The 115,343-nt window shown below is 37.4% G+C and carries 101 protein-coding genes, 9 tRNA genes, 1 other RNA gene, 2 pseudogenes, 1 riboswitch and 2 other annotated features (2 of these 116 only partly in view); of the genes and pseudogenes, 25 read left to right on the top strand and 88 right to left on the bottom strand.

The features are described from left to right. The 20 genes from AC4HCY_RS11845 to AC4HCY_RS11750 all read right to left on the bottom strand — a co-directional run. Nucleotides 1-66: the start of an ABC transporter permease subunit gene (locus AC4HCY_RS11845; protein WP_491094326.1), read on the bottom strand. 1,041 nt of this gene lie to the left of the window's left edge; only the first 66 of its 1,107 coding nucleotides appear in the window; the start codon lies at nucleotides 64-66; the stop codon falls past the left edge of the window. A 1-nt stretch (nucleotide 67) separates the two neighbouring features. After that, the gene (locus AC4HCY_RS11840; protein WP_323431431.1) at nucleotides 68-1,111 is read right to left on the bottom strand and encodes an ABC transporter permease subunit; all 1,044 of its coding nucleotides are present in this window, start codon (nucleotides 1,109-1,111) and stop codon (nucleotides 68-70) included. After that, on the bottom strand, nucleotides 1,112-2,734 hold the full coding sequence (locus tag AC4HCY_RS11835; protein WP_323431430.1) for a sugar ABC transporter ATP-binding protein: 1,623 nt from the start codon (nucleotides 2,732-2,734) through the stop codon (nucleotides 1,112-1,114). A gap of 143 nt (nucleotides 2,735-2,877) precedes the next feature. Then, nucleotides 2,878-4,059, bottom strand: coding sequence for a DUF3798 domain-containing protein (locus AC4HCY_RS11830; RefSeq protein WP_323431429.1), 1,182 nt, complete (start codon nucleotides 4,057-4,059; stop codon nucleotides 2,878-2,880). 371 nt (nucleotides 4,060-4,430) lie between these two features. Beyond that, nucleotides 4,431-5,066, bottom strand: a complete 636-nt coding sequence (locus tag AC4HCY_RS11825) for a response regulator (protein WP_323431428.1) — start codon at nucleotides 5,064-5,066, stop codon at nucleotides 4,431-4,433. A 16-nt stretch (nucleotides 5,067-5,082) separates the two neighbouring features. Next, nucleotides 5,083-6,492, bottom strand: coding sequence for a sensor histidine kinase (locus tag AC4HCY_RS11820; protein WP_491094325.1), 1,410 nt, complete (start codon nucleotides 6,490-6,492; stop codon nucleotides 5,083-5,085). Between the two features lie 58 nt (nucleotides 6,493-6,550). After that, complete coding sequence (locus tag AC4HCY_RS11815; protein ID WP_323431426.1) at nucleotides 6,551-7,144, bottom strand: DUF6305 family protein; 594 nt, start codon at nucleotides 7,142-7,144, stop codon at nucleotides 6,551-6,553. A gap of 22 nt (nucleotides 7,145-7,166) precedes the next feature. Next, nucleotides 7,167-8,804 carry an ABC transporter substrate-binding protein gene (locus tag AC4HCY_RS11810; RefSeq protein ID WP_323431425.1) on the bottom strand — a complete coding sequence of 546 codons (1,638 nt, stop codon included), beginning with the start codon at nucleotides 8,802-8,804 and terminating at the stop codon, nucleotides 7,167-7,169. Between the two features lie 205 nt (nucleotides 8,805-9,009). Continuing rightward, nucleotides 9,010-10,920, bottom strand: coding sequence for a threonine--tRNA ligase (gene thrS / locus AC4HCY_RS11805; RefSeq protein ID WP_491094324.1), 1,911 nt, complete (start codon nucleotides 10,918-10,920; stop codon nucleotides 9,010-9,012). Between the two features lie 54 nt (nucleotides 10,921-10,974). Continuing rightward, nucleotides 10,975-11,172: a binding site (T-box leader), on the bottom strand. A 42-nt stretch (nucleotides 11,173-11,214) separates the two neighbouring features. Continuing rightward, nucleotides 11,215-11,817, bottom strand: a complete 603-nt coding sequence (locus AC4HCY_RS11800) for a DUF445 domain-containing protein (protein ID WP_323431423.1) — start codon at nucleotides 11,815-11,817, stop codon at nucleotides 11,215-11,217. A 67-nt stretch (nucleotides 11,818-11,884) separates the two neighbouring features. After that, the gene (gene ytxC, locus AC4HCY_RS11795; protein ID WP_323431422.1) at nucleotides 11,885-12,793 is read right to left on the bottom strand and encodes a putative sporulation protein YtxC; all 909 of its coding nucleotides are present in this window, start codon (nucleotides 12,791-12,793) and stop codon (nucleotides 11,885-11,887) included. An 82-nt stretch (nucleotides 12,794-12,875) separates the two neighbouring features. Next, nucleotides 12,876-13,628: a DUF6873 family GME fold protein gene (locus AC4HCY_RS11790; RefSeq protein ID WP_491094323.1), complete on the bottom strand. Its 753-nt coding sequence runs from the start codon at nucleotides 13,626-13,628 to the stop codon at nucleotides 12,876-12,878. 138 nt (nucleotides 13,629-13,766) lie between these two features. Continuing rightward, a tRNA-Cys gene (locus AC4HCY_RS11785) sits at nucleotides 13,767-13,840 on the bottom strand. 3 nt (nucleotides 13,841-13,843) lie between these two features. Next, nucleotides 13,844-13,918, bottom strand: a tRNA-Gly gene (locus AC4HCY_RS11780). 12 nt (nucleotides 13,919-13,930) lie between these two features. Further along, a tRNA-Phe gene (locus tag AC4HCY_RS11775) sits at nucleotides 13,931-14,006 on the bottom strand. A gap of 5 nt (nucleotides 14,007-14,011) precedes the next feature. Further along, nucleotides 14,012-14,088 (bottom strand) — tRNA-Asp (locus AC4HCY_RS11770). Nucleotides 14,089-14,094: 6 nt separating this feature from the next. After that, a tRNA-Val gene (locus tag AC4HCY_RS11765) sits at nucleotides 14,095-14,170 on the bottom strand. A gap of 86 nt (nucleotides 14,171-14,256) precedes the next feature. Further along, the gene (gene hslO / locus AC4HCY_RS11760) at nucleotides 14,257-15,138 is read right to left on the bottom strand and encodes an Hsp33 family molecular chaperone HslO (RefSeq protein WP_491094322.1); all 882 of its coding nucleotides are present in this window, start codon (nucleotides 15,136-15,138) and stop codon (nucleotides 14,257-14,259) included. 63 nt (nucleotides 15,139-15,201) lie between these two features. Further along, nucleotides 15,202-15,942 (bottom strand): class I SAM-dependent DNA methyltransferase, encoded by a 741-nt coding sequence (locus tag AC4HCY_RS11755; protein ID WP_323431419.1) that lies wholly within the window; start codon nucleotides 15,940-15,942, stop codon nucleotides 15,202-15,204. 14 nt (nucleotides 15,943-15,956) lie between these two features. Next, a complete protein-coding gene (locus AC4HCY_RS11750) occupies nucleotides 15,957-17,273 on the bottom strand; it encodes a hypothetical protein (RefSeq protein WP_491094321.1) in 1,317 nt (438 codons plus the stop codon). Between the two features lie 163 nt (nucleotides 17,274-17,436). After that, nucleotides 17,437-17,609: riboswitch (Lysine riboswitch) on the top strand. A 138-nt stretch (nucleotides 17,610-17,747) separates the two neighbouring features. On the opposite strand from AC4HCY_RS11750, the gene AC4HCY_RS11745 reads away from it, so the two are divergent. From AC4HCY_RS11745 to AC4HCY_RS11725, 5 genes are all read left to right on the top strand, one after another. Further along, nucleotides 17,748-18,740 carry an aspartate-semialdehyde dehydrogenase gene (locus AC4HCY_RS11745; protein ID WP_323431417.1) on the top strand — a complete coding sequence of 331 codons (993 nt, stop codon included), beginning with the start codon at nucleotides 17,748-17,750 and terminating at the stop codon, nucleotides 18,738-18,740. Nucleotides 18,741-18,887: 147 nt separating this feature from the next. After that, nucleotides 18,888-19,766 carry a 4-hydroxy-tetrahydrodipicolinate synthase gene (gene dapA, locus AC4HCY_RS11740; RefSeq protein ID WP_323431416.1) on the top strand — a complete coding sequence of 293 codons (879 nt, stop codon included), beginning with the start codon at nucleotides 18,888-18,890 and terminating at the stop codon, nucleotides 19,764-19,766. Nucleotides 19,767-19,778: 12 nt separating this feature from the next. Beyond that, nucleotides 19,779-20,543: a 4-hydroxy-tetrahydrodipicolinate reductase gene (gene dapB / locus AC4HCY_RS11735; protein ID WP_491094320.1), complete on the top strand. Its 765-nt coding sequence runs from the start codon at nucleotides 19,779-19,781 to the stop codon at nucleotides 20,541-20,543. Then, nucleotides 20,543-21,256, top strand: coding sequence for a 2,3,4,5-tetrahydropyridine-2,6-dicarboxylate N-acetyltransferase (dapD, locus tag AC4HCY_RS11730; RefSeq protein WP_323431466.1), 714 nt, complete (start codon nucleotides 20,543-20,545; stop codon nucleotides 21,254-21,256). Before dapB ends, dapD begins: the two co-directional genes overlap by 1 nt. Nucleotides 21,257-21,268: 12 nt before the next feature. After that, entirely contained in the window at nucleotides 21,269-22,474 is a 1,206-nt protein-coding gene (locus AC4HCY_RS11725; RefSeq protein WP_323431414.1) for an aspartate kinase, read from the top strand. 23 nt (nucleotides 22,475-22,497) lie between these two features. Here the strand turns inward: AC4HCY_RS11725 and AC4HCY_RS11720 are convergent, their stop codons facing one another. From AC4HCY_RS11720 to pdaB, 5 genes are all read right to left on the bottom strand, one after another. After that, nucleotides 22,498-23,370, bottom strand: coding sequence for a YitT family protein (locus tag AC4HCY_RS11720; RefSeq protein ID WP_323431413.1), 873 nt, complete (start codon nucleotides 23,368-23,370; stop codon nucleotides 22,498-22,500). 163 nt (nucleotides 23,371-23,533) lie between these two features. Continuing rightward, nucleotides 23,534-24,214: a single-stranded DNA-binding protein gene (locus tag AC4HCY_RS11715; protein ID WP_255228572.1), complete on the bottom strand. Its 681-nt coding sequence runs from the start codon at nucleotides 24,212-24,214 to the stop codon at nucleotides 23,534-23,536. A 107-nt stretch (nucleotides 24,215-24,321) separates the two neighbouring features. Next, nucleotides 24,322-25,671, bottom strand: a complete 1,350-nt coding sequence (locus tag AC4HCY_RS11710) for a hypothetical protein (RefSeq protein ID WP_491094319.1) — start codon at nucleotides 25,669-25,671, stop codon at nucleotides 24,322-24,324. 137 nt (nucleotides 25,672-25,808) lie between these two features. Further along, nucleotides 25,809-26,003 (bottom strand): hypothetical protein, encoded by a 195-nt coding sequence (locus tag AC4HCY_RS11705; protein ID WP_323431411.1) that lies wholly within the window; start codon nucleotides 26,001-26,003, stop codon nucleotides 25,809-25,811. A 51-nt stretch (nucleotides 26,004-26,054) separates the two neighbouring features. Beyond that, the gene (gene pdaB / locus AC4HCY_RS11700) at nucleotides 26,055-26,840 is read right to left on the bottom strand and encodes a polysaccharide deacetylase family sporulation protein PdaB (protein WP_323431410.1); all 786 of its coding nucleotides are present in this window, start codon (nucleotides 26,838-26,840) and stop codon (nucleotides 26,055-26,057) included. Between the two features lie 199 nt (nucleotides 26,841-27,039). On the opposite strand from pdaB, the gene AC4HCY_RS11695 reads away from it, so the two are divergent. Then, nucleotides 27,040-27,462 (top strand): CBS domain-containing protein, encoded by a 423-nt coding sequence (locus tag AC4HCY_RS11695; protein WP_323431409.1) that lies wholly within the window; start codon nucleotides 27,040-27,042, stop codon nucleotides 27,460-27,462. A gap of 179 nt (nucleotides 27,463-27,641) precedes the next feature. Further along, nucleotides 27,642-27,815: an alpha/beta-type small acid-soluble spore protein gene (locus tag AC4HCY_RS11690; RefSeq protein ID WP_255228577.1), complete on the top strand. Its 174-nt coding sequence runs from the start codon at nucleotides 27,642-27,644 to the stop codon at nucleotides 27,813-27,815. A 52-nt stretch (nucleotides 27,816-27,867) separates the two neighbouring features. On the opposite strand, the gene AC4HCY_RS11685 is transcribed toward AC4HCY_RS11690, so the two are convergent. Then, the gene (locus AC4HCY_RS11685) at nucleotides 27,868-28,944 is read right to left on the bottom strand and encodes a polysaccharide deacetylase family protein (protein ID WP_491094318.1); all 1,077 of its coding nucleotides are present in this window, start codon (nucleotides 28,942-28,944) and stop codon (nucleotides 27,868-27,870) included. Nucleotides 28,945-29,185: 241 nt separating this feature from the next. Here AC4HCY_RS11685 and AC4HCY_RS11680 point away from each other — a divergent pair, with 241 nt between their 5' ends. Both AC4HCY_RS11680 and AC4HCY_RS11675 read left to right on the top strand, forming a co-directional pair. Then, complete coding sequence (locus AC4HCY_RS11680; RefSeq protein ID WP_323431407.1) at nucleotides 29,186-29,410, top strand: alpha/beta-type small acid-soluble spore protein; 225 nt, start codon at nucleotides 29,186-29,188, stop codon at nucleotides 29,408-29,410. A gap of 88 nt (nucleotides 29,411-29,498) precedes the next feature. Continuing rightward, nucleotides 29,499-30,020, top strand: coding sequence for a DUF4364 family protein (locus AC4HCY_RS11675; RefSeq protein WP_323431406.1), 522 nt, complete (start codon nucleotides 29,499-29,501; stop codon nucleotides 30,018-30,020). Between the two features lie 189 nt (nucleotides 30,021-30,209). Here AC4HCY_RS11675 and AC4HCY_RS11670 read toward each other — a convergent pair whose 3' ends face one another. From AC4HCY_RS11670 to AC4HCY_RS11660, 3 genes are all read right to left on the bottom strand, one after another. After that, a complete protein-coding gene (locus AC4HCY_RS11670) occupies nucleotides 30,210-31,511 on the bottom strand; it encodes a bifunctional folylpolyglutamate synthase/dihydrofolate synthase (RefSeq protein WP_491094317.1) in 1,302 nt (433 codons plus the stop codon). 15 nt (nucleotides 31,512-31,526) lie between these two features. Then, a complete protein-coding gene (locus AC4HCY_RS11665; RefSeq protein WP_491094316.1) occupies nucleotides 31,527-34,181 on the bottom strand; it encodes a valine--tRNA ligase in 2,655 nt (884 codons plus the stop codon). A 147-nt stretch (nucleotides 34,182-34,328) separates the two neighbouring features. After that, nucleotides 34,329-34,544: a binding site (T-box leader), on the bottom strand. 90 nt (nucleotides 34,545-34,634) lie between these two features. After that, entirely contained in the window at nucleotides 34,635-35,153 is a 519-nt protein-coding gene (locus AC4HCY_RS11660) for a CDP-alcohol phosphatidyltransferase family protein (RefSeq protein ID WP_323431403.1), read from the bottom strand. A gap of 469 nt (nucleotides 35,154-35,622) precedes the next feature. Here AC4HCY_RS11660 and AC4HCY_RS11655 point away from each other — a divergent pair, with 469 nt between their 5' ends. The 4 genes from AC4HCY_RS11655 (at nucleotide 35,623) to AC4HCY_RS11640 (ending at nucleotide 39,787) form a co-directional block, all read left to right on the top strand. After that, nucleotides 35,623-36,948, top strand: coding sequence for a transposase (locus tag AC4HCY_RS11655; protein ID WP_491094266.1), 1,326 nt, complete (start codon nucleotides 35,623-35,625; stop codon nucleotides 36,946-36,948). Between the two features lie 148 nt (nucleotides 36,949-37,096). After that, a complete protein-coding gene (locus tag AC4HCY_RS11650; RefSeq protein WP_491094315.1) occupies nucleotides 37,097-37,999 on the top strand; it encodes an ABC transporter substrate-binding protein in 903 nt (300 codons plus the stop codon). A 215-nt stretch (nucleotides 38,000-38,214) separates the two neighbouring features. Continuing rightward, the gene (locus tag AC4HCY_RS11645) at nucleotides 38,215-38,982 is read left to right on the top strand and encodes an ABC transporter ATP-binding protein (RefSeq protein ID WP_323431401.1); all 768 of its coding nucleotides are present in this window, start codon (nucleotides 38,215-38,217) and stop codon (nucleotides 38,980-38,982) included. Then, the gene (locus AC4HCY_RS11640; protein WP_491094314.1) at nucleotides 38,975-39,787 is read left to right on the top strand and encodes an ABC transporter permease; all 813 of its coding nucleotides are present in this window, start codon (nucleotides 38,975-38,977) and stop codon (nucleotides 39,785-39,787) included. The genes AC4HCY_RS11645 and AC4HCY_RS11640 overlap by 8 nt, the downstream gene beginning before the upstream one ends. A gap of 14 nt (nucleotides 39,788-39,801) precedes the next feature. Here the strand turns inward: AC4HCY_RS11640 and ppaX are convergent, their stop codons facing one another. Continuing rightward, nucleotides 39,802-40,443, bottom strand: a complete 642-nt coding sequence (ppaX, locus tag AC4HCY_RS11635) for a pyrophosphatase PpaX (protein ID WP_323430423.1) — start codon at nucleotides 40,441-40,443, stop codon at nucleotides 39,802-39,804. Nucleotides 40,444-40,552: 109 nt separating this feature from the next. Here ppaX and AC4HCY_RS11630 point away from each other — a divergent pair, with 109 nt between their 5' ends. Together AC4HCY_RS11630 and AC4HCY_RS11625 are read left to right on the top strand one after the other, a co-directional pair. Then, entirely contained in the window at nucleotides 40,553-41,857 is a 1,305-nt protein-coding gene (locus AC4HCY_RS11630) for an FtsW/RodA/SpoVE family cell cycle protein (RefSeq protein WP_491094313.1), read from the top strand. Next, nucleotides 41,850-43,241 carry a peptidoglycan D,D-transpeptidase FtsI family protein gene (locus AC4HCY_RS11625; protein ID WP_491094312.1) on the top strand — a complete coding sequence of 464 codons (1,392 nt, stop codon included), beginning with the start codon at nucleotides 41,850-41,852 and terminating at the stop codon, nucleotides 43,239-43,241. Before AC4HCY_RS11630 ends, AC4HCY_RS11625 begins: the two co-directional genes overlap by 8 nt. Before the next feature lie 51 nt (nucleotides 43,242-43,292). Here AC4HCY_RS11625 and AC4HCY_RS11620 read toward each other — a convergent pair whose 3' ends face one another. From AC4HCY_RS11620 to AC4HCY_RS11515, 22 genes are all read right to left on the bottom strand, one after another. Beyond that, nucleotides 43,293-45,236 (bottom strand): TRAP transporter permease, encoded by a 1,944-nt coding sequence (locus tag AC4HCY_RS11620; protein WP_323430426.1) that lies wholly within the window; start codon nucleotides 45,234-45,236, stop codon nucleotides 43,293-43,295. Further along, nucleotides 45,229-45,729, bottom strand: coding sequence for a DUF1850 domain-containing protein (locus AC4HCY_RS11615; protein WP_323430427.1), 501 nt, complete (start codon nucleotides 45,727-45,729; stop codon nucleotides 45,229-45,231). Before AC4HCY_RS11615 ends, AC4HCY_RS11620 begins: the two co-directional genes overlap by 8 nt. A gap of 47 nt (nucleotides 45,730-45,776) precedes the next feature. Beyond that, entirely contained in the window at nucleotides 45,777-46,733 is a 957-nt protein-coding gene (locus AC4HCY_RS11610; protein ID WP_323430428.1) for a TAXI family TRAP transporter solute-binding subunit, read from the bottom strand. Nucleotides 46,734-46,855: 122 nt separating this feature from the next. Further along, a complete protein-coding gene (locus AC4HCY_RS11605) occupies nucleotides 46,856-47,758 on the bottom strand; it encodes a response regulator (RefSeq protein WP_323430429.1) in 903 nt (300 codons plus the stop codon). Between the two features lie 5 nt (nucleotides 47,759-47,763). Continuing rightward, nucleotides 47,764-49,047, bottom strand: a complete 1,284-nt coding sequence (locus AC4HCY_RS11600; RefSeq protein ID WP_323430430.1) for an ATP-binding protein — start codon at nucleotides 49,045-49,047, stop codon at nucleotides 47,764-47,766. Between the two features lie 73 nt (nucleotides 49,048-49,120). Further along, nucleotides 49,121-50,563 (bottom strand): MocR-like pyridoxine biosynthesis transcription factor PdxR, encoded by a 1,443-nt coding sequence (gene pdxR / locus AC4HCY_RS11595; RefSeq protein ID WP_491094311.1) that lies wholly within the window; start codon nucleotides 50,561-50,563, stop codon nucleotides 49,121-49,123. 77 nt (nucleotides 50,564-50,640) lie between these two features. Further along, a complete protein-coding gene (locus tag AC4HCY_RS11590; RefSeq protein WP_491094310.1) occupies nucleotides 50,641-51,543 on the bottom strand; it encodes a D-alanine--D-alanine ligase in 903 nt (300 codons plus the stop codon). A gap of 114 nt (nucleotides 51,544-51,657) precedes the next feature. Further along, nucleotides 51,658-52,458, bottom strand: coding sequence for a M55 family metallopeptidase (locus AC4HCY_RS11585; protein WP_491094309.1), 801 nt, complete (start codon nucleotides 52,456-52,458; stop codon nucleotides 51,658-51,660). Between the two features lie 9 nt (nucleotides 52,459-52,467). Further along, a complete protein-coding gene (locus AC4HCY_RS11580) occupies nucleotides 52,468-53,535 on the bottom strand; it encodes a DmpA family aminopeptidase (protein ID WP_491094308.1) in 1,068 nt (355 codons plus the stop codon). Between the two features lie 62 nt (nucleotides 53,536-53,597). After that, entirely contained in the window at nucleotides 53,598-54,296 is a 699-nt protein-coding gene (gene cuyB / locus AC4HCY_RS11575) for a cysteate racemase (RefSeq protein ID WP_323430435.1), read from the bottom strand. A gap of 138 nt (nucleotides 54,297-54,434) precedes the next feature. Next, nucleotides 54,435-56,459 (bottom strand): sigma-54 interaction domain-containing protein, encoded by a 2,025-nt coding sequence (locus AC4HCY_RS11570; protein ID WP_323430436.1) that lies wholly within the window; start codon nucleotides 56,457-56,459, stop codon nucleotides 54,435-54,437. Between the two features lie 269 nt (nucleotides 56,460-56,728). Continuing rightward, nucleotides 56,729-57,121, bottom strand: coding sequence for a zinc ribbon domain-containing protein (locus tag AC4HCY_RS11565; protein ID WP_323430437.1), 393 nt, complete (start codon nucleotides 57,119-57,121; stop codon nucleotides 56,729-56,731). Between the two features lie 12 nt (nucleotides 57,122-57,133). Then, nucleotides 57,134-58,291, bottom strand: a complete 1,158-nt coding sequence (locus AC4HCY_RS11560) for an AI-2E family transporter (protein WP_323430438.1) — start codon at nucleotides 58,289-58,291, stop codon at nucleotides 57,134-57,136. 186 nt (nucleotides 58,292-58,477) lie between these two features. Then, nucleotides 58,478-58,551: transfer RNA gene (locus AC4HCY_RS11555), tRNA-Gln, on the bottom strand. Between the two features lie 111 nt (nucleotides 58,552-58,662). Continuing rightward, on the bottom strand, nucleotides 58,663-58,821 hold the full coding sequence (gene rd / locus AC4HCY_RS11550) for a rubredoxin (RefSeq protein WP_255228302.1): 159 nt from the start codon (nucleotides 58,819-58,821) through the stop codon (nucleotides 58,663-58,665). Between the two features lie 76 nt (nucleotides 58,822-58,897). Continuing rightward, nucleotides 58,898-60,076, bottom strand: coding sequence for an aminotransferase-like domain-containing protein (locus AC4HCY_RS11545; protein ID WP_323430439.1), 1,179 nt, complete (start codon nucleotides 60,074-60,076; stop codon nucleotides 58,898-58,900). A 119-nt stretch (nucleotides 60,077-60,195) separates the two neighbouring features. Beyond that, on the bottom strand, nucleotides 60,196-60,852 hold the full coding sequence (gene deoC, locus AC4HCY_RS11540) for a deoxyribose-phosphate aldolase (RefSeq protein ID WP_323430440.1): 657 nt from the start codon (nucleotides 60,850-60,852) through the stop codon (nucleotides 60,196-60,198). After that, nucleotides 60,852-61,424: a phosphate propanoyltransferase gene (gene pduL, locus AC4HCY_RS11535; RefSeq protein ID WP_323430441.1), complete on the bottom strand. Its 573-nt coding sequence runs from the start codon at nucleotides 61,422-61,424 to the stop codon at nucleotides 60,852-60,854. The genes deoC and pduL overlap by 1 nt, the downstream gene beginning before the upstream one ends. 16 nt (nucleotides 61,425-61,440) lie before the next feature. Further along, on the bottom strand, nucleotides 61,441-62,799 hold the full coding sequence (gene scfB / locus AC4HCY_RS11530) for a thioether cross-link-forming SCIFF peptide maturase (protein ID WP_491096112.1): 1,359 nt from the start codon (nucleotides 62,797-62,799) through the stop codon (nucleotides 61,441-61,443). A gap of 300 nt (nucleotides 62,800-63,099) precedes the next feature. Continuing rightward, entirely contained in the window at nucleotides 63,100-63,963 is an 864-nt protein-coding gene (locus AC4HCY_RS11525; protein WP_323430442.1) for an NAD(P)/FAD-dependent oxidoreductase, read from the bottom strand. A 24-nt stretch (nucleotides 63,964-63,987) separates the two neighbouring features. Continuing rightward, nucleotides 63,988-64,539 (bottom strand): GerMN domain-containing protein, encoded by a 552-nt coding sequence (locus AC4HCY_RS11520; protein WP_323430443.1) that lies wholly within the window; start codon nucleotides 64,537-64,539, stop codon nucleotides 63,988-63,990. 16 nt (nucleotides 64,540-64,555) lie between these two features. Beyond that, a complete protein-coding gene (locus tag AC4HCY_RS11515) occupies nucleotides 64,556-65,251 on the bottom strand; it encodes a TIGR01906 family membrane protein (protein ID WP_491094307.1) in 696 nt (231 codons plus the stop codon). Nucleotides 65,252-65,394: 143 nt separating this feature from the next. Here AC4HCY_RS11515 and AC4HCY_RS11510 point away from each other — a divergent pair, with 143 nt between their 5' ends. Next, nucleotides 65,395-66,357, top strand: coding sequence for a hypothetical protein (locus AC4HCY_RS11510; RefSeq protein WP_491094306.1), 963 nt, complete (start codon nucleotides 65,395-65,397; stop codon nucleotides 66,355-66,357). Here AC4HCY_RS11510 and AC4HCY_RS11505 read toward each other — a convergent pair. The 4 genes from AC4HCY_RS11505 to AC4HCY_RS11490 form a co-directional block, all read right to left on the bottom strand. Continuing rightward, nucleotides 66,346-67,101: a sulfite exporter TauE/SafE family protein gene (locus tag AC4HCY_RS11505; RefSeq protein WP_323430446.1), complete on the bottom strand. Its 756-nt coding sequence runs from the start codon at nucleotides 67,099-67,101 to the stop codon at nucleotides 66,346-66,348. The two genes, AC4HCY_RS11510 and AC4HCY_RS11505, sit on opposite strands and share 12 nt — an antisense overlap. A gap of 4 nt (nucleotides 67,102-67,105) precedes the next feature. After that, nucleotides 67,106-67,846 (bottom strand): hypothetical protein, encoded by a 741-nt coding sequence (locus AC4HCY_RS11500; RefSeq protein ID WP_491094305.1) that lies wholly within the window; start codon nucleotides 67,844-67,846, stop codon nucleotides 67,106-67,108. Nucleotides 67,847-67,931: 85 nt separating this feature from the next. Further along, on the bottom strand, nucleotides 67,932-70,589 hold the full coding sequence (locus AC4HCY_RS11495) for a cation-translocating P-type ATPase (RefSeq protein ID WP_491094304.1): 2,658 nt from the start codon (nucleotides 70,587-70,589) through the stop codon (nucleotides 67,932-67,934). 345 nt (nucleotides 70,590-70,934) lie between these two features. Continuing rightward, the gene (locus AC4HCY_RS11490) at nucleotides 70,935-72,545 is read right to left on the bottom strand and encodes a peptide chain release factor 3 (protein WP_491094303.1); all 1,611 of its coding nucleotides are present in this window, start codon (nucleotides 72,543-72,545) and stop codon (nucleotides 70,935-70,937) included. 168 nt (nucleotides 72,546-72,713) lie between these two features. Here AC4HCY_RS11490 and AC4HCY_RS11485 point away from each other — a divergent pair, with 168 nt between their 5' ends. Beyond that, complete coding sequence (locus AC4HCY_RS11485) at nucleotides 72,714-73,802, top strand: hypothetical protein (protein ID WP_491094302.1); 1,089 nt, start codon at nucleotides 72,714-72,716, stop codon at nucleotides 73,800-73,802. Nucleotides 73,803-73,910: 108 nt separating this feature from the next. Continuing rightward, the gene (locus tag AC4HCY_RS11480; RefSeq protein WP_491094301.1) at nucleotides 73,911-74,159 is read left to right on the top strand and encodes a hypothetical protein; all 249 of its coding nucleotides are present in this window, start codon (nucleotides 73,911-73,913) and stop codon (nucleotides 74,157-74,159) included. A gap of 15 nt (nucleotides 74,160-74,174) precedes the next feature. On the opposite strand, the gene AC4HCY_RS11475 is transcribed toward AC4HCY_RS11480, so the two are convergent. The 3 genes from AC4HCY_RS11475 to AC4HCY_RS11465 form a co-directional block, all read right to left on the bottom strand. Continuing rightward, on the bottom strand, nucleotides 74,175-74,714 hold the full coding sequence (locus AC4HCY_RS11475) for a GNAT family N-acetyltransferase (protein WP_323430452.1): 540 nt from the start codon (nucleotides 74,712-74,714) through the stop codon (nucleotides 74,175-74,177). Then, complete coding sequence (locus AC4HCY_RS11470; protein ID WP_323430453.1) at nucleotides 74,711-75,619, bottom strand: DUF2156 domain-containing protein; 909 nt, start codon at nucleotides 75,617-75,619, stop codon at nucleotides 74,711-74,713. Before AC4HCY_RS11470 ends, AC4HCY_RS11475 begins: the two co-directional genes overlap by 4 nt. Before the next feature lie 216 nt (nucleotides 75,620-75,835). Further along, nucleotides 75,836-75,911, bottom strand: a tRNA-Ala gene (locus tag AC4HCY_RS11465). A gap of 207 nt (nucleotides 75,912-76,118) precedes the next feature. Here AC4HCY_RS11465 and AC4HCY_RS11460 point away from each other — a divergent pair. From AC4HCY_RS11460 to AC4HCY_RS11450, 3 genes are read left to right on the top strand one after another with little or no spacing between them, the layout of a single operon-like run. After that, nucleotides 76,119-76,796, top strand: a complete 678-nt coding sequence (locus tag AC4HCY_RS11460) for a response regulator transcription factor (protein WP_323430454.1) — start codon at nucleotides 76,119-76,121, stop codon at nucleotides 76,794-76,796. Further along, a complete protein-coding gene (locus AC4HCY_RS11455; RefSeq protein ID WP_323430455.1) occupies nucleotides 76,786-78,189 on the top strand; it encodes a sensor histidine kinase in 1,404 nt (467 codons plus the stop codon). The genes AC4HCY_RS11460 and AC4HCY_RS11455 overlap by 11 nt, the downstream gene beginning before the upstream one ends. A 23-nt stretch (nucleotides 78,190-78,212) precedes the next feature. Continuing rightward, complete coding sequence (locus AC4HCY_RS11450; protein WP_323430456.1) at nucleotides 78,213-80,069, top strand: hypothetical protein; 1,857 nt, start codon at nucleotides 78,213-78,215, stop codon at nucleotides 80,067-80,069. Nucleotides 80,070-80,114: 45 nt separating this feature from the next. Here AC4HCY_RS11450 and cphA read toward each other — a convergent pair whose 3' ends face one another. After that, a complete protein-coding gene (gene cphA / locus AC4HCY_RS11445; protein ID WP_491094300.1) occupies nucleotides 80,115-82,745 on the bottom strand; it encodes a cyanophycin synthetase in 2,631 nt (876 codons plus the stop codon). Beyond that, nucleotides 82,742-83,602, bottom strand: coding sequence for a cyanophycinase (locus tag AC4HCY_RS11440; RefSeq protein ID WP_323430458.1), 861 nt, complete (start codon nucleotides 83,600-83,602; stop codon nucleotides 82,742-82,744). Before AC4HCY_RS11440 ends, cphA begins: the two co-directional genes overlap by 4 nt. A gap of 132 nt (nucleotides 83,603-83,734) precedes the next feature. Between AC4HCY_RS11440 and AC4HCY_RS11435 the strand changes: the two genes are divergently transcribed. Continuing rightward, on the top strand, nucleotides 83,735-85,012 hold the full coding sequence (locus AC4HCY_RS11435) for a glycoside hydrolase family 3 protein (protein ID WP_491094299.1): 1,278 nt from the start codon (nucleotides 83,735-83,737) through the stop codon (nucleotides 85,010-85,012). A gap of 30 nt (nucleotides 85,013-85,042) precedes the next feature. On the opposite strand, the gene AC4HCY_RS11430 is transcribed toward AC4HCY_RS11435, so the two are convergent. The 5 genes from AC4HCY_RS11430 to AC4HCY_RS11410 all read right to left on the bottom strand — a co-directional run bounded on the left by AC4HCY_RS11430 (nucleotide 85,043) and on the right by AC4HCY_RS11410 (nucleotide 91,079). After that, the gene (locus AC4HCY_RS11430; protein ID WP_323430460.1) at nucleotides 85,043-85,612 is read right to left on the bottom strand and encodes a GerMN domain-containing protein; all 570 of its coding nucleotides are present in this window, start codon (nucleotides 85,610-85,612) and stop codon (nucleotides 85,043-85,045) included. A gap of 108 nt (nucleotides 85,613-85,720) precedes the next feature. After that, complete coding sequence (locus AC4HCY_RS11425) at nucleotides 85,721-87,097, bottom strand: sensor histidine kinase (RefSeq protein ID WP_491094298.1); 1,377 nt, start codon at nucleotides 87,095-87,097, stop codon at nucleotides 85,721-85,723. Nucleotide 87,098: 1 nt separating this feature from the next. Further along, entirely contained in the window at nucleotides 87,099-87,773 is a 675-nt protein-coding gene (locus AC4HCY_RS11420) for a response regulator transcription factor (RefSeq protein WP_323430462.1), read from the bottom strand. 80 nt (nucleotides 87,774-87,853) lie between these two features. Then, complete coding sequence (locus AC4HCY_RS11415) at nucleotides 87,854-89,710, bottom strand: LTA synthase family protein (protein WP_323430463.1); 1,857 nt, start codon at nucleotides 89,708-89,710, stop codon at nucleotides 87,854-87,856. A 202-nt stretch (nucleotides 89,711-89,912) separates the two neighbouring features. Further along, complete coding sequence (locus tag AC4HCY_RS11410; protein ID WP_491094297.1) at nucleotides 89,913-91,079, bottom strand: ABC transporter substrate-binding protein; 1,167 nt, start codon at nucleotides 91,077-91,079, stop codon at nucleotides 89,913-89,915. Between the two features lie 371 nt (nucleotides 91,080-91,450). On the opposite strand from AC4HCY_RS11410, the gene AC4HCY_RS11405 reads away from it, so the two are divergent. Further along, a complete protein-coding gene (locus AC4HCY_RS11405) occupies nucleotides 91,451-92,050 on the top strand; it encodes an NUDIX hydrolase (protein WP_491094296.1) in 600 nt (199 codons plus the stop codon). A 42-nt stretch (nucleotides 92,051-92,092) separates the two neighbouring features. Here AC4HCY_RS11405 and AC4HCY_RS11400 read toward each other — a convergent pair whose 3' ends face one another. Beyond that, entirely contained in the window at nucleotides 92,093-93,262 is a 1,170-nt protein-coding gene (locus AC4HCY_RS11400; protein WP_491094295.1) for a dicarboxylate/amino acid:cation symporter, read from the bottom strand. Between the two features lie 339 nt (nucleotides 93,263-93,601). Next, nucleotides 93,602-93,739 (bottom strand): hypothetical protein, encoded by a 138-nt coding sequence (locus tag AC4HCY_RS11395; protein WP_323430467.1) that lies wholly within the window; start codon nucleotides 93,737-93,739, stop codon nucleotides 93,602-93,604. A 265-nt stretch (nucleotides 93,740-94,004) separates the two neighbouring features. On the opposite strand from AC4HCY_RS11395, the pseudogene AC4HCY_RS11390 reads away from it, so the two are divergent. Further along, nucleotides 94,005-94,205 (top strand): annotated as a pseudogene (locus tag AC4HCY_RS11390) (AraC family transcriptional regulator); the annotation flags it as partial. A gap of 20 nt (nucleotides 94,206-94,225) precedes the next feature. Here the strand turns inward: AC4HCY_RS11390 and AC4HCY_RS11385 are convergent. The 4 genes from AC4HCY_RS11385 to AC4HCY_RS11370 all read right to left on the bottom strand — a co-directional run bounded on the left by AC4HCY_RS11385 (nucleotide 94,226) and on the right by AC4HCY_RS11370 (nucleotide 98,577). Beyond that, complete coding sequence (locus tag AC4HCY_RS11385; RefSeq protein ID WP_323430468.1) at nucleotides 94,226-94,507, bottom strand: DUF503 domain-containing protein; 282 nt, start codon at nucleotides 94,505-94,507, stop codon at nucleotides 94,226-94,228. Nucleotides 94,508-94,664: 157 nt separating this feature from the next. Next, a complete protein-coding gene (locus AC4HCY_RS11380) occupies nucleotides 94,665-95,606 on the bottom strand; it encodes a S41 family peptidase (RefSeq protein WP_323430469.1) in 942 nt (313 codons plus the stop codon). Between the two features lie 184 nt (nucleotides 95,607-95,790). After that, nucleotides 95,791-97,851, bottom strand: a complete 2,061-nt coding sequence (locus AC4HCY_RS11375) for an S-layer homology domain-containing protein (protein ID WP_491094294.1) — start codon at nucleotides 97,849-97,851, stop codon at nucleotides 95,791-95,793. 78 nt (nucleotides 97,852-97,929) lie between these two features. Next, on the bottom strand, nucleotides 97,930-98,577 hold the full coding sequence (locus tag AC4HCY_RS11370; protein WP_323430471.1) for a hypothetical protein: 648 nt from the start codon (nucleotides 98,575-98,577) through the stop codon (nucleotides 97,930-97,932). 189 nt (nucleotides 98,578-98,766) lie between these two features. On the opposite strand from AC4HCY_RS11370, the gene AC4HCY_RS11365 reads away from it, so the two are divergent. After that, nucleotides 98,767-100,911, top strand: coding sequence for a YcdB/YcdC domain-containing protein (locus AC4HCY_RS11365; RefSeq protein WP_491094293.1), 2,145 nt, complete (start codon nucleotides 98,767-98,769; stop codon nucleotides 100,909-100,911). A gap of 50 nt (nucleotides 100,912-100,961) precedes the next feature. Here the strand turns inward: AC4HCY_RS11365 and rnpB are convergent. From rnpB to ppdK, 16 genes and pseudogenes are all read right to left on the bottom strand, one after another. Continuing rightward, nucleotides 100,962-101,303, bottom strand: an RNA gene (gene rnpB, locus AC4HCY_RS11360) — RNase P RNA component class A. A 71-nt stretch (nucleotides 101,304-101,374) separates the two neighbouring features. Further along, nucleotides 101,375-102,085, bottom strand: coding sequence for a zinc ribbon domain-containing protein (locus AC4HCY_RS11355; RefSeq protein ID WP_491094292.1), 711 nt, complete (start codon nucleotides 102,083-102,085; stop codon nucleotides 101,375-101,377). A 174-nt stretch (nucleotides 102,086-102,259) separates the two neighbouring features. Then, entirely contained in the window at nucleotides 102,260-103,381 is a 1,122-nt protein-coding gene (locus AC4HCY_RS11350; RefSeq protein WP_491094291.1) for a Nif3-like dinuclear metal center hexameric protein, read from the bottom strand. Further along, the gene (locus AC4HCY_RS11345; RefSeq protein WP_323430475.1) at nucleotides 103,354-104,058 is read right to left on the bottom strand and encodes a tRNA (adenine(22)-N(1))-methyltransferase; all 705 of its coding nucleotides are present in this window, start codon (nucleotides 104,056-104,058) and stop codon (nucleotides 103,354-103,356) included. Before AC4HCY_RS11345 ends, AC4HCY_RS11350 begins: the two co-directional genes overlap by 28 nt. A gap of 124 nt (nucleotides 104,059-104,182) precedes the next feature. Next, a tRNA-Ile gene (locus tag AC4HCY_RS11340) sits at nucleotides 104,183-104,259 on the bottom strand. 5 nt (nucleotides 104,260-104,264) lie between these two features. Further along, nucleotides 104,265-104,340, bottom strand: a tRNA-Asn gene (locus AC4HCY_RS11335). Nucleotides 104,341-104,407: 67 nt separating this feature from the next. Continuing rightward, nucleotides 104,408-105,475, bottom strand: a complete 1,068-nt coding sequence (gene rpoD, locus AC4HCY_RS11330; protein WP_491096111.1) for an RNA polymerase sigma factor RpoD — start codon at nucleotides 105,473-105,475, stop codon at nucleotides 104,408-104,410. Nucleotides 105,476-105,520: 45 nt separating this feature from the next. Then, on the bottom strand, nucleotides 105,521-107,302 hold the full coding sequence (dnaG, locus tag AC4HCY_RS11325) for a DNA primase (protein WP_323430477.1): 1,782 nt from the start codon (nucleotides 107,300-107,302) through the stop codon (nucleotides 105,521-105,523). Between the two features lie 22 nt (nucleotides 107,303-107,324). Further along, a complete protein-coding gene (locus AC4HCY_RS11320; RefSeq protein WP_323430478.1) occupies nucleotides 107,325-107,768 on the bottom strand; it encodes a YaiI/YqxD family protein in 444 nt (147 codons plus the stop codon). An 81-nt stretch (nucleotides 107,769-107,849) separates the two neighbouring features. Beyond that, nucleotides 107,850-108,848 carry a deoxyguanosinetriphosphate triphosphohydrolase gene (locus tag AC4HCY_RS11315; RefSeq protein WP_323430479.1) on the bottom strand — a complete coding sequence of 333 codons (999 nt, stop codon included), beginning with the start codon at nucleotides 108,846-108,848 and terminating at the stop codon, nucleotides 107,850-107,852. A gap of 160 nt (nucleotides 108,849-109,008) precedes the next feature. Continuing rightward, entirely contained in the window at nucleotides 109,009-110,184 is a 1,176-nt protein-coding gene (locus AC4HCY_RS11310) for an acetyl-CoA C-acetyltransferase (RefSeq protein ID WP_323430480.1), read from the bottom strand. 244 nt (nucleotides 110,185-110,428) lie between these two features. Next, nucleotides 110,429-112,138: a methyl-accepting chemotaxis protein gene (locus tag AC4HCY_RS11305; protein ID WP_491094290.1), complete on the bottom strand. Its 1,710-nt coding sequence runs from the start codon at nucleotides 112,136-112,138 to the stop codon at nucleotides 110,429-110,431. 400 nt (nucleotides 112,139-112,538) lie between these two features. Beyond that, nucleotides 112,539-112,864 (bottom strand): annotated as a pseudogene (locus tag AC4HCY_RS11300) (helix-turn-helix transcriptional regulator); the annotation flags it as partial. A 530-nt stretch (nucleotides 112,865-113,394) separates the two neighbouring features. Then, nucleotides 113,395-114,597 (bottom strand): hypothetical protein, encoded by a 1,203-nt coding sequence (locus AC4HCY_RS11295; protein WP_491094289.1) that lies wholly within the window; start codon nucleotides 114,595-114,597, stop codon nucleotides 113,395-113,397. 294 nt (nucleotides 114,598-114,891) lie between these two features. Continuing rightward, entirely contained in the window at nucleotides 114,892-115,203 is a 312-nt protein-coding gene (locus AC4HCY_RS11290; protein ID WP_323430483.1) for a hypothetical protein, read from the bottom strand. Nucleotides 115,204-115,226: 23 nt separating this feature from the next. Then, a protein-coding gene (ppdK, locus tag AC4HCY_RS11285; protein ID WP_333783243.1) for a pyruvate, phosphate dikinase crosses the window boundary here: on the bottom strand, nucleotides 115,227-115,343 show its end. 2,502 nt of this gene lie beyond the right edge of the window; the window shows 117 of its 2,619 coding nt (coding positions 2,503-2,619); its start codon lies off the right edge, out of view; its stop codon occupies nucleotides 115,227-115,229.

The following is a 115,343-nucleotide window of genomic DNA, read 5'->3' as shown; positions in this document are numbered from 1 at the left end:
GGACATAGCTGCCAATAGACTGAACTTATTTGCTTTTTTGCTGGCAATTTTAAATTCAGTATTCATTCTATTCGCCACCTCCTGCTTTCGTTAGAGCATATAATATAACTCCATTCTGGACAATAATTCTTACTACCTCAGACAAGCTGCCTATAGGTAACAAACCGTTAATAACCGGCAGCGATATTGCCAATAATGACTGAAAAATGATGACTCCTGATATAACATTTCCTATGCTTGCCTTTTTAATGCTTGCACCGCCTATCAGTATAGCAGAAATAGCCAAAAACGGCATATTTAACGGAGCAGTATATAATTGGATAAATCCATAGCTCTGGCCGTATACCAGTATGCCTACGGCTCCTAAAACCATAGATAATATTGTACCGATAGTTCTCTGTCTATCCACATTAATACCGGAAGCTTCGGCAAATTTCGGATTATCTCCTGCCGCCACCATGGCTGCTCCTGTCTTAGATCTTAGGAATAACCACATAAAAAAGCAACATAGCCCAAAGAACAAAATAGTTCCTATCGGTATAACTTGACCCATTATTTTTATGTTTCCAAGTTCATCCAATACTTTACCATATCTGTTTGTAAGAGAAATAGTAGATCTAAGTCCTTTTCCTCCTATAGCCCATATCATTTCAGGATTTTTAAAAGGTATGATCAACCAACCGATACACATAAGAGATACAACAGAGTATCCCATATAAGTGCCTACAGTCATTTCGTCACCCTTTACTCTATTTAGGATTATTGAATAGATCAATCCGGCAATAACTGAGATGGGAATTGCAATGAGTATTGCAGTCATAAAAGCAGACATACCTGTCATATTTAATTCTATTGATACACAGCCCGCTAATGCACCGCAAATCATTCCTATAGACAATGCAAAATTAGGTCCGGTTCCGGACACAATACACGGCACCATTGCCAATACTAATATGCTATTTTGCCCAATCCTTATCAATGCAGTACAGATCAACCCAAATATATCTTGCTTCAAAAAAAACGCTGTTATCAAAAGAAGTATTAAAAAAAGCGTACAATAGACTTTAGGATGTCCAAATCTTTCGATAGAATTCTTCCATAAATTCTTCATCTATATTACCTCCTTTGCATGCGCGCTAGGCTTGCCTGCCATCATGAGGCCAAAATCCACATCTGAGTCCTGAGGATCTAATATACCTTGCAGCTTTCCATCATATATCAATGCTATCCTATCGCATATCGATCTTAATTCGCCCAATTCACTTGAAGTCATTACTATTGTCATCCCCTGCTCTTCATTCAACTTAATCAATAAATCCAAAACCAGCTTCTTTGCACCGATATCTATACCTCTTGTAGGCTCCGATACAAACAATATCTCAGGTTCCAATGTCAAAGCCCTGGCAATGCAGACCTTTTGCTGGTTTCCACCGCTCAAGCGTCTTGTATACTGCGTAGGCCCTGTACATCTTATATCAAGATCCTTAATATACTTATTTGTATGTCTTCTTATCTTCTTTTCATCCATCATCTTAAATGCTTTTATTCCTAATAATGGCTTCAAAAAGCCATCCTTTATCTGCATGCTTGTCATTACAATATTCATTTCTATAGAAGTATCCAGAAGCAATCCAACACCCCTTCTATCCTCCGAAACAAAAGCAAGCTTATTTTCTATAGATTTCCTGGGGTTGTTCAGCTCAATAAGCTGTCTATTTTTGTAAACTTCTCCCGTTGACCTGTATAATCCCATAATTCCATTGGCCAAGCCTATTTTCCCCTGCCCCGCCAATCCGCCGATTCCCAGTATCTCACCTCTTCTTATATCCAGGCTTACCCCTTTTACGCTTTCTCCGGGCATATATACATAAAGATCCTTTATGGACATAATAGCATCTTCACTGTCACTTGAGTTTCTGTTATTTGTTCTCTCAATTCTTTCTATCTTTCGGCCGACCATTAGCTGAGCAATCTTCTCCATAGTCGTATCTTCCTTAGCCATTGAAGCTACCTGCTCACCATCGCGAAGAATTGAAATGGTGTCTGCAACCGCAATGACCTCGTCAAGCCTATGAGTAATAAATAATATGCCAATACCTTTTGCCGCAAGCCTTTTCATAGCTTTCAGAAGCTTCTCCGCTTCACTTTCCGCCAGTACAGCCGTGGGCTCATCAAATACCAGCAGCTTAATATTCTCTTTGTCGATCTCTCTTGCAATTTCTACAAACTGCATATAGCCTACCGGCAGTCCTGCAATGGGCAGCCAATCATCTACAGTCATTCCTAACTCCTTCAATGCTTTGCGAGCATCTTTTCTCATGGCTTCTATATCCAATGTTTTCAACATCGGGCTTATAAGTTTGCTTACAGGGTTCGCCTTAAGTATCTCACGATTTAACTTTATATTCTCCGTAATCGTAAAACCCGGCATCAGCATGAACTCTTGGTGCACCATACCTATACCTAATTCTATAGCATCATTGGGTGATTTAATGTCAATCTCTTTTCCATCCAGTAAAACCTTGCCTTTATAGCCGCCCGTATTCTTTATTACAGGCATGCCGAAAATAATATTCATAAGGGTAGACTTTCCGGCACCGTTTTCACCTACAATGGCATGTATCTCCCCGGCTTTTACTTTCAAATTTATACCTTTTAGGACATTGTTTCCAAAATACTCTTTTTCTATATTTCTTAGTTCAAGAACATACTGTGCTTTATTTGTATCCTCCATTTATTTCCTCCTCCCTTCAAATCAGCAATGATCAATATCTTTAATAAATATGTATAAATGGATATCATATAAGGTTGCCGTTTAAGCGGCAACCTTATATGATATTAAGCTGAATTCATACTACCTGTAGGATTTAGATTTTTTTAGAATGTTATATAATCAGCAAGCACTAGATAGAAATTTTCTTGAACTACTGTTTTATTATCTTTATCTGCTGTTTTGTAGTTATCAAAGTAAATCTTATAGCCCTCTGATACCTCATCAAAGCATTTATGCAATGCCTCCGGATCATTTCTATCTTTCAATTGCCCTTCACAATACATTCTGCCATATTCAACAAAAGCTGCAGTAGAAACCATTGCTAGCGGGAAAGCATAGGATGAGAACCTTCCCGAAACACCGGCTTCAGCCAGCTTTGCTTTAATCTGTCCGACCATGTATTCGGAGTCTCCGCTATGCCCTTCAACTGATATGCCCAACGCACCAGGATAGCCATGGAATGGGCTGGGGCAGCATTGCTGAGCATTTATGGCCCCTTGTTCAACACATGACTTTATTAAAGGCTCCTGCATGCCGCAGTTTGTGCTGAAGAAATTGGTATCCTTGCCGTATTCGGCAACCTTTCTCGGAACATCTTCCAATATAAATTGCTGTGCTCCTGTAATGCCAGCATCACCTGCCGGGTCCGGAGCTGTGGCGTCAACAAACTTTATTCCCAGTCTTTCGCACTCGGATACTATTATCTCTCTCCTCTGTACAATAAGCGGATAAGACATATGTCTTGGAAAAGAGTAATGTATAAATGTCTTTGCTCCAAGCTTCTTTGCTTGCTCAACGATTTTATACCCCTGTGCTACTTCATCTCCATTAATAACGACATCGGCTTTAGCCGCAATGATATCCGTTTCACCGGGTTGATAAGCTAAAATTAAAACATCCGGCCTAGCCTCTCTAACCTTTTCAAATGCTGCCGCAGCGCCTTGAACTGCTTGGTTCATGATCAGAACTTTGACATCGGGATCTGATACCAAACCAACTGCATTAGAAATAAGTGTCTCCTGCTCTGTTGTGAATGAATCCGGATAAGTCTGCGAGACAATTATACTTGGATACTTCTTGGCTGCAGCTTCCATGGATCTGAACTCTTCTTCGTTCTGAGATACTGTTCCTGTGTAAATAGCAATTTTGTATTTCGGTGCTGCAGCAGCTTCCCCTGAGCTTGCAGCTTGTTCTGCCCCGCCGTTTGCAGGTTCTGCCGGTTTGGCGCATCCGACAATACTAAGTACCATCACAATGGTCAGTACTAAAGCTAATACCTTTTTCAATAGATTCCCCTCCATTTAAACATTTTCTATTAGTCTGAAAAGCATTGCTTTTCAGATGCTAATCATTATAAATATATGCTCATGAATCATATAAAAAGCTATCTTTTCGGAACAAAAAATACAAAAGGAAATTCATTCATTAATATATATTTGTAATTTCGTTAATTATCAGTGTATTCCTATTTTTATAACATATTTCTCTGAAGTTTTTGGAAGTAAAACATATGCTTTTAACACTGAATGAAGTCTCGTTCAATAAAATGGAGGTTTGAAGAAGAGTTTCTTATTGATAGATATAAAAAATCAGAATGGAGCTGTCGAAGGACACATTCTTAACACATCTGCATCCTGCAGCAGCTCCATAATTTAATTTATAGTAGATTGTATTTATTCTTAGGCCTGCCTATTTGTCCATAGATGGGAACAATCTCAATCTTTTTTTCCTCAATCATATATGATATATATCTGTGTACAGTCTGATATGCCAGGTTAAGGCCGCTGGTTATATCATCAATTGTAAGCCCTCTATCCTGCTCTTTGAAGTAATCATATATAATATTTAATGTGGCAGGGCTTATTCCTTTGTCAATATATATCTGATGCACTTCTTTAGTAAGTTGTTTTTGTATTTCATTAATTCTAAGATTTATTTTTATCCTTGAAATCAAATCAGGGGATTTAATCGGTTTTATGGCAAAATCGGTTGCACCTGCAGCAATTAATCTTTCTGATGTCTCCTGATTTTCATCAACAGTCAGTATCAGGATTGATACTGCGTTGTCCGTTTCACGGATTTTCTTTACCGTAGTCAGTCCATCCCAGTCAGCCATATGATAATCCACTATAACCAGATTAGGCTTATATATTTTATACAGTTTATACCCTTTCCTGCCGCCTGATGCCGTAACAGCGTCCCACCCCCCATATATACATATTTCTTTCAGAGTATAAAGAATATCAGCTTCATCGTCTATTATTAAGACTCTAGGCACATTTTCTCTTTTCAACAAAATCACCTCAATTCTAAATATTCATAGGCTTGTATGCCGACCTTTCGTAAAATTTAAAGGAAGGCAGGAAGATAGCAACTGTTGTTCCTATGTCCACCTGACTATGAATTTCTATTCTTCCCCCATTGTCCTCAAAGATACTTTTGGCAAACGGGAGGCCTAAGCCTGAAGTATCGTTTGTCGAGTAGCCTATCTCCCATACCCGATCAAGCTCTGACTCCTTTATGCCTATACCGTTATCTTGAATGCTTATATTAATTCCTTCTTCCGCTTGCTTTACGTCCATGTTTATTATTTTATAGGGATGCTTGCATGGTACGAAAATTGCATTTTCCAATATATTAATAACTGCTCTGGCAATCAAAATCTTATTTATATATACATCTGAAAGCTCATCGTCAACACTGATTGTAAATCTTATTTCTTCGTCCTCTAAAGGCAGCTGTGCTCTTATATAACTTATCAGTTCTTCAGTCTTCAATCTCTGGCGGGAATCCTCATAAAGAAAACTGGATATCATTTCACTCATCTTTGTTACCGAACTTTCAATGCGTTCGCTGTACTCTTTCAGCTTTACGCTACTGCTTTTCGAAAGTATTAGAGAGTTCAAGCCTCTGATCGTTACCAATGGCGTCTTTAAATCATGCACTAAAGACTTCACCTCTTTATATACCCGGTTTTCTAAAGCCTTGGCTCTCATATTTCTAATTTCGCTTTCTTTTTCGTAATTTTCCCTCATAATGCGTATATTCTTTGAGCTGATAATAAAGAGAGTAGCAGTTATAAAAGCGGATATGATAAAGGGCAGAAAAAATGCAAATCCGGAAAAATTCAAGACTGCAGCAGCATTCAGGTATATGCCTGTTATCTTGATGCTATAAGGAATATCGCTTTGTCCAAAAAGATATATTGAAAAAAAAGGCATAATATTTAACCAGTTGAAAGCAAAAAAAAACTGTATAGAAACTATAAAAACCTGGATGAAACTATTTGTTTCTCCAAATAATTTCTCAAAAAGCATTAATATTATAAAAAGAGCCATTATTGTTGACACAGGTTCCCAGGATATTTCGAATATTAGAGAATCCATCCAATGTAAAACAATAACGGCAATCGAGGATACAAGAAATTTATCAAAAGCGGTTAAGCAGTATCTGAGTTTTGAATGAAATATTACCAGCATGATTCCCATAAAAATAAATGTGCTTTGGATTGCATTCAGAAAATTAGCTTTAGCCGATCCAAGGATGAGATGACCGCTGTCTCCTGTATTGATGGCATCCCGTATCTTTATGATTATATTAAACCAGACTTGCTCTGTATAGACAGGGAAAAGTAAGCCGAGGCAAATAAGTAAAAAACCCGCAGTCAGGAATAGCCTGGCATGCTTAATCTCACTGACCTTTATTCCGCTATTTATCATAATACTACCACTTCCATTCGCTTTTTATAGGTCGCTTTTTATAGGGAATAATTGTTGATTACCGGAAGACAGAAGCAAAGGGTTCTATGATATCATTTACCTTGTCAACCAGAGTCAACGGGATATCTTCATCTTTTGTAAGCTCAATCAAAATGCTCTCCTCGCCTGATTTGCGCAAGCCTATGAAATAATCTGTTCCGGAACCTATAAGCCTTATCATCTGTTCAGTTCTGTTGTCGAGCTGCCCTCCGCCCATTACTATGGTAAGAACTTTTAAATCTTCATTTTTTGCCTTCTCCAGAAGTTTATCAATACGCTCTATTTCTTCTTCATAGCTTATATTCTGAAGCTTCATGCCTAACGAGCTATATCCTATAACAAATACTATCGTATTAACCTCTTTTAAATCTGTGTCTCTAGCCTGAGGCATAAAAAAGCTTCGAAGCATTAATTGATTTGATATGTCGTGAATTATGTATGAGTCCGTGCTTTGTCCTGCAGAAATAATAGCAATGGGAGTCTTTGCTATCGGACGAGGCAGACCTGGAAGTGTGAATATTTTTGTATTATTTTTATCTTTCAATGGCATATTTATGATTATTGATGCAAAAAGTGCGGCGAATAACACAACCCGAAGAAACTTTCTTTTCATTTCCTAAACTCCAACCTTTTCACTATTCTGAAGCAAGCTCGACATTCTCTAATGACTCTATACCTGTCATGCTGGGTACATATCCCCTAACCGACAATCGTGATGCCATCACTGGCATAGTGTGTACCAAAGGAACTGAAGGAGCTTCATAATTCACTATTTCCTGTAAGCTTCTATATAGGCTCCTTCTAAAAACCATATTTGTGGTTTCTCTTGCCTGTATTAACAATTGATCAGCTTCTTTGCTTTTATATAAAGAGTAATTAGCGGCAAATCCCGGCTTTGCATTCTCCGATGCAAACATAGTATATAAGAAATTATCCGGATCGGCATAATCGCCTGTCCAACCGATAAGTGCAATTTCATGTTCTCCGTTGCGTATCCTTGTCAAGTATTCATCCCAGTTAAACACTTTTATTTCTGCGTAGATGCCGACTTGCTTCAAACTTTCCTTTACAAACTCTGCTACTTGCAAAGGCTTTGGGAAGTAGTCACGGGCCGCATCCATCACCCATAATGTGGTTTTGAAACCGTTAGGAAACCCTGCCTCCTGCATAAGCTTTCGGGATTTATCCGGGTCATATTCGTAAGTCTTCAAATTGTTATTGTAGCCCCAAAGAGAAGGTGGAATATAGGTTGCTGCCGGTTTAGCAAAATTATCAAATACATCGTTAACAAGCTTTTCCTTGTCTATTGCATGATTGATGGCAACTCTTACATCTCGCTTATTAAAAGGAAATCTTTCATTGTTCATCGCTATATAGCCTACATTGAAGCTGGGCCTCAAGTATAAATGCAAATTTGGATCGTATTTGACTTCTGCGATATCAACCGGACTCAGATAATCCGCAATGTGGATTGAACCCTGCTTCAGTTCCTCCAATCTGTCTTTGTTTCCCGGAATAATCCTGAACTCTATTTCTTTAACTTTAGCCCTTCCGTTCCAATACTTATCATTTCTTTCAAGAATGATACTCTTATTGTGCTCCCAGCTTTTTAAAAGGAAAGGGCCTGTACCAACCGGATGTTTGAATAAATCCTCATTATGCTCCTTTATAGCCTCAGGGCCGGCTATTCCAAATGCCGGCATGGCCAATGCATTTAAAAATGGTGCATATGGTTTGTTAAGCTTTATTTCTAACGAATGATTTGAAAGTGCTTTTACACTATCTACAAATCCGGGGAAACCGCCAAAAACTGTATTCCAATAACTGAATTTACCGTTATGATAGGGATTATCTTTATCCATCCATCTATGAAAGTTAAAGCAAACAGCACTGGCATTGAAATCAGTTCCATCATGAAAACGTATTCCCTCGCGCAGCTTAAATACCCAGGTCAATCCATCTTCACTGGAATTCCAGCTCTCAGCGAGACATGGTATGATCCTGCCTTCATTCTTTTCATATTTTACCAAAGTCTCAAATATATTTACTGTTACCTTAAAGGAATTCATTTCTGTTGTGCTTGCAGGATCCAAGGTCACTGAATCATTGGCACGTCCAATGATCAACCTTTGATTTGTATTATTTGTACTGCCTGCTGTATTCACAATCGGAGCTTTTTTTACGGGTGCATAGTTAAATAATGCAAATATGACTGCTATAATAATAGCAATAGATGCAGGAAGCATTAGAGATGAGTTGTTATCTCTATCCAAATCTTCACCCCCCGTAAAAAATCTTACCTGTTATCCTTCAATAAGTTATTAGCTCCTTAGAAATGTCTGTAATATGATTTTAGCCTAAAAGTATGTAAAAATCAAAATATTCTTTATATTATTACTGCTTCGACATAAAATAAGCAAGTAAAACATTTTCATGTCCTACTTGCTTATAAATGCAGCTAAAAATTTTAACTCATATCTATTTGTTTATCTTACCGGCTATTTCATTTTGTATATGAGATATGAAATCTTGAAGCTTCATCGCACCTTTGTCTCCTTCTTTCCTGTCCCTCACGGAAACACTGCCGCCTTCTACTTCCTTATCTCCTAAAATCAGCATATAAGGCACCTTTTTAAGCTGAGCTTCTCTGATCTTATATCCCACCTTCTCACTCCTAAGGTCCGATTCAACCCTTATATCCAATTCATTTAATCTTCCTGCAATTTCCTTTGCATAGTCATACTGCCTTTCAGATACAGGTATCACGGTCACTTGAGTAGGTGCTATCCAGACCGGGAATGCTCCTGCAAAATGCTCAGTCAATATGGCAATGAATCTTTCTATGCTGCCGAATATTACTCTGTGAATCATAACTGGCCTGTGCTTCTCTCCATCTGCTCCTACATAAGTGATATCAAATCTCTCCGGCATCTGGAAATCCAATTGAATTGTACCGCACTGCCAAGTACGGCCGATGCAGTCCTGAAGATGAAAATCAATTTTTGGCCCATAGAATGCGCCGTCTCCTTCATTTATCTTATACTGCCGTCCTATGGAGTCCAAAGCATCCTTCAAAGCATTTGTAGCTGCTTCCCAATCTTCATCAGATCCCATGGAGTTCTCAGGCCTTGTTGACAGCTCAACGAAATATTTAAAGCCAAACAAGCTGTAGAATTGATCCACCATTTTGATAACTCCCAATATTTCATCCTTTATCTGCGAGGGCATCATGAAAATATGTGCATCATCCTGAGTAAAGCACCTTACCCTCATCAAGCCGTGAAGGGCTCCCGAAAGCTCATGCCTGTGAACCAGTCCCAGCTCACCCATTCTTATGGGCAGTTCTCTGTAGCTGTGAAGGTCTCTTTTGTACATCAAAAGTCCTCCTGGGCAGTTCATGGGCTTTACTGCATAATCTCCTTCATCTATTTTTGTAAAGTACATGTTTTCCTTGTAATGATCCCAATGGCCTGATCTGTGCCATAGCTCTTCGCTCAATATTATAGGAGTTTTGATTTCCTCATATCCGTTTTTCTTATGCTCTTTCCTCCAGAAATCCTCCAGTACATTTCTTATTACCATTCCCTTTGGATGGAAGAATGGGAATCCAGGGCCTTCTTCCAGGATGCTGAACAAATCCAACTCCTTGCCTAACTTCCTGTGATCTCTCCTCTTTGCCTCTTCAAGCATATTAAGGTGTTCATCAAGCTGGCTCTTCTTAACGAAAGAAGTTCCATATATCCTTTGAAGCATTTTATTTTTCTCGCTTCCGCGCCAATATGCACCTGCAACACTCAACAGCTTAAAGGCCTTTATTTTGCCTGTTGACGGAACATGAGGCCCTGCGCAAAGATCTACAAATTCGCCTTGCTTATAGAATGAAATAATTTCATCCTCCGGCAAATCCTTGATCAATTCTACCTTGTAGTTTTCGCCTTTCTCTTCCATAAGCTTTATAGCTTCTTCCCGAGGGAGTTCAAATCTCTCCAGCTTATAGTCTTCCTTGACTATGTTTGCCATTTCTTTTTCGATGAGTTCCAGTTCTGCTTCGGTAAATGTTTTCTCCGAATCAAAATCATAATAGAAGCCGTTGTCTATGGCAGGCCCTATTGCAAGCTTTACATCCGGATATAGTCTTTTTACTGCCTGTGCCAACACGTGAGAAGAAGTGTGTCTCAGGGGAAGCCTTCCATCCTCATCATCAAAAGTCAAAACCTCCAATGCAGAGTCTTGTTCTACCGGTTTGCTAAGCTCAACCACTTCACCGTTGACCTTTGCCGCAAGCGCAGCTTTAAGAAGTCCGCTTCCTATTGAAGCAACAATGTCTAGAACCTTGATTCCCTTTTCATATTCTCTTACTGAACCGTCCTTTAAAGTAATCTTTATCATAACTTTCCCTCCTGTTTTACTATTGATTTACAAAAAAACAAAAACTCTCGTCCCCTAAGGGGCGAGAGAAAACCGCGGTTCCACCCTAATTGCAACTCATAGATTATAACGTGATCATCGGATAAGCCTACTGATTTCAGCTCTCTGCTCCAAGGTGGTATTCAAACATTCTTGCCAAGAAATGCTTTCAGCCTATGACATTTCTTCTCTAATGGCAGCAATTGTTTTACTTGTCCTCTTCAATGCATTTAATTATTGATATAATTTTAATGCCATTGTTTTAATATGTCAATACTAAATAAATATAAATAATAATATTCCTTGCAATAAACCTATTATTGCTCCTAAAACTCCTCCTAATACTTCAATATGCTTCAACTCTCTTTGAGCAATTTTTAATGTAATTTCTTCAATCTTTATCAGATCGAATGCGTTTATTTTTTCCTCGATCATTTCGCCAATTTTAATTTCACTAGAAGCCTTTTCATATATTTCATTGATTAAACCCGCCATAATATTTGGAGCTTCTCGATCTATCTGTTCTTCTATATATTGAAGAACTGCATTTTTTATTATTTGAGGAACTAAAGAAGGCATCTTTTCATAAATGTTTCTAGAAATTTTATCCTTAACTATTATAATAATCCTATCGGTATTATTGTCGTTTACAAGCTTTTCAAATATTTCCTTAAAGTTTATCAGTTCCAGCTCCACCGTCTGCCCTATGCTAGCCGCCATCTCAGACCTGCGCTTAGGCAGCAAGCCTTGTATTTCTATGCCTAATATCGGTATATTTATAGGGTTTAAAGGTCTGAACAACATCTTTATTGCTAATACATTGGTTACCCAACCGATAGCTCCGCCGATAAACACAGAAAATAAGATTTTATAGATCATTTTCTTCACCCGTTTACATCAATAGTTTAATACTATTGATTATAACATAAACAGGTTACATAATACATTAATTTAATTCTTTGTTTGTTTTAAACATACTGCACAAGTCGCATCCTTTACAGCTGTCTATTCTATCATAAAATACATTGCTTATTGTCCTGAACAGCTCCTTGTTTTTAAAGCCCTCGCAATTATGAATAACTACTCTGTTGGGTGCAATTGTTATAAGAGTGCTGATGAGGAGATCATCAACACTTATGTCGCTGTCGCTGAGTTCTAAGCTCAGTTCTTCAAAGCAGTCATAATCAATGAGTTTTTTTTCGCTATCCATAAGGATATAACCTCTATTTTCTGAAGGCATTACATGAACCGTGCTGATCTTGCATTCTTGTATTTCTACAAAATATCTGAGCAGCTTTATAAATTCATTATACTCTCTCTCAGTAATATAACTCTCTACTGCTTTCTCCACAATACTGCTTAAATCTTTAATATAATCATTTAATCTGAAATTGACAAATCCGTCAATTATTATTATATTCTCTGCATTAAGATAATTTAATATCTTTCTTATAATTCTTGTTCGCCTCGTTTGTCCATAAAATCCTTCTTTACATCTGTCTTCGGCCTCAAGAATCTTGATGGAAGATTCATATATTTGATTCCTTTCGTATTCGCTCAGATATAGATAATATTCTTTTATTATCTTTTTTAATATCTTTGATTCATAATTATTTATAATAACATCACATAAAATTTCAGCCAGCAAATACTTAAGGTCTTCACAGGACCTGGGCTCTTTAAGCTTTGCCATAAATCCTTCTTTCAATCCGCATCTTATGAAGACCGTATCTCCGGCTATATATTCTTCATGCGTTATATTCATATCTTCTCTCTTAATGGATTCCAGCTCTGAATATATATGATTTTTTATCTTTTCATCATTATTTTTAACGGCAATTGTTGTTAAGTACATCTGCTCAACTCCTTCCTGTAAGTATTATTTGTGTTACAGTAACAATTATTCAATTATCATATAAGCTTAAAGCCCTTAAAAATCAATAGCTTATAGGCATTATAGAGCCAATGTCCATGATTTTCTTGCTGCTGAGTATTTTGATATCAATGCCTTTTAAAGCTATAAACTCCATAATTTTATTAAAATCTTTTATTCCTTTTATCGTTCCGGAAACTGCAATGCATTTTTTTGATATGAGGCCTGACGCGCCGCCTATAAATCCATAGTCAAGCCCGATAATATCAATATCTCCGGGATTTATAACTAAAACATCGATCCCGTAATTCTCCATAACTCGTGCAACTCCATGATCATGTGTAATTGCAGAGAATTCATCGATAACACATACCGAGCATTTTGTATATCCTTGCTTCACATGAACTAACTTTATATCCAATTTTTCATAAAAATTTCTTATTTGTACATCCGTATATCTTGTATTGTGGAAAGCCAATTTCCCTATTCTTAATACATTATATGCTATGTTTTGGGGATAGTTTCTTTGAAGCCATGCAGCACCTTTTGTCAATGCAAATCCTTTTTTTAAAAGCTTTGGTGCAAGCTTATCATATATATTCGGTGCAATGACCATGGCGTTGTCCCCTATATGATGGACAAGCATGTCAGGGTGCCCGTTTATTGCCTCATATAGTTCATTGCAGCAATCTGTCCTTATAGCCTCGATCCCCAGCCTTGACAATGAGGATATGATCTCGTCATCGGCTCTATAATCCAACAGAACTGTCTTTATATTATATTCGGGTGTATTTGGCGTTTTAAGATACTTTTCCATACTGATCTCCATATATTGATTTTATATTTTAGCAGTTCTGTTATCATAACTGATAACGATTACAGTAAAATCATATTTATATTGAAAAACAAAAAAACGCTTCCATAAGAAGCATTTTACTTGCTGCAAATATATTTTTGGAGGCGACACCCGGATTTGAACCGGGGGTAAAGGATTTGCAGTCCTCTGCCTTACCACTTGGCTATGTCGCCTAATGGAGCGGGTGACGAGATTCGAACTCGCGACTTTCACCTTGGCAAGGTGACACTCTACCACTGAGTTACACCCGCATATGCTAAAAATGGTGCCTTGGGGCGGAATCGAACCACCGACACGAGGATTTTCAGTCCTCTGCTCTACCGACTGAGCTACCAAGGCTCTAATGGCGACCCAGAACGGGCTCGAACCGTCGACCTCCAGCGTGACAGGCTGGCATTCTAACCAACTGAACTACTGGGCCATTTGATGGTGGGCACAATAGGGCTCGAACCTATGACCCTCTGCTTGTAAGGCAGATGCTCTCCCAGCTGAGCTATGCGCCCATCATGTCTGACGACAAGATTTAGTATACATCATAGAGAGTTCAAAGTCAAGGTGAAAAAATGAAAAATTCATCAAAATAACTATATCATTGTGTGGCCTTTTTCAAAATATCTTGCAGTTCTTCCTTATTGAATAAATACTTTTTGTTGCAAAAATGGCATATCAATTCTGCTTTGCCCTGTTCTGCAATTATTTCGCTGATATCTTTTTTACCTATGCTGATCAATGCTTTTTCCAATCTGTTCCTATTGCAATTGCATCTATAGCTAACTTCTCGTGTTTCATGTATTCTGTATTCGACACCTTTCATTATCTCTTTGATTAGTCCCTGGGCCCCATTTAGGGGTATAACCTCAGTAACAGATTTAATATTTTTAGCATTTTGCTCTATTAACTCAATAATATCCTCTGCAGCGCCAGGCATTACCTGAACAATGAAGCCTCCAGCAGAATCAACTTTACCATCTCTTGCAACCCTTACTCCTAATGCCACGGCAGTCGGAACCTGTTCCGAAGTTGCAAAGTAAGAAGCCACATCTTCTGCTATTTCACCGTTTACAATCGGTACTTGCCCCACATAAGGCTCCTTTAATCCTAAATCCTTGATCACAGTAAATAATCCGTTTTTACCTATAGCGCCCCCTACATCAAGCTTTCCGACTTCATTCAACGGCAGATCTACAAAGGGATTTCCTATATAACCCCTTACATCTCCTGTTTTATCGGACACTACAATAATATTGCCTGCAGGGCCCTTTCCGTTTATTTGTAAAGTTATTTTATCATTTTCTGACTTTACCATAGTTCCCATCATGCTGCCTGCAGTCAACATTCTCCCGAGAGCCGCAGTTGTTACAGGATAGGTATTATGTATCAGCCTGGCTTCTTCAACAATATTTATCGTTGTACATGCCCAAAATCTTATGCTGCCATCATTACTAGTTCCTCTTAGTATAATATCTTTCATTTTTCCTCCCATATATTATTATTTTTACGTCTTTAACTAATATTACAGCCAAGCCGGGTATCTTTATTTTTTTGATATAAAAAACACCCTTTCACTCTCTTCATGGGCTTTAAAAAAAGTAAATTCATCCAGAGTCTCCAAAACATTAAATCCGCATTTGAATAAATTATCGCAAACCTCTTTATTCTTATAAGCCCTTTGAACATGCACTTCTTCTATTCTATTATATAGTTTGTCTTCAGGAATAAAAAAATTCAATACCATAGTTAAAGTAGAAGATGCTGCATCAAATTCGTTTTCCCATGAGTAAAATATCCCGTCTTTTTCTTCAACAAAAGTATTGTTGCCTATGATGCGACTTAATTTATAATAGCTGCTGATGTCAAATATAAATATTCCTCCGCCATTCAGAAGCTGATAAGCTCTTTGAAAAGTGCTTAGCAGCTCATCTTCTTCAAGGACATAATTAATACCGTCACAGGCGCATATAATAGCATCAAAACTTCCAGTCAGGTTCAAATTTTTTATATCTTGCTTGATAAATTTAATCTTTTCGCCCTGCATTCTTGATTTGTTCTCAGCGACCGATAACATCTGTTCTGATATATCGATTCCCCAAATATCATAGCCCAGTTTTGCCATTGGTATAGTTATGTTTCCGGTGCCGCATGCCAGATCCAGCACACTTTTAGGCTGTACATTAATATATTTAAAAATATTCATCACATAGCTAACCCATTTTTCATAGTCCACATCATCCATCAAGATGTCATAAATATTAGCGAAACCTTCATATTGAGTCATTTCTGAATTCTTCCTTATCTTTTAAATGTATAATAAGAAACGGTACTTTTGCGTTTTCTCTTTCTTCTTCCAAAAAAATATCCCAGCAAAAAAGCGGCAACTATCACAATAAGCGAAGTATATTTAAATGCCTTAATTTTATAAATAATATTCTCTAACTTCAGATGCTTAATAGTTTTTGCAACTACGCTGTCTTCCTTAACCTTATTAGGACTTGAGTCGCCTCTATTTGTGATACTCCCATCATCCTCATAACTGTTGCCGTCACCCTGCATCCACTTGCCTATATATTCATTATCGGTATACGCTTGAGCCTGAAGCGATTTCATTATTGCAAGCAGCTGAGCATCCTGGACCTTTCCCTGCAATATCCTATCTGCATCGTATAAAATCTTATATTTCAATCTATTTGGATATAGTTTTTCAAAATCCAAACCTTTTAAGAACTCAAAATATTTTTCAAAATTTGCTTGCTTTCTATATGCTTCCGCTTTTACATATTGGATTTGGACTGTACTAAAAGCAGGATCTCCTGGGTTTTTAATATATTCATCACATAAAGTATTCACTGTGTCATATTCTTTTTTTCTAAATGAAGCTGCAATATTTTTTAATTTTTTATCAGAGCCGAAATCCAATCTGTCTATAGATAGTTTATCCAGCAATTCATAATCTAAGCCAAGTATTTCACTGTCCTTATTCATCTCCATCAATAGATGATTGTTGCTGCCAAATATCGCTTTGTCTGAAATAATGCCGGTACTGTCCAAAATATTATACGGAAAAAAATCCCTCAAAGATAACGCAATCGTTGAAGCCTCGGAATCCATCAGGTTTTTATTTCTGTTATACCTGATGCTGTACACCCCTTTGCTGTCATTAATAAGTTTAGCTTCATATCTGATATTGAGGTTTCTTGTTTCTCCGCCCTTTAACCATAAGCTGATTGTATGCCATTTTGCTGCCTTCGGTAATGATTCTGAAGGATATTTATCTTCAATATAACTCCCGCTTCTATTATAATGCTTAATCGAACTGCCTCTATCTGTTATCTGAATATTTTCTAAATTATTCGAAGGCAATCCCAATATAACTTCTATAGTCTTATCAGTCTTATTCTTAACAATATATTCGCCATTATAAATCAGCTTGTCCTCAATAATTTCAATAGTTGAGTTCTGCCCTACCAACTGTGAATCATAGGTGTTCAACACCTCTAAATCGTATCCATCCCAAACATTTTGTCCATTTTCTGCTGATGCGACTGAGAATGGCACAAAAAATACTATGGTGAATAATATGAATATCATAATGATAGGCTTTACTCTCAAAATTCTCCCCCCTCCATATAAATAAGTTTTTACTATATTTGATTTTACAATAATAATCAATAATTTACAATTGACCATAAGAATTAATATGAATAGAAGCATATAATGTTGACATGTGAATTTATACGTGGTAATATAATAAAAATTAATCATAAGCTTTAGTTCACGAGATAGAGGTGCGCTTTTAATTAATAAACAGCACAAGGCAGTGTCGTCCGATGAGTGTTGTTGAAAGGTAAGAGCGCCGAAGGTAGAAAAAGACACTGTTTTTCTAGCCTGGTCCATGCATTAAGAATGTATGGACTGTCATCTTATAGATGGAGAGCTATCCATGAATGATGTTATTATACATTTTATTATGTATTTTTTTGCATTTTTCATGTCAGCTTTCAAGCTGACTTTTTTATTTATATAATAGTAAATATATTATAAATATCATATAATTAATTGAATTGTACTATGGGAGGTTATTTAATGAAAAATTATAACATCGCAGTCGTAGGAGCCACGGGTATGGTTGGCAGAACAATTTTAAAAGTTCTTGAAGAGAGGAATTTCCCAATAAACAATCTTTACCTATTCTCCTCAGCTAAATCTGCAGGAACTTCGATGGAGTTTAAAGGAAAAAGCTATATTGTTGAGGAATTAAACAATGCCTCTTTTGACAGGAATATAGATATAGCATTGTTCTCAGCCGGCGGTTCAACCAGTACCAAGTACGCACCCATTGCTGCATCCAAGGGAGTAGTAGTTATTGACAACAGCAGTGCCTTTAGGATGGATAAGGATGTACCTCTTGTTGTTCCTGAAGTGAATGAATCTGAAATTATGAAGCATAAGGGGATTATTGCCAATCCGAATTGCTCTACAATTCAGGCTGTTGTTGCATTAAAACCGCTGCATGATAAATATAAAATAAAGCGCATAGTATATTCCACTTACCAAGCAGTATCCGGCTCCGGTGTAAAAGGCATCGATGATTTGAAAAACAGTTTGGCCAATAAACCAAATTCTTTTTATCCTCATCCAATAGCAAACAATTGCTTGCCTCATATAGATGTTTTTGGAGAAAATGGCTATACAAAAGAAGAAATGAAAATGATCGAAGAAACAAGAAAAATATTTGATGACTACAATTTAAGAATAACTGCTACAACAGTTAGGGTGCCTGTATCAAACTGCCACTCAGAATCCGTAAATGTAGAATTTTATAATGACTTTGATTTGGCAGATTTAAAAAATACTTTAAAGGACTCCCCCGGTGTAGTTTTAATTGATAACCCTGAAAAAAATTTATATCCCCTTGCTTCTCTGGCAAACGGCAATGATGAGGTATTCGTTGGAAGGATCAGAAGAGATGAGTCCGTGGATTGCGGCATAAATATATGGATTGTTGCTGATAACATCAGAAAAGGTGCAGCCACAAATGCAGTCCAGATCGCAGAATCATTAATAAAGAACATTTAAATCGACTATAAATTAAGAAAGGCTTCCATTGGAAGCATTTTAACGATCAAGGAAGCTTTTCTTGAAATACATTTAACAGAAAGTGTAGATTAAGAAAATTTATACTTTCCTATGCATTATAAAAAATAATAATCAGGAGGTTCTGAGATGGCGTTATTTAAAGGTTCCGGAGTTGCTATTGTAACTCCTTTCACAAAAGATGGAATTAATTTTGATAAACTGGGTGAATTACTGGAATGGCATATTAGCAACGGTACTGATGCAATCATTATATGCGGCACTACCGGTGAAGCGTCAACCATGACGGATGAGGAAAAAAAGGCTGCATTCAGCTACACTGTAAAGAAAGTAGCAAACAGAATACCTGTTATTGCAGGAACCGGCAGCAATTCTACACATCACAGCATAGAGCTCTCTCAATATGCAGAAAGCGTTGGATGTGACGGCCTTTTATGTGTGACTCCCTACTATAATAAAACGACTCAAAAAGGCTTACTGGAGCATTATACAGCAATAGCTGACGCAGTGAATATCCCTATAATAATATACAATGTTCCCGGAAGGACCGGACTTAATATTCTGCCCGATACTTTAAGGAAACTATCTGCTCATAAGAACATAGCAGGAGTTAAGGAAGCTAGCGGAAACATAAGCCAGGTCGTAGAAATCGGCAGATTTTGCAGTGAAAGCTTTGCAATGTATTCAGGCAATGATGACCAGGTAGTTCCACTGCTTTCTGTTGGCGGAATAGGGGTTATATCTGTTGTGGCTAACATAGCGCCGAGAGAAATGCATGATATGGTAATAAATTATCTTGAAGGCAATGTAAAGCAAGCGATGGAACTTCAATTAAAAATTAAACCATTAAATGATGCTTTGTTTTGCGAGGTCAATCCTATACCAATAAAAACCGCTATGAATCTTATAGGGCGTGAGGTCGGAGAATTGCGGCTTCCCCTGACTTCCATGACAGATAAGAATCTGGATTATCTAAAAAAAGAACTTTCATCATATGGTCTCATATAAGGAGGTTAGGTTTTGATAAACATATTGTTAAACGGCTGTAACGGTAAAATGGGCCAGGTAATATCAGATATGCTGGCAGATAATCCAAACATCCATATTACAGCCGGTATAGATACTAATCCGGACAAATTTAGTAATTATTATAAGACTTACAAGGATATTGATGAGGTAAAGGAAAAAACAGATTTGCTTTTAGACTTTTCCCACGCCGACGGCATCAATAAAGTCACTCAGTACTGTGTTGATAATGGGATAGCCTTAGTAGTAGCAACTACGGGCTTATCCCAATCCCAACACGAAGTTTTAAGACAAGCATCCGAAAAAATAGCATTGTTTCAATCTGCTAATATGTCTTATGGAGTTAATGTAACAATTGAATTATGTAAAAATGCTGCTAAGGCTTTAAAAGGAGAATTCGACATTGAAATAATCGAAAAACACCATAATGAGAAAAAAGATGCACCCAGCGGAACAGCCCTAATGATAGCTAAGGAAATCAACTCTACCATGAACAATGGCTTGGAATTCATATATGATCGATATGGAAAAGGAGCCAGGAAACATAATGAAATGGGCATATATTCCCTCAGGGGGGGAACCATTCCAGGAGAGCATTTAATAGTTTTTGCAGGCAAGGACGAGATAATCGAGATAAAGCATACCGCACTCTCCAGGAAGGTTTTTGCGGAAGGTGCTGTCAAAGCCGTTGAATTTATCGCAGATAAAAAGCCAGGATATTATAACATGAAAGATTTGATTAAGGAGATGTGCTCATGATGAACGATATAGATTTGACAAACCCATATAAAATTGCTGAGTTTATAAAAAACTCAAAAAAAAGCACCCCTGTTAAAGCTTATATAGACGGCTCATTAGAGGATGCTGATTTTGGGGGTATAGAGCACTTCGGCTCCGGCAGTTTCTGGATACTCTTCGGAGAGAACGAGGAATTAGAGAGTTTCATCGAGAAACATTCAAATATGATCAAGAAGTATCTTGTTGAGTATGACAGGCGCAACTCAGCAATACCCCTTTTAGACACCAGAAAGATAAATGCCAGAATAGAGCCAGGAGCATTAATAAGAGACAGGGTATCTATCGGCAATAATGCAGTAATAATGATGGGGGCAATAATAAATATTGGAGCAGAAATAGGAAGCGGTACTATGATAGATATGAACGCCGTGCTTGGAGCAAGAGCATCTGTCGGCAATAACTGTCATATCGGAGCCGGTGCCGTATTAGCCGGAGTTTTGGAACCGCCCAGTGCTAAACCTGTTGTAATTGAAGATAATGTTATGATAGGTGCAAATGCTGTGGTCCTGGAAGGGATAAATGTAGGAAAAGGCGCCGTGGTTGCCGCTGGTTCTATTGTTACAAAGGATGTACCGGCAGGTAGGGTTGTTGCCGGAATTCCTGCCAGGATAATAAAAAATATTGAAGATTTGGATAAAGATAAAAATAAACTGCTAGATGATTTAAGGAAGTAGGTTGTGATATAAATGCCGATAATAGTACAAAAATACGGTGGCAGTTCAATAGAAAGCATTGAAAAGATAAGAAATGTAGCAAAAAGGATCAGCGAATGCAGGAAAAAAGGATTTGATTTGGTAGTAGTGGTATCGGCAATGGGAAAAACCACAGATTATCTCATAGATATGGCACATCAAGTCAGCAGCAAACCCAAAAAGAGAGAAATGGATGTTCTTATGTCAACTGGAGAACAGGTCTCAATATCACTCCTCTCTATTGCACTTAATGATATTGGAATTGCGGCGGTATCTTACACTGGGCCTCAATTAGGAATAAAAACAGAAGGATATCATACTAAATCTAGAATATCCGAGATCGATAAAGAAGTTATTCTAAGTGAAATCAATAAGGGGAAGGTAATAATAGTGGCGGGTTTTCAAGGAGTAAATGAAAAAAATGAAATAACTACCTTGGGAAGAGGCGGTTCTGACACGACTGCTGTGGCAATCGCGGCTAAGCTTGAATGCCCCTGCGAAATATATACCGATGTGGATGGTGTATATACCGTTGATCCAAGATTGTACCCCTCAGCCCGAAAACTGGAATCCATAAGCTATGATGAGATGTTGGAGCTGGCCAGTTCTGGTGCCGGAGTATTGCACACCCGCTCTATCGAGCTGGCTGAGATATACAATGTACCTCTAACAGTAGCCTTAAATACAGGAGATATTAAAGGAACAATAATTAAGGAGTTGGATGAAACGATGGAGAAAACAGCAATTACAGGTCTTGCTGTAGACAATAGCGAATCAATGATCACTTTAAACGGAGTACCGCATGATATAAAAATTATTGCAGATATTTTCGCTAAGATAGCAGAATTAGATATAAATATAGATATGATAAGCCAGACAACTCCAATCAATAAGCTTGTCAGCATTTCATTTACGCTTCCCAAAATAGATCTGCCACAAGCGATTAATATTCTTGAACAGTATAAAGAAAAAATATTTACTTTCAGCTATGATACATTTGATAATATATCTAAACTTACAGTGATAGGTATAGGAATGAAAAGTCAATCAGGTGTAGCTTCAAAAATGTTTAATATTCTGGCTGAAAATGATATATCAGTGCATATTATTACTACTTCAGAGATAAAAATATCATATGTAATAAACCCTGAAGATCAGCAAAAAGCCATAGAAGCAGTTGCACGAGAATATAATTTATAAAAAAACGGCGTTTACGCCGTTTTTTAGACTCCCCTTTTACTGAATCCTCTTCCTAATACTTCTGCAGTATTGCTGACCGCCATAAAAGCTTTTGAATCGATTTCCCTTACTATTTGTTTCAGCTTGGCAAGCTGATTGAGTGTAACAATACAATATATCACTCTCTTCTTGTTTCCCGTAAAGGCCCCTTCTCCATCCAGGTAAGTCACACCTCTATGAAGCCTCTTTATTATTTCTTTGACAACCTCATCTTCCTTATCAGAAATAATCATGACTTGTTTCCTTATATCAAAACCCTGCTGCACTTTATCAAGAACCTGAGAAGCTATATACATAGTTATGAGTGTATACAGCGCCGGCTTTAGCCCATATATAAAAGAAGCTATGGTCACTATAATAAAGTTGATTGTTAGAGAAGTGCTTCCAATATTTATGGACATATGTTTTTTTATTATTACAGCTATTATGTCTATTCCTCCTTGGGAAGCCCTGTTCCTAAATACGATACCCATGCCAATTCCATTCAGTATTCCCCCATATATGCTGGACAGCATTATATCATCAATAATATGCATACCTCTTAGAAAACTGAATGCATCTATGAAGAATGAAAATGAGGACATCCCAATTAGACTGAGTATAATAAATTCCTTGTCAACAAATTTATATCCAAGAAGAAATACAGGTATATTAATAGCAAATATAAGCAATCCCGGGCTTATACCGGTTAAGTAATTTATTATTAACGCTATACCGCTTACTCCGCCGCTCAATAATTTATGCGGCATTATAAAAGCGTTGAATGAGATGCCGCTTATGGCTCCCCCTAAAAGTATAAGCACCATCATTATCGGGTATTTAAACTTACTGCTGTATAGTCTATCTATATAATTCATTTATGTACCTCCAAATCTATACATATTATTGCTATCTTATATATCATTATATATACATTTTATAGCAGCAACAATAGCTAAATGCAATCTATGCATAAAACAAGACCAGCATGGTCAGATAATTCCCTATAAATGTAAAAAAGGAACTTGAAGTTCCTTTTAACTATTCGTCAATTTCGTCGCAATTTGTGTCAGAATCAGAATATTTAATCTCAGATGTATTTTTATCCACTATCTCCATTTTAGAGATTGACACTTCATAGGCTGTCCTTGTCACTACTTCCTCTTCGGCAATCTTCTTTTGATACTCTCTGCTTTGTATCCTTCCCCATACTCTTATCCTGTCACCGACTTGAAGCTTCTCTGAGTATCTTGCATTTCTGCCCCATGCTATGCTTGGAATATAATCGGATTTGTTATAAGGGCGGTTTACTGCTATAAGCATATCAGTTATTTCCCTTCCAAAGGGGGTGGTTCTATAGATAGGTTTTTTACATATGTAACCATCAAGGAAAATCTGATTTGGATTTTTTATCTCCTCATCCGATAGGCTTATACTCCTCGCAAATATTGTTAATATCAATTTATTGTTTCCATCAATAAACTTATTATAAGACCTGAGTTGACCCTCTACTATAATTTGGATGCCTTGTTCGATATTCATACCTATTATCAGCCTTTCAGATATCGTAACCGGCAATTCATCTGATACATCACTGAGTCTAGGCACAATCAAATTTACACTGTAAAAATCCTCACCAAACATTTCATGGCTGTATGTCGGTTTCTCTTTCACAATCCCGACAATTGTAACAACATTATTGGATATAACTTTATCAACCATTTTGACCCCCACTCCTTCCTTGCTCTTGTGTTCTTCGAATATAATCTACACTATTATTATTCACACACCTAAAATATTATGAATATATTTCTTATTACATAAAATATTTATTTTGCTGACATCAATTCAATGATGCTTTGAGATGAATTCATTTCATCACCTCCAAGTATTAAAAGAACGTCTTTATCAGATAAATATTTTATAGAACACCCTATAGCTTTTGACAATTGATCAAAATATCTGACCTTCACATTCTTAAATATTCCAAGATTTTTATCCTGTACCTCTTGCTTCTCTCCGCATAAAATGTATAATTCTTTAATATCCAGGCTCAGGTTCCATTCATTAATCAAATCTACTAAAAGCTGATTAAATTCTTTACGATATGATGAAAAATCCGGAATAATTACATATAAGCTTCTGTAATCCAACATTTGGAGCATTTCAAATGCTTCTCTATAATCCCTCTCGGTCAAACAATAGCTGTCAATAAGGATGAAGTTATCATATTTGATTATGGAAAAATCTCTGCCTTTATCATCAAATTGATATAAGGTTTCTTTAACACATTCCATATCTATATCGTAGTATAAAGCACAGCTTATTGCAGATAACGCCGAATATACTTTGCCGATGCCCAAACCTTTTATAGAAATTGGCACTTCAAATGGCTCAATAATCGAGCCGGATTTACTATAAAATGTTCTTTGCAGACAGTAATTAAACTTTGTAATTTCACCATACTCAATGCTGGTAGCAGTAACAGCCGCTTTTTTATTCAATCCATATGTAATAGCTATATTCTCAAATTCCCCATCGATGGCTTTTAAAATATGTGGGTCATCGATGTTTATAAACAAGGGTTTGCCGGGGGTAAAGCAATACATTCCCTTGTTTTTTATAGGGCTTTCATCTATCAATATATAGCAATCATACCTAGGTCTTAGCAGAGACTGAAACCTTTTTAATTCATCACTGTAGCTAAAGGGTATTGTGGTCATATCGTTTGAAAGACATAAAAGCACATAATAAAAAAATTTTTCAGCTATTGAATTGAATTTTTCTGATACTAAGGCATAAGCAAAATCCTTTAATTCTTTTCTTTCATTAGGCTTTGAAAAATGATTTGCAAAAATTTCATCCAAAAGCCTCACTACAAGCTGGCCTTTGCTGCCTCCATAAACTGCAACAATACTCACCTTATCAATAGGTCTTTCATATAAGAGATTCAATAGAGTAAGGTATGTCTCCTCGATATCTTTTACTTGAACAATCGGTATAGATGGATTCGAAACATTCTTGTTTGATATTATAAGTGAAGCCCCCTTCTTGTTTGCATTATAAATGCCCCTCCTGCTTTTTGAATCCAGATCAATGTAAACCATACCCGGAGCTATCTTAATTGGATCAGATGTCATTCCCTTATTTCCAAGCCGGTGTCCCAAGTAACCAAACATATTATCATCTCCCATATCCATAGTATATATATGGTTAACTTATAATATATTTTTATGTATTTCTCATGGCTTAGTATTTATTAGTTTAATTATAGCATTAAGAAAGCAAGCATCATTTGCTTTTCATTTTTATGATATCACTTCTTATTTTTGTCAATCCTTAAATATTCTTTGGTGGAATAATTCTTCTTGGATAAACGCAAGCTTTTCTCAATTTCTTCTATTCCTTCAGACAAATCATCAATAGCATGAGATATTTTCACTGCATTTTCTAATGCATCGGCTAAAATAATCGCCTTTTTTACAGTCTTTATCAGATCACTCTTGCTCATTGTTACCACTCCCCCAAATATTTGCCCTTTGTACATTATATTAATCCATCCTTATTGATTTACACTTTCCTTAAGCTTTATTTGCTTTCCTGTATGATCAATATAATAATTATCTTTATATATCAGTTGTGATATAGGTACAACTTCATAGCCCATTTTTTGAAGTTTATCCAGTATTATTGGCAGTGCTTCCTTAGTATAGGTTGCGTTATTATGGAACAACACTATGGAGCCATTTTTTACTTTCGATATCACCCTGTCGACTATCGCATCGGTACCATAATCTTTATAATCCAGCGAATCAACATCCCATTGTATCACATAATAGCCTAAGTCTTTGGAAACTCTCATAAGTCTATTGCTATAATCACCAAAGGGGGGCCTAAAAAGGTTCACCTTGCTGCCGGTTATTGCCTCTATTTTTTCCGATGTGCTCGTCAGCTCTTCCGTGATTTTTTCTTCGCTTAGTTGTGACATCTGCGGATGGCTTGCTGAATGATTGCCTATCTCATGCCCCTCTTCGCTTATTTTTTTTACCATATCAGGATATTTATCAACCCAGAAGGCTACCAAGAAAAAAGTAGTCTTCACATTGTATTCTTTTAATATCTTCAGCAAATCTTCAGTTTTATCCGATCCCCAGGCGGCATCAAAGCTTATGGCAACCTTTTTTTCTTCCGTATCCACACAATATATTGGTATCATCCTCTCATTGTTCATAAAGGTGCTGATAGGTCCTCTTTGGAACCCTGCCGTATAGATTGCAGATATAAGCGTCAATGCTACAACTGCTGCACCTAATTTTAGATGTCTTCTGTTTATGAAAAATAACTTCATATCAATACCCCCAATTATTAATCATAAAAAATCAAATTATAAAGCTCCTCCGTAATTAACACCCCACTTAAATATATGACATAATTAAAGTCCAATATCCAAGTTTGAACAAATAAATATTGTATTGTTGTATAAAAGCGCAAATATAATTATAATAGAGTTGTTGCGTGTTATAAGTCTTATTGATTGGAGTGATATAATGAATATAGCCTTTTTTCTGGTAGCAAAATCAGATGTTATCTATTTAAGCCCTAAAAATACTATGAGACAAGCTTTGGAAAAAATGCAGCACCATGGATACACTGCTGTTCCTTTAATAGATCATAAAGGCAAATACGTCGGCACCATTACCGAAGGGGACCTGTTATGGAAGCTCAAAAATACCCAAGGACTCACCTTTGAAAACACAGACAAGGTATTGCTGGAAGATGTGCCTCAACGAATAAAAAATATTGCAGTAAGAATAAATGCTCATATGGAAGATCTGCTCACCCTCGCAAGTGCTCAAAACTTTGTCCCTGTGATTGACGATAATAACATATTTATCGGGATAATCAGAAGAAGGGAAATAATTGAGTATTTCACAAAAAACTATATTTCAACTATGAAGGATATCAATTAATCTTTCCGGTTAATTTTATTGCTTATGCAACAGTAACTGGTGTTATAAGGCAACAATATATCAAACTGGCACTACACGAAAAGGTAATATTTTCATGATTATTATATAGCAATATAATCAAAATAATACTAAATAGATTAATCTTGCTATAAAAATAAATTATCTTGGAGGTGTAAATAATGGGCAATAATATAAAAAATGCTCGGAATAGATTCAAGGAAGAGGTAGCTACTCAACTAGGGATTAATTTAAAGCCAGGAGACAATGGAAACCTTTCGGCAAGAGATGCAGGGAGGATCGGCGGCGAAATGGTCAGAAGAATGATAAGATCCTATGAGGAAAGACTTAAATAGTTAACGGCTTAGACAGAAAAACCTGATGGAGATGATTCCATCAGGTTTTTTATTAGGGATTATAGGTGATAAGCTTCATGTCTCCCAATCTGTTTTTATCAATATTATTGGATTCGCTTCCAGGAATGGTAACTGTATTAATATTCCCATCACTTATGTATCTCTTGTCCGGGTTTTTATCAAAATACTTGATGTAATCATATATCCCTGTCCCGGCGACCAGCATTTCACTTCCTCTCACTCTGGGCAGTCTTTGAGGATTAAACTTTATGCTGACAGGCGAAGGGGCCGGATTGCTTCCGACGAGTAAAACTGCTTTATGGTTATATGTTGAGCCTTCACTGCTGCCCGACACAACATATTTATAATTTTCGCCTTTAGGTGCTGCTCCATATGGAAGTGCCAGGGACTGTACCTCATAGTCGGGAAGTATTTCCTTAGTTTTTTGAACATTTTTCCCTAGAGATTTTTGTACCTCTTCAATACTGATTTTACCCAGATTTTCATGATTATATCCATGGTTTCCAATTTCGTAACCATTATTTATAAGGAATTCATACTTTTCTTTAATAAGCTCTTTTTGCCTGAAAGGAACGGGGTAATATACAAAAAAACTTGCTGATTTACCGAAGTCAGGGTGTTCCTTGCTAAAGCTTTCAAGCAATCCCACTGCACAATTCGGATCTATTTTGGCTCCTTCACTATCTTCTATCAGATTGAATTGATTCAATAATCCGTCATCAAAGGTTATAACTACAGGAGTATAGCCTGCCTCCACATTTATCTTATTATCTACAAAATCTCTTAGACTGATAAGCCTATAGCCTTTATCATAAAGAGTTTGAAGGTCTTTTCTAAAGTTTTCAGGGGTTCGTACCCATTCTGACTCTTCTTCTCCAATGCCATGATACATCAATATCATAACTTGTCCATTTTCATTGGGCTTTATTTTTTCATAATCTATCTCTTCTATTTCAATATCCGGAGAAGATTTTTCATCAGGCTTTTCATCTATTGTTTGCGCTTCTTTTGACTTGTCCGGAGTATTGCTGACGGGAACGCCCGGATTGGTACAGCCGATCAAGGTTATACATAAAATAAGATAAAAAATAATAGTAACTTTTTTCATTTTTGCCCTCCACACTCAAGCTTTACAATTATTATATCATATGCAAACCTCCAAATCGACATATTCTGCATACATTCCAAAAATTAGCTTGTGCTGCCATTGAAAAATCAGGTTAAATTATTAATTATATGCTGCCATTAATGAATTTATACATAAAAGCAATAAGTTCTAGTATTTATTTTTTTCACCGGGGTAAATTATTATCAGAAATAAAAAACTTTTATGTGAGGAGGACTTTAAAATGGCACTAGGAAGTGGAAATTATAATAAAGGATTAGAAGTACCAAATGCTCATAAAGCTTTAGATAATATGAAATATGAAATAGCAGCAGAATTGAATTTACCTGTTTATCAGGGCTCTGAGGACTACTGGGGCAATCTTTCTTCAAAAGACTGCGGCAGGGTAGGCGGCCAGATGGTTAAACGAATGATCTCTATGGCCCAAAACCAGATGACAAATCAGTAAACAAAAAATAAAAATCAGACATCTGTTTGTCTGATTTTTATTTTTTAATATGATATAATTTAAGGTAAAGATGGTCAGAGGTGATAGCATGAATGGTAATAGCAATGAAATTGCACTTAATAAATTAATTGTGTTGTTAATTTTGAGGGAAATTGATCTGCCGATAACAACGGCACAGATTACAGACATTGTGTTGGAAAACAATCTTATTAATTATTTCGATCTGCAGCAATGCCTGCAGGAGCTGGAAGAAGCTAAAATGATTATAAAGTTTGGAAATAGGGAAACCTATCAGAACACAGAAATGGGTTTGAAAACTATAGAGTTATTTTTCTCCCGCATAGATGATGCTGTAATATCAAAAATCAAAGCCTATGTGTCGAAGAACAAAGAGAAAATAAGGTTAGAAACCCAAGTCCGCTCTGACTTTATCAAAAAAAGTGATACTGAATACATAGTAAATTTAAAAGTTATCGAAAAGGACATTGTATTGATAGATCTCAGCCTCAACGTAGTATCTGCAAAACAGGCCAAATTGATATGCAGCAATTGGGAAAATAAGTATTATCAAGTCTATGATCAAATAATGAGCCTATTGATAAAGCAATGACTGCTATGCTAACTTATAACGATTGCGAATGCCCCAGGGCATCCTCTCTGTGAGTTGCCCTGCAAGGGCAAAAGAAGGTACCCTGGGGTACTGGACTTAGCCGCTCTTAGGCACACGCGGACTATAGCGGTGTAAGTCTTAGAGTGAGTTAGTTCAGTACTGCACTCTTTTATCAGTCAGGACAACAGATTATTGCAGTAAAATCTTATTCAATATTTCAAATGCTTCTCCGATCAGATAGAGAGAACCGCATATAACGATTATAGAATTATCCTCGGAAATATCGATGGCTTTATTGATGGCCTGAGCTATAGACGGCACAGCATAAACCTCCCGGCAGAATTCTTCGGCTTCTCTTGCCAAATCTAGCGCACTAAGAGCCCTGTCGCTCATAGGTTCGGTAGCGATCAGCTTCTTAGCCATTGGCGCCAGCATGCTTATACTGTCTCTATGGTTTTTGTCCCTTAGCATGCCTATAACCATAATGATATCTTTGTCATAAAAATATTTTTTCAATGCTTCTGCTAAAGCCTTGACTCCATCTTCGTTATGAGCCCCATCTATAACAATTTGCGGATCTGAAGCTATAACAGTGAGCCTCCCCGGCCATTTAACTTTTTTTATACCCTGCTTTATATGCTGTTCGCTTATATGGTACCCTAATTTGCCTAATTCTTCTGCTGCTCTGATAGCTACAGCCGCATTTAGCAATTGATGATCTCCCAAAAGAGGCAATTGTATACCCCTATAGCTTTTATCACCGAAGCAGTAGTCCATTATTTGTCCCTTTATGCCAAAGTCCCTTTGAACGACATCTTTAGGATCTATTTTTATCAGCATGGCCTCCTGCTCCCGGCATATCATTTCAATAACCTTTTCAGATGCGGTAAAGCTCTGAGGGTATAGTATAACTTTTTGACCTTTTTTTATTATACCCGCCTTTTCAAAGGCAATCCTTTCTATCGTATCTCCCAAAACGCTCATATGATCATAGCTTATGGATGTGATTACTGAAATCAATGAATCCAATACGTTGGTCGCATCATACCTTCCTCCCAGACCGACTTCAATCACTCCAATATCTATATTCATATCTTTGAAATATAGAAATGCAAGGGCTGTCAAAGCTTCAAACTGAGAAGGTATTTCTTCCCCTGATTCTGCCATTTTATTAATATTACCCTTTATGATAGAAACATAAGAAGCAAAAACATCCTCCTCCATGCTCACTCCATTTATAAGATACCTCTCCGTAATGCTATGAAGGTGAGGTGAGATATAAGTTCCTACCTTATATCCCCCTTCTCTCAATATGCTTGATAACATCGCGGTAACTGAGCCTTTTCCGTTAGTACCTGCAATATGCACCGCTTTGATCTGTTTTTCAGGATTACCCAATAATTCCAGCAGCCTTTCAATCCTGTTCAAGCCCGGATTGCAGCCGCCCTTTAGATTCATATCAATATATTCTATGGCATCTTTATAATCCATAAATATTGCACCTCTTTATTCCAATCCTTTTAATCTGTCAAGCACTTTTACCATAAGCTCAGAATACTTTTTCTCTTTGTCCTTTTCCTCTTCAATAACTGCTGCAGGTGCTTTAGAGAGGAACTTCTCATTGCTGAGCTTTTGCTTTACTCTTTCTAGCTCCTTCTCCAGCCTTTCCTTTTCTTTATTAAGCCTCTCTATCTCCTTTTCCTTATCGATCAAATCCTCCAGAGGAAGAAATATTTCTGCCCCTTCGATGATTATCGAAACAGCTCCATCAGGTATATTTTCTTTTGTTGTTTTTAATATTACCTCTGAAGAATATGCCAATTTTTGAATATAAGGTGTCCCTTCCATCATAGCGTTAATTACTTCTTCTCTGTCGGAAATAATAATGGTATTTGATTTTCTTGAAGGTACAACATTCATTTCAGCCCTGATATTTCTTATTCCTTTTATGGCTTCCATTATTATCTCCATATTTCTCTCTTGTAATGAAGCATCAAAGGCTTCATCATATTGGGGCCATTGGCTGATCACAATGGAGTGGGAGGTTTGGGGTAAATGCATGTAAATCTCTTCTGTTATAAATGGCATAAATGGATGCAGTAGCTTTATGGAATCTCTCAAAACATACGTCAAAGTAGCTTGTGCTATAGTTTTAGACTCAGCTTCTTCAGAATATAACCTTGGTTTTACCAATTCTATATACCAATCGCAAAACTCAAACCATATAAAATCATAAATTTTTTGTGCGGCTATTCCCAGCTCAAACTTTTCCATGTTTTCTGTTACTTCTCTTTTTAGCCTGTTTAACTTGCTCAAAATCCAATAGTCGGCTGTAGTAAGAGCGTCTCTATAGGAATGAAGTATGTTCTCATAGTCAAAATCATCATCTATGTTCATTAACACAAATCTTGATGCATTCCATATCTTATTAGCAAAATTGCTGAAGGCCTCTACCCTTTCCCAGAAAAATCTCATATCGTTTCCCGGAGAATTTCCAGATATAAGATTAAATCTCAGCGCATCGGCTCCATGCTTTTCTATAACATCAAGAGGGTCAATGCCATTGCCAAGGGATTTGCTCATTTTTCTTCCTTCTGAGTCTCGTACAATGCCGTGTATATATACATATTTAAAGGGTTCTTCCTTCATATTCTCCATGGCGGAAAATATCATTCTGGCTACCCAGAAGAAAATAATATCATATCCTGTTACCAAAACACTGGTGGGATAGAAGTATTTCAAATCTTCAGTGTTATCAGGCCAGCCTAATGTGGAAAAAGGCCACAAAGCTGAGCTAAACCAAGTATCTAAAGTATCTTCATCCTGTTTTAACTTTCCCCCGCATTTTCCACAGGTTTCCTGAGGATCTATGGTAACTATTATTTCCCCACAATCTGAACAATAATATGCAGGTATTCTATGTCCCCACCATAATTGCCTGGAAATACACCAGTCTTGGATATTTTCCATCCAATTAAAGTAGATCTTCGAAAATCTATCTGGTACAAACTTTATTGTACCATTCTTAACAACCTCAATTGCCGGCTCTGCAAGCGGCTTCATCTTCACAAACCACTGTTTTGAAAGTATGGGCTCTACTGTTGTATTGCATCTTTGGCAATGACCCACACTATGATCGTGATCTTTAACAATAACGAGCAGACCCGATTCTTGTAAATCACTGACTATTTGTCTTCTTGCAGCATATCTGTCCAAGCCGCAATACTTTCCACCCAATTCATTTATTGTACCGTCATCATTCATTACCCTAGGCATCGGGAGTCCGTGTCTTAAGCCAACTTCAAAGTCATTGGGGTCATGTGCCGGAGTGATCTTAACAGCACCAGTACCAAATTCCATATCCACATATTCATCTGCAATTATTGGTATTTCCTTATTTAAAAGTGGAAGAATTACCGTTTTACCTATCAGATGTTTATATCTCTCATCTTCCGGATGGACAGCCACTGCAGTATCACCCAGCATAGTTTCCGGCCTGGTTGTTGCGATCTCAATAAAGTCATCTAAGTCTTTTATCTGGTATTTAATATGCCAGAAATGCCCCTTTTCATCGTCATAAATTGTTTCGATGTCTGATATTGAAGTTTTGCAGCTGGGGCACCAATTAATAATCCTTTCCCCTCTATAGATCAACCCTTTTTCATAAAGACTCATAAACACCTTAGATACTGCTTTAGAACAGCCTTCGTCCAGGGTGAATCTCTCTCTGGTCCAGTCACAGGAACACCCTAGCTTTTTCAGCTGGTTAATGATTCTCCCACCATATTCTTCCTTCCAGTCCCAAGCTTTTCTTAAGAAGCCTTCTCTTCCCAAGTCATATTTTGTTTTACCTTCTTTAGCAAGAGAATCAACAATTTTTGCTTCTGTTGCGATGCTGGCATGGTCTGTTCCCGGCAGCCAAAGGGTTGAATAGCCTTGCATTCTCCTCCATCTGATCAATATATCTTGAATTGTATTGTCAAGAGCATGGCCCATATGAAGCTGTCCTGTAATATTTGGGGGCGGAATTACTATTGTATAAGGCTCCTTGCTATAATCTGCCTCCGGGGTGAAATATCCATTCTCAGTCCACATTTTATAGAGTTTTTCTTCAACCTGCTTGGGATCATAAGCTTTGTTAAGATTTTTTGCATCTTCCATTATAATCGCCTCCATCTTTATTGAATCCTTGTTGTATTGACTGATAACGACTACAAAAATTGCGAGACTAAGACTTTGTAGCTTGCATAGGGTTGCACTCTTATATCAGTCAATACAACTGTGAAAATAAAAAATCCTCCGTCCTAATAAAAGGACGAAGGATAAATCCGCGGTACCACCTTAATTCCGGCCAACACCGGCTCTCTTCACTATAACGGGCAGACCCGCCTGCATCTACTGAGATTCGATACAGGAGCTCCAAAGCTACCTTCAGCGAAACCATGCCTTGAATACCTTTCACCCTTGGGTATCCTTCTCTTAAAAAGGTGATTATCGCCTACTCCTCTTCTTCACAGCTTTTATATTAAATAAACATTATCAGCACTTAGCTATCGGATAATCTTATTTATAGCATTTACTCAAAGCTTTGTCAATATGCTTCACAATTTTTTTCTAAATCGTGCCTTTTATCGATACAAAACGATAAAAATATATAAACAAGGATATGAGATTCAAAATGACAAATATGTTCATGAAAAGCGTGCCTATCGGAAGGTCAAGCATTATACCAAACCCGGATACATAAAACATGGCTGTGGACACCTTCCCATACACATTAGCCGGTATGACCACTTCCTTATTATAAAAAAGGAAATATGCTCCCAGTATCATAAACAGCTCTTTTAATGTCATTATAACCAAAATCCAAAAGCTAATTTTATTATTCAACGAGAAAATGCTCAAAACAGAGATCAACATCAGTTTATCTGCCAGAGGATCTAAAACTGTGCCTATCTTTGTGATCATATTATATTTTCTTGCTATATATCCGTCCATAATGTCCGTTATAGCAGAAAAAATAAAAATAGAAAAGGCTATTGCTCCACCGTTTCTAGGAACATATAAGTAACTGTAAATCATGGGCGGTACTAAGCCAATCCTTATAGCTGTCAGAATATTTGGTGTAATCATAGCCTCAACTCCCATCACGACAATTTTTCTTAAATATATTTTTTCCACTAAGAATTACTTTATTAAATCTCTTATTTACATTATATGCATTTTTGTTCTTAAAGCCCATTAAAGTCCTTTATTTCATAAACAAGCACAATCAAAATTTCTGGGAATAAACTGTAAATGATAAATATATTCTTGGAGGTGATTTCATGAAAATTTACGTTAAATTATTGTGTTTCATCATGATTCTTACAATCATTGCTTTACTGTTCAGCGGCTGCGGCAAAAGTGAATTAACTACTATCCGTCTCAATGAAGTCGTCCGCTCAATATTCTATACACCTCAATATGTAGCAATAAGTCGGTGTTCAGCAAAGCTGAACCCATTGATTTTACTTGATTTATAGTAACTGGAAACAAGTAACTTCACCTCACATGCTCCAAACCTGCTAAAATAGGGGTTTAGGAAGGGGGATGAGGTCATTTGTTACCACCAAATCAAAGCCATTTAGCTTATAGATTAAATCTCTATCAGAACGTTAAACAAACTGATAGTATTGCAAAAATTCTTTCACATATTGATCTTTCTTGTGTCTATGACCTTTGTAAACGTTTTTACTCCAGCAATCCATGGGGACGTATCGCAAATTATCTTCCTCAAGATGCTTTAAGGTCACTATTAGTGATGTATCTTGCAGGTTTTACATCCATTAACAAATGGGTCAAAGAACTAAAAGATACACCCCGGTATGCTTACCTATCCGGATTTACCCCTGAGAAAACGCCCTCAAAAGCCTATTTCTCTTGGTTTATGTCTAACCTGTTTGGAGAGGATTTTGACATAAATGATATCATGACTCAGGGTACGTTGCTTAAGAAGATATTTGAACTTGTATTCGTCAATAAATCCATTGCGCTTGGTATTATTGATCCCCATGATAAAGTGATTTTTGATGGTTGCAAGGTCAAGACTTTCTGTAAGCAGAAGTATGTTCCGGAAAAGTACTGTAGGTGCTCCAGCAATAGCATTAAGCCTTTTAAATGTTCTATGTGTAAAGACCCAGAAGCCACCAAAGGATATGACCATAACCTTGACCGATATTTAATAGGCTATGGACTACATTTTGCAGCAACCCCTATAGTTGATAATCAATCCAAATGTTTACCGCTTACTTTTTTTGTTGCAGGAGCCGATGTCCATGATTCCAAAGTAGCTTCACATCTTTTAATGTACCTTTATCACGATATGAAAGTGGATTTTAACCATGTCATCCTGGATTCAGGCTATGATGCATACTACATTTACTGGTGGATCTCTTTGCTGGGTGGTAAGCCGATTATCGCGATCAACCCAAGAAACTCGCAAACTCCTACACAAGAGAATAAATACGGGTTACCTGTTTGTTCTGCCGGTCATGTTTACTATTACTGGGGAATTGATAGAAAGAAGCGTAGATACAAGTGGCGATGCCCTTTGAAAGCATCAAAGAAATTAGCTAAGAAGCTTAAGTGTGATAAACCTTGTTGTGATTCCAACTATGGCAAGACAGTCTATACTCACATTGAAGATGACATCCGCTGGTTTACACAAGTCCCTAGAGGCTCGCAACTCTGGAAAGACCTATACTCAAGAAGAGCACGCATCGAATCTGTGATCGGCGATACGGTCCTCAATAACGGATTAAAGTCCCCATTATTCCGGGGTACAAAAAACTTCTTCGTGAGGACTGCCTTGGTATGCATGACCCAACATGCAAAAGCCATAGCTGAAGTCCTTGAGAGTATAGATTACCAGAAAAATGCCGCTTAATCCATAGGAAATTTAATCCTTTACTCCTATGTTTAGCTAAGCTCTGCCATTTTACAATGGTAAACTCTTCCTATCAACTGCACCTTTTTTAATTTTCAATGATCAGTCCTTTTGTTATTGCTTTACTGTTAATTACTGTTACTTTTTGGTGTCCGTAACCAATTTATTTCACTTTACTGAACACCTACTAGCAATAAGCAAAGGTTTTTTTGAGGAGCAGGGAATAAAGATTGATCTAACCACAGGTCAAGGTGCTGATAAGACTATGACAGCCTTATTGTCCGATCAGTGCGATATTGGCTTCGCAGGACCTGAGTCGTGCATATACGTTTATAACCAGGGCAAGGAAGATCATGCTGTGATATTTGCTCAGCTAACAAAATGTGATGGTTCATTTTTAGTAGCTAGAGAACCAGATTCCAATTTCAACTGGAAAAAGACTGCAGGAAAAACGATTATAGGAGGCAGACCCGGCGGAGTGCCTGAAATGACCCTAGAATATGTATTAAAAAAGAACGGAATGGTGCCCGGAAAGGATGTAAATGTCATCACGAATCTCCAATTCACGGCTACCGCAGGTGCTTTTAAAGGCGGAACAGGGGATTATGTAGCACTTTTTGAGCCTACGGCTTCAATGCTGGAAAAAGAAAAAGCAGGCAGTATAGTAGCTTCCATAGGCAAGGACAGCGGCTTGATCTCCTATACTGCATACTTCGCTAAGAAAAGCTATATAGAAAAAAATCCTGATATCATTCAGCGTTTCACCAATGCGCTATATGAAGGACAGCTATGGGTACAAAATAATAAAGCAGAGGACATTGCTAAAGAATTGAAGCCCTTCTTCCCGGATGCCGACGATGAAATTCTCGCAACAGTTGTAAACAGATACAAAGAAATAGATGCCTGGAACGACAAGCCTATTTCTATTCCTGAGTCTTTTGAAAGGCTTCAGGAGGTGATGGTAACTGCCGGCGAGCTTGATAAAAGAGTAGAATATGATGTATTATTCAATGACAAATTTGCTGAAGAAGCGATCAAAAAAATAAAATAAACTGTAACATTTTAATGCTTCTATAAATAATATGTTATTGGGACAAGAGATTTGTCCCAATAAACCCCAATACCATATGACCTCCTGATTATGGGGATAGCATTATGATAAAACATTTTGCTGTCCCTATTATATTTCACCGAATCATTATTTAATCACTTTTAAAGCTTATTTGAATATTATGAAGTGATAGATGTTTTCAAAGGGGTGGTTAAATGGAAAAGGTAGTTGAGATTATTGATGTTTCTATGAACTACCATACCCTTGACGGAGAAACTAAAGCGATACAAAAGCTTAACCTAGAGGTTTTAAACGGAGAGTTTGTAAGTGTAGTTGGGCCTAGCGGATGCGGAAAATCCACTCTATTGTCATTAATCTCTGGCATACTCAGGCCCTCAGCCGGTAAAATATTAATAAATGGCAAGGAAGTTCAAGGCCCATCAGCCAGTGTAGGATACATGCTTCAGAAAGATCATCTATTCGAATGGAGAACGATTGCGAAGAATATTACTATAGGGCTGGAGATACAAGGTAAATTAAACAAAGAAACACAAGCCTCTATAGAAAAGCTGTTAAAAGAATATGGCTTATACGAATTTAGAAACCATTACCCAAGGCAGCTATCAGGAGGTATGAGACAAAGAGCGGCCCTGATAAGAACGCTTGCAACCAAGCCGGATATACTTTTATTGGATGAACCATTTTCTGCTTTAGATTATCAGACAAGAATAGCAATTTCTGAAGAGGTATGGCTGATCTTAAAAAAGGAAAGAAAAACTGCAATACTTGTAACCCATGATCTTGCTGAAGCCATAAGCATGAGCGATAGAATAATGGTGCTCAGCAAAAGGCCAGCAGAGATAAAATCTATACATGAAATCAGTTTAACCTGCAGCAATAAAACTCCTATAACCTGCCGGGAGGCTCCTGAATTCAGGTTCTATTTCAATACCATATGGAAGGAGCTGGATGTGCATGTATGATTCAAAATATTCAGCAGTCTCTGAGGAACACAAAAAATTTTTGATGAATAACAAAAGAAAGAATTCGGCTATAGGGCTTTCACGATTCATCATCCTTATATTATTGTTTTTTCTTTGGGAAACAGCAGCATCTAAGGAATGGATAGATCCCTTTATAATGAGTCAACCAAGCAGAATAATAAAAACAATCGTTATAATGTCAAAAGACGGTTCATTGTTCATGCATACCGGAATCACAGTATATGAGACAATAATAGGTTTTGTATCGGGAACCGTAATTGGCACCTTAGTAGCCATAGCTCTTTGGTGGTCTGATTTTCTGGCAAAAGTGCTTGACCCGTATCTGGTTGTATTAAATGCTCTTCCTAAAACTGCTCTTGGGCCCATCATATTAGTTTGGATCGGAGGTACTACAAAGTCAATAGTTGTCATGGCATTGCTCCTATCCATAGTTGTAACAATAATCAATGTTTTTACCGGCTTCAGCAACTGTGACGAAGATAAAATAAAGCTTCTTAAAACTTTTGGTGCAAATAAGCGGCAAATACTCCGCAAGGTAGTTTTTCCGGCAGGCATACCGACTATAATTTCTACGCTGAAAATTAATGTGGGGCTATCCCTTGTGGGAGTGATAGTAGGCGAGTTCCTCGTGTCCAAAGCAGGCTTAGGGCACTTGATCATATACGGAGGGCAAGTATTTAAAATGGATTTAGTGATGACCAGCGTTTTAATACTTGCTATTGTTGCAGCCATACTTTATCTCTCAGTCCTATGGATCGAAAAGAAAGTATTGAAAATGATGTGAGTTATAACCTCACATCATTTGCTTTTTAATATATATATGAGCTCCGATATATCCTTAATCACATAATCAGGCTGAATGCTGCAATCTTGGTGCCCTGCCGCTTCACTCCAGCTTACAAATACGCTGTCTACTCCCGCATTATATGCACATTTGATATCGAATTCACTGTCTCCGATCATCAGGGCTTCCCCTTTCTCAGCCCCTAGCCTTGCCAGAGCTTCCAATATGGGCTCCGGGTCAGGTTTATGCTTATTTGTGTCTTCATAAGCCACTACATCCTCGAAATATTTGAGAAGATCAAATAATTCCAGGCCTCTTTTGGCTAAAACCTTTCGTTTTGAGGTTACAACTGCAGCTTTGCAGCTCAGCTTTGATACTTCCTCTAGAACCTTATCTACATCTCCGAAGACTTCAACCCTCTCGTCGTGAATGCTCTCATTGTATTTTATGTATGTGTTGAACATTTCTTCAGACTTCTCTTCAGAAAACCGCTTTAACGTAACCATCAAAGGTTCTCCAAAATATTTCAAAATCTCAGAGTCCTCCAAATATATGTTCATATGCTCTTTCAGAGTATATTTAAAAGACTCAATAATAAGCTTGTTAGTATTCAGCAATGTTCCATCCAAGTCAAAAAGCACATATTTATATTTCATTTGTTCTCGTTTCAGCTCCTTTCTACAATATTTTAGCATAGTTCGCTGCTTATTGTGATGAAATTTCTCATTTTGTATAATATAATTACAAAAGAGGGAAGGTGTTATAATGTTTGACATATTATCATGGTTTTATAGGTATATATTTATTTTTTTACTTGCTTGTTTTCTCTTAGTCAGCATCTCAATATATTTTTATAATAAAAGAATGCTTCAACCTTTTTTATCTGTAATAATTATTGTTACCGCAGCCTCTTCTTTTGCGCTTTTATCCATCTGGGGGGAAACCATTGACTACAAAGCGGTATATATAGGTCTTATATTCTGTTTGAAATATATAATTGCTAGAATATTGCTTATTAAGATTTTGAGAATAAAAGATATATTGTTATATGACATAGTAAATATGCTATTGGCAGTAGGCTTGGCAATGCTCTATAGATTAAGCCCGGATTATGCGGTAAGGCAAAGCCTTTTCACCATATTAGGCGATACTACATATTTCTTTTTATTCTATCTGCTGAAAAAAATAGATATAAAAAAAGACTATTCCAAACAATTGGGGCTTGTTATTCTGGTGACATTAATAATAACACAATTTTGGGGCATATCTATTTCCGGTTCAAAGAATTGGATAGAAGTACTTGGTTATAGATTTCAACCTTCTGAATTCTTAAAGATTCTATTTGTTATTTATATCTCCGCTATTCTTAGCAGAGGCTTAGCCAAGAATATTTTTTTATATTCAAGCTCCTCAATAGTTATTGCCGCATCTTTCTTCGCCTTGCAGCGTGATTTAGGTTCTGCCCTTATATTCTCTGCCGTATATCTTATCCTTTTGTTCGTTACTGATGACAAGATATACCCTACACTATTGTCTGCCGCGGCAGCTTCCGTTATGGCCGTTATAAGCTTCTATACATTCAGCCATATTAAATCCAGAGTTGAGGCTTGGTTAAATCCCTGGAGATATGTTTCCGGTAAATCATATCAAGTTACTCAATCACTATTTGCTATAGCTGCCGGCGGATTATTGGGTACAGGCTTAAATCTTGGAAATCCTAAGTTTATACCGGCAGTTCATACTGACTTCATTTTTTCTGCGATATGCGAAGAAACAGGCATAATCAGCGGCATTATAATGCTTTCGCTGTTATGCATGGCCACATTGATCGGCCTGAACTTCAGTAAAAACTGCAAAGAGCCTATCAATAGGCTCATTTGCTTAGGCCTTTCGTCGATGACCGGCATACAGACATTGATAATAGTATCCGGTGTTTTAAATATAATACCTATAACCGGTGTTACATTGCCCTTTGTCAGCTATGGAGGAAGTTCGCTGATATCTCAGACTATGAATATCGGTATTTTGTATTTTGTGAGTATGAATGAAAAAGGTGATAAGGATGAATGATTATATAAAACGTCAAAACTTAGTCAAATGGTTCTTCATTATTTTTTTTGTTGGAATCGTTGGATATTTATTAGTTTTCAACTTTTTTCAATCAAAATATATATATTCAAATTCTTATAATAAGAGATTAAGGAAGGAAAATTCAGATATTATCAGAGGGGATATCCAGGATAGAAACGGAGTTGTTTTAACGAGCAGCAAGATTCACAAGAATGCTATACAAAGAAATTATGCGTATGGCCGCAGTTTCTCCCATATAATAGGATATTCTGCAAAAGCATTAGGCTCTACCGGCATTGAGGCCCTATACGATCAGGAATTGTCTTCTGCAAATGCTATAGAAACTTTAAAAGGAAAGGCCAAAGGCGAAAAGATAAAAGGCAATGCAGTAAAACTGACCTTGGATAAAACGCTTCAAGTATATTCCTCAGATTTGCTGAAAGGAAAAAAAGGTGCCATAGCAGCTCTGAATCCAAAAACCGGTGAAATCCTGGCTCTTGTCAGTAAACCTGATTACAATCCTTCTAATGTTACAGAAAACTGGAATGATCTAATAGAAGATAGAAACAGTCCGCTGCTGAACAGGGCTTTGGACGGGCTATATCCGCCGGGATCAATATTTAAAGTAATAACTACCTCTTCTGCTTTAAATAATAACTATAAAGATTTTGAAATAGACTGTTCAGGTAAAATAAATATTGAAGGATATGAAATAAAAGACAGCAATGACAAAGCTCATGGCCAAATTGATTTAAATAGAGCTTTCACATTATCATGCAACTCCTATTTTGTTAGCCTGGGACTTGAATTGGGGAATAATAACATATACAATGAAGCAATCAAATTCAAATTTAACAAAGGCATTCAAGGTGATATAAAATCTAAGAGCAGCAATTTCAGCAGAAAGAGTGATAATAAGTCTTTGGCCCAGCAATCCATCGGACAAGGAGATGTTCTGATAACTCCAATTCATGCGGCAGCTATTGCGGCAATTATAGCTAATGACGGAGTGTTAGCACCTCCTTATATGGTTTCAGAAATAACTGATATGACCGGAAAGCCCATTAAAAGCTTCAAGCCTAAAGCAGGGGAAAAAATAATTAGCAAGGAAAACGCAGATATTATTAAGAGCATGATGATCGATGTAGTAAAAACGGGAACAGGAAGAAATGCAAGAATCAGCGGAGCAAAAGCTGCAGGTAAAACGGGTACTGCAGAAAATCCTCAAGGCAAAGCACATTCTTGGTTCATCGGCTTTGCACCTGCCGAAGACCCCCAAATAGCGATTGCAGTAATTATTGAAAATGGAGGAAGCGGCGGCAGCAATGCTGCTCCAATTGCAGGTAAAGTAATGAAAAAAGCTTTAGCTGGTATAAACAAATAAGTTAACATATAAAAAGGAAAGCCTTGGACCGGCTTTCCTTTTTATTATTACTTATTTCTTCACCTTTTTTGATTTTATCCTTTGAAGCGTGAATATCACAGCGATAATTGCAATACCTATTATATCGGTATATGCTCCCGGATCTATACAGAGAAGCCCGCCAATGAATAAAGCTATCCTAAATAGTTTATTAACCCATGTCAGGAAGTAGCCCTGCACTGCAACGCCTACGGCAAACATGCCTATTAAGGAAGTAGCCAATATCTGAATTATTTCTACGGGCGTTGTGTTTATAAGCAATAATGCGGGATTCAATACAAATATATAGGGTATTATAAAAGCAGCAATTGCTAATTTGCTCGCATTTATTCCGGTCTTCAGCGGATCACTGCCTGCAATGGCTGAGCCCGCGAAAGCTGCCAAGGCAACAGGAGGTGTAACGTCTGCGATTATTCCAAAATAGAACGTGAACATATGAGCTGCCAAAGCAGGCACCCCTAGCTTCATAATAGCGGGAGCCGCTATTGTTGAGGTGATGATGTAGTTTGCAGTAGTTGGTGCTCCCATACCCAGAATCAATGATGTTATCATAGTAAATATTAAAGTCAGGATCAGGTTTCCGCCCGCCATGGTAACAAGTCCATTTCCAAGCTTTAAGCCCAGTCCTGTCAAAGTAACCGTCCCAACGATTATTCCTGCTGAAGCACAAGCTATTGCAACACCAAGTGCACTCTTTGCGCCTGCTTCCAGAGCCTCCATGAGCATTTTCAGGTTCAATCTGGTTTCTTTTCTGACAGCTCCAGCCAGAACAGATATTATTATGCCGTACAATGCGGCCTTAATAGGGGTCGCTCCATTCATAAGGAAATAGACAATGGCCACTATAGGCAATAATAAATATCCGCTTTGGAGCATAACCTTCCTAAATTTGGGCAGTTGATCGGCTTTCAATCCTTTAAGCCCTGTTTTCCTGGCTTCAAGGTCAACCATTATCCAAACTCCAGTGAAATATAATATTGCAGGTATAACAGCAGCTTTAGCTATGGTTATATAAGGAACACCGATAAATTCAACCATTAAGAATGCAGCAGCACCCATTATAGGAGGCATGATCTGGCCTCCTGTTGAAGCCGCTGCTTCAACGGCGCCGGCAAACTCAGGCTTATAACCCAAACTTTTCATAAGAGGAATTGTAAAGCTTCCTGTACCAACAGTATTGGCAACAGAGCTGCCTGAAATAGTTCCTGTCAAGGCACTGCTCAAAACAGATACCTTAGCCGGTCCGCCTACCGCTTTACCGGCAATAGAATTTGCTAAGTCAATAAAGAATTTGCCTATACCGGTTTTATCCAGGAAGGAACCGAATAATATGAACAGAAATATAAATGTAGAAGAAACTCCGATAGGAATACCAAGAATACCCTCTGTAGTATAGTACATATGGCTTACTATCCTGGATAAGGAATAACCTCTGTGATTTAAGAAGCCTGGCATATAAGAACCAAACTTAGCATAAAGCAGGAATGTTCCCGCTATTATGACTATCGGCAGCCCTACCACTCTTCTGGTAGCTTCGAGAACCAAAAGAATTGCCAGCACTGCGATCACAATATCAAGTGGTGTTTGCTCTCCGGCACGATAAATCAATGCTTCATAATTAAAACTTATATACAAGCCTGCTACAGCACCTAATATTGCCAGGCAAATATCCGACCAATGAATTTTATCTTTGGGCATGCTTGATTTGGCAGGATACAATAAATACGCAAGGACCAATGCAAAGGTAAGGTGCACAGACCTCTGTATCTGGGCGGGTAAAACGCCTCTAAATGCGGTATATAAGTGAAATAAGGAAAATAATATAGCTAAAACTGATATAAACCTTCCTGTAAATCCCGCAACCTTCCTATAAGCTGATTCCTTATCGTATTTTGCTATTATCTCATTAAAATCTATCTCTTTTACCTCTTCTTTTAGGTTTTTTTCTTCACTCATGATATAACCTCCTTAAGAGTGCATATAGTGATACCATTTTTATTTTAAAAATTGCTGACTTCCCGGGTTCTACAAAATCAGATAAATAATATGTCTTATTATTTATGGTCAAGCTATGATTTGCAATGGTTCCAACGAATATAGAAAATGAGTCCATCTTTATATCTAAATTATCGATCTGCACCATCCCATCGACTAAGACAGGCTTTTGCTTATAATCCTCAAAATCAGGCATACCTGCGCCATAGGCATAAAAAGTTGTTTTATAAACAATAAAATGATCATCTTCAATCCTGTAATACTCATTTACAGGCATTCTATTTACTGAATGAATGAAACTGGTATAAAACTCCTTATTGTCAATCATTCTATCATTAAAAACAATCTTACCTGTTTCTGCGTCAGTAATAGTAAACATACTGAACAAAGGCATAAAAAATACTGTTGCGACTATTGCAGCTGCAATAATAAATACGAATTTCTTAGCTTTCATCTGAAAATACCGGACCGGAATTACCGGTCCGGTTATCTCCTCCGTGATTATTTAATTAAGCCTTTTTCCTTGAAGAATTTTTCAGCGCCGGGATGGAATGGTATGGAAATACCATTAACAGCCTTTTCCAGAACTAATTCCTGGCCTTTTGCATGAGCTTGGGCCAGTTCAGGCTGATTTTCGAATAATGCCTTTGTAATATTGTATATGGTATCCTCAGAAGCCTGTGAGTTAGTAGCTAATGTAGCCATAACTGCAACAGTTTTAACATCAGAATCCTGTCCATTATATGTGCCTGCAGGAATAGTATACTCTACGAAAAATGGATATTTTTCAGTCAGGCTCTTTATAGCTGCATCGGATAGTGAAACCAATGAAATTTTATTCTGTGCTCCGATGTCCTGTATTGCAGCATTTGGAATACCGGAAGTTACAAAGAAGCTTTCTATATGCTTGTCCTTGAAAGCATCTGCAGATTCTGAGAAGGATAGGTAACTGACATTCATATCATTATAAGTAAGTCCGGTAGCATCCAGTATCTGTCTTGCGTTTGCTTCAACACCGCTGCCCGGAGCTCCGACAGAAACCTTCTTGCCTTTTAAATCATTCACTTTAGTTATGCCGCTGTCAACAGAAGCAACGATCTGAATGATTTCAGGGTATAATGTAGCTATTCCTCTTAAATTTTCGATTTTGCCGTCTTTAAATGCTTCTACGCCATTATAGGCATAATCTAGCATATCGTTTTGAAGAATTGCCAATTCTGCTTCATTTTTGCCAAGAAGCTTGCAGTTTTCAACAGATGCACCAGTTGCCTGAGCAGTAACGTTCATGTTTTCAATCTTTGAATTGAAAATCTGAGCCATTGCACCGCCATAGGGATAATAAGTACCGGAAGTGCCTCCTGTAGCTAAGATCATATTTACTTTTGCAGGTGCGCAAGCAGTAAATACTACAGCAAACATGAGCATTAATGCTAATACTATTGCTATTTTCCTTTTCATAAAACCCCTCCTAAATAAATTTAATAAGTCTGCAATATAATTGTAATATTGCCGTAACACAAAATAACAAAAAAAAACTCAAACTAACGCCATTGTTAGAAAATTAGGAAACTTTGCACATATTAAAAGGGATTTTCATATTCTTCTATCATCATAAGCAATCTTCTTATAAAGGTTTTTACATTGATTTTACCGCCAGTTTTGCTTTTGCCTCTAATATAGTCCATCTCACTCTTTATCTCTATGTAGTCAAATAAAGAAGAGCTGTAGAGCATAAACTTTTCATTTGCAAAATCTTCAATGCCCAAAGTAGCAATATTTTTCATAGCTTTCCCTACTGCTCTTCTAATCCTCATTTCTACCGTTTTGCTTTCTATGCTCAAGTTCTCAGAACTGGAGGAATGGCTTTCATGAACGAGTCTAAACAGATCCGGAAGCTGCATCTCTTCCAGCGCATAGTTCAACGCCTTGTCTTTAATGAGAACGGAGCAAATTTTAACAATATCCTTGCTGCCAAGCTCTCCTATAATTCCTATATCAGATAAAATCTGATTAATAAACTTTTTATTCTTATCCATAATGGTATATTCACTCGCAGTATCATCCTTCTTGAGCTGCAAGGCTGCTGACTCAATCGTTTGAAATGTCCTGCGCAAGGTTAAATATTCTTTAACCTTTTTTATTACATTTACTACCTCTATCACATTAATAGGTTTATTAATAAAAAATTCTATGCCGTTTTCATAGGCTTTCCCGATGATATCCTTAGAACTTACTTGAGACAGCATAATAAAAACGCTCTTAATATCCAGGGATTTTGTCTTTTTTACTACTGCTATGCCGTCTTTCATCGGCAAAAGCAAGTCAATGATCACTATATCGGGTCTGTGGCTTACTACCAGTTCTTCACCCCTAACCCCATTTTCTGCTTCGCCCAAAACTTCACCCAAATCATACTGCTCGATTATTCTTGTAAGCACACTTCTTACGCTTCTGTCATCATCTACAACAATAAAGCTATGCATTGAAATTACCTCCCACTTATTAACTCATCAGTCGGGAAAGCAAGCATGAATTCTTTTTCGCCTCTTCTCGCAGAATTTATGCTTATCGTACCATTTAAATGCTCTGTCAGCATCTTCACGTGAGCAAGCCCAAGTCCGGTTGATATCAAGCCTGTATTCGGATCATACTTTGATGTATAGCCCGGTTCAAAGATTAACTCCTTTACATCATCAGATATTTCTTTGCCATTATCAATAATTCTAAAAACAGCCCTGCTATTATCTATCTCACTTATAACGCTTATATAAGAATTATCATTCAAGCATGCTTCTATAGAATTCTGTATCAAATTATTCAATATAGAAATAATAATGAAAAACTTATCGGTCTCATAGTCTTTTTTTACCTTGAAAGATAGCTTGATATCTTTGTTGAGCCCTTCAATATAAAGAACAAATAAGCCTTGGATTACATCAAAGATCTCACTTATCTCCATTGTATTTCCTGCCTCTCTTGCAGGGAGTATCTTTTCCATATTGAGCACTATTCTATTGTAGTCTTTCTTAATTTCATGGATCTGTATGGATAATTCCAATGAATCAGATCTTAATTGCTCTCGTTCTCTATCCGTAAGCTTTTCTTCGTCATTTAGCCTATTATATATGGAATAGCTTTTTCCCATGGCATTTTCAATATCTTGCATGGACTTTTTCAGAAAAAATATCTCCGATTTCATCTTGGCTGTGATAACGATCAGATCATTATATCTTCTTTGATGCTCTTCCTTAACGATTATAAGATTGTAATATTTGATAGTCAAAAATAGGCAAAGGATTATGGAGGAACGTATTATTGCAGTTAAAACTACGGTCTCTAATATTGATTCGAAAGGATTGTTTATAAAATGATTTCTAAGGACCAATTCTAAAAAATTTGAAGCGATATCTGCAAAAATGATGATAAATAAAAATTGCAACGGCTTGTCCGCATGAGCTCTAAATTTCAAGCGATCTATTATTATACCATAGCAAATATAAAAAAATGATGCAGGTATATGTCTGGAAAGTGATATTTCAAAGCTATTATTATGTAATAAAACATCTATTGCCGTTCTGGTTATCAAGACGAAAACAGCAACTAACACTGCAGTATCTGCAATAGTCAGATTTCTAAAATATAATAAAAGAAATGGAAACAAAATAACGGCTATAGTAATTCTAAACTCGGTTCCAAAGGGATAAAAATGAATTTGCCCCATGATAGCTGTAAAAAAGGCAACTATAAGCATCTCTTTTAAGTTTTTATTCATTTGAGATACACATCCTGGAGTATATTTTTAATATTATTTTACATTTGTTAGACTATTTTGTAAAATATTTTATTTACTCTTTGATATTTTCTATAATAGAACTTATGATCTTAATTCCTCTTTCAATATCATCAGCACTGACTCTGGAAAAGCCTAATCTGAAAGCATCCTTTCCCTCATCGTTTATATAAAAGATATCTCCCGGTGTGAATATAACACCTTTCTTTATGCATTCATTCAACAAATTCCTTGAATTGATGCCTTTATGCTTTATAAATATGTGAAGGCCCCCATCTCCATAAAGCATGGCTTGTGGAATATTTTGCCTAACAGCAGCTACCGCTGCTTCGTATTTTTGTTTATAAACCTTTCTGGCTTTCTTTATATACTTCTCAAAAGAACCTTCTCTAAAGAACTCATATAGAATTGCTTGGTCCAAAAACGAAGTATGAATATTTCTGCTTCTCTTTACACTCTCCAAGTAATCTATTAAATCCGTATCAGCCACAATCCAGCCAATCCTTAACCCGGGAAAAAGGACTTTAGAGAAGCTTCCGATGTAGATAACTCCGTTTCCCCTGCACCCTATTGCTGCAATGGGGGATATATGGGAACCAAAATATCTCAATTCCTCATTGAAGCCATTCTCTATAATGGGGATATCATTGCCGGCTAAAATATCATAAAGCTCAATTCGTCTTTCCCAAGGCATTGTAATGCCTGTAGGGTTGTGATAAGAAGGGGTTATATAAGCCAGTTTGACCTTATTTTTTCCAATTATTTTTTTTACCTCCTGAATGCTTATCCCTTCCCCATCCATATGTGCGCCTAAAATGTCAAGCTTCTTCAGCTTCATTATCTTAAGCGCCGTATTATGGGTAGGATTCTCGCATAATATTGAATCTCCATCCTTCGTAAGTGAAGAGAGCAGAATTTCAAAGGCTTCTGTAAAGCCATTGGTTATCAAAATACTCTTGCCTTCAGTATTAATCCCTTTGCTTTCCATATAACCGGTCAAATAATCAAGCAATGGCTTATATCCTTGCGCATAACCATAATTTAATATCTTGTAGCCTTCCAATGATATTATATTCATAAAAGCCCTTTTAAAATCCTCCATAGGAAACAGCTCCGGTTCTGGTGAAATGCTGCTCATAGGTATCATTTTCTTCTCCCAAACAGCTTCCTGCTTAACAATATCAAGGCCTCTGGCTTCTCTTGCATATTCATTTATTCTGGGTTCCCATTCAGTGACCCATCCTCCGCCAGAACTGATATTTATGTCTGATACAAAAGCCCCCTTGCCTTCTATTATATTTATGAAACCATCGTCAACCAGAGATTCATAAGCAGAAATTACAGTGTTTCTGCTTACTTTCATCAAAGAAGAAAGCTCCCGGGTTGATGGCAGCCTTTCTCCTTTCTGCAGCATACCTTTAGCTATCATGGTTCTAAAGTAATTCTTTATTTGAATGTATATCGGTTGTCCTTTATCAATCTCGATATTGTGGAACATTTTTTCACCCCAAAATATTAATGGCAATAGTCATCCTATTACCATTTTTACATATATAGCATTAAAAATAAAGCTTATTAATTTCTTGATTTGAGAGATAGCTGAATTATTTTATCTAGAAACTGTAAAAAGTCCAGCCCATAAGCCTTTGCACTTTTCGGGAAAAGACTGTTTTTTGTGAGGCCGGGAAGCGTATTTATCTCTAAAACGTAGATATCATCTTCTCCAATTATTATATCCACTCTTGCATATACACTGCATTTTAAATGCTTCCAGCATTTTCGCGCAGCCTCCTCAACTTTCTCCCTGATGGGCGACTCAAGCTCTATTATCACCTCATCGGCTCCTCCATCCAAGTATTTTGAGCTATAATCAAAAAAATGAGACTTCGGTTTGATGGCTATCACCGGAAGCAATATCCCGTCCATCATGCAACAAGTTATTTCTGCTCCTTTGATGTATTTTTCAATCATGACCTCACTATCAAATTTTAAAGCTTCGGCAACAGCTTCTTCGATATCTTTCTCATCATTTGCAATAGCAGTGGCAACACTGGAGCCTCCGCTATTGGGCTTAACGACTACAGGATATCCGATGGCATCAACCCTGGCCAGATCCAGTTTATCTGCACTGTTTAATATAAACCAGTCCGCCGTACTAACTCCCACAGTCTTAAGTATACTCTTAGTGATGCTCTTATCCATACATACCCCGCTCGCCAAGGGACTGCAGCCGGAATAAGGAATGTCCAAAGTCTCAAGTACTGCTTGAACTATGCCATCCTCGCCGAACTTGCCATGCAATGCTATAAAAGCAAAATCTATATCTCTTGTTTTTTCTATTATATCTTCTTTCTTGTCGATAATAATAGGAACCACTTCATATTTATTTTTATCTAAATTATTAGCGATTTCTCTTCCTGTGTTCAAGGAAACTTCCCTTTCCGAAGATATGCCACCCATAATAACTCCTATTTTCATTCAAACACCATCCAATCAAAAATATAGTAAAAACAGTCTATTATCATTCTAACATGATAATAGACTGTTTTTTAGCACCACAGGAGTAATTTTTTTGACTCAGAGCGGTATGGTTTATAATACAAATCCTATCATTCTTAAAACCTCAAAATAATCTTGTGATTCAAATATCAAGATGTTCGCGCCTGCCTTCCTCATGCCCGGATAATAGGACATCTTATTTGCGTAAGTATGCTCCTTAAAGCATATTTCAACATTAAATCTATCCGGCAAGCTTATTCTGGCTTTATTAAAGTCTTGCTTTAACGATTTTTCTGCATTTTCTCTTATGAGCTTTAGAGATCTGGTTGTTGAAATACATATTGCGGCTGAGCCTATTCCCTCTTTCACTTCCACTGTATGCAAGCATGGATGAATCTTCTTCCCATCTTCACATAGCATTTTATCTCCCGATAGAAATACCGTTGGTACGCCTTCGCAAGCTGCGGCATAGCTATATATCATGAATTCGCTTGCATATTCTCCGTTTATTTTTATGTATAACGGTCCGGATGTCATAGTATGAGATAAGGGATTGCCTTCTCTCCCGGCGGCACTATGATATCCGACGAACATTGCTGCATCAAAAGTATCATCGATTCCTTGAACCATAGAATAAGGATGACCCGACCACCCTCTTATCAGCTTTGCACACTCGGGCAATTTTGTAATATCAATGTTCGCTGCCGTGTCGTGGGCATCTTTAATCACTATTTCATCAGCACCGGCCGCTATTGCACCTTCACATGCTGCTGCCACCTCTTTTGTCATCTGCTCTGCATAGATTGAATAAAAGTTCTTTTGTGCTTCACATTCATCCCATCTTATCGTAGAAGTGATGCCCTCCATATCGGCGCTTATAAATATTTTCATCATATTCCCCTCCTATTTTAAAGCAATCTGCTCTCCTTTTAATTTCATATAATCTCTCAGTGTTTCTCGAGTTTTGCCCTTTACGCCTATAACCTTTCCGCTGGTGATCATAGAATTTAACACAGCCTCTTCCTCACACTCAGCTACTGCTCTAAATACAACATTGAGCTTGTCCTCTTTAAGAATCTTGATGTCAGTTATTTCGTTATCAAGATAACTTTTAAGAACATTTCCGATAGAAAATGCAATCATTATCTCTCCGCTCCCATGTCCCATAAATGAGCCCAATCTTGCCAACCCTACTCCCGCTCTCTTGCATACCCTTCTCAACTGCCTGCTGCTAAGAGGTATATCTGTAGCTATTATTGAAATTACAGAACCTTTATCCTCTTGTGGTTTGATATCCTTTTCTTTAGAAACTCTGTCATCAATATGAACCCCATTGATGCATAAATCCTTTAGTAACCCATGATTGGATAAGACCAATACTCCTACAGTATAGTCCTGTCCTTCCAATTTTATAATGCGTGATGCTGAGCCTATACCCCCCTTAAGCTGATGGCAGCTCATGCCCTTTCCCGCACCTACATCTCCTTCAGCAAAGTCTGCCGTCGCTTCTTCTATAGCTTTATATACATGCTCCTTTTTTACGGCCCTCAGCTGAATATTATTCAAATAGCTGTCGTTGCACTCGCATACCACCGGATTAATGGACTCTACTTCCACATTTTCCTTTTTGCATTCTTTTATCATATAATCCACAACTGCATCATGGACGAGGCCCACATTCAATGTATTGGTCAAAGCTATGACGGACTCAAGGCTTCCCAGTTCATCAATCTGTACAAGTCCTAAAGTTTTCCCAAAGCCGTTTAACACATAAGAGGCAGCAATAAGTTTGTTTGTAAAAATATTCTCTTTCATCGGAAGTATAACTGTCACACCTGTTTTGCTCTCCTCAGTATCGATTGTGCAATGTCCTACCTTAAGGCCTCTTACATCCGTAATTTTATTTAGCTTTCCTTTTGGCAATTCGCCAATCTTTACTCCATAATCTTCTATTCTATTTTGCTTTGTCATTATTATTCCACCTCATTATTTTTATGAAGAACCCCATTTCCATCATGCTGCGAAGATTCTTCTTAAAATTTCTCTTTGTCCTTCTCCGCTAACTCAACGCAGCGCCTGGCTAATATAAGAACAGGATCTATATATTCTTCCGGCACACCTATCTGTTCAGCCAGGAGAGGGAGTTCGGTACACCCCAGGATTATTGGGATGTATTTATCATCTATATATTTTTTTACCAGACATTCAAATTCTGCCGGACTTACATCAAATTTACCGGACTTTACCTTGTATATCCAACTCATAACAACTTTTTTATCAGCGTCATCCGGTTCTATTATATTCAGTCCATATTCTTTGAATATTTTTTTATATATTCCTGATATATACGTGCCTTCTGTAGCCAGCAGCAAGAAATCGCCGACGTCTGGTTTTGTAAATTTTAAAAATGCTGCGGTTTCACCTATCATATTAATTAAATATGCCTTTGTATATCTTTTTATATAATCATAAAAAAAGTGCGCCGTGTTGCATGGCATGGCTATATAATCAGCGCCCAGCATTTCTAATCTGATAAGCGATCTTATAAGCTCTATTTTAGGGTCTTGCCCTCCACCTAGAATATATTGGGTTCTATCAGGGATCTGTGCATTGCTGTCTATTACTATATGGATATGATCTTGGTCCTTAGATGCATGAGTAGAGTCAATAATCTTCCTGAACAAATCGCATGTAGCCGCCGGACCCATACCTCCCATTATTCCCAGAATCATATTGTCACCTCGGTGTATTATTTATTACACCTGTGTTTATTGCAATTTTCATGCCACATAAAAAGTTTTCATATATCCTGGGCCTCTCAAGATTTTCATGAATTTTAGGGATGCAATTCAGCCCATTTACACACCCATTTATCCATTAACTACTATTGAAGATAGTATGCTATCGCCTTTCTCAGTCAGCACAGTGCCTTTTCTTCCAGTACTAATCTCGACAAGCCCTAACAGCTCGGCGCTGTTCAGCAAGCTTCTTATCTGGCCTTCCGTCAATGGCAATCCTTCTTCCTTTGCCAGGCTTGCCAGATAACGTCTCCCTACCCCGTCTGAATTCTTCATTTTGGCCAAAATCCATATCATATTATTTCCTAAAACTTCCTTTAGTACAGATTCTCCCAGTCTGGTCTGATTATCAGTTATATATTCGGGAAGCCTAGTTTTATCTATTTTTTCCCCATTCTTAGCAGTGCTTATTATATACTCAACAGCGTTCTCAAGCTGCCTGATGTTACCGGGCCAGTCATAATCAATCAATACCTGGACCGCGTCGTTTTCCAGAACCTCATATATGCTGTTGTATTTGCCGACGCTATATCTTTTCAAGAAATAATTCGAAAGAACCAGAATATCTGTTTTTCTTTCCCTCAGGCTCAGTGTCCTGACAGGAAGGACATTGAGCCGGTAATATAGATCTGCTCTAAAATTGCCTTTTTTTATTTCTTCTGCCAAATTGCGATTTGTAGCAGCGATGAACCTCACATCTATAGGTATTTCTTTGAGGCCCCCCACCCTCCTTACCTGCCTTTCCTGTATCACCCTCAATAACTTGCATTGGAATTCTAAAGAAGCATCTCCTATTTCATCCAGAAAAATTGTTCCTCCATGAGCTTCTTCAAAAAGCCCTCTCCTGCCGCCTTTTTTGGCTCCTGTGAAGGAGCCCTCTTCATATCCGAATAGTTCGCTTTCCAATAGACTCATGGGCATGGATGCAAAATTTACAGGCACAAAGGGCCCGCCCGCTCTCTTTGAAGCACAGTGAATAGCTTGAGCGATCAGCTCCTTGCCCGTGCCGCTTTCCCCTTGAATCAAAATTGTGGAATCAGTATCAGCAAAGCCTTTTACGTTCTCCATCAATCTGCTCATGCTGCTGCTTTCATATATGATATCATCAAAGGTATAAAAATTTGACCTTGTAGACTTTGTTGTCCTTCTGCGAAGCTCATGCTCATTTTTTTCAATATCTTCACTTTTTTCGAAAGTATATATGATTCCGTCCTCACTGCCGCTTCCTTTAACCACTTTAGTGGTAACAAACAGTTCTTTTCCTTTTATCATAATAACATCAATTCTGTCATGATGATAGCTTTCACCCAGTTCCGGCAATATATCTATAATATTTTCTCCTATAACATCTTCCCATGAGCATTCCAGAATATTATAAAGCTCTTGATTTCCGGTTATTATATTTCCGTCTTTGTCTATGTATATAATTGCCTTTGTCAAACAATTTGCAACGGTCTCAAGCCTGCTGCTGATAATTTTCATATCTTTTGCACTATCATTGATCCTGTTCAAAAGTCCAATGATCTCATGAATATATTGGGAAGAAAGCCTGTCGCCCAGGGCATCCATTAAGCCAAGCCTTTTAGCTATATCAGCTACTGTAGTGATATCAATTTGTCTCGTGCCAATATCTATAACCTTCTTTACCTCATAGGGCACAAGATGGGGTTCTCCTACAGTAACTCCTATATCTAGCCCTGGGTATGCGGCTATTCCAGGATAATATGGATAATACTTAATATAGTTGACTCCAAGGGCTTGCAGCTGAGTTATAGCTTGATAGGTAGACTCAGCCCTGTCGTTAATTAGAAGTACCTCGGTGGCTTTAGGCAGGCTCAATAGTTCTGAAATATACCTGTGATTTATGACCCTGCGAGCCGGGACATAATTCATGCCTTCATCTATCAGGCTTTGAACTTTTTTATCTATTGTTTGAGGAGATGATAAAACAACAAGAGTATTTGCCGTATCAAATTCTAAATCATCTTCCAGACAATAAGGCTCGATCTCCGCATATTCTCCAAAGATTTTCTCCAGCTGCATCGCCAGATTAATTGAAGTCACCTTTCCCGGGCTGATTATTGCAATCTTCTTCATTTTCCTTTCTCCTCCTTAGCATACTGATTCTTGTGATAGATGAGGGTAATTAAAAGACTATGAGATTTCATATTAATGTAATTATTATATACTTATTAAGAAAAAATAACTTCAAAAACAAGCCCATCATAGAAAAATAGCCGATCCAGATGTATTTAACATCGAAACGGCGAATATTTCTTCCTAAATATTTATTTTCAACACTTTATATAATGTTTATGCTCAGTCGTTTTCCAGAGTATCCTATGGCTACTCCATAGGACTTAGGCTTAAGTATTTTTGGTAAACTCATTGCGGCACTTTGGACAGATGATGCGTATTTTGCCTTTGCCTCTTGGGACCCGAAGCCTTTGCCCGCACTGGGTACATTTGAAATAACGATACGATTTGCCGCCTCTTGCACGATTTACAAACTGAATAAGCTTCAATTTTATTGGATTCCACCACTGTAAAAATTTCATATTCTCTTCTCTCCGCTTATTAATGTTTTTTGAAAACATCCTGGCGTAGCACAGAATTAGAATTATCATAGCAAAAATATTGAAAATACCTGATCCTATAAGCGAATTAACAACTAAAAACACAATGCTCAACATAAGCATAGCATTTGAGAGCTGGTCCATACCATAGCGTCCTATCATCAATTTTTTAAACCAATTCATCCTTCTTACTCCTTATATACTATTTGTTTTTTCTGTTTTAATATCTTTACTTGCCAGTCGCACAGATACAGATTCACCAATAAGTTTGTATATTATTGAGCATATGGGGACAAAGACCATCATCCCTAGTATTCCCAAAGTGCTTCCCCCCAATATAACCGCAGCAAATACCCAAATGGCCGGCAATCCTATGGAGGTTCCCACAACACGGGGATATATTAAATTTCCTTCTATCTGCTGCAAAACAATTATAAATACTATAAACCATAATGCTTTGATAGGAGACACCATCAGAATCATAAAGACGCCCAGAGCCGCTCCGATAAATGCGCCAACCAGCGGAATCAATGCTGTAAATCCGATAAGAACAGAAATTGTTGCCGCATGCGGAAACCTGAAAATAATCATCCCCATAAAGCACAACGCCCCAAGTATCACAGCTTCTGTAAACTGTATTGCGACAAAGCTATAAAAGGTTTTATAAGAGAGCTTGGATATATAAACAATTCTGTCTGCGCTTTTCTCAGGCAAGAATGCATAGATAAGCCGCTTCGCCTGATAAGTCAGCTTCTCCTTGCTCATCAATATATAAATAGCAAAAATAATGCTCATCACCAAAGTAACTGTACCGCTAAATATAGAAGAAACAGCAGCCAGCGCAGAACCTAATACTGTAGATGTGCCGCTTTTTATAAAATTTGCAAGAGAGCTCCCAATTCTATCCCAATCGAACTGTAAGTTTACTATCCATTGTCTCAACTCGGGTAACTGACCAGACCATTTCTCTGCCCAAATTTGTATTTCTGTAAAAAATGCTGGAGCCGTGTGTTTTATAATGGTGAAAGTGTCAACCATTTCAGGAATAACTAAAAAAGCTACAAAGAAAATTATGGCTGAGGCCATGATAATAGACAAGAGCAAGCAAGTGATACGGCTAATCTTTTTTATGATTGTTTTCTTGGGTAAAGGAAATAATAAGCGCTCCAGCATTTTCATAGGAACATTTAAAATAAACGCAATGGCCAATCCCATGATCAGCGGCGATAACAATGCAAAAATCGACTTTAAATAATTTATCACTGAGGTCAGATTTTGCAGCCCGGAATAGAAAAGAACTGAAATCATGACTATAAATAAAATCTTTTTAATATTTTTCTGCGATAGCTCCATAATACTCACTTCTCTAAATTAATTTTATGTGCGGCAATACCTATCGCACATTATATAATGTTATATTTAAAACAATGCTTTGTCAATGTGTTAAGGCTGTTTATTACTAAAAAAAGTCAGAAGTAAAATCAGAAATAAAACAAAAAAACTTGCAAAGCATAAAACCTTGCAAGTATTATAATCATATGGCTCCCGGTTAAGGACTCGAACCTCAACAAACTGATCCAGAGTCAGTTGTGCTACCATTACACAAACCGGGAACATTTCATCAACGAAATATATATTATCATGTTTTCTTATGTTTTGCAACATTAATTTCTCATTTTGCTGCAGAATAATCATAAAAGGTGCCTTTAGGCACCTTTTATCAATTACATTATTTCAAAAGAGTCCTTACCTACTCCGCATAAAGGACAAACCCAATCCTCTGGCACTTCTTCCCAAGGTGTTCCGGGAGCTATGCCGCTGTCCGGATCTCCCAACTCAGGATCATAGACATAACCACACGCTGTGCATACCCATTTATCCATTTTGAATACCTCCTTAAATTTCAGATATTATTGTACATAGATTATAGCATCAAATGGATAATAATTCTAGATTAATTTATAAAGTTTTCAAAACTTTGCCCAGTCTCGTTATTCCCTCTACTATTTTGTCTTCAGGCATGCAGGAATAATTTAATCTAAAGTGGTTTTCATTTCCGCCATTTGGATAGAAAGAACCGCCGGGTACGAATGCAACCTTCTCTTCAAGCGCTTTTTTTAGCACCTCTGCTGCATCAACGCCTTCCGGAAGCTCAACCCATGTAAAAAGGCCACCGTTGGGGTAAGTAAACTTAACGTTCCTGGGAAATTCTTTTTCCATGGTCTCTATCATCAGCGTTCTTCTTCTGCCGTATACTTCTATTATTTTATTGATATGCTTATCAATATCAAACATTTGAACAAATGCAGCGGTCTCTCTCTGGGCCATGCTGTTGCACTGCAAATCTGCCCCCTGTTTAACCAATACATATTTTCGCACAATTTCCGGTGAAGCAGCAACCCAACCAACTCTCAAACCGGGAGAGAATGTCTTTGAAAAAGTGCCCAGATATATTACCATTCCAGCTGTATCAAAGTGCTTAACAGCAGGGATTCTCTCGCCTTCAAACCTTAGATCGCCGTATGGATTATCCTCTACAATAGGTACATTATATTTTACCGATAACTCTACTAGTCTTTTTCTTCTCTCGAAACTCATGGTGATTCCGCTTGGATTCTGGAAATCTGGTATTGTATAGATGAATTTCGCATTCGGATTAGCCTCCAATGCTTTTTCCAATTCATCCATTTTCATTCCTTCATTATCCATTTCTACTTCTACGAATCTGGGCAAATATGACTTAAAAGCATTTAAAGCTCCTAAATAGCTTGGGCTTTCGCATATAACAGTATCCCCTTCATCCAAAAATACTTTGCCTGAAAACTCCAAGCCTTGCTGGGATCCGCTTGTTATTAGTATGTCGTCTGCTGGGATTTCAATACCTGAATACTTCATTCTCTCAGAGATGATCTTTCTGAGCGGCAAATAACCTTCTGTAGTACTATACTGCAATGCTGCCTTGCCATCGGTGTCAAGTACTTTAAGACAAACCTCCTTCATCTCCTCAATGGGAAACAACTCCGGTGCAGGCAAACCCCCTGCAAAAGAAATAATCTCAGGCTGTTCCGTCAGTTTTAAAAGCTCTCTGATGGCAGAACCCTTGATGTATTCCATTCGTTTTGCATATTTAATAGACATAGTTAATAAAACCCCCTAAAATATTATGCCCGTCATCCTATGTATACATCCTCCAATACTATTGTACATTATATTTAATTTTAAAGCTATCAAAAAATATTAAGGACAAATAGCATATGCTATTTGTCCAATTCTTTAATAATTTTAACTGAAGCACTGGCGCCTATCCTTGTAGCCCCGGCATCTATCATCTTCAAAGCGGTGTCAAGATCCCTAATGCCTCCGGAAGCTTTTACACCCAAATCCGGTCCTACTGTTTTTCTCATCAATGCCACATCAGCTTCTGTAGCACCAGATGCTGAAAAACCGGTGGATGTTTTTACATAATCAGCACCGGCAAGCTTTGCTATTTTGCAAGCCTCACCCTTCTCTTCATCGCTTAGCAAGCAAGTTTCTATGATCACCTTCAGCAGTGCTTTGCCTTCACAAGCTTTGGCTACACCGTCAATATCCTCTTGAACATAGCCTAGCCTTCCCTCTTTTAAAGCCCCAATATTTAGTACCATATCGATTTCTTTTGCGCCATTTTGTATTGCTTCTGCAGCTTCAAAGGCTTTCACCGCCGAGGTGCTGGCACCCAAGGGAAATCCTATTACCGTGCAAACCTTTACCGAAGAATCTCTCAGCATACTGTAAGCTAGCTTAACAAAGCATGGGTTGATACATACTGAAGCAAATCCATGCTCCAAGGCCTCATTGCATATTTTTATTACATCTTTTTCTGATGCTTCAGGCTTTAGTATGGTATGGTCTATATATGAAGCTAAATTATTCATTACTTTATTATTTCCCCCATATCTCCATTAGAGATTCCGGCAGCGTTTCCTTCCTCAATATCAATATGCATATCAAGAGCGTATTCAGGATGAACCCTTACTACCACATTTTCAAACACCACTGCTCTTTCTTTGCCAACTCTTACTTTTACTATATCTTTATCTTTCAACCCGAATTTTGGAGCATCACTTGTATGCATATGGATATGTCTGGCTGCTACTATGACTCCCTCTTCCAGCTTTATTTGACCCTTAGGTCCCACTAAAGTGCATCCCGGAGTTCCTGCAGTGTTTCCAGAAGCTCTTACTATCCCTTCAACACCCATAGTCCTTGCATCAAACATGGATATTTCCACTTGTGTAGCAGGTCTTACAGGTCCGAGTATTCTCACACCTTTTAACGTTGATTTTGGTCCAACTATGTCCACCTTTTCCTCGCATGCATATTGGCCAGGCTGAGAAAGGTCTTTCATATTGGTCAGTTCATGTCCTTCTCCAAAAAGGATGTCTAAATCTTTCCTGGTTACATGAAGATGACGGTTTGACATAGCCACCGGTATAAATTTTTCCATAAATACCCTCCTAAAATTAATTTTCTATTGTTGAATAATATGCATTTAGCATTATTGCGCACTCTATTCTTTTGCGCTGTAATTTGCATTCCAGTTCATAAGGCACTTTTAAATCTCCGCAGAATGCATCTGCATTGGCCTGGCAGCCGCCGCTGCAATAAAACTTTGCCCAGCATCCGCTGCATTTTTCCTTATGATATACCGAATTGTTTGAAAAACTATCCTGAAGCTCTCCATCATTGATTCCTGTATAAACATCACCCATCTTATACCCATCTCTGCCTACAAATTGATGGCAGGGATACAGATCGCCATCGGGAGTAACAGCGAAATATTCATGGCCTGCACCACATGAAGCCACTTTTTTGTATACGCAGGGGCCTCCGTCCAGATCTACCAGATAATGATAGAATCTGAAGCTCTTGCCCTGCTTCTCGTATTCTATCATCTTCACCACAAGCTTTTCATATTCCTTCATTATTGTATCCAGATGCTCTTCTTTCAGAGCATAGTCCATATCGGGAGAAGCGATAACCGGCTCTATAGAAATTTCCTTAAAACCTTCGTCGGCCAAGGCAAGCACATCATTTACAAAATCAAGGTTGTAAGCAGTAAATGTGCCTCTGATGTAATGACTTTTATCTCCCCTTTTTTCTAAAAACTTTTTTATCTTTGGCAAAATTATATCATAAGTTCCTTTGCCATTTATAGTTTTTCTCATACCATCATTTATATTTTTTCTGCCATCTATGCTGAGAACCACATTATCCATATTCTCATTCAAGTACTCTATTGATGCATCATCCAATAATGTTGCGTTTGTTGTCATAGTAAATCCTATACGCTTGCCAAATTCTTTTTCCTTTTCTCTTGCATATCCTATAGTGGCCTTTACCACTTCAAAATTAAGCATTGGCTCTCCGCCAAAGAAGTCAACTTCAAGTCTTTTCCGATTTCCTGAGTTAAGGATCAAAAAATCTATAGCTTTCTTTGCCACCTCGAGTGGCATCAGCTTTCTTCCACCATGGTAGTCTCCCGTCGACGCAAAGCAATAGCCGCATCTTATATTGCAATCATGAGCAATGTTAAGACATATCGCTTTAACTTGGAAATCATTCTTTCTTGATAAGACCATATCTCTATATGTATCATCAGAGAAAAGCAAGCCTTCATCCTTAAGCTTTATGACCTCTGCTAACGCCTCTTTAATCTCTTTGCCATCATATTTATCCTCAAGTCTTTTTACAAGATTGGCTTCAAAGGGATCTGTTAACATGTCCAAAATATCATAGATTATATCTTCCACTACATGAACAGAGCCGCTGTTTACGTCCAAAACAATATTTAGTCCATTCATCTTATATTTGTGTATCATCAATATTAGTCCTCTCCATCAAAATTACCATTAATAATTCTATATCATATTGAATCTGCTGTCAAACCTGAAGGACATACAAAAACCGCCCCGCAGGGCGGAAATATTATTGGGGTATGGCTTCATTCAATTCTTTTGTGAGCTCATCTGAATCTATACCATATCGTTGGGCAGCCTGCTCAACAGACATATACAATGCTCCGCCTCAGCCAAAGCATTTAATCCCAAAATTTTTAAAAATATATTCCAAATCCGGATATTTAAACAAGATATCATCTATTATCATTCTTTTGTCTATCATCATTTCACCTCCAAATTTGAATCAAGATATTTAACAGCGCTTAAAGCTGCAGTGCTTCCTTCTCCAACCGCTTTAGAAATCTGAAAGGGTTTGCCGGCACAATCACCGCAGGCATAAACCCCGGGAATACTTGTTGTCATCAGCCTGTCAACCTTTATTGAACCATCCTCGAGTTCAAGGCCTTCTAGTAATTGATTTACAGGCAGAACATTCCTGATAAAAAATACTGCATCCACATCTATATTTCCCTTAGAAGTAGAAAGTGATGTAACTCTATTTTCATTTCCAATAACTGATATTGGTTTTGCTTCTATGACTTTAATACCATTAATTTCTTCGAAGCTTGTTTTATAAAGAGGCAAATAGTATACTTTGGAGCATATCTCACTTAAGAACCTTGCTTCTTCCTCTCCTTCTTCGTTTTCAGACACTATAGCAACAGCCTTATTCTTATACAACGGACCATCACAGGTAGCGCAGTATCCCACACCCATTCCAAGATATCTCTCTTCTCCTTCGATTAAACTGTTCTTCGCCTTTCCTGTAGCTATGATCAGCGTCTTTGCATCGTAAAAATTGTTCCCTGCATTTATTGTAAAGTAATCTCCCATATTAAGTATGTTGTAGGCCATTTCGTTCTTCTTTTCAATTTTCATACCACGCATGTGCTTTTCAAAGCTCGATAAAAGCTCTGCCCCGCTTATGCTGCTTATTCCTAAATAATTATCTATGCTTGGAGCCTTGCTCAAGCCGGTAACCTTTTCATTGCCTGCAAGCATTATAAAGCTTTTTTTTCGAATTTTGAGATTCAGAGCTGCAGACATAGCAGCAGGGCCTCCGCCAATGATCGCTGAATCAAACATTGACAATACCTCCATCCATTAAAATTATCTATATATTTTATCCTCCATCCGCTCTAACGGCTCATCTACTATTACATGTTCAATGTTGAGCGCCATACCTTCAACGCTAAGCAGCACCTTTTTGATACCCTTCAGCTCAGTCATTGTATTCACCAGAGAGCTGATCGTCATATCTTCTCCTGCTGCTCCCCCCCAATGCTTTGTATACATTTCTTTTGAAAAGTCAACAAGAATAGTGTCTTCCTGTATCTCAACATTCAAAACTTTAACATCACTGGGTATTGTTTTATATAGATTCTCTTCATTGGGACCCTTTATCAATTCTTCCAACACCAATTTCGCAAAATCTTCTTCAGTCATATCTTTATCTGCTTTAACAGTGCGATATTCAGGCACAACAAATTGAGCCTGTGAATTGGCGAAATATAACACAATTTCTTTTTCTACAGTATCGGGTTCAACTGTTTCAACGGTATTGTCGACCGTATCATCTATTGGAGAAGTGCCCTTTTTAGGAGCACTGCAGCCTGCAATACCAAAAATAATTATAAGCAAAATAATCAAAAATCTTTTCATAATAATTTAGCCTCCATCATCTTGCATCAGCATGTTTTTTTATGTATTTAAGCACAATAGAAAGTATAAACAAAATAAACTGAGCAGTCAAATAATATGTTATTATTCTAAAGGCAATATCCGAAAAAAAACCTTCGGGGAAAATATTAACAAGTCTGTCGGCATTAGGGTCTAGAAGCCATAGATCATTGGTAAAGAATATTTCGTGAAAAATCGTAAAGTACTTATAAAAATCAATATTGATTAAAATAATCAATAAAGCTATAGGTAATACACCGGCTATTGATGACATCAGCAAAGCTTTCCCTAAATCAAAGCTTATCGTTTTATTATATTTAAGCATTAATATTATAAACAGTAATAAAATCAAAATACCATTTCTGATATTGCGTCCAATAATAAACAGATTCTTTACATCAACCATGTGCAGCTTATCCCTAGCACTGAAAAATTCCTGTTCTATACCATTTACCATTGTCTGAAAATCCAGATCTTTTCTGTTGTCTCTAAGATAATTCAGCAGCTTTGAAGTCGAATCCATTAAATCTTTTTGCTCAATAGCCAAGTTTTCTGAAATATTATATTTTTCATATTCAGCCCTATAATAATTAATATCGAATGCTGCAATTTCTGTTGAAGTAAGCAGAATAAAAAGCGGCAAAGCTAAAGCTAATATAATATATGAGATATTTCTCAAAGCTTTGTTTAACATAAAAGATGCTCCTTGCTGAATTTCTTAAAATTTTCATTGCCTTATAAACCAAATTATATCATAAATCCAAACATTTTTATCTTGTTTATTTTTTATCAAATATTAATCAAACCACAGGAAATAATAAAGATGAGGTGATTTTTTTGAATAAAAGACGCATTTTATATAAAGCCATTGCCATTTTGCTTATAATCGCATCGCTTGGCGGCCTTGCATCCTGTACCCCGCAATTAAAGCCCTCCCCTGAGGCTTCGAACGAGGATGAGGAGAAAGAGCCACCCAAGGAGCTGGAAGAATTAAAGAAAAGTATTGAAGATATAGAAAAAGCTTTGATGTCTATGCATGAAGAAAAAAAGAGAGCAAAACAAGGAATAATATCATCACAGTCAGGCGGCGGACAGGGACAGCAGCAAGGACAAGGAGGGCAACAGGGACAGCAAAGCCAACAGCAGGGTCAGCAGCAGGGAAGCATGGGTCAGGAGCAGATTCAGATACAGATGAAGCCGGAAGAACTTGCAGAATATCAAAAACAACAGGAAAAGGCTAAATTGCAGGAAGAGCTTGCAAAAAAAGATAAAGAAACTCTAGAGAAATTTGAGAGCTTGAAAAAGGATGTGCTGGGGCTCCATGAAAAATGGAATTCCTTTGAGCCAAAGGCTGTTGTTGCTTTGGCGCCTCAAAAATCCATGGAAGATTTTGAAAATGCATTAAATAATTTAACCGATACTATACAGTCAAAAGATGAATATATAAATTTGCTTTCAGTCAATTCATTGTATAAGACCCTTCCTGATTTCTATGAGCTCTATAAAACAAAGGAGCCGCCAGATTTGGACAGATTAAGATATGGGATTAAAAAAGTAAAACTGGTGGCTGAAAAAGATGATTATAATTCTATGAAACCCGCACTTGAATATTTGATAAATGTTTGGTCCGTAGCAAAACCCAAACTCAAAAAAAGTTCATCCGAGCTGATGAATAAATTCGAATTTGCTTTAAATGATCTAAAGAAATCAATAGAGGGCAAAAACAAAACTATAATCGACGCAAAGTCTGAAGTACTTTTAAAAATTATTGATGAAATGGTTCAAAGCCTAAAAAAGTGAACCAAACATTTTAATAGTAAGAGCTAAGGCTATGGTAATAAAAATAGGTTTTATTACTTTAGCCCCGTTCTTTATTGCAATCCTTGTTCCCATTAATGCACCCAAAACCATAGATGCCGCAAGGGGAATGGCTGTATGATAGTCTATAGAATCATTTATTGCAAATACTGCCAAGGATGCTATATTGCTTATAAAGTTTAAAGTTTTTCCATTGCCTGCACTTACAGAAAAATCAAACTTATAAATGCTTATGAAAGCAAAGATCAAGAAAGAGCCTGTCCCTGGTCCAAATAAGCCGTCATAAAATCCAAGAGAAGCGGCAAGGATGATCCCAATAAAGATATTCTTTTTGGTGAGACCTCTGAAATCATTATGGCTGCCGAAATCTTTCTTTATAAATGTATGTAATGCTATAACAAATGTAAGTATCAGTATGACCAATTGCAGCTTCTGCTCATCTATGCCCAGAACTGTTTTGACTCCCAGTATAGCCCCTATAAGAGTAAAAGGCATTAAGCATTTTATCAATGGGAAGTAAATCTTTTTTGATTTAAAAAATGTCAAGGTACTGGCAAAGGCACCAAATGATGCTCCAAGTTTATTTGTTCCTAAAGCAATGTGCGGCGGCATGCCGGCTGCCATGAGGGCTGGTATGCTTATTATACCGCCACCCCCGGCTATTGAATCAACAAAGGCAGCGATAAATCCGGCAGTGCATATAAACAGTAAAAATCCCATATTCATTATTTTATAACTCCAATCTTTTCTGCAACATTTCTTCTACTTTTTTCTCAGTGATTTCAAAAAATTCAGCATAGTCCTTGCTTATTATAAGCTCAGCTTTATCGATTATCTTTGAAGCTTTATCTATATCGATGCTGATGCCATGCCTATTTTTCATATGTTGATCGTAATTAATCGATAGAATAAAGCTGTCTACACTCTCTTTATAAACAAAACTCTCAAATCTAACAAAGCTGTTCCTCAAAATTCCCGGTTCAAGCTCATAAAATTTTTCCAGGATAAATTCTGTTTCTTTAATAAGTTCGGTATCTTTCAAGGCATTCTCCAATAGCATCGGAAGCTTATTATTTTTATTCAATATATTTAATTCGACAGCCATCTCGATAAAGTTATGTGCCTTCCATAGTCCATACTCTTCAGGTATATTGCAGGCATCTATAACCTCTTCCACAATCTCGATAGCCTTTTGAAAGCAAAAGCCCTTTGAGCCTTTATATTCTTCATCTCCATAGAAATCCAAGCCCCTGGGATATACAGTGTGAGTTACGCCGGACTTAATAAAATCCCAAAGCTCAGGCTTTTCTTTATAAAAATAATCAAAAATATGCCAGCCGATTTTATGCGTAGCTTCGTAGTTCAATTTGGCTGAAACCAGTGCATCGGGAAATATCGCTCCCAAAACCGTCATATTATTTGAATAACCTAATACCCTTTGACTAAACCAGATATGGGTAAATGGAAACATAAAAACACATCCCAAAATATTATACAACTATTTCATTATATATTATTTTGGGATGAAAAAGAATGATTATATCTGAATACTATTTCTATTCCATGCTATCCCTTCTCATAAATATTTTAATAATCTCATTAACTGTCAGCGGAATCAAAGCAAATAATATAACCAATCCCCAGTCCCTCAGACTTAAGTTATGAACACTAAATGCGCTTGCAAGAACCGGTATGGAAATAACTCCGAACTGGAGAATAAGCCCGACAATTATTGCCCCTATCAAGTACATATTAGAGAATAAACCAATCTTTAATATCGATTTAGTTGGATTTCTCATTGACAATGAATAAAACAGCTGAGTACCTGCAAGTACGACAAAGGCCATTGTTCTGGCATAAGTTAATACTTCCTCGGGTATATTCTTTGAACCAAGGCTGTATCCATACTCGGTCAGGCCAAAATAGAATGCTGCCAATGTCAGAATGCCTATTAATGTACCGCCGATAACAGCTCTCACCCCTGCACCATCAGCGAAAAAGCTCTCCTTAGGATTTCTCGGCTTCTTTTTCATAACATCCTTATCGCCCGGGTCGATACCCAGTGCTATAGCCGGCAACGAATCAGTTATCAGATTTATCCATAATATTTGTGTAGGCAGCAAAGGTACAGGCCAGAAAAACAAAATGGATGCAAACACTGTAATAACTTCTCCCAGGTTGCAGGATAACAGGAAGATAACGGACTTCTTTATGTTGTTATATATGTTCCTGCCTTCTTCAATAGCATGAACTATTGTAGTAAAGTTATCATCCGTTAATATCATATCGCTGGCGCCTTTAGAAACATCTGTGCCGGTAATGCCCATTGCAACACCTATATCAGCATATTTCAATGAAGGAGCGTCGTTAACACCATCGCCGGTCATAGATACTATATTTCCTTGTGATTTATATGCCTTTACTATCTTTACCTTGTGTTCAGGCGATACACGTGCAAATACTTTATAGTCATTTATCCTTTTTGAAAATTCCTCATCAGACAATTCGTCTATTTCAGCACCCGTTAAGCTCTGGCCAATAGAATCTGCAATCCCCAGCTCCTTAGCGATTGCGACTGCTGTATTTCTATGATCGCCGGTAATCATTACTGGAGTTATTCCGGCTTGCTTAGCATCTTTTATAGAATCCTTGACCTCCATCCTTGGAGGATCTATCATGCCAACAAAGCCAATGACAGTCAAATCTTTCTCCATTTCTTCCGGAGCTATAATTCTATCAGCATCTTTAAAGGCAGCGCCAAGCACTCGCAGTGCATCATCCGACATTTCTTCAGCTGCTTTAAGGTAACTGTCCTTCATTTCTTCAGTTAGCGGGACTACTTTGCCATCTACCAGAGCACTGGTTGAAATCTTCAAAATGTTGTCCAATGCTCCCTTAGTATGAACTCTATATACGTTTTCTTCTGCATTTAAGGTAGACATTAACTTTCTATCCGAGTCAAATGGGTTTTCATCAAGCCTTTTATGCCTTAAGTTCAAGTCTTTTTGGGGAAGATTATATTTATCACCTAATACGACCAGAGCTATTTCAGTAGGGTCTCCTGTTCCTTTACCATTTTCATATGTAGCATCTGAACACAAAACGAATGATTTAATCAATTCAGCTTCATCCTTAAAAGCCTTAAAGCCGGTTTCTCCAGCAGATACATGCTTTAGATTGTTAAGCGTATAATATTTTACTACAGTCATCTTGTTTTGTGTAAGGGTCCCCGTTTTATCAGAGCATATAATATTAACCGAACCCAATGTTTCGACTGCCGGAAGCTTCTTGACAATTGCGTTTATCTTTGACATTCTGGTAACTCCGAGTGCCAGCACTATAGCAACTATAGCGGCGAGACCTTCAGGAATTGCCGCAACAGCTAAGCTTATTGCAGTCAAGAACATCTCAAACAGATCTCTCTTCTGAAACAGGGCGATTGCGAATATCAATGCACATATTCCGATGGCTATAAAGCCGAGAATCCTGCCAAGCTCATCTAACCTTCTTTGTAAAGGGGTCATTTCGTCATTGTCTTCATCAAGTATCTTGGCTATCTTTCCTATTTCTGTTTCCATAGCTGTTGCTACGACTAAGCCTTCGCCTCTGCCATATGTGGCAAGAGTGGACATAAAAGCCATATTTGACTTGTCTCCTATGGGAGTTTTCGGGTCTGTATGAATATCATTTGCATCCTTGCTTGTCGGAACAGATTCACCTGTCAGAGCAGATTCCTCGATCTGAAGGTTTACGCTCTGTATCAGCCTTAGATCCGCAGGTATATATCTGCCTGCATCAATGATCACAATATCCCCGGGCACTATTTGCTCTGAGCTGATTTCTTCAATCTCTCCGTCACGCCTCACAAGAGATTTTGGCGCAGTCATTTTTTGCAGTGCTTCTATCGCCTTTTCAGCTTTATATTCCTGCACGACTCCTATTACTGCATTTAAAATAATAACCAATAGGATTATTACAGCATCTACATGCTCTCCAATCGCTATTGTTATGACTACTGCACCTAAAAGAACATATATCAGCATATCCTTAAGCTGTGAAAAAAACAGAGAAATTAAGCTCTTCTTAGGCTTTCCCTTAAGCTTATTTTCACCATACTTTTCAAGCCTTGCTTTTGCCTCTTTACTGGAAAGTCCGGCAGTTGGATCTACATTGAGTTCTTTCAAAGCTTCTTGTTGAGATTTTGAAAACCACATAATTATACACCTCTCTAGTTAATTTTGTTTGCCTTCTATAATTTAATTGAAATTATAAAACCCGCTGTCGTACCTTATTATTTTTTCTATAATTAGTGTTCTTATGTCTTAATATTTGATCCTCCTGTATTTTCAATAAAAAAAGACTTTTAATATGCATATGCATATTAAAAGTCTTGCACATCCGGAAGGACCTTCACAGCCAGAAAAAGCAATATCGCTTTTCCGAGATTGTTGGCAGTAAAGCAAGGTGGTGCTACTCCCTTTAAATATATACGTTTTGATTAATATCATTTTATATAATGGCTGAAGCAATGTCAATAGGTATCAAATCAAATACATCCGTCACCAGGTTTTAAGGCTAAACATATCTGATAAAACTAAATCTTTGTTTCTCTCCTCTACCGTCCTTATAGACCATTCATTTTGGAATACCAAAACCGGATTATCATAACTATCCCATAGTATTTTAGTGTCCAATGTCAATCTTGCTTTTTCTGGATTAAAGCCTTCCGACTCTATCCATCTTATATATTTGAACGGCAAATGCTCAATAGTTATCTCTGCTCCGTACTCGTTTTTCAGCCTATATTCCAGCACTTCCAGCTGAAGAATCCCTACTACTCCAATAATTAATTCCTGAGCCATAGAGTCCTTCTCATGAAAAACCTGTATTGCACCTTCCTCAGATAATTGGTCTATGCCTTTAATAAATTGCTTCCTTTTCAAAGAATTTTTGATATAGACCCTTGCAAAATGTTCCGGAGCAAAGACCGGTATGCCCTCAAACCTAAATTGAGGATTCTTTTCGCATAGGGTATCCCCTATTCTGAATATGCCCGGATCAAATACGCCAATGATATCCCCTGCATATGCTTCTTCAACGATTTCTCTATCCTGTGCAAGAAATTGCTGAGGCTGAGCAAGCTTTACCTGCTTTCCGGCCTGTACATGATTTACATTCATGCCTTTTGTAAACTTGCCTGAACAAATTCTTAAAAATGCTATCCTATCTCTATGAGTAGGATTCATATTGGCTTGTATTTTAAAAATAAAGCCGGAAAAGAAATCGCTTTCCGCATCGATCTCGCCGACATCAGACCCCCTTGGCATCGGAGGAGTGCTCATCTTCAAAAACTCCTGCAAAAAATTCTCGACACCAAAATTAGTCATAGCGCTTCCGAAGAATATAGGAGTCATCTCGCCCTTCAGCACTTTATTCATTTCAAAGGCATCTCCGGCCATATCTAAAAGGCTGATATCTTCAATAAGCTTATTATGAGCATCGTCGCCCAGCAAATCGCTGAAAACTTGATCTTCAACAGACCTCTTTACCGAAGACACCAGGCTTTGGCCATGGTCACCGCCGGAGAAAACCTCCATATGCATCGCTTTTCTATCATATACCCCGAGAAAGCTGCCGCCTAACCTGACAGGCCAATTCATAGGGTATGATTGAATACCTAGTACTGTTTCAATTTCTTCCATGAGTTCAAAAGGGTCAAGACCTTCTCTGTCAAGCTTGTTTATGAAGGTAAATATGGGTATACCCCTCTTTCTGCATACCTGAAAGAGTTTCTTTGTTTGTTCCTCAACGCCCTTTGCATGGTCAATGATCATGACTGCACTATCGGCAGCCATAAGGGTTCTATAAGTATCTTCACTAAAATCCTGATGCCCGGGTGTATCAAGTATATTGATGCAATAACCGTTATATTCAAATTGCATTGCACTTGAGGTAACCGATATGCCCCTCTGCTTTTCGATCTCCATCCAATCTGATACAGCATATCTTTCGGTTTTTCTTGATTTTACCGAACCTGCCAACCTTATGGCGCCTCCGTATAAAAGAAGCTTTTCTGTAAGCGTCGTCTTGCCCGCATCAGGATGAGATATTATAGCAAAGGTTCTTCGCCTTCCTATTTCTTTCATTGTTTTTTCATCCGCATATCCCATTTATCTTAACCTCTCTCCAAAATCATCTCTTATATCATTTCCATTTAGAACAAATTAATTTTACATGACACAAAAAACTCTGTCAATTGAAATATATTTAAAAGCCTCAGAGTCACATATAATAATAGCAAGAATATATTAAAGTATAAGCTTTCATGGAGGTGTGTTATGCAAAAACAAGGTCATGTCAGAGAATTCTTCTTAGGTGCCAACACCTACAAAGGCTTTCATTCTTATTATGAATATGTTGTACCGGGAATTCCGGAAAAATTATTTATCTTAAAAGGCGGACCGGGGACAGGCAAATCAACTTTTTTAAAAAAAATTGCAAATGAATTTGCAAGTATGGGTCTTGATGTGGAACTTCACCATTGCTCTTCAGATAACGATTCTCTGGATGGAATTCGTATAGTCCCATTTAACATTGCTGTAATGGATGGCACCGCCCCACATACTACCGATCCTAAATACCCGGCTGTAGTAGATGAAATAATTAACCTGGGAGAATACTGGGATAATGAAGGCATTGAAAGGAATAGGAAGGCAATACTGAACTGCAATAAGGAATTAAAGAAGCTATATGCTTCGTCATACAGATTCCTTAATGCAGCAAAAGAGGTCCAGGATGACTTGGAGGCTCTGACAGGTGATGAGTTTGATTGGGCAAGCTTTAATAATGCCCTGATCAATTACAAGCAATCTATACTTGAGCCTCTTGCATCTGTTCACAAGCATTCAGAAATAAGACATTTGTTTCATTCATCAATCAATTCATCAGGAAGAGTTGACTTTATCGAAAACGCAGTACCAAAAGAATATACCTGCCACTATATAAAAGGGCGATATCTTGCTGCTGCCACAAATCTGTTCAACTCATTGTCTTCAGACCTTATATTGAAGGGTTATGATGTGGAGGTCTTTCATCAGCCACTAAATCCGGAAAGGATAGAAACAATGATAGTTAACGAGTTGGGCCTGGTGATCACAAATGATGGAAAGCTTAGAAATAATGCAAATAAAATTATAGATCTGAATGATAATAAAAATAGAAATCTTCCTAAAAACGATAAAGAATACCTGGAAAAGAATGAAAAGCTTATGAATGGCCTTATTGATGAAGCTATAGTAAGGATTCAAGACGCTAAGCTTCTTCACGATGAGCTGGAGAGATATTATATCGAAAGCATGGATTTTAAGAGAATGTCTGATCTGAGAAACAGCACCATCGAAAAAATTAAAAACATGTGCAGATTATAAATACCGCCTTTGGGAGCACTAAAAAAGTGCTCTCCTTTTTTGGTAGCGCTTTTCACAATATTTGTGATAAAATCTTGATGTATATATTTATGAAACGGATAAGGTGAAATGATGAAAGCAAAATGGTCAGACGAAAAAATACATATAGCGACAAATAAAGCAAAGCTTAAAAAGTTTAAACGTGAAGCAGCGTTTATAGACGGCAAAAATGTATGCCCTTTATGCTTTGGCAGCGATTTGGGGGTTATCAGCGCAAGCAAGACTCCTGATTGTGTAGATAGTGAAATAAAGTTTACAGCCATTTGTAAAGAGTGCAAAATAAGAGTCTATTATTTTAAAAAAATTGAAGATATTTAGAAGAGTATACCGGATTTATCCGGCATACTCTTCTTTTAAAATTCCATATAAATATAAATCATATCTTTTTCCGTCTCTATAGATAAATTCCCTGTAAGTCCCTTCCTTTTTAAAACCTACGCTCTCATACAAGCTTATAGCGGTACTATTATAGCTGATCACATTCAATTGGATTCTATGAAAATTTAACTCATTGAATCCGAAATCCAGCAGCAATCTCATAGTCTCTTTGCCCAAGCCCTTTCCTTTGCTCTCCTTGCTGCCTATTCCAATAAAAGTAGTTGCAACTCCATTCGACCATAGTATATCGTCAAAGCCTGCGATGCCTATGATGGTATTGGAATGGATCAGCCTAACTGCAAATATCTGCTTATCCTCAGAACTCTCATAGTATTCCAAAAGCTTCAGCATATCTTTTTGGGATTTAGGAATGGCAGGGACCATATCATAATATCTTAAAAATTCAACATCATTAAACCAGGATGAAACATATTCCATATCCGACGCATTCAGAGAGCCAAGCCTTATATTATCGCCTATAAGCATATTCCTCATTGCAATTCTCTCCGTATATCAACAATAAATTTTTTTTCAAGCTTTATGGGGTCATAAGCCAGTTTTGCTCGTCTAAGCCCAGGGATTCCTATATCTTCTTCTCTGTTAATGTATACTATGTCCTTCAGATAAAGCTCAGCAAAGGTTCTGTTTATAAAAGCATAAATTCCGTTATAGCTCGTGTCTCCTTTTTCAATATGTATTATAGCCATATTTTTATTTACAATCTCGCCGATGGTGAAGCCTGTTATAACATCATTGACATATACAGCCATTCCAAGCCCGTTTAAATCTTTTAAATTATAAAGGATATCCTTTATTCCTTCAACCTCGCACTCCAGTTGATGATTGCCGGACTGGCCGTTGAACCATTCTTGAGAAAAATCAATACAATCCTTTATAACCTTATCTTCATGAATATCCTTTACATTGTAAGCGTAACTGCTCACAAAATGGTTGTATTGACTTTTTCTTTTCCTCAGCTTATCACCATTCAACTTTATCAACTTGTCTGCTTCATAGATATAATCAAAATTTTTAACGTCCTCATAGTATTGCACAGCGTCCCCATACTTTTCCTTAAGCTTTTTTAAAAAAGGTTCTTCGATGTCTGAAAATAAAAATTTCATACCGCCTCTTTTCTCTTTATACTCCGCCAATTTAGAAATGATAGCTTCCAAATTTTCTTCAGAGTATCCGATTGGCTGCATGAAAACAGTCCCCTTGCCTTCCTCGGTCTTTTTAATTATAAGCGAATCCTCCAGGATAGCATATTCTACATTGCAATATTTTCTCCAAAGGTACAGATTCAGAAATGAGTATTCATAGGTATTAAAATCATAATCTCCCAAATGTTTTATAAATACCTCTTTATCGCCTAACTCCAGCGTTTTAAATTGAAGCAAAATTATCACCCTTAACTCCATTTATTAGTTGTAAGCAACTTTTAATATTATTATATCATCATCTGCTTAATCCAACAATATAATGAGCCTTCCACCATCTTATTAGTGAAAGGCTCTTGCATCCGTCTTGCCTATGTATCATATAATTGACAAGATAAGGTATAAAACAAGAGCTGCTGCAAAATCAAATTTTGAAACAGCCCCTTTATCGTCTTTTGGTGGAGATAAGCGGGATCGAACCGCTGACCTCTTGAATGCCATTCAAGCGCTCTCCCAGCTGAGCTATACCCCCAATTTTTATTAGGCAAACTGCCGTAACACTATATATAATAAATTATTTAATAAAATTTTGCAACTGTTTTATGCAAAATTCCACTTTTTTATAAACAATTGTAGCACAATCGGATCAAATATAAATGAAATTCTTTTGAATAAATGTTACAATTTCTATATAAGCATTGATTATCATATATATAAACACATGAAGGCAGGTGACATTTTGAAAATTTTAGTTGTTGATGATGAGCCGGCTATAGTAGATTTAATAAACCTCAACCTTCAGCTTGAAGGCTTTGAATCTATATCCTGCAACAATGGTTTTGACGCTATCAAAATCGCTAAATCTCAAAATCCTGACTTGATTTTATTGGATATCATGATGCCGGGCTTAGATGGATTCCAAGTATGCAAAGCTCTTCAAAAGCTCAATATTCCCATAATACTCCTTACTGCGAGAAATTCCATCAAGGACAAGCTTTGCGGACTGGAGCTTGGAGCGGACGATTACATTACAAAGCCATTTGATAATAGAGAATTAATTGCCAGAATTAAAACCGTCTTAAGAAGGGTGAATAAATACAGCAGCAAGGACGAATCCTCTATAGCTGCCGGCCCGATTTCTATTAATCTCATAGAAAGAAAGGTTCATATAGACGAGCGAGAAGTTTTTCTTACACCCAAAGAATATGATTTGCTTCTTTTATTCATTGAAAACCAAAGAAAAGTATTTTCAAGAGAAAATATACTTGAATCCGTATGGGGTTATGAATATATGGGAGACAGCAGGACAGTGGATATGCATATTCAGCGCCTCAGAAGAAAGCTTGGTGATTACAGTGTTTTCATCAAAACAGTGTTTTCTATTGGATATAAATTTGAGGTGAATTATGAAGCTTAAATTTAAAATACTGGCTTTAAATATTGCCGCTCTGCTTATCATGCTCACAATACTGGGGCCGATAATAATTAAGATATCTGATAATTATAACCTTTCAAATATATTAAATTATCTAAAGAGCCAGGGCGATAACAGCACCATATATGTGGAGCAATACATTCTTAGCAAAGCAGGTAATATTTTTGAGGTACCGAGCATTATGGAAAGTGATTCCTCATATCTTTGCTCTTACCTCAACAAAAACATAAAATGCAGAGTGCAAATTTTTTATGGAAATAAGCTTCTTGGAGATTCAGAGGATATAACGGACAATAACAAAAATATAAGGCCTGAAGTGTCGGAAACTTTTAAAGGCAACAAAGCTTACATCATAACAAAGAATAAAACAAGAACCCTCTATTATGCTACACCTGTAAATATTGATGGCAGATATAACTACTCTCTGGCATTTATATATGATTTGTCGGATGCAGATAATATGAAAAAAAACAACATCAATATGTTTATCATAACAGGCTTATTAGCAGCTTTTTTTTCAGTGGTGTTCAGCAATTTTATTTCTGATAGAATAATCAGGCCCATCAAAGATTTGACAGAAACCGCAAAGCTTCTTTCAAAGGGAGATCTTCACCAAAAGGTAGAGGTAAAAAGCAATGATGAAGTTGGCGAGCTTGGCGAGAACTTCAATTCCATGGCAGACAGCTTGAGAAATATGATTCATGAGCTGAAGGATGAAAAAGAAAAACAAAAGAGCTTTTTTGATAATTTTACTCATGAGATCAGAACTCCCCTTACTACAATATTAGGATATTCTGAACTGCTATGGAAAACCGACAGCATAGAAGTTAAAGATAAGAGCCTGTTTCATATTACATCAGAAGGCAAAAGAATGTTGAATATGGTTGAGAGGCTGTTGGAACTATCACGCCTGAAGCGATATGATTTTCAAATAAACAAATCGGAAACGAATCTGAAAGCTTTGCTTGAAGAAGTATGCGATTCTATACATTATAAGCTTGGAAGATATAATATCAGCCTGGATTTGAAGCTTCAGAATTTATCCGTTTTTGTTGATCCTGACCTTTTTAAGCAGGTGATAATCAACATCCTGGATAACAGCATTAAGTACAGTGATACGTCAAAGATAGATATAACACTTGAGAGCAAGGACGGTATTGAATTGATAATAAAAGACTATGGTGTGGGAATAGACCCTGATACTCTTGAAAATATATTTGAGCCCTATTATAAAGGAGATAAGTCAAGAAACAGCAGCATAGAAGGATGGGGTCTCGGACTTTCCATTGTCAAGGAAATAATTGATAAGCACGGAGCCCGCATTGAGCTTATAAGCCATAGGGGAGAAGGCACTCAGGTTATAATAAGGTTATAATTGCTAAAACAGGGGGATGCCGCATGAAAAAATTAGTTATAGTTTTGTTATGTTTTACAGCATTACTTTCTTCTTGTGCTATTAGAGAGAATGAGCTGGTCATACTTGAAAATAATGATAAAGATAAGAGCAATTCATCTGCTAATATCAAAGATTGGCAATTTGAAGCTATATCTCAAAAAGCCATCATTGAAAAAAATAGAGAAGCTATAAGCAAAATATCCAAAGATATTATCCCTATAGCTATTACTCCTGATTACAGTACTGTTATCGGCTATAAGAATATCCAAAGCGAAAAAGCTGACACAAAAAATAGCATGGTAATAGTAGGCAAGATGATGCAGTATATTGAACTATTTGCTATCAATGTGTCCAATAGCACTGAGAAAGATTTGGGCAAATTTATGTCCATAAAAAGCTTCCAATTCGATAATGAAGGAAAGCAGTGGGCTTTCATAGATGGCGAAGACAGCGTTTATATTTATAACGTTGAAAATGAGCAGCTTCAAAAAATATTAGAAAAATACAACTACCGGCAGTTTAATAGTATAAGCTGGTCCCGTGATTCTAAAAGATTGATGTTCGACAACAGGATGGTCTTCGACATTGCTTCAAAGGAATTTCTTTCTATCGCCGCAGACAGCTATACTCCATTTATAAAGATGAGTTATAGCCATAATACTTATATTGCTGAAATGAAGAATAATAGGTATGATAACATAATTGCCTTGTATAACTTTGATAATAAAACCTTTACACAAATAGCCGACGGGTATTATATGGATTCCGACAGCTCAAATTTAATTTACACCATAGACCTGATGCAAGGATTAAAAATCGTAAACTTGAAGACCCTGGAAAGTAAGACAATTGAAAACGGGCCTATATATTGTGCAAGCATATTAAAATCGACGGGCGAAGTAATATATACAACACTGAACTCTAATTTTCACGATGACGACAGGTACCTTCTGGTGAAAATAAATCCCAGTAATATGGTAAAGAAGTCTTTCCCTCTATGCACACCATCCTACTATTTGAGTCCTGCTGAGGATAAGCTTCATTTTATAAGCAATTACAGTGAAAATTCAATAAATCTAGATCTTGAATCCTTTAAGGTTACTGAAAATATATATAGAACAGACGATGAAAATTTATCAAAGATCAAGTCTGTTATTTTGAACATGTTCCTTCTGGATTATGATTTCAATGGCAGCTATGAGGAATATGAAATTCAAGCTAAGAATATATATACAAACACAACCTACCCAATACCACAAGAAGCTCTTAACAACAAATTAACAGATTTTAAGCGATTTAATACTCCTTTGCCGAATTTTCAAAAAGAGTCTTACATTCCTCCTTCATTAAGCTTTGACAGCATTACAATTAAAAGCAATAAGGCTTCGATCAACATCGGACGTTTCTTTATTAACTCAATTGAGTTGGTAAAAAACGATAAGGATTGGTTTATTACGGGCTTTTCCACCCATCCTGAATCCAGTGAGATTTCTGAAATAAGAGCTGCAATACAAAAGCATATAAACGACATTTTGTCAGGTAACGCAGCAAAAGCATTAAGCTATTGGGATCAAACGGAGGATAGTGATTTTGTAAAAAACAATAGGAATATAGTTGAAAACTTAATCAACAATAGAAGCAAAATTTCCTTTGAAATCGGTGAGACAGAGCTATGGGCGATGAGTGATCCGCATCGCGCCGAATCTCCAAGTTCATCTACAGAAGCACGTACAAAAATAATAATAAAAGAAGGCAAAAACATAATCAGGTATAAGATTGTACTGTCAAGAAAAAACAGAGATAAATTTATAATAAAATCCTGGGATGCAGATCCTCTCAGTATTTCTCAGCTTTATTGAACGAGGCTTCATTCAGTATTAAAAAGCTGAGTTTTAGAGGGCTTATCATGCAATGATAAGCCCTGTTTTTTCATATGAATTTCTCATCTTTTCAATAACCCGAAGGAGTGGTTCATATTCCTCATAGAATACAACCACTATATCCCCTGGTTCTGCATTAGCAATGGCCATTTCAAAGGCCTTCTCCTCAGATAGTTCTATAGTTATTTCCGACTCTGCGATCATACCCAGTCGACATCCCTGCTTAAGCAGGTCCGCTATTTCCCCGGCTTTTCTCCCCCTCTTGTCCTTATCTTCTTTTATATAGATTTTATCGAAGCAGTTCCCGCTCATTTCACCAATAGCCAAAGTGCTTGAATCTGTGCGGTCTCCAGGTACGCCAATAACGCCTATCAGCTTTCTTTTCTTCATCTCCTTGAGCGAATTCAAAACATGCTTGTAACCATCTATGTTATGTCCATAATCTATAACGACTTTAACTCCTCTTACATCAAATTGGTTAAAACGTCCCGGATTATCTTTTTCATCACATTTGAAGGAAGTAAGCCCTCTCACTATATCTTCCGGCTCTACGCCCAGTCCATAAGCCCCTGAAGAAGCAGCCAGAGCATTATATATATTATGCTTAAGAACGCCTCCTATGGTTACAGGTATTTCATCCAGGCTAATCAGTATTCTTGATTGATGCCCATCATTGAAGTATATTGCCTTTTCGTCTGAAAAGAAAGCAATACCGCCGCGGTTTATATGCTCTTGCAGATACTTGTTATCAGCTTTTGCGGAGAATAATATAAGCTGGGATTTTACCCTTTCCTTGATCACCATACAATACTCATCGTCAGCATTGAGCACAGCATAACCATTTTTTTTCACAGCCTCAATTACAAGAGCTTTAACAAAAGCTAAATCCTCCATGTCATATACTCCATCTATACCTAAATGGTCTTCTTGTATATTTGTTATCACGCCTACATCTGCCAAATCATATCCCAGACCTCTGTTTATTATCCCACCCCTGGCTGTTTCCAATACAGCATAGTCCACACGTTTATCCATCAAAACAGCTCTGGCACTTATCGGTCCGGTATTGTCTCCATGCCTTATGCATTCGCCGTTGTAATATACCCCATCTGTGGTGGTCATTCCCACATCATTGCTTGTGCCCCTTAGTATGTGGGAAATCATTCTTACAGTAGTAGTTTTTCCGTTGGTGCCTGTGACAGAAATTACCGGAACGCTCATTTTCCTTTTCCCTGAGCATAATAGGTTGACTATTTCACCTGCAACATTTCTTCCTTTGCCATAGCTGGGAAAATGATGCATTCTTATTCCTGGTGCAGCATTGATTTCTATAACAGCTCCCTCTGCCTTTGTAAGGGGAACCCCGATATCACTTACAGTGATATCAACACCGGCAATGTCTAATCCGATAACCTGAGCTGCTGTTACTGCCATCTTTAAATTCTCCGGATGAACATCTTCGGTAACATCTATTGCTATACCGCCAGTGCTTAGATTATCATTTTCTCTTAAAAAAATCTTTTCGCCTTCATCAGGAATATAGTCTAAACTCTTATGCTGCTTTTTTAAATATGCCTGAACCACCTTATCTACAACTATTTTGGTCAATGGCTTCTCATGGTCTTCTCCTCTCAGCGGATTTTCCCTATTTTCTCTATCTATGAGCTCTGCTATTGTACTTTCTCCATCACCTATTACATGGGCAGCGATACGCAGTGAAGCCGCAACCACTTTATCTCCAACAACCAAGAGCCTGTAATGATTGCCTTTGATAAACTTTTCAACAAGTATTGTGTCTTCGTATTCACAAGCTATCTTATAGGCCTCCAACGCCTCCTCAGGAGTTTTTAGATTTATTGATACACCAATTCCATGGCTGCCGAAATTGGGTTTTATTACAACCGGGAAGCCTATGCTCATGCAGTATTGCAGCAGCTCATTCTCACTTCTTACGATTTTGCCTTCAGGAACAGGTATGCCGTATTCAGCCATTATACTTTTAGCCAGGGTTTTATTGCAAGCCGTATCGACCGCTATACATGTGGAATTATCCGATAATGTGGCTTGTATCCTCCTGCTGTTCTTCCCATACCCTAACTGGAGTAAGCTCCCATCTCCAATTTTCATTACCGGTATTCCCTTTTTTTCTGCTTCTTTTTTTATCATTGATGTGCTTACTCCGATATCTGATTGAACACACTTGCTCTTAAGAATCTTCATTTCGCTTTCAAAATTGAAATCCTGGCAGGCGATAATACTGTTCAGCAAATCAACAGCAATTCTGCCGGATTCTATGCCGGCTAATTCATTGATATATCCGTAAACTACATTGTAAACATTCATACTATCGCTTCTGATAGTTTTGCCGTATGCTATATCATAACCTAAAAGGTTTTGTATCTCAATAGCCATATGTTCTATAACATGAGCCATATATGTGCCTTCCTTAAGCCTCTCAGCAAAGCCGCCCTCATGTCCTTTAGAACAATTGTGCCTTCCCAACCCAGGAAGAACCTTTAATAAAGCATCATTTAAACCATTGATGGCTTTTGTGGGGGTGTCATAGTGCTCATCTAGATCTACCACCATTTTAACAACAGGTTTATGACTGTAAATATTTCTTCCGGGGTAAGCATAGCTGCTTATGATTTTCACTTTTTATCCTCCTCAGTTTTTAAGTTATTATCTTCAGCTTCTTCTTCATCTTTTTGTATTATTCCCTGTTTTGTAACCAGATTAAACCCATAACCTTCCGGAAAGACATGAATTTTTACATTTGTAATAGCTAAAGGCTCCTCAGCATACTGCTCTGAAGTGTTCGTGAAAGTTATCTCTCTCCCATCAACTACTGTTACCACACCAGACCCAGCTACCTTGAGATTGAGCTCACTATTAACTATAGCCGCCGTATCTTCATCTATACCGATTCCTATGACTCCCGGGTTTTGCGCTACAGCCGCCAGAAGCCTTCCAATCCTGCCCCTCTGATTGAAATGCTGATCAATAATAACACCTTGAAGCAAACCCATTCCCGGTGCCATTTTCAATGTGCATTTCCTTGGAGCTTCATCATCTCGACCTTCGACTACCATAACCTGGCTCATCATGGATGCGCCTGCACTGGTACCGGCTATGACCTTGCCATTATTAAGGCCTTCCAGAATCGCTTTGTGAAATTCAGTCCCTCCTAATATGCTTGATATTCTAAGCTGGTCTCCTCCAACAAAAAAAATGCAATCACATTCTCTGATTTGCTTTATCAACCGCCTATCATCCGCTTGGGCTCTATTTGATACGTTTATGCCATATACAGCTTTGCTGCCCAAGCTTTTAAATATATCATTATATTCTTTTTCCGCTTCATATGGACTGCTTGTCGCAGTAGTCACCACGGCAACAGTACCATTATCCCCTCCAGATAATCTATATACAATTTTTAATATTTGCATATCTGTTGTCTTATCCTCGGCACCGCCGATGATCACCAAGGTGCCGCGTTTCAAGCCCGGCATATCCACACTCCCTTTTTCAAGATAAGTATATTTTTTCTAATTTGCAAAATAATATACAATCAATTAAAATCATATAAGGATTAAAAGGATTAAAATGATGAAATGCCAAATAAAATATTGATGAGGTACTGAATGATGAAAAAAATTATAGCAATAATCGTATTACTATCAACAATGGTTCTACTTATATCCTGCCAAAATTTAAATAAATCTGATAAGGATATCCAGCCAGAGATACCGCCTTCGCCCCCAAGTGAAGCTGACAATGAAGAACAGCCGGAACTGGCTTATGAGGATAAGCTCATAAGCAATATGACTCTGGATGAAAAAATAGGACAGCTTGTAATAATTGGCTTTCCTGAAGATACAAAGTTTCAAACATTGATGAGCTTCATAAAAGACAATAAAGTCGGCGGCTTCATTCTCTTCAAGAGAAATTACGACAGCTTCAAGGAGCTATATGAATTGAACTCCAAACTAAAGGATTGGAATAATGGTAATCCTCTTCCGCTTTTCATATCTGTCGATGAAGAAGGCAGCACAGTATCCAGGATGCCTGAAGATGGAACTACCATACCTGACGCAAAGATCTTCGGCAGGATTAATGATACGGCATTGACTGAAAAATCCGGAAAAGTGGTTGGAAAGCAGCTTTATGCCTCTGGTATTAACTTGAATTTTGCGCCGGTGCTTGATATTTTAAGCATTAAGGATAATGAATTATTAAAGGTGAGAGCTTATGGAACGGATGCTGATAGGGTGTCCAGCCATGGGATTTCATTTATCAAAGGTCTGGCTTCAGAAAAAATAATTGCGGTAGCAAAGCATTTTCCGGGCCATGGCAATACCAAGGTTGACTCTCACAGCAAACTCCCGATAATTGATATTGATCGCAGCCTTTTGGAATCCAGAGAGCTTCTTCCATTCAAAAATGCTATAGAAGAAGGAATAGATGCAATAATGATAGGACATCTTGCTTTTCCTAAAATTGATGAATCGGGAAAACCTGCTACAAAATCTAAAGTTTTTCTAACTGATATTTTAAGAAACGAGTTAGGGTTCCAAGGCCTTGCAATAACCGATGAGATCGAAATGTATGGTTTCATGGAAGGCGATCAATCTGTTGCGGAATCAGTAATAGAGTCCTTTAATGCAGGCGCAGATATATTTGTAATAGGTCATACAAAGGAAGTTCAGGACAAGGTTCTGAAAGCTTTTAAAGAAGGCGCCGCCAACGGATTGATTTCAGAAGAACGCATCAACGAGTCACTTAGAAGGATTATCAAAGTAAAGAAAAAATATAACATTTCAGATAAGATGGATCTAAACTATGATGATGCTTACAAATTGTTTACCGATGGAGGAAACCAGCAACTTCTAAAAGAAGTGAAAGAAAGAAGAAAACAGTGAGGAGCATACCACACTGTTTTCTTCTTCATCTTAATCCGTAAAGAATTCTACCTTTTCTTCAAAAGCACCCATAGTATAAATATGGCCCATAAGAGTTTCTGCCTTTTTCCCGTCAATCATAAATTGGACTCTTTTTATACTTCCCAGCTCCATTAAACTATTAACTATCTGACTGATGGTAAAGGTCTCCTGCAAAGAGCCTCCGTACAAACCTTCTTGAGCAAAGTTTACAAAAGCTGTGCCATCGGCTAGCTCGACACTTATCAGCTTAGCGCTTGATGGGATTTCTGTAGCAAGTTCAGAGCTTTCGGGTCCTTTCATCAGTTCTCTGACAACAGCTTCTTCTAAAGATATATCCCCATATTTCACAATCCGCTTTTCTGAAATAAGCTTTTCTAGCTTCTCATCGCCTGTTTCCACATACTTTTTGTTCGCAAAGTATAATGCTGCTTCCTTTTCATCAGTTTTGGGAGAAGGTTCTACAATTACATCAGTGCCCGGCTTTTCATCAGTTTCGGAAGGTTTCTTATCAAAGCTGCTGCAAGCGGCCAAACTCAAAACCATCACTATGACTAGAAATATTAATATATATTTTTTCATAACATTACCCCCTCTCTCTATTCAATATAATTATACAGCTTATTTTTTAAGATAAAATAAACAGATGTTAAGGAATTATTAAGATTTGCAGAAATATTTATAAACTAATTATAAGGGTATAGTTATAATGAATTTGCTGTCTGACCCGTAATTGCTCTCTGCCGCTATCTGCCAATTGTGCTTTTCAGTAATATTTTTAACGATGGCGAGGCCTATACCATAGCCTTGTGCTCTTGAATTTGCTGCTATTTCAGCATCCAGAACTCTAAAGCCCCTATTGAAAATATTTGATAGATATTCCTCTCGTATACCCATACCATTATCCTCTACGACCAAACACGCTTCATTCTTATTTTTAACCAAGCTGATCATGATATTATTTTGTTTTTTATACGGATCTTTATATTTTACTGAGTTATCAAGAAGATTCAGCAATGCTTCTTTAACTTTGTTCCTGTCACATATTGTCCTCACGCTAGTAATGCCATTTACCTCAACATCAACACCATTTTTTTCCGCATAAGGCTTTATCAGTTTAACCGCATCTTCTATTATTTCCGCTAGATCTTCTTCCTTGAGATCTAAGCTGATATCCTCAAGCTTAATTGAGCTAAGCAAATAGTCGACAAGCTGCCCCATCCTTTTGGCTTCATCATTTATATCCTCTAGATATTCTTTATAGACTTCCAGGCTGCTGTTTCCCAAGGATAATGATTCTATAAGAGCTCTTATGGCTGTTATCGGGGTTTTCAATTCATGTGATATGCTGTTTATGAAGCTTTTGCGGTTGTTCTCTATTTGCTTCAGCTTTCCGCTCATTTCATTAAATGACTTAATCAATTTTCCTATTTCTCCGCTTTCTCTGTCTTCAACCTTATAGCCCAAATACCCTGATGAAACCTTTTCCACAGCATTCGTCAAGCTGCTAAGCGGTTTTGCTATACTATTTGCAGCCATAACGGTAAATATTAAAGCGATCAACAAGGCTGAAACAGAAAACTTGAGCAGCGTATTCTTCAAATCCTTCAAGTCTTGGCTTATAGCCTCTAAAGATGCCGATATAAGAACAGCTCCTTCTATTTTCGTCTCATTAGCTGAATGGGCCATTATGGGCACTGATAACTGCAAAACCTCTTTACCTTGAAGCTCGTAAATGCCGGAATTTGGTCTGGAAGCTAAGCTGCTTCTTATCTCTTCATTATCGACAGTCTTACCGATATAAGAGTTGTGGCTGTCTACTACAGTCTTTTTCTGAGAATCCAATATAAGTATTCTTGCATTAGCTTGCCTGCCATAGCTCTTTGTCATTGCCCTGATAAATATCCGATCCTCTTTATTAGTCCTATATGTATCAGCTACAACATTTGCGGTCTGAAATAACCTATTCTCTTCATTCTTTATCCTTATACTTTTATAGCTGCTTGACACAACTACACCAAAGAAAGAAAATGCCGATACTATTATTATGCTATATATAATAAGCATTTTAGCCTTTATTGAAATAATAACCCACCCCCCATTTAGTCATTATATACCTTGGATGTTTTGCATCCTGCTCAACTTTATCCCTTAGATTTCTTATATGAACATCAATGGTTCTTACGTCAAAAGCGTCTTCTTTCCATATTTGCCTAAAGATTTCCTCCCTGGTAAATACCCTGCCAGGATTGCTTGCCAGCAAATAAAGCATATCAAATTCTTTGGCTGTAAGGTTTATTTCTTTGCCCTCTGCATATGCGCTCCGTTCATCCCAGTTGATTTCCAGACTACCTGACGCTATGACTTTTCCCTCTCCAATCTTTCCTGCTCTCCTCATGATAGCTTTTACCCTTGCGATCAGCTCCAAAGTATTAAACGGCTTTGTCATATAATCATCTGTGCCGAACTCAAAGCCTAAAATTTTGTCATAATCACCATCTTTAGCAGTCAGCATGAGAATGGGTATATCGTGATCGGCCCTGATCCTCTTGCATAGCATCATTCCATCCGCATCAGGCAACATAAGATCCAATATAATAAAATCCATAGTATTTTTCTCAATAAGCTCCATAGCTTCATAACCCGTATAAGCTGCGAAAACTTTATACCCCTGCTGCTCCAAGCTGTATTTAAGACCCTTTACTATGAGCTTTTCATCATCTACAATCAAAACATTCATCATATCACCTTCTCACATAGTGTTTGCATACCTATATATTCAATACAAATATAAAAAGACCTGCATCACAGGTCTTCAATGCTCTATTGGTTCAGCAAATAATTTCTTATTTCTTCAATCAAATCATTCTCTATTATTTTCTCAGATATGTCCAATTCCGTATGTATATCTTCAATCTTTTTCTTCAAGTTCTCTATAGGATAAGACTCTCCATCGTCTAGTTTAAAGGCTGCTCCGTCAGCAGTGAGGCACAAATAATCATCATCTATAAAATATCCATTTCTCATAACTGCCATACCATGAGGAGAGTTGAGAAGGTCTCTGCCCATCATTGGAATGGCTCTGCCGTCTACGCCCATAATATTTAAAATTGTAGGCATAAAATCCAAACCTCCCCCTGCTATTGGCCTGCGACCCGCGCCTTGGCCGCCTGGAAGATGAATAATAAGCGGAACTTTCTGATGCTTTACCCACATATAATCATTCATGTCATCGATATTAAGCAATCGGGCCAGATCATTCTTTTTATCCTTCGATACGGCATAATGATCTCCATATACAGCGACAACAGTATTATCCATCATGCCTTCTTTCTCCAGTCTGTCTATCAAGTAACCCAGCGATTCATCAGCATAATGTATGGCCTCAAGATAATTTCCCATAAAGGTTCCTTTTAAATCTCCGACATCTAAAGCATTATGATAGCTTTCGGTATTATCATATGGATAGTGGCTTGTAAGCGTAACCATGAAAGCGTAATACGGCTCCTTTACAGTTTTTAAATAATCCAGAGACTGTCTGAAAAATGACTTATCACTTAGCCCCATTCCTATTATCTCATCAGGAATAAGATCATTTTTGTTGAAAAATTTATCAAAGCTCATATTAGGGTACATAACGCTTCTATTCCAAAATCCCGGCTTATAAGCATGCATGGCAACAGTAGCATATCCTTGCTCCTTCATAACTTTAGGCAAGGCAAAGTAGTAATTGCCCGGATACTTCATAAAAACTGCTCCGGTTTTTAATGGATAAAGGGAGTTGTTTGCAAGAAACTCTGCATCTGATGTACCCCCTGCAGCAGTTTCACAGAAATAGTTCTCAAAATATATGCTCTTATTAATAAGCTTATTCAGATTTGGAGTAATCTCATTGCCATTAACTTTCCTTCCTATTACAAATTCCTGCAGCGCTTCCACTTGTATGACAATAACATTCTTTCCTTTAGCGGCTCCAAAATATTCAAGCTTGTCAGGCGTATATGCCTGTTTTTCTTTAAACCATGCATTTATTTTAGCTTTTTCATCATCGGTCAGCTCTTTCTTGCCCCTTACACCTTCTTTAAAAAACTTAAACGCATCCACACCATGATAGTTTATCAAACCAATATTTTGTGCAATATATGCTTTATCATAAAATGTAGTTAAAATATTCGGCTGTCCCTTTTCCAATATGGCAATGCCCCGGTACGAAAGAAATATACCAGAAAGTAAAAGCACGAGAGATAATGACACCCTATAGATCCAGCCATGTTTTGTTGTCTCCTGTCCTGATCTGATTTTCTTTAATAATGGCATAAGGAGCAAAAAGTCAAGGATAAATAGTACATCAGAAATATGGAAAAGATTAAATATGCTGCTAGAAACCGAACCCGCCATTTTTATTTGAGTTACCATAGGCAGCGTGATCACATCATTAAAATATCTATAGAAAAGCAAATCGGAAACAGCAATAAATGTGATTATCCCATCAAAAAAGATAAGCACTTTTATCCTATACTGTTTACTAACAATAGAAATTAAGCAAATAAGTATCATCATGGCTCCTATGGATGATATTAAAAGTCCATAAGAAGCACCTATAGTACCTCCAATTAAATAATTGAAATATAATAGCTTTATAAGCGTAGTTATAATAAAGATTGAAACTATTACTGCCATGTTCATACCTCTTCAACTATATAAAATAATAACCTTCATAATTTTATACTATGGCTTGCATAATTACAATGCTAGTAAATGGGCTTATTTGGGTATATTCTTGTCCATTCATTATGATTGCCTTGGTTTATCTGGTATTATTCAGTATTACAGCATCTAATTTAAAGAGACCGGTAAATCCGGTCTCTTTAAATCATTATATTTACTTATTTACAGGCTTCACTGTATCCATATATGTGAATTTGCCACCTTTTACAACTTTTATAACAGCATCCTTAACCGCATCTCCGTTTTCGTCAAGGCTTATGACTCCTGCTGCTCCCATGAAATCTTTTGTTTTGGCGATCTCATCCCTTATCTTTACGGGGTCTGCGCTGCCAGCTCTCTTTATGGCATCTAATATAAGTATATATGCATCATAGCCAAGAGCTGTAACTGCTGCAGGCTCTTTATTATATTCCTTTCTGTATTCCGCAAGGAATTTTTCGGACTCGGCAGTGATGGGTTTTTCTGTAGCGAAGAAGGTTGAGAATACAGTTCCTTCAACATCAGCTTGCCCGATATCTATGAATTCCGGTGTTTCCCAAGTATCTCCGCCTATTATGGGCACATTGATACCCAGTTGCTTTGCCTGTTTAATAAGAAGAGCCGATTCGGTAAAGTTGCCCGGTGCAAATATTACTTCGGGATTTGCAGCTTTAATATTTGTCAACTGTGCTGTAAAGTCCTGATCACCTGTGTTGTAGTTTGAAGAAGCTACTATACAATTGGCATCCCCTGTAAGCTCTTTAAAGGAATCAACGAAAAATTTTGCAAGTCCGACAGAATAGTCATTGGAAACTTCTTGAATTATTGCAGCTTTCTTAGCGCCCAATTTATTGAATGCATAATTTGCCATAACCGTTCCCTGGAAGGGGTCTATAAAGCATACTCTAAAATAATAATCATTATTCAGCGTAACCAATGGGTTCGTACAAGAAGCACCAACTGCAGGAACTTTAGCATTTTTGACAATGTCTCCTGCTGCCATAGACAGCGAGCTTCCCCAGCTTCCGATTATGGCAACAACCTTTTCTTTCTCAACAAGTCTGGCTGCAGCACTTGCAGCTTCAACCTTCTCAGACTTATTATCAACAATAACAAGCTCTACTTTTTTCCCCAATACTTCCGGATATAATTTGTTTGCAAGCTTAGCTCCTTCTACTTCAAGAGCTCCTCCACCGGCATTTGCACCTGTAATAGGTTCAAATACGCCGATTTTTATCACATCTCCGCCTTCGCCTGCAGTCTGTTGTTCCGGTTTAGAGCAACCGGCAAGTGTAAAGGAAAGAATAAGAACAATGACTAATATAAGGCTAACTTTTTTCATTTTTCTCCTCCTCATTCATTTTTATCTTAGCTATGCCACTTTTAATGGGCATAGTAAGTTTCCTGAAGATGTTAGATAAGGCTTTCATTGTAAAGCATCATAGAAATCAGAGAAGCCTTAAATAATGCATATTAATACATTCGCCGTTAGCGGACAAATCAAGTTATTTGTATTTATTGGCCCTAATTCCAAATATTTATTAACCATATTACCACTTGTATAATAATTTGACAATATGTATATTATAAAAAATGTTATGTGTATTGCGGACATCAGTAATAAAATTGCGCACAGCCCTCCAATTTCTAAACTTTTATGATATAATAATAATAATGATTACCATTAGAGTATACGTGAGGAAATTTACAGTTATGTTAGATATGATATTGAAATTTAAGAATAAAGCTGTCAGCATTTCCGACAGCGATCATTATAATGAATCTTCCGTGTTGATACCGATATTGGAACGCGAAAATGATCTATGCCTTCTGTACGAGATTCGGTCAGAAAGCTTGAAAAATCAACCTAATGAAATATGCTTTCCCGGTGGGCGGATTGAAAAAGGCGAATCTAAAGAAAATGCAGCCATCAGAGAAACTGCGGAAGAGCTGTTGATAGCGCCTGAAAGCATTGAGGTCATTGGGGCTTCCGATATACTTGTTACACCTTTCAATACTATAATATATCCTTACATAGGAACAGTGAAAGATTATAAAGGCACCTTTAACGACGAAGTAAAGGAAGTATTTACTGTACCTTTGTCATTTTTCTTGTCCAATGATCCATTTTGCCATTACATGGATGTCAATATGCAGCCCAAAGATGATTTCCCTTATGACCTAATACAAAAAGGAAAGGACTACAAATGGGCAAAGGGCAGGTATCCTGTATATTTCTATATCTTTGGCGATAGAGTAATTTGGGGTATAACTGCAAGGATTACTTATGATTTTATTAAAAACATCCGCTGAATAATAAAACCTCTCTGCTGGAAATGCAAAGAGGTTTTATTATTATTTTTTAAGCCTATAGCCGGATATCCTGTTTACCATAAGTGCAATAGCGCCGTCCCCGGTTACATTGCAGGCTGTGCCAAAGCTATCCTGGGCCAAGTACAGCGCAATCATCAAAGCCAACAGGGTCGAATTAAACCCAAGCATGGATTCGAGAAGCCCCAAGGCAGCCATGACAGCGCCTCCAGGTACACCGGGTGCAGCTACCATTGTAATACCCAGCATCAATATAAATGGAAACATATTTACAAGATTTATGGGAATTCCATTTAGCATCATTACCGCCATAGCGCAGCTTACTAAAGTGATAGTGCTTCCCGATAAATGAATCGTAGCGCAAAGGGGTATTACAAAGTCAGCTATCCCGTCTTGAATGCCGTTTTTCTTGGCCTGTTCAAGAGTTACAGGTATAGTCGCCGCAGAAGACTGGGTTCCTATGGCTGTAAAATATGCAGGCAGCATATTCTTTAACAACCTTATGGGATTTCCCCCTGCCAAAGTACCCCCAATGATATATTGAAATATCAATATCACTATATGAAGGATTATTATCATCGCAAAAACTTTGGCGAAAACTGACATTATCGTTGCAACTTGACCAGCATGAGTCATATTAGCAAATATACCCAATATATGAACGGGTAAAAGAGGTATTATTATATTTGATATCAGCTTCTCAATTATTTGTTGGAATTCACTCATGAACTTTTTTATTGTATCTCCTTTAATGACTGAAATTCCAAGACCAATCGTAAAAGCAATCAAAAGTGCAGTCATAACTCCGAAGATCGGCGGCATATCCACTGAGAAAAATCCCGGTACCAAGGCCTCTTCAGGATTTGCAGCATTTACAACAAGACTTCCGGGCTTTAAAAACATCGGAAGAACTGCTGAGGATGTAAAATAAGCTGCCATACCGGAAATTATTGTAGAAACATAGGCTATCCCTGCAGTTATTGCTAAAAGCTTACCCGCTCCGGCACCCAAATCTCCTATTCCAGGAGCTACAAATCCAATGATTATCAATGGAATCGCAAAGCCAAGAAAATTGCCGAAAATTCCATTGAAGGTTGCCAGCACTTGTATCACCCATTTAGGCGCAATACTGCCTATTAATATACCGATTGCTATTGCAATTATTAATCTAGGCAACAATCCAAATTTTTTCATTAGTTATCCTCCTTGTCAAATTTTGCGTTTGGCTATCAACGCTTGCCTGCAACATTATATATAATATTGGTTTAATAGTCTATCGGATTTTACTGCAATATTTTACTTTTATTGTTTTCTTAATTTTATGGCATTTCAATAAGTATTCGTATTCTGAATGCCAAAAATATTTACGCATATAGCTTACTCAATATCAGCTTGCAAAATTCATCTATATTATTAATCTATTTACTGCAGATATTTCCCTTGCATACATTTCACAAAATAAATCGTCATCTTGTTCGCCTAATATATATTACTTATTTTTTATCCCATAAATAAAACTTACCTTCCTCACCCTCATCTTTTGTTATTATGCACCAAGTTCTTCTGCTTCCGGCCTTGATAAAGCCTCAATAATGCTTTTCGGAAAATCCAATGCCTTGTCTCTGTCTTTGCTTTAACAAATGCATCTTCGCTCCAAGGATACCAATTCATGGGATTATAAGCGTTCTGCAATAAATAAGGCGTAATCTATTGGGTTTTCTATTATTGGCCACTAAAAGCCACTTCCTTGTATTTAAAATGCTTCCCAGTTTATTATTTTCTTATATATCCATGATATTCTATATCAGTAGAGTTAAATATTGTATAATAATTTAGTAATGATACAGTAAATGAAGAAATCAGACTGCAAAATCCGGCATCAAATGTCGAGTGGACTAATTCTAAAAAAGATATGATTGAACCAGGAGGGGAAAAAATGGATTGGGTTAAACAGCTTAATGAGGCGATAAACTACATAGAGGAAAATCTTGCAGGTGAAATATCCTATGATACTATTTCAAAGATTGCTCAATGTTCTATTTATAATTTTCAAAGAATGTTTTCATATATTGCCGATAAGCCATTATCTGAATATATTAGGAGTAGACGTTTGACATTGGCAGCTTTTGAAGTTATTCCGCAGATATGGGCAATGAATCATAGTATCTCTATTTCAAAGCTCTCCAAAACTGCGTCTGTATTTTGTTCTATAAAATCGATTACATTCTGAATACAGCTGTTGGAATGCTTGCTGCTATTGCTTACGCAAGCTATTCCTATAACAATCGACTGGTGCATGTCCAGATTTTCTATTTCTGCAATAGATACGTTAAATCTATGCCGCACTTTATCTATGATGCTTTTTACCACCATTCTTTTTTCTTTAAGCGAATGCACCCAGCCGGCATATAAATAGATCCTGCCTGAAGCAATAATCATTTTCTCACCTTCATATCATGCTTTATTAAGCATATTCTTATTTAACTTTTTGATATATATACTATTATAGTATAATATGCTGCAGATAGTATGAACATAGAGGATAATGTGAATATTCGAAGCAAGCGGAAAAGAAAGAGAAGCAGCAGATGAAGAACTATTTCATGCTTGCTGCTGCTTTTATATAATCTTCCAAGCTGCTTAATGCAATATTATTATATTTGCTTAAATAGCTTGCCAGGCTTTCGGAGGCCTTTCCCTTAACATTCCATCTATATGCCGAAATGCTGAAGTTGATTTTATTATAGTAGGTTTTATAAACCTGCCCTATATCCATACCTTTGGTTTTCTTGCCGATAAGCTCTACTTTATCGCCCATATTTTCTTTTAAGGCCAGCGCAAACATCTCTGTATTGCATGCGCTTCCTTCATCCAACAGCAAAAATATTTTCTTAAAGCCATAGGAAAAATCATCAGAGCTGTAATAGTGCCTTGAATTTGAAGATTCTATAGCAGCTATTTCCAAGCCGCCCGAAAGTAAGTCATCAGCAATCTCTATGGCTTCAGTATAATAACCCAAATGATTATCCCTCAAATCCAATATCAGGTATTCTATTCCCTCCATTTTTTCCACAGCCTTGAAAAACTTCTTTTCTGCATTCTCCCCAAAGCTTGAAAGCTTTACATAGCCAGTCTTTTCATCAATTTTTTTGCTTTGTATCTCATTTTTTTTATATAATGAGTACTTAATCTTCCCTCTCATCAGATCGGCGTAGCTGAAATTAGTATAATTATCCCCGGATAGCTGCCTTGAAAGCTTAATAAGCGTATCAATTTTTTGTTTGGATGTAAAAGGCGGCTTCAAAATATTATTTTTTAGTTCAATGTATTCTTTATTAAAAAATACTTCATTATATAAATAATTTTTTTCAAAGTCTCTGATTATATTTTTTGCATCCGAGTAACTGACAAAACCGAAATAATTCAGTAATGAAAACTTATAGATCACAAAAAATACCAGGACTGTAAATATGAAAAGCATTGGCCGCCTTTTCTTAGGCGCCGTAATCTCATTTTCAACAATTGTTTTATCCCTCAAATGTTTCACCTTCCGCTGATAAATATCCCCACATTAATTATTTGCCTATTTACCATATATTAATCAAAATTTTTAAAGCAGCATCATTAACAGTATTCTAAAGTCCAAAAGGAATATATGCCTCCCCTTGAACTTCAGAATACTTTTCCGCGAGCCTGGCACCGCTTATATCAATAAGCGGCGATTAGCTATCGGATAATGATGCCGCCTTAAGAACAGAATATATTACCTCCCAAACCACCGGCTTCTCAAAGCCTTTTCTCCAGGAGGCAACCCCGGCCAAGTTATATTCATTGGCAAGCTGCGCTTTGAGCCTTATTGAATTCTCATCTTCCAGCCATATCTTATACAAAGCACCATCTTTTTTGAACTCTGCATAGTATTGCCCGCTCTTTTCATCCCATATTTTAGATGCCTGATTATCTTTTATTACTTTTTCTCCAGTCTCCATGGATACAGCCTGGGAAGTCACCACCGTCTTTCCATCCACATATGCTTCCTTCCAAAGCCTTGTATAGAATGGCACTGCCAATATGAGCTTATTTTGAGGAACCTCTTCAATAACTTTCTTCAAGCTGCTTTCAACCCAGCTCAGCTGGGCTACAGAGCCGCTTACAGGACTTCCTTCCCAATGCTGGTCATAGGCCATAAGTATCATATAATCTGCATGCTTGGCCAAACCTTTTCTATCATAGCATGTAGACCAGCTGGAATATTGGTTGATGGTAGTGACATCGACAGAAGTAATCAACCCTTTTGCCTTTGCTTTGGCTGATAATTCTTTAATAAATAAAGTATAATTATCTCTGTCTGATGTACGCATATTTTCAAAATCCATATTTATGCCGTCGGCATTATACTTGATGCTATATTCAACAATAGAGTCCGCAAGCCTTGATCTTTTATCCGCATCTCCCAGTATCTTTCCTGTCAAATCCGGATCAAAATCATTTCCGAAAAGGGGCCAAACCTTATAACCATTTTCATGGGCCCATTTTGTGTAATTTATATCTCCCTTGTCCATGATATCCCCTGATTCATTCTGAAGCACAAACCAGGTAGGAGACAGAATATTTAAACCGGCTATCTTTTTCTCACCAGTCATATCCGGTGTTTTGCTATATACATACTGCCAGGTCAAATTCACTTTTTCGTCTTTCTGCTTGCTTATAAGATTGCAATCAAGGGACGAATCAAAAACTACCAAGTGCCCGTCTCGCTTTGTCACGCTGAGATTCTTTCTCATATTGTATTCACTTTTCTTAAAGGCTCCGCTTTCTACAGAAAGCACATAATCTATTTCAAGGGTATATTTGTATAAGGAGCTTTGCAAAACGTAAACTTTCATTTCGCTTATACTTCTTCTTACATTTGTATTGGTCTTCTTTAAATTCAAGATCACCTCTGTGCGCTTTTGATTCAATGCTTTTTCTTTGCCGATTGAATATTCAAAAGCCCCCGTCAATTCAACATCGGCTTCGTTTGCTGCTGATATCAAGCTTGTCTCATATTTTTGCACAAAATCATAAAGCCCGCTTTCTTCCGTCTGGGATTTTAAATGAATAAGCCTGTATATCATTGCGGCAGCTTCTGCTCTGGTAGCACTGCCTTTAGGTGAGAAAGTTCCGTCAGGCAAACCATTTATTATTCCGGCTGATGATATTTTATCAATGCTGGTTTTGTTAACATGATCGTCTTTTACATCACTGAAGCTCATAGGCTTGTCCGCTTTATAACCGCTTGGAAGTGTTCCGGATATTATTACAGCCATTTCTTCTCTGGTTATTACCTTATCCGGATATAGTTTTGTTCCGGTAAAGCCGTCCAACAATCCGTAAGCTTTTGCATTGTTAATGTAATTGTAAGACCAGTGGGTTGCAGGAACATCCGCATAGTTAGAGTATTTCGCGGAGTCTTCATGCAGATCCATGACCCTTGCGATCATAGTTATAAATTCTGATCTTGTTATTGTCTTATTGGGTTTCATTGTATTATCAACAAAGCCCTTTAATATCTCCATATAGCTTAATTCTGACATATAGTTTCCTGCCCAGTGCCCTTTAACATCCTTGTATGAAATCTCGGGCACTTGGGGTTGAAACAGTTCATTGCTTAGTTTTTCCGAGCTTATTTCAGTGTATGTACCGACTTCTGCAGCTGCATTTGACAATACCGGTATAGCAGCGATGGAAAGTATAAGCAAGATTATAAGCATAGAATTACATAAGCCTTTTTTGGTATACATTTTTTGCCTCCTTCAAGTTATATATACAATATATTATAGCATTATGTAAACTATTTTTTAATGGTATTATTCCCCATTCTAAATTATTATGCTATCTTGAAGGCTATCATTATTTATGCTGCAATTTACGTTCTTATAGTAATCAATATAATCCAAGCCTGCTATGCCTAATTGTATTGCCACCTCTTCAATCATATAAATGCATAGTATATCCAGAATCTGTCCATTGAGGATCTGATTTTCAATCTCGGTAAGATAGTATGAGTTTTGCTTTTTAATATACAGGCCAATATTAAACCTCTTATTGTAGGAAAGCCCTATTCTGTAATACAATAGAGGATCTAATTCCACATTGCACAGCCAATCTGTAAAAAAGTCCATAAAAATTTTATGTAATTCTTTGAAGAGCTCATCCTTTTTATCCTTGGCCAAGCTTTTCAATTTATAGTTTTTTGTTGTATTCTTTATAGGGGCTATGAACAAAGCGCATAATATCACAGGATAAAAATCCTTAGCTTCTGCCAAGAGCCTCTTATATTCTTTTGGATCTATTATCTTCTTTTCATTTATATAGCTCATAAGAGCTTCAATATTCTCAGACACATAGTAGCTGGTAAATATGCTTTTTAAGGTATATAGCACACCGCGCAAAATAATACTGTGTATTTCGGAGGAGCTCATTTCATCCGATGCAACCCGTAAATTGCTTTTTTCTTTTTTGGCCAACTCTACACCTCCCAAAAGCTCTCACAATAATTATTTCCATCAATTGGTTTATTATGCAGCAATTTCACCTATTCTCCGGTGCATATTTAAGTGGCATAATATATCTGCAATGCTAATATATAAATCTTGAAACTTTTAACTCCAAAATTAGTCTAATTAGACAAAGAAATAATTTGGAAGGGGATAAATATGAAAAAGATTTTATCACTAGTACTGGCTCTGACACTATTATTTACTAATATGCTGCCTGTTTTGGCTGAGGCATCTCAAAGCCAGACAAAGATTAGCCTGGAAAAAGCAATTGAAATCGCAAAAAATAGTTTTAATATAAATACAGAGGATTGTGATTTCAATCAAAGCTATTATGAAAACATGGAAGAGACAAAGCATTGGCAGCTCAACTGGAGCTCAAGAAAAAACAGCCATGGTATAAACATAAATGTGGATGCTGAAACCGGTGATGTTTTATACATGAATCAATGGAAGAACGAGTATGCAAATCCGTCAAAGCTGGCAAAATACAAAAAAGAAGAAGCACTTAAAACAGCTGAAGAGCTTGTCAAAAAGCTTCAGCCCGAAAAATACAAGGAGATGGCCCTTGTAGAGGACAGCTACAATGAATCCAGATATATTTATGATATCAATGCCTATAACTTCTATTTCAGAAGAAAAGTCAACAACTTGGATTTTGAAGGCAACGGAGTCAATGTGAGCGTGGATAAGAACACTCTTGAAATAAGCAACTATAATTTTAGCTGGAATAAAGAAGCTCTGCCTGATGCATCAAAGGCTATCAGCATAGAAAAAGCTAAAAAAAATTTCAATGAGAAGATCGGTATAGAATTAGCTTATATGATCAAATATGATCAGAAAGCAAAAAAGAATAATGCCAAATTGGTATATACCTTTAAGAATGGAAGCAGGCCGATAGATGCCATAACCGGCGAGGTGATCAACTACGGATATTATGACCCGCTATCTGACATGGGCGCATCCAATAATGAAATGATGGCAAAAGAAGCTGCCGTTTTGACTCCCGAAGAGATAAAAGAGGTTGAAAACACTAAAAAATTCATAACAAAGGATCAAGCCTTAGAAATAGCAAAAAAATATGTAAAAGTAGAGGATAAATATAAATTAGAAGCTGCTTCCCTCTACACAGATTATAACGGAACTAATGCCAGCTGGAGCTTCTCCTGGAATTATAACAATCCGGAGAAAAATGAGTATGCTTACATCAGTATTTCCATTGACGCAGTAACAAAAGAAGTCAGAAGCATATCTAAGTATGACAGCACTACAGATAATGCATCTAAAGATGGAAATCCCAAATATAGCTTAGATAAGTCTAAAGAAGCAGCAGAGAAATTCCTAAGCATGATAGCTCCGGAAAAATTTGCTCAGACTGAATATAGATCTGACATTTTTCGAAACAGCAATATCGGAAAGCCTGTAAACTATAACTTTAATTTCATAAGAAAGGTCAACGGCATATCTTGCCCGGGAAATAACCTAAATGTAACCGTCAATGCTTATACAGGCGAAATTACAAGCTTTTATAGCAATTGGATGGACTTAGAGTTTCCAAAAGCAGATGATATGCTATCCATAGATGCTGCATATGAAGCACTTTATAAGAATGTAGAATTCAAGTTAAAATATATTATCCATTACGATTATACTCTCAAATATCCAAATAACAGGGTCATAAAGCTGGTCTATGCCTTCGATGATTTTTCCGGCATGCTTGACCCAAAAACCGGAGCGCTGTTGGATTATAACGGCGAGGCTATAAAAGACAAACAAGAGATGATATTTACAGATATAAAAGGACATTGGGCCGAAAAAGATATTTTAGCATTGCTTGAGGCAAATATCATAGAAGCTGACAGCAAGGAATTTACACCGGATGAAAGGATCAAACAAAAGGATTTTATCAAAATCCTGATCAATTCCTTACAGCCCTATTATCAAGTGATGCCTTATGCGACAGGTTCATCCGCAGAAGATTACGATGAGTATTATAAGCAAGCCATAGCTAAAAAAATAATCGCTGAAAAAGAAAAAAACTTGGATGCTGAAGTAAGCAGGATTGAAGCTGCAAAAATGATAGTAAATGCAATGAACTTAGGTTATCTTGCTAAAAAATCCGATATTTTCGACCTAAATTACAAGGATAAAGATAAGATTTCCCAAGATAATAAAGGATTTGCTGCAATAGTATCCGGCCTCAATATCATGTCGGGTAAAGACGGAAGCTTTGCGCCGGAAGATAAACTCACTAAAGGAGAGACCGCAGCAACCATAGTAAACTTTCTTAAGGTTGAAAAATAAAATATAATTAAATGACAAATGCCGCAGATTTTAAATCTGTGGCATTAAATTTTGCGAGTAAACCTATAAGCCGGGTTCTGTCGTAGACGGTCATCTATCTCGATCTGCTGTTGCCAGCAGACTCTAGCGATCTTACCCGGAAGCGAGGCGGGCCGCCTCATCAACTTCCCTATTTGATCTTGCTCCAGATGGGGTTTACATAGCCGATTAGTCGCCTAATCGCTGGTGAGCTCTTACCTCACCTTTCCACCCTTACCTCTTTCGAGGCGGTATATCTCTGTTGCACTTTCCTTGAAGTCGCCTTCACCGGGTATTACCCGGCACCCTGCCCTGTGGAGCCCGGACTTTCCTCATGCACTCTACAGTGTGCACGCGACCATCCAGTTTACTCGTTTTTTCCTTTGCAGAAGTTAATTATATAATGTAAACGCGCCGGTGTCAAAGGTAATTTTTTATCCATCTTCTATTTATTTTTCTTATATATTAAAATTCTGCCGCAGTTTTGACATTTTAAAGCATTTCCTGTTTTTACAGACTCATAGTCCATAGCCGGAACTTCTACGCCGCAGCCGCTGCATTTTCTATTATCTATTTCCGAAATGGGATTTATTAGCTTTTCTTTCATTTTGATATATTCTTTATATATATCTTGATTTATATTCAGCTTTATATCTTCAATAAGTCCTTCAATATTATTCTTTTCACTTATTAAAAAATCTAACTCTTCCTCTTTGTTTGTTCTCATTGTTTCATATTTCTTTTTAATGAATACTATCTTTTTCTTGATGCTTAATATATCAAGTTCCGCTTCTTTTAAGTTTTTTTCTAAATTCTCCAGGTTGAGCGTTTCCAATTCCAGATTTTTCTCAACATCATCTATTTGCTTTTCTAATGTCTCAAGCTTTTTTACGCTGTTTATTTCCGGGGTATATATGAGCTTTTCATAATTAGTTTTGCTTAATTCCAGGCTTTTATAATGAGATTTTTTCTGAGCTATCTGCTTTTCTATTTCATTTTTTTTCTCACATAGCTTTATATATTCTTCCTTGAGCTTGGCATACTCTTTTTTTAACCTGTTTATTTGACCGTCATCGCTTATTTCAGATATTCTTGAAAGCAGCTTTTTATGATTATTTTCCTGATGCTGTAGTTCATATAGAAATTCTAGGCCCACAAGTCATCATCCCTTCATAATTAATTTGTACTTTCTTTAAGATTATTTAAATGATGAAAGCTTTTTATAATGCTTTTATTTCGCAAAAGCATCGTTTATATTATGGAAAGCCTTTTTTATAATGCTTTTATTTCGCAAAAGCATTATAAAAAAGGAATAGCAAAACTACTATTCCTAGAGATTCATGATTATATCAACATTTGATTTGGCTTCTATAATATTTACAGTATACCCATTGCTTGCAAGAGCAGATTTTAAATAATCGGAAACTGTTTTTATCATTATCTTTTCCGTACCAAAATGGCCTGCATCGATTACGCATATTCCTTCCTCCAGAGCCTCAACCAATTGATGGTATTGCATATCTCCCGTTATAAGGACATCTGCCCCTGAAAATTTAGCTGAGCGCATGAAACTATTGCCTGATCCATTTAACAGCGCTACTTTTTTTATCTTTGTGTCTGGTGAACCAGAATATCTTATGCTTTCTATATCCAAAGTCCTTTTTACAAAGGCAGCATATGAGGCTAATGTCACGCTATTTTCTAATTGACCGATTCTTCCTAAGCCATAGGTCTTGCCTTTATTTTTCATTTCAAAGACATCATAAGCCACTTCCTCATAGGGGTGGGCTTTAAGCATAGATTTTACAACATTATTAATAATCGCCTCAGGAACAACGGTTTCAACTCTGTATTCCCCAACTCTCTCCAGCTTCCCTATTTCACCGATAAAGGGATCCGCTTCCTCTCCGGGCTTAAAAGTGCCTATCCCCTTCACCCTAAAGCTGCAGCTGCTATACTTTCCTATATGGCCCGCTCCGGCCACGGACATCTGCTCCATAACCTTATCCTCGAAGCCTTCAGGAACAAAGACAACAATTTTATATAATTTTTCTTCAGAAATCGGCTTCATCACTTCTGTCTTTTCAAATCCTAATTGCTTTGCAAATATATCATTCAATCCGCCTTCAGATATGTCAAAATTAGTATGAGAGGAATAAACAGATATATTATTCTTTATTAATTTTATAATCTTCTCGCCGATTGCAGAATCTGTATTTATCTTCTTCAAAGGGCTAAATATGAGGGGGTGATGTGTGACGATCATATCTACATTATTTTCAATGGCTTCTTCAACAACCCAGACAGGTAAATCCAGGGAAATCATAATCTTATTTACACTGCTGCTGCCGTCACCGACGATGAGGCCCACATTATCCCAGTCCTCAGCAAGTTTCTTCGGTGCAATGGTATCCATAAGGCTTGCTACTGTTCCACATTTAAGCTGAGCCATGTTTTCGCCTCCTTATAGTGCATCAATTCCTTATTGCATTCCCCTATTCTTTCTTTGTTTTTAGGGGTATAGTTCTCCAAATGCTTTATGATTCCGCTATACTCACTAATCTTTTTATCTATGTACTCAAGCACGGCAGGAGAATTTTTATAGTAAAAAATCTCATTTATCATATCTATACTTTTTTCATCATAGCAATTTTGCTTATATCTCGTCCAAATAATCTCATAGAATTTATCGTTTTCTTTAACGATCTCACCATCAAATATTTCAAAGGAGTTCTGTATTAGCCATTTTATCAGAAGCCTGCTATCCCTCATCGGCTGAAGAATAAGCTCTGCGGCACTTCTTGCAATATCTATACCCTCGCTGAGTATATTCTGTATCAATATTCCTCCCATGCCTGCAATCACAATTATATCAGCTTCCTTATCCTTCAATGCAGACAAGCCGTCTCCTGTTCTGATTTCAATATATTGCTCCATCCCATATTTTTTAACTCTTTTCATGGATATTTCCGCAGGGCCTTTATTGATATCCGTGGCTATAGCTTTTTTAGCTTTATTATTATTTATCAAGTAAATGGGCAAATAAGCATGATCAGATCCGATATCGGCAACGACATCACATTCGTCAATGCTTTCTCCTATAGCAGCTAATCGTGGAGTTAAGTCCAATACATATCATCCTTTGCATTTAATCGCCTATATGATTATTATACTATACTTATCCAATATTCATAAGTGATTTTGATTTAAAAATTGAAATAAAAAAAACCGGGAAATCATCCAGGTTTTAATATGGTGGGCCTTCAGGGACTCGAACCCCGGACCAACCGGTTATGAGCCGGTTGCTCTAACCAACTGAGCTAAAGGCCCCAGTATGGCTCCTCAAGTTGGACTCGAACCAACGACCCTGCGGTTAACAGCCGCATGCTCTACCGACTGAGCTATTGAGGAAAGTAAACTGACAAATAATATTCTACTAACTTTATATGAAATTGTCAATAGTATATTGTAGAAATTTCTATTCTAAATAATCTTTTAGTTTCTTGCTTCTGCTGGGATGTCTTAATTTTCTCAAAGCTTTTGCTTCTATTTGACGTATTCTTTCTCTTGTTACATTGAATTCTTTTCCCACTTCCTCCAGGGTCCTTGCTCTGCCATCATCAAGCCCAAATCTAAGTCTAAGAACCTTTTCTTCTCTGGGGGTCAGCGTATCCAACACTTCCATCAGCTGCTCTTTAAGAAGCGTAAAAGCCGCTGCTTCAGCCGGAGCAGGAACATCATCATCTGGAATAAAATCACCCAGATGGCTGTCTTCTTCTTCGCCAATGGGAGTTTCCAGTGAAACAGGCTCCTGTGCAATTTTCATTATTTCTCTTACTTTGTCTTCAGACAGCCCCATTTCCTGAGCGATTTCCTCTGGCAGAGGATCTCTCCCGAGTTCTTGAAGAAGCTGTCTCGAAACTCTGATAAGCTTATTTATTGTTTCTACCATATGAACAGGTATCCTGATGGTTCTTGCCTGATCTGCTATAGCTCTTGTTATAGCCTGTCTAATCCACCATGTGGCATATGTGCTGAATTTAAAGCCCTTTACATAATCAAACTTCTCTACTGCTTTAATAAGACCAAGATTACCTTCTTGTATCAGATCTAAAAACAACATTCCTCTGCCCACATACCTTTTTGCAATACTAACTACAAGCCTCAGGTTTGCTTCGGTCAATTTTTTCTTGGCCTCAGCATCTCCTTCCTTCATTCTCTTCGCCAACTCGATCTCCTCATCCGGGCTAAGAAGAGGAACCTTTCCAATTTCTTTGAGATACATTCTCACAGGGTCATCTATGCTAATACCCTCAGGTACTGTAAGATCCAGTTCAACCGGTTCGGCTTCGTCATCTATGGGAGGTATGTCAATTTCAGCATCGATATTGCCTACAACATCTATACCCTTTGCTTCCAAATACTCATAAATCTTATCGATTTGTTCAGGCTCCATTTCCACTTCTTCTAATGTATCCATTATTTCTTTATAAGTGAGCATTCCATTCTTATTGCCCTTTTCAACCAATTCCTTTATATAATTCATTTTAGATTCATCATTCTTCAAAGTTATCCCCTCCCTTCCAGGAAACTATTTCTTCTTCTTTTGCAATTCCATGATTTCCTTGAATATCTCATTCGATTTATCCCTGTCCCCATTCTCATAATATTCATTCATCAACTTGGTCAATTCCCCAATCCTCTTGCGGATATGAGCTTGCAACAGCTTATCTATATATGAATCCATAAGTTCCAAATCATGGTTTGTTATCTCAATATTAAAAACCTCAGCGGCTTTTTTTCTGTCTTCTTCATTTTCCAAATGGATTATTATTTCTCCAGCTGATATCAATTTTCCTTCTTTTATTTTTAAATTTATTATCTCAATAATTCTTCTGTGAATAGGCAAATTAAAATAATCAGCGGTAATACGGCTAAATATATAATTTGCCTTATTTTCGTTCTGAATGCATATGTTGATCAGTTTTTTTTCTGCTATAATTTCTCCATTAATAGATCTTTTTAATTCTGCATTATTTACAACCACAGTCCTGTCTACTATATTATGCCTGTTATTTCCATTAGTATGCTTCTTTTTTAATGTATTTAATTCATCATAAACAGCCTCTTCACTTATCTGCATTTCTTTTGAGTACTTTTTAATATATGCATCGGTTTCAGCAGGACTGTCAATAGTCTGCATAACATTCGCCAGCTGCTTTATAAACCTTATCCTGTTTTCAATATTTTCCATATTTAAGCCATCTTTCAAGTTAAATATTTTGTAATCGATCAATGACATGCTGTTGTCAACCAGTTTTTTAAAGGATTCCAAGCCTTCTTTCCTAATATATTCATCCGGATCTTTTCCCTTGGGAAGCCGCAAAACTTTTACGGTGCAGCCTTCCTTTTCCAATATGGATAAGCCTCTCAAAGTTGCATTTTGACCTGCGGCATCTGAATCATAAGCAATAATTATTTCATTTGCAAACCTTTTGAGCAATCTTGCCTGATGCTCAGTAAATGCGGTCCCCAGGGATGCAACTGCATTATTGATGCCATATTGGTGCAGTGATATTGCATCCATGTATCCTTCTACAACAATGATGTTCCTTAAATCTCTTATGCCTTTGACAAGATTTAAACCATAAATATTGTACCCCTTATTATATATGGGAGTATCAGGGGAATTTAAATACTTTGGTTTGCTGTCGTCCAGCACCCTTCCTCCAAAAGCAATAACATTTCCCTTTAAATCTATGATTGGAAACATAACCCGGTTTCTAAACCTGTCATAATAGCCTTCGTTGTTATTCTTTTTAACCAGAAGTCCCGCAGAATATGCTGCTTCAAGTTTTAGACTCTTTGAGGACAAAAAGTTCTTCAAACTGTCCCAGTTATCCGGTGAAAAACCAAGACCAAATTTTTTTATAGTACCCATGCTCAAGCCTCGATTGGACAAGTATTTCATAGCTCTACTATCGCCGCCCAAATTATTATAAAAAAATCTGGCAGCTTCCTTATTTATCCTGAAAAGAAGCTGTTTTCTCTTAGCCTTTTCTAAATCCTCTTTATTTGTCTCATCACCTATTTTAATTCCTGCCTTTTCAGCCAAAAATTTTAAGGATTCCGGGTAGGTCATCCTTTCGATCTTTTGAATGAAAGTGCTTACATTTCCACCTTCTCCGCATCCAAAGCAGTAAAAAAGCTGCTTATCTTGAGAAACGCTAAAAGAGGGGGTTTTTTCAGAATGAAAAGGACATAAACCGATATAGTTTCTCCCCCTTTTTTTTAGATTCATGTATTGCGATATTATATCAACAATGTCATTTTTCTCAATTATCTCAGAAACCATTTCTTCTGAGAAAAACATAGCTTATACCACCTTTTTTAAATCATATGATCTTTATTAATCTTTCCAAAGAGCATAAAAACTCTTCATCGTCCTTTGCGCTTCGTTTAGCCGGGCCCTTAACACGCCCCCCGCTACGTAAAGATTTTAATGTTTCATGTCTTTTCGCTAATAATTCATCAATATTGTTGTCGTCAAACAGTTTGCCGTCAAAAGAAACGGCAAATGCTCCCTTTGACAATATTATTGCAGCAAGTCCATAATCCCCGGTTACTACTATATCCCCTTCTCTTGCTCTATTGATTATTGCCAGATCTGCAGACTGAGATACATTATCTACATATACCGGATTTAATCCATGCTTTTCATAGTAGTTAGAATAATGGCTTAAGCTGCATACGAATATAGCTTCAATATTGTATTTTTGAGATATTTCCAATATAATATCCTTAACGGGACATGCATCGGCATCGACTAATATTTTCATACTCCACCTATTTAGGACACTGAATTTATACTTATTCGATATAAAAGCCAAATATCCTTCAATTTTTATTAAAATGATCATTTAAATCTGCCATGCAGTAGGCAAGAAAATCGCTTTATATTTGTTTAATGCATATCTATCCGTCATGCCGGCAATATAATCACAGGTCAACCTATGAATGTCCTCGCCCGGCAGCTTCGTGCGCAAGTCCTGAGAAATTTCTTCAGGATTCGCAATAAAAAATTCATAAAGCTGTCTTATAATATACTGAACCTTTACTTCTTCGACCTTAGCTTTAGATCCAATATATACATGATCATACATGAAATCCCTCAATTGCTTTGTAGCCTCATCAACGCCTTCACTCATCCTGACATAAGGCTTATCCAGGCTCTCAACAATTATATCCGTGATCATTGTATTTATCCTGCTCTTATGATCGCTGCCTAAAACCTCCAGACATTGCTCAGGTATGTCCGCGGTGCTTAAAATATCTGCTCTTAAAGCATCGTCTATATCATGATTTATATATGCTATCCTATCCGAAAATTTAACTGCCATGCCTTCCAATGTACTGGGCAAATTATCTCCAGTATGGTTCAGTATCCCATCTCTGACTTCCCACGTCAGATTTAAACCTCTTTTATCTTCTAATATTTCTACAACTCTGAGGCTTTGTTCGTTATGCTTGAAACCCGATGGATGAATGCTGTCCAATACGGCTTCGCCTGCATGTCCGAAAGGAGTATGGCCTAAATCATGCCCTAAAGCAATGGCCTCTGTTAAATCTTCATTGAGCCTTAAAGCTCTTGCTATGGTTCTGGCTATTTGCGAGACCTCAAGGGTGTGAGTCAGCCTTGTCCTATAGTGATCTTTTTCCGGTGATATGAATACCTGAGTTTTGTGTTTAAGCCTTCTGAAGGCTTTAGAGTGAATTATCCTGTCTCTGTCTCTCTGAAAATCTGTCCTGATGTCGCACTTATCCTCCGACTTATCTCTTCCCCTGCTGTCTATACATGCCACCGCATAGGGTGAAAGAATCAGTTTTTCTATTTCTTCGGTTCTTTGCCTGATATTCATAGAAACAACTCCTAAAAATCAACAATATTCTTAGATCAGATTAAGCATACTATTTATATACTACAAAAAATTATATTTTCCTTTAATGATATGATTTAAAGATAAATAATATAAGCCATCGAAGTTATTATTCTCGATGGCTTTCATATTATTTCATATCTTACATTTCTACTATTAATGCAGTTCCCATTCCGCCGCCAATGCAGAGAGTAGCAAGGCCGTATTTAGAATTTCTCCTTTTCATCTCGTAAAGAAGAGTTGTTAAAATTCTGGCACCGCTTGCTCCTACAGGATGACCTAAAGCGACTGCACCGCCATTGACATTGGTTTTTTCCATATCGAGATTCAATTCTTTTGCCACTGCCAAAGACTGAGCTGCAAAAGCTTCATTTGCTTCAATAAGATCTATATCCTCTAATTTCAAATTAGCTTTCTTCAACGCAAGCAAGGTTGCGGGTACCGGACCTATACCCATTATGCTGGGGTCTACACCTGCTGAAGCATAGCTTACAACTTTTGCTAAAGGTTTGATTCCTAGCTCGTCAGCCTTTTCCTTAGACATGACAACAATCGCAGCAGCTCCGTCATTTATGCCTGAAGCATTGCCTGCTGTAACTGTACCGTCTTTTTTAAATGCCGGCCTTAGTTTGGCAAGAGACCCAGCGGTCACTCCAGCCCTTGGGAACTCATCAGTATCAACAACCACATCACCCTTTTTTGACGGTATGATGACCGGAACAATCTCATCTTTGAACTTACCTTCTTTTATTGCTGCTTCGGCTCGATTCTGACTTGTAGCTGAAAATTGATCCTGTTGCTCTCTGGTTATACCATATTTTTCTGCCAGGTTTTCAGCAGTCATTCCCATATGATAGTTATTGAATATATCTGTCAACGCATCATATACCATAGAATCTATTATTTCGCCATTGCCCATCCTATAACCTGTTCTGGCATTCTTGAGTAAATACGGTGCAGCACTCATATTCTCAGTTCCGCCGGCAACCACTATCTCCGATTCTCCTGATACAATCGCCTGTACCGCAAGCTGGACAGACCTCAGCCCCGAACCACAAATCATATTGATCGTCATTGCCGGCTTTTCTACTGGGATTCCCGACTTGACAGATACCTGTCTTGCTACGCCCTGGCCCAATCCGGCCTGAAGAATGCATCCAAGGATCGTCTGATCTACCATCTCAGGCTTTATGCCGGCTCTATTCAACGCTTCCTTCACAACAACAACACCTAAGTCAACAGCAGAAACACCGGATAAGCTGCCATTGAAATTACCTATCGCAGTTCTGGCAGCTGATGCAATCACAACTTCTCTCATTACACAAACCCTCCCGATTATTCTTATTCATAGATTTATTCAAGCAATAATGATGCCATATAATAGATTAGTGTGCAGATCATCGAATAAAATAGTATCAACATGCAATAAACGTGTAAATAAACAGTTTATCCAGCTTTTGTTAAATTTTTAACATCATTGAGATTCTGATTTAAACTCCGCTGAAATGCTTCATAAATAAAATATCGCCAATAAATCGGCGATATTTTATATTTAACAGCTTTTATACTTTAAAGCTGTTAAACTCCCTTTTAAGCTGAAGAGCCGCGCTATCAAGCTCATTGGACATAGCCAGAATCTCCTCCATGCTTGCCGTCTGGCTTTGCACGCTGGATGCTATTTCCTGTGCGGAAGCCGCCACCTGAGTTGAGATGACCGCTAAATCGCTCACCTTCTTTATAATTCTTTCCTTCTCCTCGGACAAAAGCTGAACAGATGCAGAAACCCCTCCCACCCGGTCAATGCTTTTATCTACAGTAGTTCTGATATTTTCATAGGCATCCACGGTTTCATCGATTGCCTTCTTTTCTATTATTATCTGTTCTGATATTGTGCGTGTATTGTCCACCACCTTCAAAGTATTGGACGTAACATTGCCGATAAGGCCGTTGATGGTATTTGAATAATTCATGACCTGCCCCGCCAATTTTTTTATTTCTTCTGCGACAACAGCAAAACCACGGCCCGCTTCTCCGGCTCTTGCCGATTCGATGGAAGCATTAAGTGCAAGCATGTTGGTTTGATTGGCCACACTGTTGATTATATCCGTTATTTCGTTAATCTTCCCTACATCTTCATTAAGAAGAAGTATCTCTCCTATAGCTCCTTCAAAGGACAGCCGCATTTGCTCCACCATATCCACCAGCTGCTGCATGCTGCGGTATTCTTCTTCCACGGTCTCCTTGATCATCCTGCTGCCTGCCAATACTTCGGTGGTTTCCCTAAGCATATCGTCAAAACGTTCTCCAAAATTGTCTAAAGCCTGAGTAATATAATGAATATCACCATTCTGCTCAATAATGCTTTCTGAAACGGTCTCAATATTTTGTGTAACAGTTATGCCGCTGGCTGCAATTTCTTCACTGGCCTCATTTATGGAGCTTGATACATTATATAGCTTGTCCCCTATTGTTTTCATAGACAGAATCGTATTCCTCAAGGTGTTTACCGAATGGTTCATAGCATTCGTAAGCCTTTTAATCTCATCCCTGGTTGTGCTGCGGAACTCCACAGTGAAGTCTCCTTTAGAAAAACTGTCAAGCTTATCTACTACGCTGACAATTGGCTTGGTAAGGGATCGCGCGAATAATGCTCCCAGCAGAATTGCCACAAACAGAATCCCCAGAGAAAAAACTACTATATTTATAATAGTATTATTGATCCGTTGATTCAGGGGCTTTAGGGAAATACCTACATTAACACTGCCGGCTCCCATAAAATCAGCTTCAAAAGGAATGGATACATTCAGCACCGGCACTCCCTTATCAGTCCTTGAAACAATAGCGTTAGTGGCGGAGGTCAGAGCATCAATTCCGCCTTTCGCAGGCTTTGTTCCAGTAGCTGAAGAGGTTGCTTCAGGAGAAGTATCCCCTGAAGCAGTTGCTCCGGTAATTGCATCTGTTCCACCGGCACTCCCATAATCAGAGGAAGCAACAACATTATACCGGCTATCTGAAAGGGAAATATAAAGCAGATTGCCATTGCTCGCTTGCTTTAATCCAAAAAATTGCTCAGATATCCGATTAAGGTCCGTAAGCTTACGTTCCAAAAGCTCTTCACGTATAAAAGCAGCCATGGCTCTGCCGTCATTTTCCATCTGCTGCATCACCGTTTCTCTGACCTCATATATGGCAATACCCGTAAAAAGAAAAGAACTTATCAGAACGATTCCTGTAAAAATGCTCAAAATTTTTTTGAATAAAGAATTGAACACATATAATCCTCCCCCGTATGCTTTTATTCCAGCCAAACTGTATATAGATTTAAGCCTTATTAAAAACCAATTTCATTTATTATAGACCAGTTTCGTTATTAATGAAAGCAAAAGATTGTTAACAAATAATTAATTTTTATAATATATATCTAAGCTTTTCTATGTTAATCTCTTCTTAAGTATCTTCCGTGAAACCTTTGTGATAAGGCATATTTTATTATCCTACTTCGTACTATCTTTTAAATATGACGGCATAAGAATGACGTCAATAGGACCAAATGATTGACGCCATGAAATTTTTTTCTTTCTAAATTTATATTATTTTTGTCCCAGATTCCTACGTTTCTTATTTTCAAATTTTCGTATTTTTTGTTTTTATTTCTTCCGTACAGGAATCCAAGAACGATTTGCTTATGCCTTTTTTTATTGCATCTGAGGGTAAAAGCCCACTCCACCTTTTAAATGCTCGAGTAAAACCGTCCATTGGCTGATAACCATATTTCAAAGCAACATCCGTTACTTTTTCTCCATGCAATAAATCCATACTTGCTTCCGACAATTTTCTGTTTTTGATATATTCACTAAGGGTCAACCCTGAAAGATAAAAAATATCTTTTTAAAGTTATAGTCAGAAACCCCGGCATATTCAGAAATTATTTCAAGAGACAGATCATCGGTTAAATGCTCTTCAATATATTCAATTACATGATTTAATTCGTTTAACATTATCTCCCTCACTATACAAATAATTAAGCAAATCACTTCTTACGATGCGTTATAAAATAATCTATCCCAAAACAAACGATTGCTAATGATAAAGTGATGAGTATATTCATCATATCACTAGCCCAATCCGTTACGGATTCCTGGAAATATGCAACAATATGCTTAATTCCCCATGCCAAAGGAATTATTATCAAAAAAGAAATCCCTGTTGCCTGTAGTTTTCTATTATGAAATCTTAAAAAAGTTGCATATATGCACCACAATCCAGCTACGGATATGACGGAAATGCATGTCCCTAAATAAAGCACTGCCGGCAGACTTAAAATCCAACTCATTGCCGCTAAATAAGGAATAATCAGAAAAATCAGCAGAATAAGGAATCTTCCACGGATTAACACTGAGAGGACTTTTCTTTGTGTCTGTTGTTTAGTTATGAGTTGCGTGTTGTGAGTAAGGAATGCATTTTATGCGTTCCTCATACAAATTATAAGCTTCATATAGACTGTAGCGATAGGGCTTGCCCCTTAAAATTAAGTGATGGTACCCATCCTTATGAGGGGTGCCGTATTCTTGACATAGCAAATCTTCCACTTACCGTTTTCCCTCACCACATTTACAGCTACTTTTTTTTCACCATCTCTAAGATATGTACCATATCCTTTATTATACTTGATATCCAGGTTTACATGGAAAAACACAGTAGGTACTTTCTCCGTTCCTTCTACAACCTGGATGTTGGAAGGAAGGTAGCTTTCAACAGAAATCAGCTTTAATGATTCAACCCATGGCCATAATGGAGAACCCTTCGGTATTGTGTTTTCATGGTTTAACCTTCCCTGATCTGTAAGGTAATTGGCTGCCGCTTCGTAATTTCGCGATTCCATCTCCTTAAAAAATGCAGCAATCAGTTGTTCTACTTCTTCCTGATCCTTCAAGGTTATAGTATTGCTGTTGCTTGTGTTCGGCTTTACTTCTACCTTATCTGTCTTAGCACAGCCCGTGAAAAAATTTCTACCATAGACAAGTGTTCCATCCTTATTCCATGCTTCAGGAGTCAGAAAATAATTCTTCGTCCCTTCTTCTATCATCCTTCTCTCTTTTGTCTCAATGTTATATATTATCAAATCCGAACTGCCCTCAAGAGAAGTATCTACAACTGTCTGTATGGATTTTGATATAGCCATTGCTATCCATTTAGAGTCAGGCGCCCATACAGGTTTATGAATATATCCGATTCTTTCTATCTCCTCCAGACCCTTTATCCAGCATATATCTGCTCCTCTGGCAACATCAGTCCCGGTATCAAATAAAAGATAGCTATCATCAGGCGACCAGTAAAAGTCTCCAAAACCAAACCATTTTGCGCCTTTAACTACGGCAGGTTCGCTGTTTCCTGCCTTCCATATATAAAGCACCGGGGTGTTTTCATTCTCTACCTGGTCAGTAAGGTTAAAGGCAACATATTGTTTGCTGTTGGACCACCCATACTGCACATTATCATAATCTTTAAAAAGCCTATTGATCGATTCATAGGTGCTGTCTGGAAGCTTAAGCTGATCTGCTTTTAATACTTTATTTACCTCCCCTTGAGCAGTATCCTCCGATGAACTATTGCCGGACTTGTTACTATCCGATAAATTTGAATCCTGTTTATTTTGTGAGCTTCCCCAAAACAGTAATGCACTCCCTATAAAAAGCGCAGCAACTGCAATGAACATTGTCCTTTTACTCATCTTATAACTCCTCCTAAGCTGCTAATACACTATAAATACATTATATTACATTTAGTTTAAAGTAGAAACTATAATCAGTCCGCTTTAAAACTAAAACTTCCTTGGTAAAATTATATTCCGAAGTATAGATAAGACAGGACAATACCCTTACTTTATTTATATAGGACTCAAAGTTCTGGGATATAAGATTTTATCCGGTTCCTACCCATGCTGCTTCTGGCTGTAATCTCCCATTTTAAAGCCTTGAAAAGGATAGCCGTACACTTAACTTTCGTATATTCGTAAGGTATGTCTCTAAAAATCTCCTGTCTGTTCATCATAAAGGTATTGCAAAGCTAAGATACGATTTCGTGCAAACTTATCTTTCAGCATGATATGAGAGGGTTCAGTCATATTTTGACCAGTCTTATGTAGCTTTTCAAAACGCATAAATATGTTCGATATGTGGTTCGCGCAATCATTTGTGATGACACAAAGCCCTGGAGTCTTGACCCAGCAGCCGATGCATGGCTTTATTTCATCACTGTTTTGCCAAGCGCAAAATATAAAAACAGGATACCACGCAATTGAATGCGCAATACCCTGTCTATTTTTGGTTAAATCCATCCGTCAGACAGCCCCTGAAAAAACTACCCCTTTATCGCCGCTTGAGCTGCTGATAATCTGGCAATCGGTACTCTATATGGTGAACAGGAAACATAGTCAAGTCCGATATCATGGCAGAATTCGACAGATGTGGGCTCCCC

It is taken from the genome of Lutispora sp. QWL-02 (assembly GCF_058315355.1).
This window is presented reverse-complemented; position numbering and strand designations above follow the sequence as displayed.

Coding starts and splice junctions, on each gene's coding strand:
- AC4HCY_RS11605 (WP_323430429.1), bottom strand. CDS start 47,758: ATGCATAGCTTTATTGTTGTAGATGATGACAGAAGCGTAAGAAGTGTG.
- AC4HCY_RS11715 (WP_255228572.1), bottom strand. CDS start 24,214: ATGGTTGATAAAGTTATATCCAATAATGTTGTTACAATTGTCGGGATT.
- ytxC (WP_323431422.1), bottom strand. CDS start 12,793: ATGTACTTAACAACAATTGCCGTTAAAAATAATGATGAAAAGATAAAA.
- AC4HCY_RS11640 (WP_491094314.1), top strand. CDS start 38,975: ATGTATGATTCAAAATATTCAGCAGTCTCTGAGGAACACAAAAAATTT.
- rpoD (WP_491096111.1), bottom strand. CDS start 105,475: ATGAATTATATAAAGGAATTGGTTGAAAAGGGCAATAAGAATGGAATG.
- AC4HCY_RS11720 (WP_323431413.1), bottom strand. CDS start 23,370: ATGAATTATATAGATAGACTATACAGCAGTAAGTTTAAATACCCGATA.
- AC4HCY_RS11480 (WP_491094301.1), top strand. CDS start 73,911: ATGATGAAAGCAAAATGGTCAGACGAAAAAATACATATAGCGACAAAT.
- AC4HCY_RS11585 (WP_491094309.1), bottom strand. CDS start 52,458: ATGATGAAAATATTTATAAGCGCCGATATGGAGGGCATCACTTCTACG.
- AC4HCY_RS11705 (WP_323431411.1), bottom strand. CDS start 26,003: ATGAGCAAGAGTGATCTGATAAAGACTGTAAAAAAGGCGATTATTTTA.
- AC4HCY_RS11405 (WP_491094296.1), top strand. CDS start 91,451: ATGTTAGATATGATATTGAAATTTAAGAATAAAGCTGTCAGCATTTCC.
- AC4HCY_RS11725 (WP_323431414.1), top strand. CDS start 21,269: ATGCCGATAATAGTACAAAAATACGGTGGCAGTTCAATAGAAAGCATT.
- AC4HCY_RS11425 (WP_491094298.1), bottom strand. CDS start 87,097: ATGCTTATTATATATAGCATAATAATAGTATCGGCATTTTCTTTCTTT.
- hslO (WP_491094322.1), bottom strand. CDS start 15,138: ATGAAAGATATTATACTAAGAGGAACTAGTAATGATGGCAGCATAAGA.
- AC4HCY_RS11485 (WP_491094302.1), top strand. CDS start 72,714: ATGCAAAAACAAGGTCATGTCAGAGAATTCTTCTTAGGTGCCAACACC.
- AC4HCY_RS11415 (WP_323430463.1), bottom strand. CDS start 89,710: ATGGCAGTAATAGTTTCAATCTTTATTATAACTACGCTTATAAAGCTA.
- AC4HCY_RS11515 (WP_491094307.1), bottom strand. CDS start 65,251: ATGTTAAACAAAGCTTTGAGAAATATCTCATATATTATATTAGCTTTA.
- AC4HCY_RS11610 (WP_323430428.1), bottom strand. CDS start 46,733: ATGAAAAGGAAAATAGCAATAGTATTAGCATTAATGCTCATGTTTGCT.
- AC4HCY_RS11375 (WP_491094294.1), bottom strand. CDS start 97,851: ATGTATACCAAAAAAGGCTTATGTAATTCTATGCTTATAATCTTGCTT.
- AC4HCY_RS11695 (WP_323431409.1), top strand. CDS start 27,040: ATGAATATAGCCTTTTTTCTGGTAGCAAAATCAGATGTTATCTATTTA.
- AC4HCY_RS11620 (WP_323430426.1), bottom strand. CDS start 45,236: ATGAGTGAAGAAAAAAACCTAAAAGAAGAGGTAAAAGAGATAGATTTT.
- AC4HCY_RS11500 (WP_491094305.1), bottom strand. CDS start 67,846: ATGTTTCCATTTACCCATATCTGGTTTAGTCAAAGGGTATTAGGTTAT.
- AC4HCY_RS11710 (WP_491094319.1), bottom strand. CDS start 25,671: ATGTTTGGTTACTTGGGACACCGGCTTGGAAATAAGGGAATGACATCT.
- AC4HCY_RS11820 (WP_491094325.1), bottom strand. CDS start 6,492: ATGATAAATAGCGGAATAAAGGTCAGTGAGATTAAGCATGCCAGGCTA.
- AC4HCY_RS11385 (WP_323430468.1), bottom strand. CDS start 94,507: ATGATTATTGCTTCAGGCAGGATCTATTTATATGCCGGCTGGGTGCAT.
- AC4HCY_RS11680 (WP_323431407.1), top strand. CDS start 29,186: ATGGCACTAGGAAGTGGAAATTATAATAAAGGATTAGAAGTACCAAAT.
- AC4HCY_RS11690 (WP_255228577.1), top strand. CDS start 27,642: ATGGGCAATAATATAAAAAATGCTCGGAATAGATTCAAGGAAGAGGTA.
- AC4HCY_RS11665 (WP_491094316.1), bottom strand. CDS start 34,181: ATGGAAGATGCAAAAAATCTTAACAAAGCTTATGATCCCAAGCAGGTT.
- AC4HCY_RS11835 (WP_323431430.1), bottom strand. CDS start 2,734: ATGGAGGATACAAATAAAGCACAGTATGTTCTTGAACTAAGAAATATA.
- AC4HCY_RS11545 (WP_323430439.1), bottom strand. CDS start 60,076: ATGTCTATTAAATATGCAAAACGAATGGAATACATCAAGGGTTCTGCC.
- AC4HCY_RS11315 (WP_323430479.1), bottom strand. CDS start 108,848: ATGAATATCAGGCAAAGAACCGAAGAAATAGAAAAACTGATTCTTTCA.
- AC4HCY_RS11475 (WP_323430452.1), bottom strand. CDS start 74,714: ATGAGGAATATGCTTATAGGCGATAATATAAGGCTTGGCTCTCTGAAT.
- scfB (WP_491096112.1), bottom strand. CDS start 62,799: ATGATACACAAATATAAGATGAATGGACTAAATATTGTTTTGGACGTA.
- pduL (WP_323430441.1), bottom strand. CDS start 61,424: ATGGAAAAATTTATACCGGTGGCTATGTCAAACCGTCATCTTCATGTA.
- AC4HCY_RS11580 (WP_491094308.1), bottom strand. CDS start 53,535: ATGACAAAGCAAAATAGAATAGAAGATTATGGAGTAAAGATTGGCGAA.
- AC4HCY_RS11410 (WP_491094297.1), bottom strand. CDS start 91,079: ATGAAAAAAGTTAGCCTTATATTAGTCATTGTTCTTATTCTTTCCTTT.
- rd (WP_255228302.1), bottom strand. CDS start 58,821: ATGGATAAATGGGTATGCACAGCGTGTGGTTATGTCTATGATCCTGAG.
- AC4HCY_RS11455 (WP_323430455.1), top strand. CDS start 76,786: ATGAAGCTTAAATTTAAAATACTGGCTTTAAATATTGCCGCTCTGCTT.
- AC4HCY_RS11350 (WP_491094291.1), bottom strand. CDS start 103,381: ATGGCTCAGCTTAAATGTGGAACAGTAGCAAGCCTTATGGATACCATT.
- pdxR (WP_491094311.1), bottom strand. CDS start 50,563: ATGTTCCACAATATCGAGATTGATAAAGGACAACCGATATACATTCAA.
- AC4HCY_RS11450 (WP_323430456.1), top strand. CDS start 78,213: ATGAAAAAATTAGTTATAGTTTTGTTATGTTTTACAGCATTACTTTCT.
- AC4HCY_RS11520 (WP_323430443.1), bottom strand. CDS start 64,539: ATGAAAAGATTTTTGATTATTTTGCTTATAATTATTTTTGGTATTGCA.
- dapA (WP_323431416.1), top strand. CDS start 18,888: ATGGCGTTATTTAAAGGTTCCGGAGTTGCTATTGTAACTCCTTTCACA.
- AC4HCY_RS11435 (WP_491094299.1), top strand. CDS start 83,735: ATGATGAAAAAAATTATAGCAATAATCGTATTACTATCAACAATGGTT.
- AC4HCY_RS11790 (WP_491094323.1), bottom strand. CDS start 13,628: ATGGAAAAGTATCTTAAAACGCCAAATACACCCGAATATAATATAAAG.
- cuyB (WP_323430435.1), bottom strand. CDS start 54,296: ATGATTCTGGGAATAATGGGAGGTATGGGTCCGGCGGCTACATGCGAT.
- AC4HCY_RS11685 (WP_491094318.1), bottom strand. CDS start 28,944: ATGAAAAAAGTTACTATTATTTTTTATCTTATTTTATGTATAACCTTG.
- AC4HCY_RS11745 (WP_323431417.1), top strand. CDS start 17,748: ATGAAAAATTATAACATCGCAGTCGTAGGAGCCACGGGTATGGTTGGC.
- dnaG (WP_323430477.1), bottom strand. CDS start 107,302: ATGTTTTTCTCAGAAGAAATGGTTTCTGAGATAATTGAGAAAAATGAC.
- AC4HCY_RS11400 (WP_491094295.1), bottom strand. CDS start 93,262: ATGAAAAAATTTGGATTGTTGCCTAGATTAATAATTGCAATAGCAATC.
- AC4HCY_RS11440 (WP_323430458.1), bottom strand. CDS start 83,602: ATGCCGGGCTTGAAACGCGGCACCTTGGTGATCATCGGCGGTGCCGAG.
- AC4HCY_RS11295 (WP_491094289.1), bottom strand. CDS start 114,597: ATGAGTAAAAGGACAATGTTCATTGCAGTTGCTGCGCTTTTTATAGGG.
- thrS (WP_491094324.1), bottom strand. CDS start 10,920: ATGATAAAGATTACTTTAAAGGACGGTTCAGTAAGAGAATATGAAAAG.
- AC4HCY_RS11645 (WP_323431401.1), top strand. CDS start 38,215: ATGGAAAAGGTAGTTGAGATTATTGATGTTTCTATGAACTACCATACC.
- AC4HCY_RS11675 (WP_323431406.1), top strand. CDS start 29,499: ATGAATGGTAATAGCAATGAAATTGCACTTAATAAATTAATTGTGTTG.
- AC4HCY_RS11670 (WP_491094317.1), bottom strand. CDS start 31,511: ATGGATTATAAAGATGCCATAGAATATATTGATATGAATCTAAAGGGC.
- AC4HCY_RS11800 (WP_323431423.1), bottom strand. CDS start 11,817: ATGATCTATAAAATCTTATTTTCTGTGTTTATCGGCGGAGCTATCGGT.
- AC4HCY_RS11290 (WP_323430483.1), bottom strand. CDS start 115,203: ATGGATTTAACCAAAAATAGACAGGGTATTGCGCATTCAATTGCGTGG.
- AC4HCY_RS11600 (WP_323430430.1), bottom strand. CDS start 49,047: ATGAATAAAAACTTAAAAGAGATGCTTATAGTTGCCTTTTTTACAGCT.
- AC4HCY_RS11625 (WP_491094312.1), top strand. CDS start 41,850: ATGAATGATTATATAAAACGTCAAAACTTAGTCAAATGGTTCTTCATT.
- AC4HCY_RS11320 (WP_323430478.1), bottom strand. CDS start 107,768: ATGAAAATATTAGTCGATGCCGATGCATGTCCCGTTAAGGATATTATA.
- AC4HCY_RS11495 (WP_491094304.1), bottom strand. CDS start 70,589: ATGTGGTTTTCAAAATCTCAACAAGAAGCTTTGAAAGAACTCAATGTA.
- AC4HCY_RS11630 (WP_491094313.1), top strand. CDS start 40,553: ATGTTTGACATATTATCATGGTTTTATAGGTATATATTTATTTTTTTA.
- AC4HCY_RS11755 (WP_323431419.1), bottom strand. CDS start 15,942: ATGACTCAATATGAAGGTTTCGCTAATATTTATGACATCTTGATGGAT.
- ppaX (WP_323430423.1), bottom strand. CDS start 40,443: ATGAAATATAAATATGTGCTTTTTGACTTGGATGGAACATTGCTGAAT.
- deoC (WP_323430440.1), bottom strand. CDS start 60,852: ATGAATAATTTAGCTTCATATATAGACCATACCATACTAAAGCCTGAA.
- AC4HCY_RS11505 (WP_323430446.1), bottom strand. CDS start 67,101: ATGAATATGGGATTTTTACTGTTTATATGCACTGCCGGATTTATCGCT.
- AC4HCY_RS11395 (WP_323430467.1), bottom strand. CDS start 93,739: ATGAATTGGTATCCTTGGAGCGAAGATGCATTTGTTAAAGCAAAGACA.
- AC4HCY_RS11420 (WP_323430462.1), bottom strand. CDS start 87,773: ATGATGAATGTTTTGATTGTAGATGATGAAAAGCTCATAGTAAAGGGT.
- AC4HCY_RS11615 (WP_323430427.1), bottom strand. CDS start 45,729: ATGAAAGCTAAGAAATTCGTATTTATTATTGCAGCTGCAATAGTCGCA.
- pdaB (WP_323431410.1), bottom strand. CDS start 26,840: ATGAAGTTATTTTTCATAAACAGAAGACATCTAAAATTAGGTGCAGCA.
- AC4HCY_RS11310 (WP_323430480.1), bottom strand. CDS start 110,184: ATGAGAGAAGTTGTGATTGCATCAGCTGCCAGAACTGCGATAGGTAAT.
- AC4HCY_RS11815 (WP_323431426.1), bottom strand. CDS start 7,144: ATGAAAAGAAAGTTTCTTCGGGTTGTGTTATTCGCCGCACTTTTTGCA.
- AC4HCY_RS11565 (WP_323430437.1), bottom strand. CDS start 57,121: ATGAATTGGTTTAAAAAATTGATGATAGGACGCTATGGTATGGACCAG.
- AC4HCY_RS11590 (WP_491094310.1), bottom strand. CDS start 51,543: ATGAAAATAGGAGTTATTATGGGTGGCATATCTTCGGAAAGGGAAGTT.
- AC4HCY_RS11525 (WP_323430442.1), bottom strand. CDS start 63,963: ATGTTTGATTCAGCGATCATTGGCGGAGGCCCTGCTGCTATGTCTGCA.
- AC4HCY_RS11430 (WP_323430460.1), bottom strand. CDS start 85,612: ATGAAAAAATATATATTAATATTTCTAGTCATAGTGATGGTTTTGAGT.
- dapD (WP_323431466.1), top strand. CDS start 20,543: ATGAACGATATAGATTTGACAAACCCATATAAAATTGCTGAGTTTATA.
- AC4HCY_RS11660 (WP_323431403.1), bottom strand. CDS start 35,153: ATGATTACACCAAATATTCTGACAGCTATAAGGATTGGCTTAGTACCG.
- AC4HCY_RS11570 (WP_323430436.1), bottom strand. CDS start 56,459: ATGAAGAAGATTGCAATAATCAGCCCGGGAAAGGTGACTTCAATTAAT.
- AC4HCY_RS11365 (WP_491094293.1), top strand. CDS start 98,767: ATGAAAAAGATTTTATCACTAGTACTGGCTCTGACACTATTATTTACT.
- AC4HCY_RS11840 (WP_323431431.1), bottom strand. CDS start 1,111: ATGAAGAATTTATGGAAGAATTCTATCGAAAGATTTGGACATCCTAAA.
- AC4HCY_RS11560 (WP_323430438.1), bottom strand. CDS start 58,291: ATGGAGCTATCGCAGAAAAATATTAAAAAGATTTTATTTATAGTCATG.
- AC4HCY_RS11490 (WP_491094303.1), bottom strand. CDS start 72,545: ATGGGATATGCGGATGAAAAAACAATGAAAGAAATAGGAAGGCGAAGA.